93 protein-coding genes, 3 tRNA genes, 1 other RNA gene, 3 pseudogenes and 1 riboswitch (1 of these 101 running past the window's edge) are annotated in these 115,343 nt (G+C 60.1%); of the genes and pseudogenes, 52 read left to right on the top strand and 48 right to left on the bottom strand.

Annotation, left to right across the window (positions count from 1 at the left end; genetic code table 11):
• A protein-coding gene (locus NOM06_RS04080; RefSeq protein WP_255909986.1) for an LTA synthase family protein crosses the window boundary here: on the bottom strand, positions 1-1,688 show its 5' portion. The gene continues 568 nt to the left of window position 1, outside the view; 1,688 of the gene's 2,256 nt are visible here — the first part of the coding sequence; the start codon lies at positions 1,686-1,688; the stop codon falls past the left edge of the window.
• A gap of 255 nt (positions 1,689-1,943) precedes the next feature.
• Between NOM06_RS04080 and NOM06_RS04075 the strand changes: the two genes are divergently transcribed.
• Entirely contained in the window at positions 1,944-3,029 is a 1,086-nt protein-coding gene (locus NOM06_RS04075) for a hypothetical protein (protein WP_005333743.1), read from the top strand.
• Positions 3,030-3,111: 82 nt separating this feature from the next.
• Here the strand turns inward: NOM06_RS04075 and lysC are convergent, their stop codons facing one another.
• Together lysC and argA are read right to left on the bottom strand one after the other, a co-directional pair.
• Positions 3,112-4,464, bottom strand: a complete 1,353-nt coding sequence (gene lysC, locus NOM06_RS04070) for a lysine-sensitive aspartokinase 3 (RefSeq protein WP_255909985.1) — start codon at positions 4,462-4,464, stop codon at positions 3,112-3,114.
• A 90-nt stretch (positions 4,465-4,554) separates the two neighbouring features.
• A riboswitch (Lysine riboswitch) is annotated at positions 4,555-4,778 on the bottom strand.
• Between the two features lie 107 nt (positions 4,779-4,885).
• A complete protein-coding gene (gene argA / locus NOM06_RS04065) occupies positions 4,886-6,214 on the bottom strand; it encodes an amino-acid N-acetyltransferase (RefSeq protein WP_005345063.1) in 1,329 nt (442 codons plus the stop codon).
• Positions 6,215-6,482: 268 nt separating this feature from the next.
• Between argA and msrA the strand changes: the two genes are divergently transcribed.
• On the top strand, positions 6,483-7,115 hold the full coding sequence (msrA, locus tag NOM06_RS04060) for a peptide-methionine (S)-S-oxide reductase MsrA (protein ID WP_005333739.1): 633 nt from the start codon (positions 6,483-6,485) through the stop codon (positions 7,113-7,115).
• 261 nt (positions 7,116-7,376) lie between these two features.
• Here the strand turns inward: msrA and NOM06_RS04055 are convergent, their stop codons facing one another.
• Genes NOM06_RS04055 through NOM06_RS04045 form a run of 3 tightly spaced genes read right to left on the bottom strand, consistent with a single transcriptional unit; the run spans position 7,377 to position 8,638 of the window.
• Entirely contained in the window at positions 7,377-7,712 is a 336-nt protein-coding gene (locus tag NOM06_RS04055) for a DUF3802 family protein (protein ID WP_005333735.1), read from the bottom strand.
• A 57-nt stretch (positions 7,713-7,769) separates the two neighbouring features.
• On the bottom strand, positions 7,770-8,258 hold the full coding sequence (locus NOM06_RS04050) for a GNAT family N-acetyltransferase (protein WP_236350402.1): 489 nt from the start codon (positions 8,256-8,258) through the stop codon (positions 7,770-7,772).
• Complete coding sequence (locus tag NOM06_RS04045; protein ID WP_201908858.1) at positions 8,255-8,638, bottom strand: MmcQ/YjbR family DNA-binding protein; 384 nt, start codon at positions 8,636-8,638, stop codon at positions 8,255-8,257. The genes NOM06_RS04050 and NOM06_RS04045 overlap by 4 nt, the downstream gene beginning before the upstream one ends.
• 118 nt (positions 8,639-8,756) lie before the next feature.
• Here NOM06_RS04045 and NOM06_RS04040 point away from each other — a divergent pair, with 118 nt between their 5' ends.
• A complete protein-coding gene (locus tag NOM06_RS04040; protein WP_255909984.1) occupies positions 8,757-9,545 on the top strand; it encodes an alpha/beta fold hydrolase in 789 nt (262 codons plus the stop codon).
• 302 nt (positions 9,546-9,847) lie between these two features.
• On the opposite strand, the gene NOM06_RS04035 is transcribed toward NOM06_RS04040, so the two are convergent.
• From NOM06_RS04035 to NOM06_RS04020, 4 genes are all read right to left on the bottom strand, one after another.
• Positions 9,848-10,651, bottom strand: coding sequence for a DUF2971 domain-containing protein (locus NOM06_RS04035; protein ID WP_255909983.1), 804 nt, complete (start codon positions 10,649-10,651; stop codon positions 9,848-9,850).
• A gap of 240 nt (positions 10,652-10,891) precedes the next feature.
• Positions 10,892-11,920 (bottom strand): lipocalin-like domain-containing protein, encoded by a 1,029-nt coding sequence (locus NOM06_RS04030; protein WP_255909982.1) that lies wholly within the window; start codon positions 11,918-11,920, stop codon positions 10,892-10,894.
• A gap of 203 nt (positions 11,921-12,123) precedes the next feature.
• The gene (locus tag NOM06_RS04025; protein WP_255909981.1) at positions 12,124-14,541 is read right to left on the bottom strand and encodes an FtsX-like permease family protein; all 2,418 of its coding nucleotides are present in this window, start codon (positions 14,539-14,541) and stop codon (positions 12,124-12,126) included.
• Between the two features lie 30 nt (positions 14,542-14,571).
• Positions 14,572-15,252, bottom strand: coding sequence for an ABC transporter ATP-binding protein (locus tag NOM06_RS04020; protein ID WP_255909980.1), 681 nt, complete (start codon positions 15,250-15,252; stop codon positions 14,572-14,574).
• 197 nt (positions 15,253-15,449) lie between these two features.
• Between NOM06_RS04020 and NOM06_RS04015 the strand changes: the two genes are divergently transcribed.
• Together NOM06_RS04015 and nhaD are read left to right on the top strand one after the other, a co-directional pair.
• Entirely contained in the window at positions 15,450-15,917 is a 468-nt protein-coding gene (locus NOM06_RS04015) for a DUF4357 domain-containing protein (RefSeq protein ID WP_005333716.1), read from the top strand.
• Between the two features lie 107 nt (positions 15,918-16,024).
• Positions 16,025-17,449: a sodium:proton antiporter NhaD gene (nhaD, locus tag NOM06_RS04010; RefSeq protein WP_255909979.1), complete on the top strand. Its 1,425-nt coding sequence runs from the start codon at positions 16,025-16,027 to the stop codon at positions 17,447-17,449.
• 86 nt (positions 17,450-17,535) lie between these two features.
• Here nhaD and NOM06_RS04005 read toward each other — a convergent pair whose 3' ends face one another.
• From NOM06_RS04005 to NOM06_RS03965, 9 genes are all read right to left on the bottom strand, one after another.
• Positions 17,536-18,747, bottom strand: a complete 1,212-nt coding sequence (locus tag NOM06_RS04005; RefSeq protein WP_042055658.1) for a Bcr/CflA family multidrug efflux MFS transporter — start codon at positions 18,745-18,747, stop codon at positions 17,536-17,538.
• A 70-nt stretch (positions 18,748-18,817) separates the two neighbouring features.
• Positions 18,818-20,083: a hypothetical protein gene (locus NOM06_RS04000; RefSeq protein WP_255910046.1), complete on the bottom strand. Its 1,266-nt coding sequence runs from the start codon at positions 20,081-20,083 to the stop codon at positions 18,818-18,820.
• Positions 20,084-20,283: 200 nt separating this feature from the next.
• The gene (locus tag NOM06_RS03995) at positions 20,284-20,844 is read right to left on the bottom strand and encodes a hypothetical protein (RefSeq protein ID WP_255909978.1); all 561 of its coding nucleotides are present in this window, start codon (positions 20,842-20,844) and stop codon (positions 20,284-20,286) included.
• Between the two features lie 34 nt (positions 20,845-20,878).
• Positions 20,879-22,303, bottom strand: a complete 1,425-nt coding sequence (locus NOM06_RS03990) for an NAD(P)/FAD-dependent oxidoreductase (protein ID WP_201902476.1) — start codon at positions 22,301-22,303, stop codon at positions 20,879-20,881.
• A gap of 102 nt (positions 22,304-22,405) precedes the next feature.
• On the bottom strand, positions 22,406-23,245 hold the full coding sequence (locus NOM06_RS03985; RefSeq protein WP_255909977.1) for an FTR1 family protein: 840 nt from the start codon (positions 23,243-23,245) through the stop codon (positions 22,406-22,408).
• Positions 23,245-26,235, bottom strand: a complete 2,991-nt coding sequence (locus tag NOM06_RS03980; RefSeq protein WP_255909976.1) for a YncE family protein — start codon at positions 26,233-26,235, stop codon at positions 23,245-23,247. Before NOM06_RS03980 ends, NOM06_RS03985 begins: the two co-directional genes overlap by 1 nt.
• A gap of 4 nt (positions 26,236-26,239) precedes the next feature.
• A complete protein-coding gene (locus NOM06_RS03975; protein ID WP_255909975.1) occupies positions 26,240-26,689 on the bottom strand; it encodes a hypothetical protein in 450 nt (149 codons plus the stop codon).
• Between the two features lie 128 nt (positions 26,690-26,817).
• Positions 26,818-27,303, bottom strand: coding sequence for a YqhA family protein (locus tag NOM06_RS03970; RefSeq protein ID WP_005333692.1), 486 nt, complete (start codon positions 27,301-27,303; stop codon positions 26,818-26,820).
• 171 nt (positions 27,304-27,474) lie between these two features.
• On the bottom strand, positions 27,475-32,673 hold the full coding sequence (locus tag NOM06_RS03965; protein WP_255909974.1) for a RecQ family ATP-dependent DNA helicase: 5,199 nt from the start codon (positions 32,671-32,673) through the stop codon (positions 27,475-27,477).
• A 176-nt stretch (positions 32,674-32,849) separates the two neighbouring features.
• Here NOM06_RS03965 and NOM06_RS03960 point away from each other — a divergent pair, with 176 nt between their 5' ends.
• Both NOM06_RS03960 and NOM06_RS03955 read left to right on the top strand, forming a co-directional pair.
• On the top strand, positions 32,850-33,560 hold the full coding sequence (locus NOM06_RS03960) for a bifunctional 2-polyprenyl-6-hydroxyphenol methylase/3-demethylubiquinol 3-O-methyltransferase UbiG (protein WP_255909973.1): 711 nt from the start codon (positions 32,850-32,852) through the stop codon (positions 33,558-33,560).
• Positions 33,544-34,617, top strand: a complete 1,074-nt coding sequence (locus NOM06_RS03955) for an HNH endonuclease (protein ID WP_255909972.1) — start codon at positions 33,544-33,546, stop codon at positions 34,615-34,617. Before NOM06_RS03960 ends, NOM06_RS03955 begins: the two co-directional genes overlap by 17 nt.
• Positions 34,618-34,661: 44 nt before the next feature.
• On the opposite strand, the gene NOM06_RS03950 is transcribed toward NOM06_RS03955, so the two are convergent.
• Positions 34,662-34,737, bottom strand: a tRNA-Asn gene (locus NOM06_RS03950).
• Between the two features lie 4 nt (positions 34,738-34,741).
• Positions 34,742-34,817: transfer RNA gene (locus NOM06_RS03945), tRNA-Asn, on the bottom strand.
• A 487-nt stretch (positions 34,818-35,304) separates the two neighbouring features.
• Here NOM06_RS03945 and dauA point away from each other — a divergent pair.
• From dauA to htpG, 4 genes are all read left to right on the top strand, one after another.
• Positions 35,305-37,047, top strand: a complete 1,743-nt coding sequence (dauA, locus tag NOM06_RS03940) for a C4-dicarboxylic acid transporter DauA (protein ID WP_255909971.1) — start codon at positions 35,305-35,307, stop codon at positions 37,045-37,047.
• 183 nt (positions 37,048-37,230) lie between these two features.
• Positions 37,231-37,318: transfer RNA gene (locus tag NOM06_RS03935), tRNA-Ser, on the top strand.
• A 372-nt stretch (positions 37,319-37,690) separates the two neighbouring features.
• On the top strand, positions 37,691-38,293 hold the full coding sequence (recR, locus tag NOM06_RS03930; protein WP_005346280.1) for a recombination mediator RecR: 603 nt from the start codon (positions 37,691-37,693) through the stop codon (positions 38,291-38,293).
• A 164-nt stretch (positions 38,294-38,457) separates the two neighbouring features.
• Entirely contained in the window at positions 38,458-40,371 is a 1,914-nt protein-coding gene (gene htpG, locus NOM06_RS03925) for a molecular chaperone HtpG (protein ID WP_255909970.1), read from the top strand.
• A 104-nt stretch (positions 40,372-40,475) separates the two neighbouring features.
• Here the strand turns inward: htpG and NOM06_RS03920 are convergent, their stop codons facing one another.
• The 6 genes from NOM06_RS03920 to pspF form a co-directional block, all read right to left on the bottom strand.
• Positions 40,476-41,261 (bottom strand): ATP-binding cassette domain-containing protein, encoded by a 786-nt coding sequence (locus tag NOM06_RS03920; protein ID WP_005333681.1) that lies wholly within the window; start codon positions 41,259-41,261, stop codon positions 40,476-40,478.
• 34 nt (positions 41,262-41,295) lie between these two features.
• A complete protein-coding gene (locus NOM06_RS03915; protein WP_005333679.1) occupies positions 41,296-42,294 on the bottom strand; it encodes an oligopeptide/dipeptide ABC transporter ATP-binding protein in 999 nt (332 codons plus the stop codon).
• Complete coding sequence (locus NOM06_RS03910) at positions 42,294-43,187, bottom strand: ABC transporter permease subunit (RefSeq protein WP_005333677.1); 894 nt, start codon at positions 43,185-43,187, stop codon at positions 42,294-42,296. The genes NOM06_RS03915 and NOM06_RS03910 overlap by 1 nt, the downstream gene beginning before the upstream one ends.
• Positions 43,188-43,222: 35 nt before the next feature.
• On the bottom strand, positions 43,223-44,182 hold the full coding sequence (locus tag NOM06_RS03905) for an ABC transporter permease subunit (RefSeq protein ID WP_255909969.1): 960 nt from the start codon (positions 44,180-44,182) through the stop codon (positions 43,223-43,225).
• A 2-nt stretch (positions 44,183-44,184) separates the two neighbouring features.
• The gene (gene sapA, locus NOM06_RS03900) at positions 44,185-45,780 is read right to left on the bottom strand and encodes an ABC transporter substrate-binding protein SapA (RefSeq protein WP_041202111.1); all 1,596 of its coding nucleotides are present in this window, start codon (positions 45,778-45,780) and stop codon (positions 44,185-44,187) included.
• Between the two features lie 108 nt (positions 45,781-45,888).
• On the bottom strand, positions 45,889-46,917 hold the full coding sequence (gene pspF / locus NOM06_RS03895; RefSeq protein WP_255909968.1) for a phage shock protein operon transcriptional activator: 1,029 nt from the start codon (positions 46,915-46,917) through the stop codon (positions 45,889-45,891).
• 196 nt (positions 46,918-47,113) lie between these two features.
• On the opposite strand from pspF, the gene pspA reads away from it, so the two are divergent.
• The 18 genes from pspA to NOM06_RS03805 all read left to right on the top strand — a co-directional run bounded on the left by pspA (position 47,114) and on the right by NOM06_RS03805 (position 63,642).
• Complete coding sequence (gene pspA / locus NOM06_RS03890; protein ID WP_005361184.1) at positions 47,114-47,800, top strand: phage shock protein PspA; 687 nt, start codon at positions 47,114-47,116, stop codon at positions 47,798-47,800.
• Between the two features lie 3 nt (positions 47,801-47,803).
• Positions 47,804-48,040 (top strand): envelope stress response membrane protein PspB, encoded by a 237-nt coding sequence (gene pspB / locus NOM06_RS03885; RefSeq protein ID WP_005333672.1) that lies wholly within the window; start codon positions 47,804-47,806, stop codon positions 48,038-48,040.
• Positions 48,037-48,441: an envelope stress response membrane protein PspC gene (pspC, locus tag NOM06_RS03880; protein WP_236375660.1), complete on the top strand. Its 405-nt coding sequence runs from the start codon at positions 48,037-48,039 to the stop codon at positions 48,439-48,441. The genes pspB and pspC overlap by 4 nt, the downstream gene beginning before the upstream one ends.
• A 145-nt stretch (positions 48,442-48,586) precedes the next feature.
• Positions 48,587-49,993, top strand: coding sequence for a YcjX family protein (locus tag NOM06_RS03875; protein ID WP_255909967.1), 1,407 nt, complete (start codon positions 48,587-48,589; stop codon positions 49,991-49,993).
• Positions 49,994-50,046: 53 nt separating this feature from the next.
• The gene (locus tag NOM06_RS03870) at positions 50,047-51,078 is read left to right on the top strand and encodes a YcjF family protein (protein WP_255909966.1); all 1,032 of its coding nucleotides are present in this window, start codon (positions 50,047-50,049) and stop codon (positions 51,076-51,078) included.
• Positions 51,079-51,268: 190 nt separating this feature from the next.
• Positions 51,269-52,192, top strand: a complete 924-nt coding sequence (locus NOM06_RS03865) for a LysR family transcriptional regulator (protein WP_005346246.1) — start codon at positions 51,269-51,271, stop codon at positions 52,190-52,192.
• A 197-nt stretch (positions 52,193-52,389) separates the two neighbouring features.
• Complete coding sequence (locus NOM06_RS03860) at positions 52,390-53,535, top strand: ABC transporter substrate-binding protein (protein WP_255910045.1); 1,146 nt, start codon at positions 52,390-52,392, stop codon at positions 53,533-53,535.
• A 143-nt stretch (positions 53,536-53,678) separates the two neighbouring features.
• Positions 53,679-54,692 carry an ABC transporter ATP-binding protein gene (locus NOM06_RS03855; RefSeq protein WP_255909965.1) on the top strand — a complete coding sequence of 338 codons (1,014 nt, stop codon included), beginning with the start codon at positions 53,679-53,681 and terminating at the stop codon, positions 54,690-54,692.
• The gene (locus NOM06_RS03850; RefSeq protein ID WP_005346227.1) at positions 54,689-55,657 is read left to right on the top strand and encodes an ABC transporter permease; all 969 of its coding nucleotides are present in this window, start codon (positions 54,689-54,691) and stop codon (positions 55,655-55,657) included. Before NOM06_RS03855 ends, NOM06_RS03850 begins: the two co-directional genes overlap by 4 nt.
• Positions 55,658-55,692: 35 nt before the next feature.
• Positions 55,693-56,520 carry an ABC transporter permease gene (locus tag NOM06_RS03845; RefSeq protein ID WP_255909964.1) on the top strand — a complete coding sequence of 276 codons (828 nt, stop codon included), beginning with the start codon at positions 55,693-55,695 and terminating at the stop codon, positions 56,518-56,520.
• A gap of 29 nt (positions 56,521-56,549) precedes the next feature.
• Positions 56,550-57,980, top strand: coding sequence for a gamma-aminobutyraldehyde dehydrogenase (locus NOM06_RS03840; protein ID WP_255909963.1), 1,431 nt, complete (start codon positions 56,550-56,552; stop codon positions 57,978-57,980).
• A gap of 153 nt (positions 57,981-58,133) precedes the next feature.
• Positions 58,134-58,928, top strand: a complete 795-nt coding sequence (phhA, locus tag NOM06_RS03835; protein ID WP_255909962.1) for a phenylalanine 4-monooxygenase — start codon at positions 58,134-58,136, stop codon at positions 58,926-58,928.
• Positions 58,929-58,991: 63 nt separating this feature from the next.
• Positions 58,992-59,330, top strand: a complete 339-nt coding sequence (locus NOM06_RS03830; protein WP_019444917.1) for a 4a-hydroxytetrahydrobiopterin dehydratase — start codon at positions 58,992-58,994, stop codon at positions 59,328-59,330.
• Complete coding sequence (locus tag NOM06_RS03825) at positions 59,327-59,449, top strand: 4a-hydroxytetrahydrobiopterin dehydratase (RefSeq protein ID WP_370688904.1); 123 nt, start codon at positions 59,327-59,329, stop codon at positions 59,447-59,449. The genes NOM06_RS03830 and NOM06_RS03825 overlap by 4 nt, the downstream gene beginning before the upstream one ends.
• Positions 59,450-59,597: 148 nt before the next feature.
• Entirely contained in the window at positions 59,598-61,145 is a 1,548-nt protein-coding gene (tyrR, locus tag NOM06_RS03820; protein ID WP_107684923.1) for a transcriptional regulator TyrR, read from the top strand.
• Positions 61,146-61,334: 189 nt separating this feature from the next.
• A complete protein-coding gene (locus NOM06_RS03815) occupies positions 61,335-61,892 on the top strand; it encodes a YfiR family protein (RefSeq protein WP_201995378.1) in 558 nt (185 codons plus the stop codon).
• On the top strand, positions 61,889-63,118 hold the full coding sequence (locus NOM06_RS03810) for a diguanylate cyclase domain-containing protein (protein WP_005333644.1): 1,230 nt from the start codon (positions 61,889-61,891) through the stop codon (positions 63,116-63,118). Before NOM06_RS03815 ends, NOM06_RS03810 begins: the two co-directional genes overlap by 4 nt.
• Positions 63,119-63,153: 35 nt before the next feature.
• On the top strand, positions 63,154-63,642 hold the full coding sequence (locus NOM06_RS03805; RefSeq protein WP_005333642.1) for an OmpA family protein: 489 nt from the start codon (positions 63,154-63,156) through the stop codon (positions 63,640-63,642).
• Positions 63,643-63,730: 88 nt separating this feature from the next.
• On the opposite strand, the gene NOM06_RS03800 is transcribed toward NOM06_RS03805, so the two are convergent.
• On the bottom strand, positions 63,731-64,468 hold the full coding sequence (locus NOM06_RS03800; RefSeq protein ID WP_005352619.1) for a TerC family protein: 738 nt from the start codon (positions 64,466-64,468) through the stop codon (positions 63,731-63,733).
• A gap of 120 nt (positions 64,469-64,588) precedes the next feature.
• Between NOM06_RS03800 and NOM06_RS03795 the strand changes: the two genes are divergently transcribed.
• From NOM06_RS03795 to NOM06_RS03785, 3 genes are all read left to right on the top strand, one after another.
• Positions 64,589-65,704 carry an ATP-NAD kinase family protein gene (locus NOM06_RS03795; RefSeq protein ID WP_255909961.1) on the top strand — a complete coding sequence of 372 codons (1,116 nt, stop codon included), beginning with the start codon at positions 64,589-64,591 and terminating at the stop codon, positions 65,702-65,704.
• 99 nt (positions 65,705-65,803) lie between these two features.
• Complete coding sequence (locus tag NOM06_RS03790) at positions 65,804-66,082, top strand: YfcL family protein (protein WP_005333639.1); 279 nt, start codon at positions 65,804-65,806, stop codon at positions 66,080-66,082.
• Positions 66,083-66,180: 98 nt separating this feature from the next.
• Positions 66,181-67,845 (top strand): AMP-binding protein, encoded by a 1,665-nt coding sequence (locus tag NOM06_RS03785; RefSeq protein ID WP_005333638.1) that lies wholly within the window; start codon positions 66,181-66,183, stop codon positions 67,843-67,845.
• A 112-nt stretch (positions 67,846-67,957) separates the two neighbouring features.
• Here NOM06_RS03785 and NOM06_RS03780 read toward each other — a convergent pair whose 3' ends face one another.
• From NOM06_RS03780 to NOM06_RS03770, 3 genes are all read right to left on the bottom strand, one after another.
• Positions 67,958-69,121, bottom strand: coding sequence for a PLP-dependent aspartate aminotransferase family protein (locus tag NOM06_RS03780; protein WP_042052882.1), 1,164 nt, complete (start codon positions 69,119-69,121; stop codon positions 67,958-67,960).
• Positions 69,122-69,260: 139 nt separating this feature from the next.
• Positions 69,261-70,304: an isopenicillin N synthase family oxygenase gene (locus NOM06_RS03775; protein ID WP_255909960.1), complete on the bottom strand. Its 1,044-nt coding sequence runs from the start codon at positions 70,302-70,304 to the stop codon at positions 69,261-69,263.
• 447 nt (positions 70,305-70,751) lie between these two features.
• Complete coding sequence (locus NOM06_RS03770; protein WP_255909959.1) at positions 70,752-71,390, bottom strand: NAD(P)-dependent oxidoreductase; 639 nt, start codon at positions 71,388-71,390, stop codon at positions 70,752-70,754.
• Between the two features lie 101 nt (positions 71,391-71,491).
• On the opposite strand from NOM06_RS03770, the gene NOM06_RS03765 reads away from it, so the two are divergent.
• Entirely contained in the window at positions 71,492-72,382 is an 891-nt protein-coding gene (locus tag NOM06_RS03765; protein WP_255909958.1) for a LysR family transcriptional regulator, read from the top strand.
• A gap of 124 nt (positions 72,383-72,506) precedes the next feature.
• Here the strand turns inward: NOM06_RS03765 and NOM06_RS03760 are convergent, their stop codons facing one another.
• The 4 genes from NOM06_RS03760 to NOM06_RS03745 all read right to left on the bottom strand — a co-directional run bounded on the left by NOM06_RS03760 (position 72,507) and on the right by NOM06_RS03745 (position 76,462).
• On the bottom strand, positions 72,507-73,409 hold the full coding sequence (locus tag NOM06_RS03760; RefSeq protein ID WP_005352600.1) for a LysR family transcriptional regulator: 903 nt from the start codon (positions 73,407-73,409) through the stop codon (positions 72,507-72,509).
• Between the two features lie 100 nt (positions 73,410-73,509).
• Entirely contained in the window at positions 73,510-74,769 is a 1,260-nt protein-coding gene (locus NOM06_RS03755; protein WP_159158761.1) for a CynX/NimT family MFS transporter, read from the bottom strand.
• Positions 74,766-75,665, bottom strand: coding sequence for a pirin family protein (locus NOM06_RS03750; protein ID WP_255909957.1), 900 nt, complete (start codon positions 75,663-75,665; stop codon positions 74,766-74,768). The genes NOM06_RS03755 and NOM06_RS03750 overlap by 4 nt, the downstream gene beginning before the upstream one ends.
• A 59-nt stretch (positions 75,666-75,724) precedes the next feature.
• Positions 75,725-76,462 (bottom strand): isochorismatase family protein, encoded by a 738-nt coding sequence (locus NOM06_RS03745; protein WP_255909956.1) that lies wholly within the window; start codon positions 76,460-76,462, stop codon positions 75,725-75,727.
• Positions 76,463-76,654: 192 nt separating this feature from the next.
• On the opposite strand from NOM06_RS03745, the gene NOM06_RS03740 reads away from it, so the two are divergent.
• Positions 76,655-77,590, top strand: a complete 936-nt coding sequence (locus NOM06_RS03740; protein ID WP_255909955.1) for a LysR substrate-binding domain-containing protein — start codon at positions 76,655-76,657, stop codon at positions 77,588-77,590.
• 6 nt (positions 77,591-77,596) lie between these two features.
• On the opposite strand, the gene NOM06_RS03735 is transcribed toward NOM06_RS03740, so the two are convergent.
• Complete coding sequence (locus NOM06_RS03735; RefSeq protein WP_255909954.1) at positions 77,597-78,505, bottom strand: LysR substrate-binding domain-containing protein; 909 nt, start codon at positions 78,503-78,505, stop codon at positions 77,597-77,599.
• A gap of 276 nt (positions 78,506-78,781) precedes the next feature.
• On the opposite strand from NOM06_RS03735, the gene metE reads away from it, so the two are divergent.
• Both metE and NOM06_RS03725 read left to right on the top strand, forming a co-directional pair.
• Entirely contained in the window at positions 78,782-81,046 is a 2,265-nt protein-coding gene (gene metE, locus NOM06_RS03730; protein WP_255909953.1) for a 5-methyltetrahydropteroyltriglutamate--homocysteine S-methyltransferase, read from the top strand.
• A 176-nt stretch (positions 81,047-81,222) separates the two neighbouring features.
• Positions 81,223-81,972, top strand: a complete 750-nt coding sequence (locus tag NOM06_RS03725) for an ABC transporter substrate-binding protein (RefSeq protein ID WP_255909952.1) — start codon at positions 81,223-81,225, stop codon at positions 81,970-81,972.
• Between the two features lie 36 nt (positions 81,973-82,008).
• Here NOM06_RS03725 and NOM06_RS03720 read toward each other — a convergent pair whose 3' ends face one another.
• Complete coding sequence (locus NOM06_RS03720; protein WP_255909951.1) at positions 82,009-82,872, bottom strand: LysR family transcriptional regulator; 864 nt, start codon at positions 82,870-82,872, stop codon at positions 82,009-82,011.
• A 166-nt stretch (positions 82,873-83,038) separates the two neighbouring features.
• Here NOM06_RS03720 and NOM06_RS03715 point away from each other — a divergent pair, with 166 nt between their 5' ends.
• The 4 genes from NOM06_RS03715 to pflB all read left to right on the top strand — a co-directional run bounded on the left by NOM06_RS03715 (position 83,039) and on the right by pflB (position 89,985).
• Complete coding sequence (locus NOM06_RS03715) at positions 83,039-84,472, top strand: glycoside hydrolase family 1 protein (RefSeq protein ID WP_255909950.1); 1,434 nt, start codon at positions 83,039-83,041, stop codon at positions 84,470-84,472.
• Between the two features lie 193 nt (positions 84,473-84,665).
• On the top strand, positions 84,666-86,426 hold the full coding sequence (ycaO, locus tag NOM06_RS03710; protein ID WP_043824548.1) for a 30S ribosomal protein S12 methylthiotransferase accessory factor YcaO: 1,761 nt from the start codon (positions 84,666-84,668) through the stop codon (positions 86,424-86,426).
• Between the two features lie 381 nt (positions 86,427-86,807).
• On the top strand, positions 86,808-87,656 hold the full coding sequence (focA, locus tag NOM06_RS03705; RefSeq protein WP_041210327.1) for a formate transporter FocA: 849 nt from the start codon (positions 86,808-86,810) through the stop codon (positions 87,654-87,656).
• 46 nt (positions 87,657-87,702) lie between these two features.
• Positions 87,703-89,985 carry a formate C-acetyltransferase gene (pflB, locus tag NOM06_RS03700; RefSeq protein ID WP_005352571.1) on the top strand — a complete coding sequence of 761 codons (2,283 nt, stop codon included), beginning with the start codon at positions 87,703-87,705 and terminating at the stop codon, positions 89,983-89,985.
• A gap of 569 nt (positions 89,986-90,554) precedes the next feature.
• Here pflB and NOM06_RS03695 read toward each other — a convergent pair.
• Positions 90,555-90,989 carry a YcgN family cysteine cluster protein gene (locus tag NOM06_RS03695; protein ID WP_005352569.1) on the bottom strand — a complete coding sequence of 145 codons (435 nt, stop codon included), beginning with the start codon at positions 90,987-90,989 and terminating at the stop codon, positions 90,555-90,557.
• Between the two features lie 68 nt (positions 90,990-91,057).
• Between NOM06_RS03695 and NOM06_RS03690 the strand changes: the two are divergent.
• Together NOM06_RS03690 and NOM06_RS03685 are read left to right on the top strand one after the other, a co-directional pair.
• Positions 91,058-91,245: pseudogene (locus NOM06_RS03690) on the top strand (IS3 family transposase); the annotation flags it as partial.
• Positions 91,246-91,363: 118 nt separating this feature from the next.
• Positions 91,364-91,839, top strand: a pseudogene (locus NOM06_RS03685) (leucine zipper domain-containing protein); the annotation flags it as partial.
• Positions 91,840-91,888: 49 nt separating this feature from the next.
• Here NOM06_RS03685 and NOM06_RS03680 read toward each other — a convergent pair.
• The 10 genes and pseudogenes from NOM06_RS03680 to NOM06_RS03635 all read right to left on the bottom strand — a co-directional run bounded on the left by NOM06_RS03680 (position 91,889) and on the right by NOM06_RS03635 (position 104,885).
• Positions 91,889-93,108: pseudogene (locus NOM06_RS03680) on the bottom strand (IS3 family transposase).
• 152 nt (positions 93,109-93,260) lie between these two features.
• The gene (locus NOM06_RS03675) at positions 93,261-93,857 is read right to left on the bottom strand and encodes a GPR1/FUN34/YaaH family transporter (protein ID WP_021230311.1); all 597 of its coding nucleotides are present in this window, start codon (positions 93,855-93,857) and stop codon (positions 93,261-93,263) included.
• A 223-nt stretch (positions 93,858-94,080) separates the two neighbouring features.
• Positions 94,081-97,083, bottom strand: coding sequence for a DUF748 domain-containing protein (locus tag NOM06_RS03670; protein ID WP_255909949.1), 3,003 nt, complete (start codon positions 97,081-97,083; stop codon positions 94,081-94,083).
• 52 nt (positions 97,084-97,135) lie between these two features.
• On the bottom strand, positions 97,136-97,897 hold the full coding sequence (locus NOM06_RS03665) for an ABC transporter substrate-binding protein (protein ID WP_255909948.1): 762 nt from the start codon (positions 97,895-97,897) through the stop codon (positions 97,136-97,138).
• A gap of 36 nt (positions 97,898-97,933) precedes the next feature.
• Positions 97,934-98,344, bottom strand: a complete 411-nt coding sequence (locus tag NOM06_RS03660) for a MerR family DNA-binding transcriptional regulator (protein ID WP_120414126.1) — start codon at positions 98,342-98,344, stop codon at positions 97,934-97,936.
• Between the two features lie 2 nt (positions 98,345-98,346).
• Entirely contained in the window at positions 98,347-99,315 is a 969-nt protein-coding gene (locus tag NOM06_RS03655) for a hydroxymethylglutaryl-CoA lyase (protein WP_255909947.1), read from the bottom strand.
• Positions 99,312-101,282: a biotin carboxylase N-terminal domain-containing protein gene (locus tag NOM06_RS03650; protein WP_255909946.1), complete on the bottom strand. Its 1,971-nt coding sequence runs from the start codon at positions 101,280-101,282 to the stop codon at positions 99,312-99,314. Before NOM06_RS03650 ends, NOM06_RS03655 begins: the two co-directional genes overlap by 4 nt.
• Entirely contained in the window at positions 101,279-102,133 is an 855-nt protein-coding gene (locus tag NOM06_RS03645) for an enoyl-CoA hydratase-related protein (protein ID WP_058057197.1), read from the bottom strand. Before NOM06_RS03645 ends, NOM06_RS03650 begins: the two co-directional genes overlap by 4 nt.
• A gap of 11 nt (positions 102,134-102,144) precedes the next feature.
• On the bottom strand, positions 102,145-103,746 hold the full coding sequence (locus tag NOM06_RS03640) for a carboxyl transferase domain-containing protein (protein WP_255909945.1): 1,602 nt from the start codon (positions 103,744-103,746) through the stop codon (positions 102,145-102,147).
• Positions 103,743-104,885 carry an isovaleryl-CoA dehydrogenase gene (locus NOM06_RS03635; RefSeq protein ID WP_255909944.1) on the bottom strand — a complete coding sequence of 381 codons (1,143 nt, stop codon included), beginning with the start codon at positions 104,883-104,885 and terminating at the stop codon, positions 103,743-103,745. Before NOM06_RS03635 ends, NOM06_RS03640 begins: the two co-directional genes overlap by 4 nt.
• A gap of 304 nt (positions 104,886-105,189) precedes the next feature.
• Between NOM06_RS03635 and NOM06_RS03630 the strand changes: the two genes are divergently transcribed.
• From NOM06_RS03630 to NOM06_RS03585, 10 genes are all read left to right on the top strand, one after another.
• Complete coding sequence (locus NOM06_RS03630) at positions 105,190-106,347, top strand: acyl-CoA dehydrogenase family protein (protein ID WP_255909943.1); 1,158 nt, start codon at positions 105,190-105,192, stop codon at positions 106,345-106,347.
• 140 nt (positions 106,348-106,487) lie between these two features.
• Positions 106,488-107,270, top strand: a complete 783-nt coding sequence (locus NOM06_RS03625) for an enoyl-CoA hydratase (protein ID WP_255909942.1) — start codon at positions 106,488-106,490, stop codon at positions 107,268-107,270.
• Between the two features lie 18 nt (positions 107,271-107,288).
• Positions 107,289-108,401: an enoyl-CoA hydratase/isomerase family protein gene (locus tag NOM06_RS03620; protein WP_255909941.1), complete on the top strand. Its 1,113-nt coding sequence runs from the start codon at positions 107,289-107,291 to the stop codon at positions 108,399-108,401.
• A gap of 51 nt (positions 108,402-108,452) precedes the next feature.
• Positions 108,453-109,355 carry a 3-hydroxyisobutyrate dehydrogenase gene (gene mmsB / locus NOM06_RS03615; protein WP_255909940.1) on the top strand — a complete coding sequence of 301 codons (903 nt, stop codon included), beginning with the start codon at positions 108,453-108,455 and terminating at the stop codon, positions 109,353-109,355.
• A 52-nt stretch (positions 109,356-109,407) separates the two neighbouring features.
• The gene (locus tag NOM06_RS03610; RefSeq protein WP_255909939.1) at positions 109,408-110,187 is read left to right on the top strand and encodes an SDR family oxidoreductase; all 780 of its coding nucleotides are present in this window, start codon (positions 109,408-109,410) and stop codon (positions 110,185-110,187) included.
• 358 nt (positions 110,188-110,545) lie between these two features.
• Positions 110,546-111,982: an arginine-ornithine antiporter gene (arcD, locus tag NOM06_RS03605; protein WP_005336921.1), complete on the top strand. Its 1,437-nt coding sequence runs from the start codon at positions 110,546-110,548 to the stop codon at positions 111,980-111,982.
• 105 nt (positions 111,983-112,087) lie between these two features.
• Positions 112,088-112,876 carry a sulfite exporter TauE/SafE family protein gene (locus NOM06_RS03600; protein WP_005360120.1) on the top strand — a complete coding sequence of 263 codons (789 nt, stop codon included), beginning with the start codon at positions 112,088-112,090 and terminating at the stop codon, positions 112,874-112,876.
• A gap of 102 nt (positions 112,877-112,978) precedes the next feature.
• Positions 112,979-113,075: signal recognition particle sRNA small type (gene ffs / locus NOM06_RS03595), an RNA gene on the top strand.
• Between the two features lie 84 nt (positions 113,076-113,159).
• Entirely contained in the window at positions 113,160-114,278 is a 1,119-nt protein-coding gene (locus NOM06_RS03590) for a site-specific integrase (protein WP_255909938.1), read from the top strand.
• Positions 114,279-114,366: 88 nt separating this feature from the next.
• Positions 114,367-115,209: an OST-HTH/LOTUS domain-containing protein gene (locus tag NOM06_RS03585; protein WP_255909937.1), complete on the top strand. Its 843-nt coding sequence runs from the start codon at positions 114,367-114,369 to the stop codon at positions 115,207-115,209.
• Positions 115,210-115,343 lie beyond the last annotated feature (134 nt).

Below are 115,343 nucleotides of genomic sequence, written 5' to 3'. Positions count from 1 at the left end.
TCGATCAGCGCATCGTCGGAGATATAGAGCCCCTTGTGCTCAAGGGTGGTGAAGCGGGTGTCGAACCAGCGCTCCTCATAGCCGAGCGCCGGGATCGCCTTGGCGCGGCCCCAGAATTTTTCCACATAGGGGTGGGCGAACAGGGTCTGGTAGCCGCTCTGTCTGGCGCTCTGGGCCAATCCCGGCACCTGCTGCGAGAGATAGTAGTAGGGCACCACCCCCTGCTTGAGCAAGCCCACCGGCAGGCCGGTGTTCATCTCGAACTCCGCCAGCACCGTCATGCCGCCGGTGGTGGGGGAGTGGATGGTTTTTTGCCACTGCTGCACGCTGGCGGGCAGGGAGAGGGTGGGAGCCGGGGCGCAGATCCGCCCCTTCCAGTCGAGCCAGAGCGACTCATATTGCAGCACGATCACCAGATCCCAGCGCGGCGCAATGCCCTGGGGCGGATAACTCAGCTGCGGGGTCAGCTCGTTGATCTGCAAGGGGTAGCGAAACACGCTGCCGCTTTGCAGCATCTCGTCCACCAGATTGAACAGATAGAGGCCGGGGCCGGAGCGGATGATGTCCCTGTGGTAGTTAACCGCGCGATCCACGTAGCGAATGTTGGCTCCCAGCAGCTTGTTGCCGGTCTGGGTGGCAAAGACGCACAGGGCAAAGAAGGCGACGGTGGCAGCGGCTGTGCGCAACACCCAGCGTGACAGGGCAAAGCGCCAGCAGAGAAACAGTGCTAGCAACACGGTGAAGATGGGCAGGATGGGGTGCTGGTCGAGCAGGATCCGCAGCAGCGCGAGCAGGTTGCCAAAATCGTCCCCGCCGAGCGGCACGCCGTAGATGGCAATCTTCATAAAGTTGGCGAGCAGACCTATGCCAGACAGCGCGGTAAAGACCAGCCCCATATAGAGGTTGAAGCCCGCCAGCGCGCAGAGGCTCCAGCCCAGCACCATGCTGCCCCAGGCCAGATAGTAGTGCTCCGGCCGAAAGCCTGACCAGAGCAGAAACTCCCCCAGCTTGAACACCACGAAGCCGTGCAGCAGCACGAAGGTGAGGTTGCCGAGCAGCAGGCTGCCGATGATCCGCCAGCGCAGGCTGCGGCGCAGCGTTGGCAGCACCGTTTTGAGCACGGCGGCGCTCAGGGCCAGCACCAGCGTCAGGCTCACCACCAGATAGGTGAGGTTGAAGCCCTGCTCGGGCAGGGTTTGCAGGATCTGGCTGAAGTCGCCGCTCTCGGGGCGATCCTTGAGCAGCAGACCGATGCGCAGCTGATAGCGGCTATCAAGGGAATCGTCCGGGGCGCGCAGGGTGCTGTTGAGATCCAGAGTACAGCGGTTATTGCGGCACACCTGACGCTTATCCACCGCTTGACTGAGCTGGTCAATCCGCTCCCCCTTGTCGTTGAGCAGCTCCACTCGCACCTTGTCCCCCGCTTGCAGCGGCCCTCGCAACTGCCACTGACTGCGTACCACCAGATAGAGGCCGCGGCTGTCGCTTTTATAGAGCAGGGCGTGGCGGGTGAGGGTGGCCAGCGGGTTGTCGGCGGGGCCCAGCACCAGCGGTTGGGCGCGGCCCAGCCAGCTGCCGGGATTGATCAGCGGCAACAACAGGGTCAGCAGCAGCAATCCGCCCAGCAGGGCAAGCAGCAGAGAGGGCAGACTCAGAACGCGGGGGCGGCCTGAGGAGGGGCGATTCATATAAGCTCATCCTTTGAGCGAGTGAGGGAGAGATCGTTCATCCGCATAGAGTTTGACCCGATGGTGCGGGCCTTGTTTCAGCTTGTCAATTTAATGACCACTTAATGAATATTTGGTTACAGCTCAACCTTGCAAATTGTGATCCCGATCGAGGGGTTGTTCGGAATATGTGATGAAAGCGTCATCATGGGGTTTTGCCACTGGCTTGGGAGGGATCTGCTGTTTAGTCTCTCGATAGCGACTGGAGGTACATGTATGAATCCCAAAGTGATGGCACGTCAGGCCAGATTGCTGCGCATGCTGGAGAGCAAGGAAGAGATCCGGATCGGACGCGAGCGCGACTGCCCGCTGCCGCTGGCCCAACTGGTCAAGCTGAAGGATAGCCATCCGGCTGTGGTCAAGGTCTATCGCCACGGTCTCACCGCCGAGGTGTTTCACCTCAAGGTGGAGGGGCATCACTGGTGCCTCAAGCGGCGCCGTCAGGATTCACTGGTGGCCAACCTCGATGGCAAGACCGCCTTTCTGACCGAGCTGGAGCGGCGGCGTGAAATCGAGGCGCTGCGCGAGCTGCACCCTACCGTCCTCTCCCACGTGGTCTGCACCAGCTTTGGCTCGGCGCGGGCCGGGGTGCTGGTCTCCCCCTGGTTGCGGGGTGTGCCGGTCCACCAGCTCAACGAGCGCAATCTGGCCCAGATGCTGGAGGTGCAGGGGGAGCTGGCCCGCTGGGGCTGGTTTGACTGGGACCCGAGCCCGGGCAACCTGCTCGATGACGGCGAGCAGATCTGCGTGTTCGACTTTGGCTATATGTGGACCTTCGATCCCCGCTTTGAATACAACTCCAACGGTCTGGTCGACCCGCAGTTCCATGTACCGGAGCGGTTGGAGACCCGCACCCTCTCCGGACTCTGGCTCGATGAGGCCGATCCTCTGCCGCAATTTCGCTACTGGCGTGAACTCTGCCTGAAATGGGTGAAACGGGAGATCCACCACCTGATCCGCGAAGGGGCCAGTGCCCCCGTGCTGGCCCGTCTGCACGCCCTGCAAGGGGAGTGGAGCGCCGCGCTGGCGAGCGACGAGGCGCTGGTCGCCAACTGGTGGCGGGACATGTATCGCAGCCACCGGCTCGATGTGGCCGATGATCTGAGCGGCCAGAGCTGCGGCCCGCTCACCCTGCGTCGCCTCGACTGGTTGATGCAGGCGGTGACGGATCACTATCCGCTGCTGGTGGACAATCTCTCGCCTCAGGAGACGGAGCTGGGCCAGACGGGGCTGCTGGCCCGCTTGCAGCAGCTGCGCCGCGAAGCCGTCGCCTGTCAGTTGCCAGCCACCAGCCTTGCCTGAGCCAATACCTTTGCGGAGTACAAATGAACAGGGCGCCTTGCTGGCGCCCTGTTGCATGGTCTGGTTCGCCTCGCGGTGAGGGTCAGTCCAGCAACTCCTGATGGAGGCGGTTGACGATATTGCCCGCCTCGCTCTCCTTGACCAGGAAGCAGAGGTTGTGGGCGCTGGCGCCGTAGCAGATCATCCGGATGTTGTGCTCGCGCAGGGCGTCGAAGACCTGACTGCCCACCCCGTTCACTTCGCTCATCCGGTTGCCGATGAGCGCTACCAGTGCCAGACCGGTTTCCACCTCCACCTTGCAAAGCTGGCCCAGCTCGGCCAGTACCTTGTCGCTCAGGATCGGTTCGCCGTTGCTCTGGCTGCCGGTGTGATCCAGCGTCAATGACACGCTCACTTCCGAGGTAGTGATGAGGTCGACCGAGATGCGGTGACGGGCCAGAATGCCGAACACTTCGGCCAGAAAGCCGTAGGCGTGGAACATGTTGAGGCTGTGCAGGGTCACCAACACCTGCTGGCGGCGCAGGGCGACGGCGCGAAACAGCGGGCTTGAATCTGTGCTGGCGCGGATCCAGGTACCACCGGCGGCAGGATCCTTGGCGGAGCCGACAAACACCGGAATATTCTGGCGCACCGCCGGTTGCAGGGTGGCGGGGTGCAGTACCTTGGCGCCGAAAGTGGCCATCTCGGCTGCCTCGACAAAGCTGATTTCAGGAATGGGGCGGGCGCGGGTGACGAGGCGCGGATCCGTGGTGTAGATGCCGGGCACATCGGTCCAAATCTCGATACTGGCGGCATCGAGCGCTTCGGCGAGCAGGGCTGCGCTGTAGTCGGAGCCGCCGCGTCCCAGCGTGGTGGTGCGGCCATCGCCATCGGCGCCGATAAAGCCCTGGGTGATGATGAGGCTGTCGCCAAGCTGCGGGCCCAGCGTCTGCTGGCAAAGGGTTCGGGTGGTGGCCAGATCGACGGTGGCCTTGCCAAAGCGGCTGTCGGTGCGCATCAGCTGGCGCACATCCTGCCAGTGGGCCTTGACGCCGCGCTGGCGCAGCAGCTCGGTAAAGAGGCGGGTAGACATCAGCTCGCCGCAGGCGATGAGGCGGTCGGCCAGCTCCGCATCGGTATGCTGGTGGGCTTGCTGGGCCATGAGGCGAATTTCGTCCAGCTGGCCATGAATGAGGGCGCTCACAGCAACGGGGTTGCCGAGATCGGCCAGAATGGCCTGCTGGATCCCGGCCAGTTTGGCCAGCTGCTCGTCGCGGCCCGCTTCGTCCAGCTCCCCTTGAGCCAGGGCGACCAGCAGGTTGGTGACACCGGCGCTGGCGCTTAGCACCACCACCCGGGTGGCGGGATTGGCCAGCACGATGTCGGCGCAGTGATTCATGGCCGGGAAGTTGGCGACACTGGTTCCGCCAAACTTGGCGACATTGATCGGGCTCATTGCTTACTCCTGTCTTATTTTAAGATTCCGGTTCCATCGGGCAAAAAAGAGAGGAGGAGGCTGAAAATGGCAGGAATGAACGAAGCTATCCCGGCCAGAAGCACTCCACCTGCAGAGCCCATCCCGTACCGCCCCTGACAGGGCGCGGTGGGGGATGATCACTACCGATGACAACCCGGGGGATTCAGCCCCCGCAGCCGACGTTGAGGTTACCAGTCTCCTCACTCGTCTCGGCGCTGCTCCCCCTGACCCAAGTTCACCGGACGCTGGCGTCCTCCCTTGGGCTGCCTGGGCAGCGCTCCTCTTCTGGCTCCACCAGGGCGGTGGAGTGCATTTAGAAATACCCTGCGTTGGATTGCACTGTCAATCGAGTTTGTGAAAAAGTTCAAATTGTCGGCTAACTCAACACAGAATCAATGGCTTAGGCAATGGTCTTTGACAAAACCTTGGAACGGCGCTGCCAGTTGTAGAGACGCTGGCGCGCCACCGGCAGATCTTCCACTTCCAGCGGATCGAAGCCCCGCTCCCGGAACCAGTGGATGGAGCGGGTGGTGAGCACGAACAGGCGGCGAATGCCGAGCCGTTTGGCCCGCTCGGCCACCTTGGCCACCAGCTGATCCCCCCGGTTGGAGTTGCGATAGTCGGGGTGGATGGCGACGCAGGCCATCTCCGCCATCGCCTCTTCCATAAAGCAGTAGAGGGCCGCGCAGCCGATGATGAGGCCATCGCGTTCTATGATGGTGAACTTGTCGATCTCCATCTCCAGCTGCTCGCGGGAGCGGCGCACCAGAATGCCTTCCTCCTCCAGCGGGCGAATGAGATCCAGAATGCCGCCGATATCCTCGATGGTAGCGGCGCGGGCCTGCTCGGCGCTTTCCCGCACGATCTGGGTGCCGAGGCCGTCGCGGCTGAACAGCTCCTGCAACATGGCGCCATCATCCTGATAGCTCACCAGATGGGAGCGGGGCACTCCGCCACGGCAGGAGGCAATGGCCGCGCGCAAGTAGCGGGCGGTGCCTGACATCTCTTCGCCCGCTTGTTCCAGCTCCACCAGCAGCTCTTCGGCCTGCTCGGGGAAGAGTTCGGAGATGGCTTCGCCGCGCCTGTCCATCACCCCCTGGGTGCTGCTAAAGCAGATGAGCTTGTCCGCCTTGAGGTCGACCGCCACCCGGCGTGCCACCTCTTCGGAGCTCAGGTTAAAGCTCTCGCCGGTGACCGAGCAGCCGATGGGGGAGATAAGCACCAGACTCTTCTGGTCGAGCTGGCGGGTGATCCCCTCCACGTCGATGCGGCGCACCCGGCCGCTGTGGCAAAAGTCGATGCCATCATCCACCCCCAGCGGCTGGGCGGTGACGAAGTTGCCGCTCACCACGCTGATCCGCGCCCCCTGCATGGGGGTGTTGGCGAGCCCCATGGAGAGCTGGGCTGTGATGTCATATTGCAGGCCGCCACACACCTGCTTGATGATGGTAAAACTCTCGTCATCGGTGACCCGGATCCGCTTGTGGTACTGGGCCTCGATACCGGCGCGGGCCAGCGCTTCATCGTTTTGCGGACGTGAACCAAACACCAGCACCAGGCGTATGCCCAGTGTCTGCAGCAGGGCGATATCGCTGACGATATTGGCGAAGTTGGGGTGGCAGATGGCTTCTCCCCCCATCATCAGCACAAAGGTGGCACCCCGATGCACATTGACATAGGGGGTGGATTGCCGGAAGGCATTGACCAGACTGGGTTCGCGTTCACGCACTTGATATTTCTTCCATAAAAAAACAGCGATTGGCTCAATATATGAAAATTAATTCACAAATCAAGACTAAATATTTATTTTTGCCGTTTCTGGTCTACGAGGGGCGGCTTGGCCGTGCGGATTGGGAACCGGTGGCAGGAAGTGCAGATGGCCGCCGGGGCGAGCGGGGAGGGGCCCGCCGGTTGATCCGGCGCGATAAACTGCTATCTTCGATGCTCCTTTTCGTCAGCTGTGTGATTTCACAGGGTTTTATACAAGGACAGAATTCATGGAACAGATTATTTCACCGGCAGATGCCCTGCCGGGACGACGCGAAGCGATGGTGATTGGTCAGCAGCATGCGGTGAATGGCAACCCGACCCAGGGTCCCTGGCCCGAGAACATGGCGATCGCCTGGTTTGGCATGGGCTGTTTCTGGGGCGTTGAGCGCCTGTTCTGGCAGCAGCCGGGCGTCTACTCCACCGCGGCCGGATATCAGGGCGGCGTGACCCAGAATCCCACCTACAAAGAGGTGTGCAGCGGGCTGACCGGCCATGCCGAAACGGTGCAGGTGGTGTTTGATCCGGCGGTCATCAGCTACGGCGATCTGCTCAGACTGTTCTGGGAGCAGCACGATCCGGCGCAGGGGATGCGTCAGGGCGGGGACATTGGCACCCAGTATCGCTCGGTGATCTTCTATGGCGACGAAAGCCAGCAGATCATTGCCCAGCAGAGCATGGCGGCTTATCAGCAGGCGATGGCGGCAAGCGGCGACAGCCGTGCCATCACCACCCGCATTCTGCCGCTGGCGCCCTTCTACTATGCCGAGGATTACCATCAGCAATATCTGGAGAAAAATCCGGATGGCTATTGCGGATTGGGTGGCATTGGAGTCTGTTTGCCGCCCAGCCTGAACCGCTGAACAGGTTTGTAGTCGATTTTTTAATAAAAGTGAAAATAAATGGTCGGAGGAGGGAACTTATTGCGACCAGTCGGGACTAACTAGGTAGCGTCCAGGGATCGGATGCAAAGTCCAGACACATTTCTTGCCTTGATAACCGCCTGATGAATGAACGCACTGGCGGGTTGAAAATGATAGCAAGCAGGGCTGCCCACCAAGGCGGCCCTTTTCCTTATCTGCTGCTTTGAAATCTTGCGTTGGGCGAGAGGGCCTGACGGCAGATCAGCCGATGGCGCTGTCGAACAGGTTCTTGATGAGATCGATAAACTCGATGAGGAAGGTTTTCTGTTCCGGGGTCGGGGCGCGCAGCCAGACGGCGGAGAGCACCTCTTCCAGATCGGCGACCACGGCGTCCGCCTCCTGCATGATGGCGAAACGCACCTTGGGATCGAGCTGGGGGTTTTGCTCGCAAATGGCCATCAGGTTGCTGGCAACACGGCCACTGACCAGATCTTCGATGGTCTCTTCACCATCGTTCTGCTGCTGGGATTCAAACAATCCCAAACTCTCCACCAGATACTCGATCAGCGAGATATAGCCTTCACTTTCTACCACCATGGTTGCTGCCTCAATACAGTAACAATACGAAAATTAAGCGTATTTTAGTGGCTTGCCCTAGCTTGGCAAGCAGCAGTGCAGGCGATGGCGAGTAAAACTGACTCCGCCCCGCTCCACGCACTCCAGCCCGGTCAACGTAAAGCCATGTCGTAAAAATAGCTCATAACTGAAGGCGCTGGCCTCGGTGGTGATGAGGGTCATACCGAGCCCTCTGGCCCCCGCGAGCGCCGTGGTGAGCAGCAGATTGCCCAGTCCCTGGCGCTGATGGTCGGCGCCCACATAGAGCAGACTGAGGTGGCCATCGGGGCTCAGGGTGACAAACCCGAGGGGCACATTTGCCTGCTCCGCCACCCAGCCGTGGTGCTCGCGCAGCTGGCTGACAAAGCCCGGATGTTGTGAACCGAGGGCCCACTGCTCCACCTGCTCGGCGCTGTAGTGCTCGGGGCCGCTGCGTCGCACCGCCTGCTCAAACAGGGTCACGAGGGCGGGGATATGTGCCTCGCCAAGGGGGACAATGCAAAGTGCTGGACTAAGTGCTGGGGTCATAAGGTTGGGTCGTCAGTGGTGGGGAGGGGACGCGGCGCCTGTGGCCGTTTGGCTTTGGGCAGACCCGCGACAACCCGCTCATAGGAGTGGTGCACCCAGCCCTGCCACAGATCATCCGGCAAGGTGCTGTTCAGGGTCACTGTGTTCCAGTGTTGTTTGTTCATATGCCAACCCGGTTTGACCTCGGGGTGGATCTCGCGCAGCAGCAACGCCAGCTCGGGCTCGCATTTGAGGTTGATGGTAAGCGGCTCGGCCTGCCAATCCACCAGCGCGAACATCTTTCCCGCGATGCGGTAGACCAGGATCTCCGGGCCAAACGGGGTATCTTCGGTGGCGCCCGGCAGGGTCAGCAGAAAGTGGCGCAAACGGGTCAAATCCATGGTGGGTTCTCGCGCAAGGGGTGATCCGGGTCATGTCAGGCGCATATCTATCGGCGGGGCTGTTCTGTTAATATGCGCGCAGCCGAGTATACCCCCCATCACCAAGGGAGCCTATTGGATGTTGTATCACAAGACTTTCGAACTGGGTCCCGAGCGGGATTGGGTGGTGTTTGTCCACGGCGCCGGTGGCAGCTCCTCCATCTGGTTCAAGCAGCTGCGCGCCTATCGCGAGCACTTCAATGTGCTGCTGCTGGACTTGCGCGGCCACGGCCAGTCTCACCAGCTGCAACAGGTGGTCAAGGGCCACTACAGCTTTCGGGAAGTGACCGAAGATATCGTTCGGCTGCTCGATCATCTCGATATCCGCCGCGCCCACTTCGTCGGCATCTCCCTTGGCACCATCCTTATTCGCCATCTGGCCGAGCTCTGCCCGGAGCGGGTGAAAAGCATGGTACTGGGGGGCGCCATTTTGCGGCTCGATATCCGCTCGCGGGTACTGGTGCAGCTGGGCCGACTCGGCCAGCACTTCCTGCCCTATATGTGGCTCTACCGGCTGTTTGCCTTCATCATCATGCCGCGCCAGCACCATCAGGAGTCGCGCAACCTCTTTGTGCGCGAGGCCCGCAAGCTGTGCCAGAAAGAGTTCAAACGCTGGTTCCGCCTCGCCACCGAGGTTAACCCGCTGATGCGTTATTTTCGCGAACGCTCCCTGCCCATTCCCACCCTCTATGTGATGGGGGAGGAGGATCATATGTTTCTGGCGCCGGTACGCGAACAGGTGGCCCGCGATGCCAGCTCTTCGCTGGCGGTCATTGAGCAGTGCGGCCATGTCTGTAATGTGGAGCAGCCGGAGCACTTTAATCGGCAGTCGTTGGCGTTTATATCCAACCAGACGTCTGCGATATAAGCTATTTAATAGATAAGGTTGGTTGGTTGGTTGGGTTGAGCGGAGCGAAACCCAACACGGGAATATTATATTAAAACCATCTATCGTAATTTTTGTATTTCGAATAGACTGGATTTGCTCAGCGTAATCGAAACCACAGGAAGGGATTTCTTTTTGTTGGCGGAGATTTTTATATTTAGTTATTACATATATATCACCCTTTATGTCTAATGTTGACGGGCCGTTCGTGAACGTCAGATTACATTTCGCTAAGCGAACCTACGGCCCTTGGAAACCTTGTGAAATAGAGATTATTTTTCTTGTTATGTCCTCAATCCCAATTGTTTAGCTCTGAGATATGGAGTGTAGAAAAACTCTTTAAACTCTACTTTAAAGGTATGCTCGCTACGCTTACCTTCCCAAAATCGTATGTTTGAGTTCTGACCTTGTAATATAAGACATATTATCTCAAGCATGTGTGTATTTATTTTTGGACCAAAATATACCGCAGTTAATGCATTTGCTGAGTATGTATAGGCTGTTCCTGCTTCATTATGAATACAGCGCCACTCCTTTTCATATTCCCAAGATTTTGACTTTGTACAAAACAGGTCAAGTATATCACCACGTTGACCTTTGCCGTAAACACTAAGAACATTTAATTTCGGCATGTCATCTACATAAATAACTTTTCTAGCTCTTTCAAAAATCTCATCTTCAGTGTTAAATTCCAAGCAAAAACCTGTGTGTTTTCCAGAATAGTGCCCCCACATTAACAAGTCATCACAAACCTCTGAGAAGCAAGAAATTCCTCTATTTTCTATAAATGTATCTATAACAATATTATTGGCTTCTCGTGCCGCACTCATTAGCATTGGTTTCAGTTTTTCTAGCGGGGTTGAAGACAATTTATCCATGACATGACTTGGCCATTCTTTTTCCAAATATATTTTCTTTAGCTCTTCTAGTTCTTGGTCTGTTGGATCTTGAATTTGAGCTTTTATCGCACAATCATAAGGGTCGTTAAATCCAGATGGTGGTGCAAAATAAATTACCTGAGACTTCAAGTTAAGTAATGACTGAACAGATACGGTTTCATATTTATATAGTTTTTTTGGAATGCTCATTTTTATTCCCAAGTTCTGTAAGTTACATTAGCACATTATAATATGATTTTTCGGATTCTCTTGAACTTGTATGTTGATGATAAAAATTATCTATAACAAGAGAATAATGGACCGGATGGATATAGTATCAAGCATCCATTAATCTGTTGAGTAAACGTCACCCAGTTCTCGGGATTTGAGGTTATTTTTTGACGGCTATCTTGTTTTCAGCCGGTGCATGTGGGGAGTGGCCTCTTCCTCTCAATACCCCGTCATCTCCAGATAGCCGACCCCCTTGGCATCTCCCTCCACCGTTACCGCTCCCTCCCAGTAGTCAAAGCGACCTGTCATGGCCTGATTGGGCTGACGGGCTTGGATGGTGAGGCTCATTCCGGCGGCGTTTAGCTGCCACTCGACGGGGTAATTCTGCCCCTTGGGGCCGCGCCAGGTGTTGCCCGGGGTGAGGCGAATCGCGTCGGGGGCGAGCACCCGGCTGCTGCCATCCCGCTCAATCAAGATGCCGTAGCGGTTCTCAGGCTCAGTGCGTCCCGATTTGGTGCGCAGGCGAAACAGCATCAGCTCGCGGCCATCGGCCAGTTGCAGGGAAAACCAGTCCCAGCCCGATTGCCACTCGGCCAATACCGAGCTGCTCCACTCGTGATCAAACCACCCTTGTCCGGTGACGGTGCGGGTCTCGCCATCGCGAGTCAGGGTGCCGCGAAGAGTGAGGCGCGGGTAGGAGTAGTAAAAGGAGGCGTTGCCCGGGCTCTTCTCGCTGTAACCGGCCTTGCCTTGCAGCACCAGCGGCTTGGCGGCAGTGACGGTGAGGTTCAGGTCGCCAATCTTGCTCTGCACCTTGAGGGTGGCAGGGAAGAGCGCCGCCCCTTGCGAGGCAAGTCGCCACTCCCTGAGCCAATATTGGCCACCACTGGCCCCCGCCAGTCCCGGCCCCTGCCGACTGGCCCGCTCATCTTGCTGGTGGCTGCCACGGTCGAGATCCGTGATGGCAAACTGGGCCAGCCAGAGCTGGGGGGTGAGCCAGGGGTTGCTGGTGCGGAGATCTTGCTCGATACCCTGCCTAAACAGGGTCCACTGCATGCCATATTCGCGCCCCTGTTCATCCTTGAGGTTGCCGGTGAGATACCACCACTCGGAGCGGTAATCGGGGTGGGCGGCGTGATCCTCCGGCAATTGGATAGTTTGCCCCGGCAGCACCCTTTTAAAGCTGTCGCTGTCGCTGCCGCCGCCGAGCAGGGCGCCCAGATCGCTGGCCTGCGCGCTGCCAATCATGGCAATCAGTGGGAGCAAGAGGACGGCGAGCCACAGGAACCGCAAAGAGGGCAAGCTTCCCCTCACCCTGGCCCTCTCCCAAAGGGAGAGGGGATGGTTCAATGCCGCACTGTGATCTTCTCTGCGCTGAAGAAAGGGCGGAGAGAGGGACGTGGTTAATGGGAGCTTCAAGCTATGGCTGAGCCAGTGCGCTAACCGATATGTCATACCACTCTCCTTGCCGCATACCAGGAGGCCAGTGCGCCACAGACCGGTGCCAGCAACAGGGCGGTGACCGCATGAAGGGGGGCGGCTTCGAAGGCGAGGCGCCAGCCAAAGGCGCGGGGATTGACCACCTCGATCAGCACCCAGGCGAGGCCATACCCCACCGGTAGGGCCAGCAGGGCGGTAAGCAGCCCCAATCCCGCCCCTTGCCACACCAGCAGCTGGCGGCAGTGGCGGGGGCTCAAGCCCAGACTCTGCAAGGTCTGCAGCTCGCCACGTCGCGCCAGCCCCAGCACCATAAAGGCCGAGCCGATCCCGACAAAGGCGATGCCGAGGATCAGCAGTTTCAATAGCTCGGTCACCACAAAAGTCTGGTCAAATACCTTGAGCGCCGCGCTGTGAATGGCGGGGGCGGAGAGCAGATTGAGCTGCTCGCCAAAGCGCTCGCGCAGGCGGTCGGCCAGCTGCTCGGGGTCGTTGCTAAAGAGGGCGAGGGATTGCACCGCCCCCCCTTCGAAGGCGTGCAGGATCTGCCCCTTGTCGCTGCCGTAGTCCTGATAGACACCAGTGACGGTGAGCTGCCGTGGCCCCTGCTCGCCGCTGATCGCCAACTGCTGGCCCACCTTGACCCCGAGGCGTACCGTCAGCGGTTCGCTTGCCAGCACCTCGTCGGGACGGGTGGGCCAGCGTCCGGCCAGCAGCGGATAGGCCGCTTTAAGCTGGGGGATAAAGTCCATCTGCGCCCACTCGATGGGCTGCCCCTGCCAGCGGGCAGGGTGCACCGAGCGGCGCGAGGCGGCGCTTACCAGCGGGTTGGTGAGCAGGGTCTCGAGGGTTGTGTCGCTCAAGGTGCCTTTGTTGCCCGCCACCCCCTTGGGGGCGGTGACATAGAGATCGGCGGCCAGACGCTGGCCGAGCCAGATCTCCACGCTTGAGCGAAAACTCGACACCATGACCCCGATGCCGATGGCCGCCGCGATGGCCAGCTGCAACGCCATCACCGCGATGGCGGTGCGGTCGAGATGATAGAGGGTCTCGGCCACCCCGAGCCGGGCTGTGAGGGGGCCGCCCGCACGCCGTCGCAACCAGCCAAGCAGGCCGCGCAGGGCATCGGGCAGCCAGAGTGCCATGGCCAGCAGCCAGCCTCCGGCGATAAACAGCGCACCGGTGAGACCGGTTTGCGGCAGCCACAGGCAAACGGCGCACAGCAACAAGATGGCGATGGCCAGCACGCGCCGTCGCCACGGGTGAGCGGGGGGGCGGCTGCTCCCGGCGCGCAGTTCGAGGGGGGATTGGCGCAGCAGCTGCCACCAGCCGGGCAGGTTGGCGGCCAGCGTGCCGAACAGCCCGATCAACAGCGCCTTGAGCAGGCTCACGGGGGAGAGGCGAAGCAGTTCGATGGGGTTGGGCCCATAGAGATCGGCCAGCGCCTGGGTGAGCTGCCCCATCAGCGCCAGGGCCAACAGGCTGCCGAGCAGCACCCCGAGCAGGGTGCCGAGGGTGGCGAGAATAAGCAGCTCCAGAATGAGCCAGCGGAGCACCCGGCTCGGCCCCATCCCCAGAATGATCAACTGGGCCAGCTGGGGGCGGCGCACGCTCTGCACAAATCGCTGGGCGTTGAACACCAGAAACAGTCCCACCGCCATGGCGAGCAATGAGAGCGCCGTCAGGTTAAGGGCCAGTGCATCGCCAAGCTGGCTGGCATCGAGCGCCGGGCTGATGGGCTCAAGCCACAAAGGCTGGTTAGGGTAACGGGTTTGCAGGGTGGCCTGCAGAGTGCGAGCCTCTGATTCGCTTAGCTTGAAGACGATGCGATCGAGCCGACCCGCTTTATCCAGCAGCGGCTGGGCGAGGCCGATGTCGGTTATCAGCAGCCGCTCCATGGGCATGGCGCTCGGTTCAAACGTGCCCGCCAGCGTCAGGGTTCGGGCGCCATCGCTGCCGCTCAGCACAAAACGGCGGCTCTGGCCCGCTTGCCAGCCAAGTCGCGCCGCTTCGGGGGCCGCCAGCCAGATGCTGTCGGCACGGTTCAAGGAAAAGACGGGCTCGCTCGCGGGTCGGGCGTCAAACAGCTGGCGCAGGGGGCCGGGGTTGAAGAGATCCATCCCCAGCAGTTGAAAGCTGCGCCCCTGCTCATCCTTGAGCCAGCCATGGAGCTGGGGCATGGCATCCAAGGCGGGCTGGCTTGTCACCAGTTGCACGTAAAGCTGCTCATCCAGCCCGCCAGCGGGAGCCAGCCGGTAGTTGGCTTCCCCTGCCAGCTGGCTGCGGGCGGCGACGAAGTTGGTGCGGGCACTGTGATTGAGCAGCTCGATGGCCACCACCAGCGATACCCCCAATACCAGCCCGGCCAGACTCATCAGCAGCAACCAGGGGTGACTGCGATAGAGGCGCAGCAGCGCTTTGAGTGGCAGCATCAGCGTGCCCCCGACAGACGCAGTTGCTGTTTAGTCATGATGGGGCCCCTTGAGCTCGATAAGTTGCCCCCCTTCGAGGCGAAGCACTCTGTCTGCCAGCGCAGCATAGGCGGGGTTGTGGCTCACCAGCAGCAAGCCTGCGCCTGTGTCCCGCACCGCTGCCACCATCAGCGCCATCACCTGTTCGGCATTGTGCTCATCGAGGCTGCCGGTGGGCTCGTCGGCGAGCAGCCACTGGGGCTGATGGATAAGGGCGCGGGCCAGCGCCACCCGCTGTCGCTGGCCGCCGGAGAGTTGCTCCGGCCAGGCATGGCGCTTGTGGCTCATATCGAGCCGTTGCAGCAACAGGTCAATCTTTGTCTCATCCGGTGGCATGCCGTTGATGGCGAGCGGCAGGGCCAGATTCTCGGCCACGTTCAGGGTCGGCAGCAGGTTGAAATCCTGATAGACGATACCGAAATGGCGGCCCCGCAGGCGCGCCCGCTCGTCGGGGGAGCGGGTGTCGATCCGGGTCTCCCCCAGCCAGATCTCCCCTTCGTCCGGTGCAATCAGCCCGGCGATCAGATTGAGCAGGGTGGACTTGCCGCAGCCGCTTTGGCCCAGCAGCAGGGTGATCTCGCCAGCGGGAAGATCGAGATCGAGATGGTGGAACAGCGGCAGTCGTTCACTGCCGTTATCGAAGCTCTTGCAGAGGTTGCGCAGGGTCAGCATGGGGTAACCGTTTGATGGTCAATGGCTTTCATCATGCTTGGTACGCTAGCACGGTCGGTAATGATCAACACCCCTTACGGTTGATCAAGAGTGCAAGTTAGTGATCAAGGCGGCAAAAGAGCAGTGGATCCTCGCTGGATCCCGCTTGCCCGAGGTGGTTAGAATAGGGGCTTCCATGGGTCACAGGATGAGCAAGGATGTTACACAAGCAAGTCAGTTTTATCATCGATAGCAAGGGCAACAAGCAGGCTGCCGTCGTCCCCATCGAGATCTACAACGAGCTGATGACCCTGCAAAAGGCACTCTCCGACAACCGGCCGGGGGAGCGCGAGCTCTACCACTTCAACGGCAAAGGGGCCGAGGCCCACGGTTATCCGGTGGGCAAGCGGCAAAATCCGGGTTTTATGGTGCTGGCCGGTTCCACCGCCAATGGCGAGGATGCCGCCTCCCTGCGTGAAGCGGTGATCGAGCTGCGTCACGAATTGCTGGAGAAGGGGGTCATAGTGCCCCGCAGTCAGGGCGGCTTTGTCTTTACCGCCGATCAGCTGTTCAACAGCCCGAGTCTGGCCGCCAGTCTGGTGGCGGGCAATAACCGCAGCGGTCTGGATGCCTGGCAAAACAGCGCAGGCTATACCCTCAAGCAGTCGGGTTTCGGCAAGAAATAATCCCTCGTTTCGACAGCAAACCAATTAAGCGTTAATTGACCTGGATGAATTTTTCTTTTCATCCAGGTGTTAGCATCATTGCCAGATGGTTCTAAAAGGAAGAGACCATGTCTGCGCTTACCCCAGTTATTTTGCTGCTGTCCCTGTTTATCCTTCCCGCCCATGCCAGTAGTGGCCCTGTTCTGTTGACATCCTCCTCAATCGGTCTTTTTTGTGTCGGATTGTTTGTGTTGGCCTACGCCCTGGTGATGGCTGAAGAGTATCTGCAACTGCGCAAGTCCAAACCCGTGCTGGTGGCCGCCGGGGTGATCTGGATCCTGATCGGTATCGCCTATGCACAGCAGGGGATGAGCCCTGTCGCCGAGCAGGCATTTCGCCATACCCTGCTGGAATATGCCGAGCTGATGCTGTTCCTGCTGGTGGCGATGACCTATATCAACGCCATGGAGGACCGGCGGCTGTTCGATGCCCTGCGCGCCTGGCTGGTGCGATCCGGCTTTCACTTGCGCACCCTGTTCTGGTTGACCGGCGGGCTTGCTTTTTGTATTTCGCCGGTGGCAGATAACCTGACCACAGCGCTCTTGATGTGCGCCGTGGTGTTGAAGGTGGCCAACGGTGATCGGCGTTTTGTCAATCTTGCCTGCATCAACATAGTGATCGCCGCCAACGCCGGAGGGGCGTTCAGTCCCTTTGGGGATATCACCACCCTGATGGTGTGGCAGGCGGGCAAGGTGCAATTTGGCCAGTTCTTCACCCTGCTTATTCCCTCTCTGCTCAATTTTCTGGTGCCAGCCATCCTGATGAGCCTGATGGTGCCGCGTCATGTGCCGGAGGCTGATAACGAGGTGGTCGATCTCAAGCGGGGGGCCCGTCGCATCGTCGCGCTGTTCTTGCTGACCATCATCACGGCGGTGCTATGCCACAGTTTCCTCCATCTGCCACCCGTACTGGGCATGATGCTGGGGCTCGGTTATCTGCAGTTTTTCGGCTTCTATTTGCGCAAGTCGCTGCCGCGATCCCTTGCCCGCAAGCGTGCGCTCTATGAACGCAATGGCGATGAGGTGCGGTTGCGCAGTCTGGGCTCTGTGGTGCCATTCGATGTGTTCAACAAGGTGGCCAAGGCGGAGTGGGATACCCTGCTCTTCTTCTACGGGGTGGTGATGTGTGTCGGTGGGCTGGGCTTTATGGGGTATCTGGAGCTGGTGTCACACTGGCTGTATGACGCTGGGGATCCCACCATGGCCAACATCTTCATCGGGGTCTTGTCCTCCGTCATCGACAACATTCCCGTGATGTTTGCCGTGCTGTCGATGAACCCGGATATGGCGCTGGGGCAGTGGCTGCTGGTGACCCTGACCGCTGGAGTGGGCGGCAGCCTGCTCTCCATCGGCTCTGCGGCCGGGGTGGCCCTGATGGGACAGGCCCACGGCATGTATACCTTCTTTGGCCACCTGAAGTGGCTGCCGGCTATCTTGCTCGGTTATCTTGTGAGCATAGGGGCGCACCTCTGGCTCAACAGTGCCCAGTTCTGAACGTCTGGGCGTCAGTACGAGCCAATACGAAAAGAGGCTTCCGTTGACGGAAGCCTCTTTCGTTTTCCTGACAGGGGGGAGGGGGATCAATCGCCTCGCTTGCCGGTCAGCAGCCAGTAACTCAGAGTCGAACCCACCCCGCAGCAGGCGATGGCGATGGCCATGGGCAGCGGCGAGTGGGGCGGATTGAGGTTGACCAGAATGCCGACCAGGGCGCCGATGCCAAAGCGCAGGGTGCCCGCCAGTGCCGAGGCGGTGCCCGCAGATTGCGGGAAGTGGCCCATCAGGCCGGTCATGGCGTTGGCGCCCACCAGACTGATATGGCCGACAAACAGCACCACCGGAATGACGATGCCCCACAGACCGCCGGTCTGGCTCCAGGCGTTGTAGACCAGCAGGGCGCCCGCGCAGGGCAGCACCAGCAGGCCGTATTGCAGCATCCGCTCGGCGCCCACCCCTTTCACCAGTCGGCTATTGACGAAGGTGACCACCATCATCAGCAGGATATTGAGGCCAAACAGCCAGCCGTAGTGCTCGGTCGGTACCTTGAAATACTCGATATAGACGTAAGGGGAGCCGCTTAAGAAGGCGAACATGCCGGAGCTGGAGAGGGAGCCGCACAGCACATAGCCCATGGCGCCGCGATGGGAGAGCACCCCCCAGTAGTTTTTGAGGATCTGGCCCAGATTAAGGGGTTGGCGGTGCTCAGGTTTCAGGGTCTCCTGAATTTTCCACTGCATCACCAGACAGATCAGCAGGCTGATCCCCACCAGCAGCCAGAAGATCACCCGCCAGTCGGCGTGGGCACTGATATAGCCGCCCACCACCGGCGCTACCAGCGGCGCCAGCGTCATCACCAGAATGACGAACGACATGGCGCGAGAAAACGCATCCTTCTCAAACAGATCGCGCAGCAGGGCATTGACCACCACAGAGCCGGCCGCGCCGCCCGCCGCCTGTAACATCCGATAGGCCAGCAATTCAGGCAGGGAGTCCGCCATGGCGCAGCCCACCGAGGCGATGGCAAACATCACCAGCCCCGCCAGTATCACCGGCTTGCGGCCATAGCTGTCGGCCAGCGGGCCGTAGAAGAGCTGGCCGATGGCAAAGCCGCCCAGAAAGGCGCTGATGGTGAGCTGGGCGCCGTCGATGCTGGTGGCCAGATCCCGGGCGATGGCCGGAATGGCGGGCAGATACATATCCACCGCCAGCGGGGTCAGACCCGCCAGAGCGCCGAGCAGGATAAACAGGAAACGGGGGGAGAGGGCGGCAGCCTGAGCTGTTGGCGATTGGGGCATAGGGTGTCCAGTTGATGCGAAACGTCGGGTTGAAAAGCGCGAAAAAAACAGTCTATCAGTTTTGTCGCGGCTATGGATCCGGTATGGCGAGCCAGAGGCCGGGCTCGGCGGCAAAGCGCGGGGCAAACCAGTGCTGGCGCACCGCAGTGGGCATTTCGCTCGCGGCGATGGGGCGGCGACTGAGGCGACAGGCTCCCTGAGAGAGCGCCAGCGCCGCATCCCCCTTGTACCAGCCATCGGTCACCGGCAGTGCCGTGGTCTCCCGCAGCAATCTTACCCCCCACTGGGTCACCAGCGCAGGGCACGCTTTCTCTGCCAGCCTTGCTGCCTGCACCATGGCGGGCGGACGGGGCAGGGTAAAGGTCGCGCCGAGCAGCAGCAATCCGGCCACCGCGACCACCGACTCTCCACGGCGCGGCAGCCAGCCTGCCAGCAGCACGAGACCGAGCAGGGTGATGGGGGCCAGATGGCGGGGATTGTCGGGATTCTGGCCAAACAGGGTCCAGAGCAGCAGGGCGAGCCAGTAGAGCGTCCAGAGCGGGGGGAGGACGGCAGGGTGTTTTTTTGATCTTTGCCACAGCGGCAGCACCAGCAATGCCCCCATCAATAGCGGCCAGAGCGGGGTGAGCTGATCGTTGAAGGTGCGCGCCCAGCTCAGCAGCCGATCGCCGTGGGCCGCTGCCGTGTTGCCCCACAGGGTAAAGTGGCCGTCAGTAAATCGGCGCCCTTCGCTGAAATAGGCCCCGCCATCGGCCTGCCAGACAAACAGCAGGCAGGCTAGCCCCACCAGAATAATCGGGAGCAGAAAGTTAAGTCGCTGACCCTTTTGTGCCATCCCCAGCCAAAGCGGCAGCAACGCCAGCACAAAATAGGAGGGGCGCAGCGCCAGCATAAGGCCCAGCAGCAGACCCGCCAGTGCAATTCTGCGCTGCTGCAAGGCCAGTAGCGTCCCGAGCCAGGCGGCGAGCGCGGGCCCATCCGAAAGGCCGGAGAGCGCCAGCGTCGGGGTGAGCGGCAGGGCCAGCACCAGCAGCCAGACTGGGGCGAGCAGGCTGGGCCGTTGCCACAATCTGACCGCCAGCAAGGCGGCGAGCGGGGCCAGCAAACTGCTACCCAAGAGGCTGGCCCACTGCACCGCGCGGGCCGGATAGTCTACCGCCAGATTGATCAGCCGCGCCAGCCAGATAAAGGCGGGGTAGCCCGGAAAGTGGGGAGAGAACTCCAGCACGCTAAAGCGCGTCACCCCGTGGGCAAAATTGAGAGCATCGTCGGAATCGAGGGACACCGGGAAGGCTAGCAGCCAGTAAAGCCAGGCCAGTTGCAGCAGGGCAAGCAGCCAAATGGTGATTGAGCAGGGGGAAGTCCAACGCCGATACGTTGCCTTCCCCCTCATCCCCAGCCCTTCTCCCGCCAGGGGAGAAGGGGGCAAACCGGCGTCCGGGTGCATTTATCGGTAGGCCGTGCGTAGGGTGGGTAGAGCGAAGCGAAACCCACCGTTTGTCACAGCGAGATGGCGCAATGCTTGGCTGGTGGCTATCACAGCTGCGCCAGCACGGCCATCAGCGCTTTTTCCGCTGCGGCAAAGGCGGCGGCGTCGGCGGGCTTGGCACCTACCCCGAATACCCCCGGGTTGCCGATGGCATCCAGCACTTTGGCCAGCGCCTGCTCTGCCGCCTTGCGATCCCCTTCACTGAGGGAGGGGAGGATCAAGTCGAGGAAGCGCTTGCTCTTGACCACCAGCACCTTGGCGGTCTGGTAGTCGCCGAGATTCTGGCTGGCCCCTTCGAGGCGGCGCTCGATCTCCGCCTTGTAGGCACGATTGAGCAGGGCGGCGGTGGCTGCGGCATCTTGGGCCTTGATGGCGGCGGCCAGCGGCCCTTGCAGCTCCACCTTGTGGTGCTGTTCCAGATAGCTCAGCTCATCGGCAATCTCGCTCAAGGTGGTGCTGGCATCCTTGCCGTCAGTGGCGGCGCCCAGCAGCGCTTCGCGGGCGTCGATCAGTGGCTCCTTGCCGGCGGCGGCGTAGGAGTAAGCCTGCGCCTGCCCGCTCAGGGCCAGCAGCAGGGTGAGGGCGAGTAAACCCGGGCGGATGGTCATCCTGTTCTCCTTACTTATGCCAATGGCGCGGCCATCAGGCCACGCTCTGGGTTTCAATCACGGTATTTTCGTTGCGATGGTTGAAGATGGCATGGCGTCTGTCCACCCCGTCGATCACCATGTCAGCGGCCATCATCCCCATCTCCATGGCGGTGTCGGTGAAGATGTAGCGGAATGTCCCCTGACGGCCGGTCATGATGAGGTTGGTGATGGGCATCAGCGCCTTGATCGCTTCGTTGCGGCGGGCCTGATAGCCGAGATCCATCAGTGGGTAGGCGTACTCGCTGCGGGCTTCGAAGGTCTCATCGCCAAGCTTCTGGGTATCGACGCCGAGGCTCGCCAGATCAGCGGTAACCCGACCGCGCAGATCAGAAAGCGGAGCCTGCCAGGTGGCATCCCCCGGATTGCAGGGGATCTCCAGCATTACCGAGGTCTGGCCTTGGGGCGCCATAAAGGGGCTGCGGCGGCGCGGCTCCTGCAGACGGGTCGCCAGAATATGGGGGTCGGAGAGGTACTGCCAGGTGTTGTCCGACAGGTTCTCCTGTTTGAGCGGCATATTGACGAAGCGAAGCGACCGGTAGTGCAGATCGCACGGCAAGCCCAGATGCTGGCAGGTGAGCGGCAGCGGCAGGGTGGAGATCACCTGATCAAAGCGCTCGCTCTGCTCAACGTCATCTTGTTTCCAATAAACCCGTTCGATGCGGCCATCAGCCTGCTCAAGGCGGGTGATGGTGGCGCCGGTTTTGAGCTCAACGCCCTCGGCAACCAGTCGCTCCCCCAGAGTGGTGAAGATCTGGCCGAAGCCATATTTGGGGTAGCGGTATTTGCGGGCATAGGTGCGCACCGAGATACTGCCGTTGCGTCTTGGCAACAGGCGGCGGGCCACATCTTTGAGATCGATCAGACTGATGCGCTGACCGGCCCAGTCGGCGGAGAGCTTGTCCGGGTTGATGCCCCAGAGCTTGCCGGTGTAGCCCTCGAAAAACTGGCGGTAGAGGGTGCGGCCGAAGTGGCTCTGGATCCACTCGGCAAAGCTCGCCTTGGCGAAATCATCCGGCTTCTTGCTAAAGGGCAACAGCAGCAAGTCTTTTACCGCACCGGCCATCAGGGCGAGCGGCGCCGTCTTGAGCAGGTTGGGCAGGTTCAAGGGGTAGTCATAGGTGCGCCCGCCAAAGCGGATAACGCTCTTGCGCTCGGCGTGAAGCAGATCGTCCCCCATCAGCTCGTCGATAAAGGCGAGCAGCTCGGGGTTTTTGGTGATAAAGCGGTGGCCGCCGTAGTCGAAGCGATACTCCCCATCGCGCCCCTTGAAGGTCTGGGTGGCGCACATGCCGCCGACCACCGGCTCCTGCTCGAACAGGGTGACAGCAAAACCGGCGCGGCGCAGGCGCCAGGCGGCCATCAAACCGGCGGGGCCAGCGCCCAGCACTGCAATGCTTTTCTTGTTGTTATCGCTCATGACCTATTCCGAAACTGCTTGATAGATAAGGGAACCGCGCCAAGGCGCGGCTCCCGAATGGTGTTGTTACCCCGTGGCCTTGTTGCCACAGGGCGTGCGGGCTCAGCCCTTGCCAGTCGCTGTACTCACCTGCGGGCGGTAGCTGCGTTGCCAGAGGGTAACGAAGATCGCCAGATAGAGGGCCCAGGTCAGCAGCTGCAAGCCAGCGGGTGAGGCATTGTAGCCAAACAGGGCGCGCAGGAAGGTACCAAATACCCCCTGATCGTCGAGAATGTGGCTGATGTCGAACACCGGCGTGGTCCAGAAGGTGATGACGTCCGCTGCCTGCAACATATTGACGGCGGACGACAGCAAGCCTGCGGCGATGATGATGATGAGCAGCCCGGTCCAGCGGAAGAAGGGGGCCAGCGCCACCTTGCGAGTGGAGCGCAGCAGCCCCCACACCAGCGCGATGGAGACCAGCAGCCCCGCCAGCGCGCCCATCAGGCCGGATTGCAGATCGACCCCTTGCCCGGAGTAGAGCAGGGCGGAGAAGAAGAGCACGGTTTCAAACCCTTCGCGCATCACCGCCAGAAAGGCGAGCAGCACCAGCCCAAACAGGTTGCCGCCATCGATGGCCGCATCGATACGCGCCGTCATGGCCCCCACCTGGGATTTGGCCTGTTTTTGCATCCAGATCGCCATATAGGTGAGCACCAGAGTGGCGAAGATCAGGATCCCCGCCATCAACAGGTGGTTGTAGCGCTCACTCTCGAACTGGCTCACCACCACCTGGAACAGGAAGGCGACGACAAGGGAGGCGACAAGGCCAAGCCCCACCCCCAGATAGATGAACTTGTTGTAGCGGCTCGCCCCCAGCTTGGCGAGGTAGGAGAGGCAGATGCCGACCAGCAGGAAGGCTTCCAGCCCCTCGCGCAGGGTAATGAGAAAACTTGCAAACATCAGGATTGAGGCTCCGTAGCGGGCGTGATGGAGAGAGGCTGCAAGGTAAGTTGCAACCGATTTAGCTGCACTATGGGTGGCTCCGGCAAGCTGGGCTCGGCGGCGCGCACCGCATCATTGACCCACTTGGGGTAGGTGCGGAAATTGAGTTTGATATCGGCCTTGAAGGGCCCTTGGGCATCTGCGGGCAGCGGCCAGGCTTCATCGCGCCAGCCATCGGCCGGAATGCGGGTATCTTCCAGCAGTTTGGCGTAACGCCAGAACTTGAGCCCCACCGGCTTGCCCTCGGCATCGCCGAACACTTTGCGAAACAGTCTCGCATTCTCAGGGACAGCACCATCCACCGGCTGGCCACTGGCAAGCACCACCTTGCCGCTGGCGTCGGTGACGGTCAGCTCCAGCCAGAGTTCACGGAAATCGGCCACCCCGGTGGGAAGGGCATGGCCTGCGCCGGTATTGGCGACCCGCACCACCAGCTGCTGACTATCGGCAGCCTGTTCGATACGGGCGGAGAGGGTAGCGCTGGAGCGCAGCAGGGCCAGACTCTCCTGTTCAAGGTCTGGATTGCGCAGCCCCACCAGCTGGTGCTGGGCGCCGGTGAAGTTGTGGCGATAGAGCCGGGCTTTCATGGTGCCGTTTTCGGTGGACTTGCCCGCCACCGGCGCGCCGCCATTGCCCGGCTCCGGGTTCATGTGGCAGTCGATGCAGGTGCGCCGTTTGGCGGGATCCTCGGCCTTGGCGAAGCTGGATTTTTCCCACTCGTCCCAGGTGTTGACGATATTGGCGCCGGTGCCCGGTGCAAACTCGTTGTGGCACGACTTGCACAGGGCGGCATCGCGGTAGAAATCCTTCTGATAGGAGGCTTTGTGGGCCGCCGGACGGGCGTTGATCTGCCGCTCGGCCAGCCAGTGCTGGAGGCTGCCGCCCGCGGCATCCTCGAACACATAGCTCTCGCGGTCTTTCAAATTCACGGTAAAGGCGCTGTTGCCGCCCGCATCTTCTACCTTGGTGATGCGATGGCAGAGCACGCAGCTGGTGCCTTCTTCCACCACGGGCTCGCCTTTCTGGTGTGCAGCGATCAGCGAGGCGCCACCTTGCTCGAACATGTGGGAGCCCTTGGGTAGATCCTGCTGGCCGGTCATCACCTGCTGGGGCATATGGCAGCCCTGACACCACTGGCCGAACGCTTCCCCTTCGGTTTCGCGGGCCAATGCCTGCACCACCTTGTAGTAGGGGTGGGAGTTGCCCATCAGCCGGTGGTTACTCTCGCTCCAATCCTTGAACGCTTGGCTGTGGCAGTTCTGGCAGGAGGCGGAGTTGAGCCACTCCTTCGGGTGGGTAGTCGGCGCCCTGGCGGGATCCGTGCGCGGGGCATCGAGTCGCAGCCAGTTGGCAAGATAGGGGAGGTTGCCATCGGCGGTGACGAAGGCGTGCAAGTCCTCCATCATCGCTTTCACTTCCGGTTGGGGCTTGGCGGGGTCAACCGTTTCGGCGCCATCGCGGGTGTCATGGCCCATGCCACCCTGGGTCTGCTGGGTCATGCGCAGGTATTCGCCGACAAAATCACCCGCCACCATGTTGGTGAGGTTGGCGTGGCCGTTGATGGCGTTGTCGCCGCTCTGCTGGCGATGGGCCGCCATCAGATAGCGGTTGGTGAAATTGAACCCGTCCAGATGGCAGGAGTTGCAGCTCATCCAGTTGTCTCCCGCCATGGGGAAGCGTGAGTTGGACGCTGTGTTACCGAGGTTAAACAGCCGCTCACCGCGCTGAAGCGGTTCGGGGCGCGGATCCGTCTCTACCAGCTTGGCGAAGTGGGGCAGATCGACGGTGACTCGGGCAAACGGGCCGCTACCGCCGCTATTGAGGCGGGTAAGATCCTGCCCCATGGCGTTGTGCACCAGAATATGGTCGCCATCGATCAGCAGATCCCGCGGATTCTGGCCCGGCAGGTGACGCAAGAGCTGGGTCGCCTTGGCGCCCCCCTGAAACTTCTTGCGGCGGTGACGGTTGTTGTTGGACTTGCCGCTGCGGGAGAGGTCAAACACCAGCAGATCTTCCGAGCCAGCCAGGGTCAGATAGACTCGCTTGCCATCGGCGGCAAATCGGGCTGCAAACGGGTTGGAGACGATCTGGCTGCGGTTGCCGACGCTTGGCAGATTGATCTGCAAAAAGAGCTGTTTTCTTTCATCGACCCGCTCTTTCTCCTCATCGAGATCGATGATGGAGACGGCCGGAAAGACGGTGCTCTGAAACTGGAAGGGGTGATCGAAGCTCCAGAGCACATGGGGCAGCCAGGCCTCGCTGCCATCGGGGGAGAGGGCGATGCCATCGAGCTGGCGCGGCAAGCCCTGCGAGTCGCTCGGCGTGTCGCTATGGGTTTCGGTCAGGGTAATGAGCTTGGGCTTGGGAAGCGAGGAACCCTTGGCGCCGTGGCCAAGCTTGGCGAGATCATAGATGGCGAGCTGGCCGGTCATGGCGTGGGTCAGCAGCAGGCGATCGTTGTTGGTCAGGGCTAGTCCACGGGGAGTCTCGGCGGTTTCTGCATCCAGCTGGAGGTTGCCGGCGCTGTCGTAAGCCTGCAGGCGAGCGGATTCGAACAACGTGACCCAGAACCACTGCCGCTTGGCATCGAAGATGACCCCATAGGGGCGATGACCGGTGGGGATCGCCTTTTCCAGATCGAGATCATCATCCAGCAGCAGCAGGCGATCGCCGCTGTAGTCGGTGACCAGCAGAGTGCCATCATCGGCGCGGGCCAACTGGCGCAGATCGCCCCCCAGCTGCACCTCTTTGAGCCGCTTGCCGCTATCGCGCTCAAGCAGGGTGACGGAACCTGCGCTCAGGTTGGCGGTGACGAGGCGCGGGGCGCTTCCCTCCTCATAGGCGATCATCCCGGCACCCATCTGCTGGGCAGTGACAAAGGGGCTGGTCAGCAGCAGGACGAGGGCCAGCAGGGGCGACAAATATGCAGAGAACGATGACTTCAACATGGGATCAGGTGCGCCATTTCAAGATGGTCCAGCGCCAGGCGTGGCGCAGCACCAGAGGAGTTAACGCCAATGCGCTCAACCAGTGGGCCCAGCTGGCGAGGTTGCCCATGGCATCGCCCGGGGTGCCGTGCAGCACCAGCAGCATGCCGCTGGCCAGACAGATCAGCAGCAGGGCTTCGATAATCCGCCCCGTGGTGCGTAAAAAGGGTTTGTTGCTGCGGTTCAACAAGCTGCGATGGGAGAGCCAGAAGGCGCCAAACAGCAGGGGAAACAGGGTGAGCGAGAGCATCACATGGAAAAACAGATTCCAGCGTGCCAGCGACCAGAGCGGGGTCAGCGGCTCCCACAGCAGCAGGCCGGAGAAGAACATCAGGTAGAGGGTGCCCTCGGCGGCCTGATGGTGGTAGGCCAGCCACTGCCAGAATTGTCGGGGTGAGAGAGAAAGGCTTGTCATAACGGCTCCAGCACCCGGGCGGGGCAGCCCGGGGGGAGCAAGTTTATAACGCAGTAAGAGTAATGAAAAGTGTTATCAATTGTATTGCTGGTGAATCAAGGCTGAACAAGCACAGTGATCAGGCTCGACTATTTATGCTCCGCCATCCGCTCGGTCACCGCATAGATGAGCGCGGCCAGCGAGAAGGCGAGAAACACCACCACGGACCACTTCATATCGACTTCGTTGATGATGCCATCTTCGAGGAAGGCTTTGAGTACCTCCACTCCGGCGATGGTCACCAGCGAGTTGATGACGATGAGCTTGAGGGAGGCAAAGTTGATCTTGCTAAGCCAGTTGCTGCTAAGGGAGGCGCGCTGCTCTTCCGTCTGGATAAATTGCACATAGCCACAGATAGCAACCAGGATCAGCATCTGAGCCACCAGTATAAAGTCTACCAGGGTCAGCACGCCGGTAATGAGGTCCAGATAGGGGATCTCGAAAATGTTTACAGAAAGCTGATAGAGCTGCATGGCAAACTTCACCATCAGCAATACCACGCAGATGAGAATGCCAATGTAGAAGGGGAACATCATCAATCTGCTGCCATTGAGCATGAAATTGAATCGACGCATAAAAACTCCAAGGTAAGGGAAGCTGGGTGATTATGACCTGAATTGAGGCTATTGGCAGCGACGTGTCGTAAAGTCACCAAGCTTTCACTATCACCTATTGCAGTACCGGCACAGCTGGTGCTGCAAGTCGTGAAGATCTATCCCGGTAGCATGGGGGGCTACCAGTTTGGTTCATAACTCCAGCTCGATTATGGGGATCTCCCAACGTTCGCTGCGCATCTTGGGTTGATACTCATCCTTTTCCTGCTCTTTACGCCGCTCTATCAAGGCGATCACTCTGGCTTCGCGGATTGTATTCACATCGAATTTCCAGGTTTCTTCTCCCTGTAGGGAGAGGCGAGCGATCTTGTGACTGCGGTGATAGACATGGAGCCTGTCCTGTTTGTCGGGGGCAATGCGTACGGCATCGCCTACTTTCAACGCTCTCAGTTCGTTGTGAATAGTCTGGCCTTCATCACTGTGACCTGCATATCCCAACACCAGTTGCGACATACCCATCATGGCGAAACGACGTTGTCTGTCCGGTCGGGTTGCGTTAGGTCTCTGCACGTAGCAGTGGGAGGCGAACAGTGGAATATGGGGATTACGTTGATCGTGGCGAGCCATGAGAACCAGCCTTTCGATAGCACGTGTCATCCCCACATAGAAGAGACGCCGCTCCTCTTCCAGGTTACAGTTCGATAGCTCCGCTACGCGTTGCCAGCCGCCGTCGAGGAGTATCACATGGCGATACTCCTCCCCCTTAACCCCATGTACCGTACTTAACAATACCCCTTTACCGAAGCGGATCTGGCGCTTTTGCTCGCTCAAATACTCGTAGAGGAACATCAGGAAGTGGTGGGCAGAAAGAGCGTGCTCTCCCTGGCTGGCTTGCCATTGAGCAATCAGATTGTGCAGTAGCTCCTCCCAACGGTTGGCCAGTGAGAGTGGAGGGAGAGGGGCTGCAAGTTGCTCCGCTGTCAGCAGGGCATGACCTTGCTGTTGTAGCCAATTCTGATAGCGCAAGATTTCACGGCAGCGATGCACAGGAAAACCGTTCTCTTTATCCAGAGTAAAACGACAGGGAATATCGGCATCTGCCAGCGCCGAGCGAACCCAGGCCAGTTCCTCCTTCTCTAGCCCATTACGGGCTAGCACGGCGATAGATTCCAGCGGGCAAGTGGGAGTCTTCTCACGGATAAGCGCGATATGTCTCACGACCTCGGCTGCCTGTTGGGCTGCATCCTGGCACTGCTGGATGATGACGCGACCCTGTGCTGTCTCCATCCCCTCCCAGTGCCCCCCAGCCACTTCCATCTTGCGCCTGTCGTCGATCTCGATGGGATGTGTACGCTTCATGCGATCCTGATTGTGCTCAATCAGGCGGTTGGAGGTCTCGATGATGTGGGCGGTGGAACGATAGTTCCAGGTCAGGAAGTGAGTCTGGGCGTTGTAGTCTTGCTCAAAGCGGCGAATAAAGCTGACGTTCGCGTCGCGAAAGGCGTAGATCGATTGGTCATCATCACCCACAGCCATCAGATGCAGTCGGGCCTCCTCATCCTCTTCGCTTTTGCCCACCAGTGCCGCGATAAGCTGGTACTGTTGTTCATCAATGTCCTGATACTCGTCGACGAGCAGAAATTGCAGCCCACCGAGCAGTTTTTCCCGCTGCTCTTCCAATTCGAGACCGAGCTGGTTCTGCTCTCCCCGGAGCAGCTTGATTGCGTCATCAATGATGCTGGTAAAGTCGATATCGTCGGATGTCCGGTTTTGCACCGCATTGCCTGTCAGACTCATTGCGAGACCGTGAAAGGTGAATACCGAGACTCTTGCTCCGTCACGGCCCAGCAACTCGGTCAGGCGTCGGCGCAGGGACATCGCCGCATTATGGTTGTAACAGAGCAACATGATCCGCGATGGGGAGATCTGCTTGACCCGCATCAGATAGGCGCAGCGGTGAATAATCACCTTGCTCTTGCCTGACCCCGGCCCTGCCAGTACCAGCAAGTTTTGCTCGGGCGGTGCCTGGACGATCTGTTCCTGGGAACGGTTGTGAAGATCTTCGACGATGCGCTTCCAGGAGTGTTCGCTGGTCGCCAGCTCCAGGATCTTGTTGCGCCCTTTGAAGTAGTGACCGAGGAACTTGTCAGCTTCCATGGAGAAGTAGTCTGTCACCAGCTTTTTGGCTTTCTTGAAGTGCTCCAGGCTGATGCGGGCGTATTCATTCATCACATGGATCTGAATCACCTTCTGGCGATAGTGATGCTCAAGTGGCTGATAGTCTGCCTTGTTGTATTGTTGCTGCCGCTCAGCCGTCAGAGTGAGGGTCATGGCGCTTCGGAACACGGCAAGACCATTTTGCAGCACGATGGCGTGTTGCTCATGCAGGTAGAGCAGTGCCCGCTCTGCTCCTTTGAGCAACCACTCCTGCTGGCTGCTTGCCTCCCGCTTGTTCATGAGCTGAGCCACATCCATGTCTTCTCGCAGGTATTTGACCAGTTGCTCCAGGGCAAATGGCAGCATCACCTGGCGCTGGACACTCTCTTCGCTGCTTGCCAACAGGGTGTAGAGAAAATCGAGGGTGGCGCCAGTGACGCGATGGCGTTGATCAATTGTCTGCTCAATCTGGGACCAGGATCGGTTGAAGGTGAGTTGGTAAAGATCCCGAGAGAGATATTTGACATCAATGGAGCCTTTATCGCCCCCCGAGCGACCATCCTGGGCCCAGCTGGTCAGCAAATTGCGCAGCAAGCCTGGGTTACACCGTTCATGCCCCAGATCTTTGATGGCCTGATTGACCAGTCGAATGTTAAAGGTCAGCCCTTGCCCTGTATCAGGTTCGGGCTCTTGTTCACGCAAGGTGTCCAGCATCGCCTTTTCAATACTGTGTACTTGTCCGCAGAGCACCCTGGCATTGTCTCTTCCTTTGGGGCGAAGCCAGGTAGTCAGTAACATCCCCTGAGAGAGAAGACCGACATCCGCCATCTGGGTGAGTACCCGCATCACTTCACTGGCCTGAACACCACTTCCTTTGTCTGCCATGTATTGGCCTGCCTCTTCGGCAATGGCATCGGCACTGAGACCATCATCATCGGCAGCACTCATCAGCGCCTGGATAACAGCTTGCCAGATGGCTTGGGCCTTGGGAGCCAGTTTCAGACTGTCTACCCTTTTCATTGCCTCTTCTGTGGAGGCAAACAGGGGACGACCCTGAAATACCTGAGTGATGTTGTCACTACGTTCCAGATAGCCCGCTCGTTCGAGCCAGGCAATAGCTGTCTTGACCTTGGTATCCGCATTGCTGTCATCGGCAGCGAAGCTGGTTTCCACCTCTGGCTGGTTGATAAGTTCTGCACTGGTGGCGACCAGTGGCAAGTTGTTATCCTGCTTGCCACCTTTGCTGGCCCTGAGCCTTATTCCGCGCAGGATCTGTTTGATATCGCGCAGGCTGACTTCACTCATGGCCTCGAGCTGGAACTGTTTCTCGATATCCTGTTCATCAAACAGCAGTACGCAGTGGGCTTGTGCTGTATCGCGGCCAGCTCGTCCCGCTTCCTGTAGATAGTTTTCGAGGGAGCCGGGGATATCGGCATGGATCACCAAACGCACATCATCCTTGTCGATCCCCATCCCGAAGGCATTGGTCGCGCAGATGACCCGGATCTCGCCATTGATAAATTGTTCGAGGGTGGTTTTCTTCTGGGCACTGTCCATGCGGGCGTAAAAGCGTGAGACAGGGAGGGATTGTTGCTGACCGAGGAAATCGGCCAGCTCGTCCACGCTGCGCTTGGTTGCGCAGTAGATAACGCAGGAACCGGGCTTTTCCTCACCGAAGAACTGCTCGAGCAGGTTAAGGATATGGCCCTGTTTATTGAGACCGGGACACTCAACGACGGCATATTCGAGGTTGGTACGTTCAACCCCGCCTTCCAGTCTGAGAAGAGGTCGGGGCTGTTTATCGAGAAACTGGGCGCAAATATCCTCAATCACATCCGGTTTGGCGGTCGCGGTATAGCAGAAGACAGGAGGCATGGGGACCTGCTGTTCCTTGGCAATTGTGGCGATGGCCTTGGCGCAGTAGAGATAGTCAGGGCGAAAATCATGTCCCCATTTCGACAGGCAGTGCGCTTCGTCAAATACCCAGCCACCGATTTGACGTTGTCGTATTGCTTGTTTGACTGTGCGGTTGCGCAACTGCTCGGGGGAGATATAGAGCAAGGCGATATCCCCCATGCGGATCTGTTCAAGAATCGCGCCTCGCTCTGGTAGCGTCAGCAGCCCCGAGATAGCGGCAACCCCTTCAATACCGGCTTTGTGTTTAAGGTTGTCCACTTGATCTTTCATCAGTGCCTGCAGGGGGGATATCACGACCGAGAGAGCACCGTTTCGCTGGTTACGCACCAGTGCCGGGAGCTGGTAGCAGAGCGACTTACCGCCGCTGGTTGGGAGTATGCCGAGCAGTGCGACGCCAGCCATGGCTTCCTCGATCAAGGTCTTCTGCAATGCTGTCCCATCAGGCAGGTTGCGAAAGTTGTCGAGCTCGAAGATTCGCTGCAGATGGCGGCGTGCGTCGTGGTTCTCCTGACAATAGCTGCAGTCAGCATGACCGCAGTGACGTTCACGAATTGTGTGAATGATTTCTGCGGTCTGGGGGAAGCGGCGCCAAATCCAGGGGGGCAACACGGAGTTCCCGCCGGACACGGGCAACCAGGCGCAGGCATAAGCCAATGGTAACAACAGCATGGGTTGACGCAGGGCATCACCAATCACCCGGTTGAGCTGATTGGGGCACGCTTTCTCATGGGCAATGCTCTTGATGAGAGTGGGTAGCTCCGAGACCCGCACTGGCGGGCGGCCTGTTAGTCTGGCAAACACCAGTGACAGACCCTGAGTGTTAAATTGCGCCATGACTCCCTGGTCGAACAGATATTGATAAAGCTGCAATTGGGACAGGGGTAAGGCTTGTAGTGCTATCAGCTGTTCCGAGAAAATCTGCAATGCGAGCCTTGCATCCGCGACCGGATCATTGAGGGTATCCCGAACCAGTTTGTAATCCTTGACCAAGCGGTGATAGGGGTTTTTGGGAAAGGCAAGGGGAGATAGATAGAGGGTATCTATTACCGGCTTTTCGAGAAGTAACTGAGGGCGTACAGCCTGTTTGGCCAACCAGGGGAGATCAAAATCGAGAATATTGTGACCAAGGATCACATCCGCCCCTTGTGCCAGCGCATTTAACTCCTTGAGTGCGAGATCCTGCGGGCCCTTGAGATTGAGTTCACGACCAGCCAGGAGCGCCCCCAGATGACGGAGTTTTTCATCCCGGGTCAGTTCAAGGTCAAAGGAAAGAATCTTGTCATCCCCAAACAGGGTCACGACATCAGTCGAGTTCATTAATAGCCATCTCCATCTGGCGTTGACCTCTCATGGCGATAATAAGTGCCAAGAGATCAGTGAGTTGGCCGAATATTACCCGAAATGTTGAATGATGGCATCATTCAGAGCCCTCTGGCTGCGGTTCTTTTGGCGGACACCCAGTTTTGTAAATGCCTCTGCCCGATTAATCGCTCATGTTGGGAAAGTGTCGTTCTGGCCATGGCCAACTAACGGATCTTGTGAGATTATTTTACTTCCTTCTCCGTTCGGAACGCATTGTGTCCCTCGACTACTACCAGTGCCATGCCCCCGAATTGGCGACTCGTTACCAACAGGTATCTGCGCGCGCCGTTCACGGCGACTGGCTCACACTGCTGGAGCCTTGGCTCCTTGCGGCACCGCGCAGGTTACTCGATGTAGGGGCCGGCAGTGGTCGTGATGCCGCGTTTTTAGCCGAGCTCCATCAGGGCAACATGGTGGTCGCTGTCGAGCCATGTCATGCACTTGCTGCGCAGGGGCAATGTCATACCTGTGAGGCTGCGGTGGCGTGGGTCAATGATGCTATGCCGGCTCTCTCTCGCGTGACCGGTACTTTTGATCTGATTTTGCTCAGTGCTGTCTGGATGCATCTACCCCCGAAGTCTCGTCCCTTGGCTCTGGCACGTCTTCATGAGCTGCTCTCACCAGATGGTTATCTGGTACTGAGTCTGCGCCTGGTTATCTCGGAGCAGGAGATGCGGGAGCGAGCCATGTATCCGGTAGCTGTCGATGAAGTGGAGCGGCTTGCATTGGAGGGGGGGATGACACTTCTCCATGTGTCAGAACCACAGGGGGATGCCTTGGCGCGTAGCGGCTTGAGTTGGCAGAGTCTGATCCTTGGGGGCGAACATGCACGCTTCCCCTGAGCAGCAACTCTCTTTTATTGCCTATCTGCAACGCATCTTTACCGAAGGCGATTTTGTTGCCACTTACAAGTGCGCCTTGCTTCACGGGATTGCAGATATCGCAATTGAGCGCAGTACCGAGACCCATGAGCTGATGGCGGCGCGCACTATTACGCTGGACGAACTGGCCACCAAGTTTGTGGAGCTCTATTGGCAGCACAGTCTGCCCTACTCGGCGACGGGAGAAACAGCCACCTTGCTCAAACAGAGCAGCGGTCGTCAGGCCATCATGCTGACGGAGTTGTCCCGGCTGCGTGAAGAGGGGGTCCGCTCGGTAACTGCACTGCGTCGTCACGACGCCTGGCGGCCTCTTCTTGCCCGAGTTCGGCGCATCCTTGTTGAGGGACCCTTGTGGCGTCTGCAGATCCTGGGTGGGCGAGAGGAGTGCCACCTCTATCCTCATCAAAGGGGCGCGGATCATATCTGCCTTAACCCCGGCATTCTCTACTGTCTCCACCGCTTTTACGATCTGGTGGTCTCCCTCTCCCGACAGCATTGGTTACAGCTTATCTGCGACATCAAGGGTAATCAGCCACTGATTGGCCCAAGTGTGGGGTTGGAGAATTTTCTATTTGGTTCAAGCCGTCAGGCACTGGGGCGAGTAGGAGAGGTATTGAGGGACTTGCAGGGAGGAACCTGTTTTTACTGTAACAAGGCGATACACGGGAGTGGTGAGGTAGACCATTTCATCCCCTGGCGTCGTTATCCAATCGATTTGGGCCACAACTTCGTACTGGCACACGCCAACTGTAACCGGAGCAAACGGGATTTTCTTGCCGCTCCCGAGCACAGGGATGCTTGGTACGAGCAGAATATCCTGACTCACGGGGCGTACCTCACGGACGAGCTGGCCCCTCTGGTGAGCGTCGATGCCGAGCGTTCTACTGCCATCGCCACTTGGGCCTATCAGCAAGCACTCCTTGAGCATGCTCGGTTGTGGCGTGGTATTGACCTGTTTGTGGACGTGACAGCCCCCAGTGTGGGGATGAGTAATCTAGGCTTCTCTAGGCTCTTCTGAGGTAGATACGAAAAAGCCCAGCCAAAAGGCTGGGCTTTAGAATTTGGCTCCCTCGACAGGACTTGAACCTGTGACATACGGATTAACAGTCCGCCGTTCTACCGACTGAACTACGAGGGAAAAGTGGCTCCTCCTACTGGACTTGAACCAGTGACATACGGATTAACAGTCCGCCGTTCTACCGACTGAACTAAGGAGGAATTGCCTGTCTCGTTAAGACGGGGCGAATATTAATGACCAGGGCGGCGGGTGTCAACCCGCGAATTTCCCGAAAACCGGATTTTCGGATTGTTTGCCCAAAAGTTGCGCTTTGCGGTTTATTTTCAGCACAATCAGTCCCTTGCCATCACCGCCCCCAACCGGCCCAGGGGTTATTGGCTCGGTTCGCATCAACCTGATGATGCCAGTATGATGTCGCGAACGTGTTGGTAACACGGTGAGACTCAAATGGTGGTCTTCGTGGCAAAAAGGGGGAGAGCTGGAGTCAAGATCGGCGATTTGGCGGCAAATAGGCCAAATAATGGGTGAGCGCGCGTTTCATTGATCCTGCCCATCGAAAAAATGGCCCGTCTGGAGTAAGGTTACGCAGGATACCATCGCCGCGTCGACAGCTCTGCCGGCCCTTGATGATGATCGGGCGCCGGATCTCTCCGGCCTTTATCTCCCTCTTCTGGTATTACGATATACATGCACAAGCAAGCCTCTTTAAATAGCGTGAAGCTCGCCATAGCCTTACGCCAGTCCTGTATTGATGAACCCTACAGCATGGCCCGCTTCGGCCGTGACCTGATCGCCGGTGTGACGGTGGGCATCATCGCCATCCCGCTCGCCATGGCGCTGGCCATCGCCAGCGGTGTACCGCCGCAACACGGTCTCTATACCGCCATCATTGCCGGTATCGTGATCGCCGTGACCGGTGGCTCCCGTTACTCTATCTCCGGCCCGACCGCTGCCTTTGTGGTGATCCTCTATCCTGTCGCCCAGCAGTTCGGGGTCGGCGGTCTGTTGATGGCGACGCTCATCTCAGGCCTCTTTTTGGTGGCGATGGGGATGGCCCGTCTTGGCCGCCTTATCGAGTACATTCCCCCGTCAGTGACGCTGGGCTTTACCGGTGGTATCGCCATCGTGATCGCTACCCTGCAGATCAAGGACTTCTTTGGTCTGAGCGTGCCCGAGATGCCGGAAACCTATCTGGGTAAGGTCGAAGCGCTGGCCGCCGCCCTGCCAAGCTGGCAGTGGGGCGATACCCTGGTGGGGGTCGCAACGTTAGCCGTGCTGCTGCTCTGGCCGCGCCTGCGCCTGCGCCTGCCAGTGCCCGGCCACCTGCCCGCGGTGCTGGTCGGGGTAGGTCTGGGTTTTGGCCTCCATTACTTTGGGGTGGATGTGGCCACCATCGGCAGCAAGTTCAGCTATACCCTGGCCGACGGCACCCAAGGGATGGGGATCCCACCCATCGCGCCGACCCTGGTGATGCCTTGGGCCTTGCCCGGACCGGATGGCTTACCAGTTGAATGGAACCTGGCGGCTGTTGAGCGGCTGCTGCCTGCCGCCTTCTCCATGGCGATGCTGGGGGCGATCGAGTCGCTGCTCTGCGCTGTGGTGCTCGATGGCATGACCGGTCGCAAGCACAGCTCCAACGCCGAGCTGGTGGGGCAGGGGCTTGGCAACATCTTCGCCCCCTTCTTTGGCGGTATTACCGCTACCGCCGCCATCGCTCGCTCTGCCGCCAACGTGCGTGCCGGCGCTACGTCCCCCATCTCGGGGATCGTCCATGCGCTGGTGGTGCTGGCCGCCATTCTGGTGCTGGCCCCCTGGCTCTCTTGGTTGCCGCTCTCGGCCATGGCCGCCTTGCTGCTCATCGTGGCCTGGAACATGAGTGAAGCGCACAAGGTGGTGGAGCTGATCCGCCGCGCGCCCAAATCCGATGTGCTGGTGCTGCTGGTCTGCCTGTCACTCACCGTCATTTTCGACATGGTCATCGCCATCACCTTCGGGGTGATCCTGGCCTCCCTGCTCTTTATGCGTGAAATCGCCAAGATGACCAAACTGCACGACTTGGCCGAACACAAGCGCTATGTCCATGAGGTGCCCGACAACGGCCTGCTCTACAAGATCAACGGCCCGCTCTTCTTCGCAGCAGCCGAACGGGTCTTTGCCGAGCTGGAAGCGCAAGTGAAAGGACACAAGGTGCTGGTGTTGCAGATGGAGGCGGTTTCCATCCTCGATGCGGGCGGCCTGTCAGCCTTCCTCCACTTTGGCAAGCAGATGGCTAAAGCCGGTGTCGAGTTGCGGGTAGCCGAGTTGCAGTTCCAACCGCTCAAGACCCTGGCACGCGCCAAGGTGCGGCCGCATCCCGGCAAGCTGGAATTCTACGGCTCGCTGGAAGAGGCGCTCAAAGGTGAACATTTGCACGAAGCGGCAGTAAATTGATTGAAAGGGATACGAAACGGCATATTTTTGGTCACTTGGTTCGGATATTGAGCAAACGAACGCAAAAAGTAAAAAATTGCATTGACCAAAAGCCATCGTATCCCTTACATTACGCCCCGTCGCCGCGGCATGGTCCGCCAGCGAATGTGCAGCTCAAGCACATAAAGCAGTGAGAAAAAATTTGGTGAGGTGTCCGAGTGGCTGAAGGAGCACGCCTGGAAAGTGTGTATACGGCAACGTATCGAGGGTTCGAATCCCTCCCTCACCGCCAAATTGCAAAAACCGACCTGATGGTCGGTTTTTTGTTTTTAAGCGCCATCCTGATGTAGGTGCCAGCAGTGCGGAGCGAAAAGCCCCGCTTGGTTTGTCCTGTGTCGCGGCTCGTCTTAAAAAATGGCAATGCAGAATAGTCGGTGATTTGCTGCTGCGAGTTTAACGCTCACACCACATGCACTGCCAGATTGAAAAGCCCTGATGTTTCCATCAGGGCTTTTTGCTATCCGCGTTTTTGCGAGCACTGTGGGCAAGCCGATGGCGATGGGCGGCGGGCTCGGGTATAGTCCTGCGCCAATGGCGTTATCCTGTTTTGCTGACCCGTCGTGGCCCTGGTGGTGACGAGGGGCAGGCCCGTGTAAGGAGTGTTATGAAGTTCAGTCCCCTGCTCGATGAGATGATGAAAGCCCTGCAGGTATTGCCGGGAGTGGGGCCCAAGTCTGCCCAGCGGATGGCCTTTACCCTGCTCGAGCGTGAGCGCAGCGGCGGTTTGCGGCTGGCCCAGTTGCTCTCCCGCGCCCTGACCGAGATCGGTCACTGCAGCCACTGCCGCACCTTTACCGAGAACGATCGCTGCGATATCTGCGCCAATCCCAAGCGGGAAGAGAATGGCCTGCTCTGCGTGGTGGAGAGCCCGGCGGACGTGGCCGCCATCGAGCAGACCGGTCAGTTTTCCGGTCGTTACTTTGTGCTGATGGGCCATCTTTCCCCGCTTGATGGTATCGGCCCGGAGGAGCTGGGGCTCGATATTCTGGAGCGCCGCCTGAAGGATGAGGCGATCAGCGAACTGATCCTCGCCACCAATCCTACCATCGAGGGGGATGCCACCGCCTGGTATATCGCCGACATGGCCCGTGCTGCCGGGGTGGAGGTGAGCCGCATCGCCCACGGGGTGCCGGTAGGGGGCGAGTTGGAGCTGGTGGATGGTACCACGCTCTCCCACTCCCTGATGGGGCGCCAGCGCCTCAAGTAAGGGGCGGGCGGCGGCAAGTCGCGAAAAACTGAACATAAAATCGGCGGTTACACGCCAACAGGGGGCGAATGAGCAGGATTGCACATTCGCCCCCTTGATATTTGATTGGCCGTCCCCATCTAGGTTGGGCATATGTTCAACCCGATGTTTCTGAGGATTGGTCCATGACCCAAAGTGTTCATGCCGAAACCCACGGCTTTCAGACTGAAGTCAAACAACTGCTGAGCCTGATGGCTCACAGCCTCTACTCCAACAAAGAAGTATTCCTGCGCGAGCTGATCTCCAACGCATCCGATGCGGCGGACAAGCTGCGCTTCAAGGCGCTTTCAGATGCCTCTTTGTTCGAAAACGACGGCCAGTTGCGTGTGCGTCTGGTGGTAGACAAAGAGAAGCGTACCCTGACCATCTCCGATAACGGGATCGGTATGACCCGTGATCAGGTGATTGAGCACCTGGGTACCATCGCCAAGTCCGGCACCGCAGAATTCTTCAAAAACCTCTCCGGCGATCAGGGTAAGGATTCCCAGCTGATCGGTCAGTTCGGGGTCGGTTTCTACTCCGCCTTTATCGTGGCCGACAAGGTGACCGTGGTGTCCCGCGCCGCCGGTACTGCTCCGGAGCAGGGCGTACAGTGGGAATCGGAAGGGGAAGGCTCCTTCACCGTCGCTGATGTGACCAAAGAGGGTCGCGGTACCGACGTCATCCTGCACCTGCGTGCCGAAGAGGACGAGTTCCTCGATGACTGGCGTCTGCGCTCCGTGGTGAGCAAATACTCCGACCACATCAGCGTGCCGGTGGAAATGTACAAAGAGGGTACCCCGGATCGGGAAGAGGATGGTGAGACCATCGTCGGCACCCCGGGCGAGTGGGAGCAGGTCAACCGCGCGACTGCACTGTGGACCCGTAACCCGAAAGATATCAAGGACGAGGAGTATCAGGAGTTCTACAAGCACGTCGCCCACGACTTTGAAGACCCGCTTCTGTGGGGTCACAACCGGGTGGAAGGGGCGCAGGAGTATACCAGCCTGCTCTACGTACCGGCCCGCGCACCGTTTGACCTCTATAACCGCGAGCAGAAGCACGGTCTGAAGCTCTACGTACAGCGCGTCTTTATCATGGATGACGCCGAGCAGTTTATGCCGACCTACCTGCGCTTTGTCAAAGGGGTGCTGGACTCCAACGATCTGCCGCTCAACGTTAGCCGTGAAATCCTGCAGGACAACAAGGTGACCGCCTCCCTGCGCAAAGCTTGCTCCAAGCGCGTCCTGACCATGCTCTCCAAGCTGGCGAAAGACGATGCCGAGAAGTACGCCAAGTTCTGGAAAGAGTTCGGTAACGTGCTCAAAGAGGGCCCGGCCGAGGATTACGCCAACCGCGAAGAGATCGCCAAGCTCCTGCGCTTTGCCAGCACCGCAGGCGAGGGCGAAGCCCAGACAGTCTCTCTCGAGGATTACGTTGGCCGCATGAAGGAAGGTCAGCAGAAGATTTACTACATCACTGCTGACTCCTATGCCGCTGCCAAGAACAGCCCGCATCTCGAGATCTTCCGCAAGAAGGGTGTCGAAGTGCTGCTGATGTGGGAGCGAGTGGACGAGTGGCTGATGAGCCACCTGACCGAGTTCGACGGCAAGCAGCTCATCTCCGTCACCCGTGGCGAACTGGATCTCGGCGATCTGGAAGATGAAGCCTCCAAGCAGGCGCAGGAAGAGGCCGAAAAAGCTAACGCCGGTCTGGTGGAGCGGGTCAAGCAGAGCCTGGGCGATGCAGTGAAAGAGGTGCGTGTCACTCACCGTCTGACCGATTCACCCTCTTGCATCGTCACTGACGCCTACGGTATGAGCACCCAGATGATCAAGCTCATGCGTGCGGCCGGCCAGCCGGTACCGGAGCAGAAGTACATTCTGGAGCTCAACCCTGACCATGCGCTGGTGAAGAAACTCGACACCATTGAAGACGAGGCTCTGTTCGGTGAGTGGGTCACCCTGCTGCACGAACAGGCCCAGCTGGCCGAGCAGGGCGGGCTGAACGATCCGGCGAGCTTCGTCTCCCGTATCAACCGTCTGCTGCTGCAAGCCTAAGCAGCAACGCCGGTAACAGAAAGCCCACTGCATGCAGTGGGCTTTTTTGATCTCGCCGAGTGAGCTCGGCGAAACACAGCGGCAAGGGAGCGGCCAGCGCCTCTCTATTTGCGGTATTCGTTGTTGTAGTTCTGGATGAGACGGCGAGTCACCTCATGCTGGGGATCGGCAAACACCTTGAGAGTCTTGCCGCGCTCCACCACCCGACCTTCGTGCATTACCAGCACCTCGTCGCTGATATGGCTGACGATGCCCAGATCGTTGGCTACCAGCACATAACTCAGTCCCATGGTCTCCTGCATCTCCAGCAGCAGATTGATGATCTGGGAGCGTACCGAGATATCCAGGGTGGAGAGCGCCTCATCGGCCACCACTATCTTGGGGTTGAGGATCAGCGCGCGCGCCAGCGCCACCCGCTGCTGCTGACCGGAGGAGAGCATCTGCGGATAGAAGAGGGCGTGATCCGGCAGCATCCCCACCATACGCAGGGTCTGCACCACCTTCTCGCGGCGCTCCTCCTCGGTCATCTCGGTGTTGAGACGCAGCGGGGTTTCCAGGATCTGGCCGACCCGGATCTTGCGGTTCAGCGAGGTGTTGGGATCCTGAAAAATCATCCGCAGCAGTTTGCAGCGAGTCTGGTAATCGCCATGCACCATCAGCTGGCCGTCTATAGCGATGTCGCCGCTGGTGGGTTCGATCATGCCAGCCAGAATGCGGGCGAGGGTACTCTTGCCGGAGCCAGCTTCGCCGACGATGGCGAGGGTCTGACCCACTTCGAGGTCGAACGAGAGGGGCTTGATCGCCTCCACCGCCTGACGACGGAACAGACCGGTGCGGTTCTGGTAGGTTTTGCTAAGGCCTCTGACCTGCAACAGGGATGGCTCGATCACAAGCGGGGCTCCTTCATGGGGGCATTAACGGTCATCATTTTTTTGGCTCCTCCATGTTCAGCGGGAAGTGACAGCTGAACTGATGGCCCTTGATCTTGTTCATCAATGGAGTCTGCACACACTGCTTCTGGGCGTAGGGGCAGCGCGGACCCAGACGGCAGCCGATGGGCAGGTGTTGCAGTGGCGGGATGACGCCGGGCAGGGTCTCGAGGCGCGACTTGTGGCGCACCAGCTTGTCAAAGTCGGGGATCGATTTGAGCAGGGCATCGGTATAGGGGTGATGCGGGGTCTCGAGGATCTGCTCCCGGGTGCCCACTTCCACCATCTGGCCGCAGTACATCACGTTGATGGTGTCGGTCAGGTTGGCGATGGCGGCGATGTCGTTGCTGATGATCAGGATGGTGGTATTACCCAGCTTGTTCATCTTGTCCAGCAGCCGCAGGATCTGGGAGTGGGTGGTGGACTCCATGGCGCTGGTGGGCTCGTCGGCTACCAGCAGACGCGGCTGGTTGGCAATGGCCATGGCGATCATCACTTTCTGGCACATGCCATCCGACAGCTCATGGGGATAGGCGCGCATCACCTTGCGGTGATCCTTGACGCCAACCCGGTGCAGCAGGGCGATGGCCTTCTTCTTGCGCCACTGGAAGCGTTGCCAGAATTGCCCCTCGAACGAATCGGTCGGGATCGCCTCTTCCAGCTGGGTGCCGATCTCCTCGGAGGGATCGAGACAGCTGATGGGGTCCTGGAAGATCATGGCGATCTCGCGACCCATGATGCGACGGCGCTCCTTGGGGGCCATGGTCAGCAGATCCATGTCGTTGAAGCGCATCCGGTCGGCACGTACCGTCCAGTTGTCCTTCTCGATGCCGACGATCACCTTGGCGATCAGACTTTTACCTGAGCCGGATTCACCCACCAGACCGCGGATCTCCCCCTCGGTCAGGGTCAGGCTCACCTTGTCCACCGCCTTGACCTTGCCTTGCGGGGTGTCGATCTCGATGGTGAGATTGCGAATATCGAGCAGCGGCATCAGTCATTCCCCTCTTTGAGTGCTTCGCGAATGCCTTCACCAACTAAATTGGTCACTAGCACGCTGAACAGGATGGCGATGCCGGGCAGGGTGACGGTCCATGGGGCGAGATAGATAAGGTCGCTCGAATCAGCCAGCATGGTGCCCCACTCCGGTTGGGGAGACTGGGCGCCGAGGCCAAGAAAACCGACCGCCGAGATATCGAGAATGGCCGCCGACAAGGTGCGGGTGGTCTGGGCCACCAGGGTTTCGACAATGTTGGGCAAAATAGCCAGACGCATGATCCGGAAGGGGGGCGAGCCATCGAGCCGGCTGGCGGTGATGTACTCCTTCTGCATCTCGGCATGTACTGCGTTGTAGGTGGCCCGGATAAAGGGCGGGATCAACGCCAGGGTAATGGCTATCAGGGTATTGCCAAAACCCGGCCCCATGATGGCAACCATGATGATGGCCATCAGCAGGGAGGGGATGGAGAGCAGGGTATCGAGCAGGTGGTGCAGCACGCTCGATTTAAGTCCCTTGCTCATCCCGCCGAGGATACCGATGGCGGAGCCCACCACCATGGCGATCACCACTACGACCAGCGCATAGCCGAAAGTGAGACGCGCCCCTACCACCAGCCGGGAGAGCATGTCACGCCCCAGATCGTCGGTGCCGAGGAAGTAGTCGATGTTACCGGTCGCCGCCCAGGAGGGGGCGAGCAGCAGCTTGTCGGTGTGCTGTTCATCGATGCCGTAGGGGACGACCAGCGGCCCCACCAGCGTGATGAGCAGCAGCAGCAAAAAGCACCAGAGCCCAGCCATCGCCAACGGATTGCGGCTGTAGGAGGCCCACGTCTGCTCAAGGGGGGAGAGGATCTTGAGCTCGGGATAGATGTTCGATTTATCTTGCATAGGATACCTGGCTCCTGGTCACGCCATGAGCGCGTTCAATCTTGTTTGGCATACAACTCTTTGCGCCGTGCCGGATAGATAAGAGTGGTCAGCAACTCGGTGCTGACGCTGGTCAGGATCACGAAACTGGCGACCACCAAGGTTGAGCCGCGAATGGCGGCGTAATCCTGCAGGGCGATACTGCTGATGAGCCAGCGGCCGATCCCGTGCCACTCGAACACCACCTCGGTGATCATGGCGGAGGTGAGCACGCTACCCAGTTGCAGACCCAGCAGCGGCAGTACCGGCGGCAGGGCGTTCTTCAGACCATGGCGCCAAACGATCTGCGCCTTGGAGAGTCCCCGGCTCGCCGCCGCCTTGATGTAGTTCTGCTTCATCACGTCGATGAGGGAGCTGCGCACATGGCGGATCACCTCGGTGGTGGGCACCACCGCCAGCACCAGTGACGGGAGAATGAGGTGGCGCAGGGCATCGTGCAGCGCCGCTTGCCGCCAGGGTTCGTTGCTGAGCAGCACATCGATCACCGCGATGCCCGTGATGGGGGGCACGTCGTAGAGCAGGCTGATCTGCCCGGAGGCCGGCAGCCAGCCGAGATCCAGCGAAAAGAGCATCACCACCAGCAGCGCCAGCCAGAACACCGGCACCGCATAGCCGATAAGACCGGCGGTCATGATGGAGAGATCCAGCGTCTTGCCCTGTGACAGGGCTGCCAGGGTACCGAGAGGAATACCCACCAGCAGCGAGATGGCGAACGCCGCCAGACAGAGGATCAGGGTTGCCGGGAAGTAGTGGCGGATCTCGTCCAGCACCGGCAGCCCGGAGACGCTGGAGAGCCCCAGGTCACCTGCGAAAATGCGGCGCAGGAAGTCGGGATAGCCGCTCCAGAAGCTGAGCTGATGGCCGATCAGCCGATAGTCCAGCAGATAGGCGACAAAGGTCAGCGCCAGCAGAGTGATAAGCAGCAGGTTTATGCGGCGCAAGGTGTATAGAAGCATGCTTACTCCCTGTGAGCCTGGTTGAAGGAGGTGCCGCCAAAGGGCATCAGCGTCAGCCCCTCGATGTCGCTGCGGCTGACCTGGGTACGCAAGGCGTGTGCCAGCGGGATCAGCGGCAGCTGTTCGTTGAGCAGGGTCTGGGCATAGTAGTAGTTGCGCAGCCGGAACGAGAGCTGGGGTGTGGTGACCGCATCATCCAGCAACTGATCGAAGGCCGGGCTACACCAGCGGCTGTAATTGTTGCCGCGCTCCACTGCCGAGCAGCTCAGCAGCTGGCGGAAGAAGTTGTCCGGATCGGCGTTGTCGGCAATCCAGCCGGAGAGCAGACTGTCGTACTGCCCCTTGGTGAGACGGCCTTCGATCACCGGCCACTCCCGTTGCACGATCTTGAGCTTGATCCCGACCTTGGCCAGATCGCTGCGGATCAGCTGGGCGGTCTTGACCGCATCCGGGTTGTAGGGGCGGGCGTCTGGCTGTACCAGCACCTGCATCTCGAACCCTTTCTCCAGTCCCGCCTCCTTGAGCAGCTGGCGCGCCCGTTTCAGGTCGGGTTTGCGCTCGGGCAGGCTGGGGTTGTACCCCCATGAGAGGGTCGGCAGCAGGCTGTTGGCGGGCAGGCCGGTATCGAAATAGACCGCCTGAAGCAGGTTGTCGATATTGATGGCGCTGGCAATGGCCTGACGCACCTTGACGTTGTTGAACGGCGGCTTGCGGGTATTGAGGGCCAAAAAGGCGACGTTCATCCCCGACTGGACCGAGAGACTGAGCGCCGGATTTTGCTTGATCACCGAGAGCTGGCTAGCGGAAGGGGTGCTCATAACGTCGCACTCGCCGGTCAGCAGCTTGGCCAGCCGTTTGGCGGATTTGGGGGTGATGTCGTATACCAGCTGTTCAATCTTGGCATCGCCGCCCCAGTAGCCAGGGTGGCGCAGATAGCGGATGAACTCGTTGTGGCGATACTCCTTGAAGCTGAACGGCCCGGTGCCGATGGGGCGGCTATCCAGCAGGGCTGGCGTGCCCGCCTGCAACATCTGCTCGGCGTATTCGGCGGAGAGGATCACCGCATAGTCGCTGGCCAGGGTGGCGAGGAAGGAGGCGTTCGGCTGGTTCAGCTCGAATACTACCGTCTGCGGCCCCTTCTTGCTCACCCGTTTGATCAGCAGATCTTGCCCCAAGCTGTAGAAGTAGGGGTAATCGCCGCCGGAGACATTGTGATAGGGGTGCTGCTCGTCCAGCTGGCGGGCATAGGTGAAGACCACGTCATCGGCATTGAAAGTGCGGGTGGGCTTGAACCAGGGGGTATGGTGAAACGTCACCCCCTTGCGCAGGGTCAGGGTATAGGTGAGGCCATCCTCGCTGACATGCCAGTTGGTGGCGAGCGCCGGCTCCAGCGCCAGGGTGTTGGGGTTCACCTCCAGCAGGCGGTCGTAGAGCGGACGGGCACTGGCATCCAGTGTCACCCCGGAGTTGGAAACATGGGGATTGAAGGAGAGGGGGGATCCCTCAGCACAATAGATGAGTCCGGTTTTGGAGGCCTCGGGTTGCTTCTGGCAGCCGGTGACCAGCACCAGCAGACCCAGCAGCAAGGGTGTGAGCATTCTCATTGTTGAACCATGTTCTTATAGGGGTTTTGTACGCACGTTTTGATACAAATGTGCCAGCGCGAAGGCTGGCGTGTTGCTGGAGTCGGCATCAACCGCGCTCCTTCACTCTTGTTCTGCATCGTTATCGCCATCCAGCAGCTGATATTTGCGTAGCATGCCACGGAACTGGTGATAGCTTAAGGCCAGCAGTTGGGCGGCTTTGCGCTGATTATACTGGGATTGCTGCATCGCTTGCTTGAGTAAATTAATCTCGTACTCCGCCACCGCCTGCTTGAGATCGAGCGGCAAGGCGAGGGGGGATGCAGATTGTACCTCGCTTCGGGCCTCTTGCGCAGGTTGCGTGACCTGTGGTCGCCAGGGGGAATCAAACGGGTTGAGCACCAGGGTCGAGAGCGGCAGCTGGGGATTGCCCTGACGATAGATACTGCGCTCCACCACGTTCTTCAGCTCCCGCACGTTGCCCGGCCAGTGGTAATCCAGCAGTAGCTGGGTTGCCTTGCGCGAGAAACCGGCAAACAGCGGATAGCCCAGCTCCCGGGTCATGCTGTGGGCGAAGTGCTCCGCCAGCATCAGGATATCTTCCCGCCGCTCCCGCAAGGGGGGGAGGGTAATCACATCAAACGCGAGTCGGTCCAGCAGATCGTGGCGAAACAGCCCTTTATCTGCTAACGCAGGGAGATCTTCGTTGGTAGCGCAGACCAGCCGCACATCCACCTTGAGGGGCTTGGCCCCACCCACTCGCTCGAATTCGCCATACTCGATGACCCGCAGCAGCTTCTCCTGCACCCGGGCGCTGGTGGTGGCCAGCTCGTCGAGGAAGAGGGTGCCGCCATCGGCCCGCTCGAAGCGCCCCTGATGGCGCTTGGCCGCACCGGTAAAGGCACCCGCCTCGTGACCGAACAGCTCGGTCTCCAGCAGACTCTCGCTCAGGGTGGCGCAGTTGATGGTGACAAAGCTTTGATCCCAGCGCGCCGAGAGATAATGTAGGCGGTGGGCGATCAGCTCCTTGCCCGTTCCCCGCTCACCGATGATCAGCACGGGTTTGCGCAGCGGGGCGAGCCGTGAGGCCTGCTCAATGATCTCGAGAAATGCGTTGGATTCCCCCAGCAGGCTTTCCGTGGCCGTGGTCATAGTGATCCCTGTCAGTTGTAAAAGCTGGTCAATCTTACCAAAAGTTGGTGATTTTAATCATCACTTGCGCGAGGCATCTTGCAATCCGGCTATTCTGCCCCATATAAATCAACAAGTTAAATTTTGTTCCAGATTGGCACACAAGTTGCCATTGTCAATGGAGAAACAACGCCATGCCAATAACAGGAGTGCAATCATGAGTATTTTTTCCCGTCTGGCCGACATCATCAATTCCAACCTGACGGCCCTGCTCGACAAGGCAGAAGATCCCCAGAAGATGGTGCGCCTGATCATCCAGGAGATGGAGGACGAGCTGGTCAAGGAGCGTTCCAATCTGGCCCGCTTCCTCGCCAGCCAGAAAGAGATTGGTCGTCAGGTCGCCCGTCATCAGGAGCGGGTCGACGAGTGGCAAGCCAAGGCCGAGCTGGCCCTGACCAAAGGGCGTGAAGATCTGGCCCGCGCGGCCCTTATCGAGAAGAAAAAGCAGACCGAGTTGTCGGAGACCCTCTACCGCGAGCAGCAGGCGGTCGACAGCGGCATCGAGAAGCTTGGTGAGGAGATCCGCCAGCTCGAGGCCAAACTTGAAGATGCCCGCGCCCGTCAAAAGGCGATGGCCATTCGCACCGAAGCGGCCAGCAGCCGTCTCAATGTGCAGAGCCAGGTAGCCCGTGGCGAGAGCCAGGCGGTGGTGAGCAAGTTTGAGCGGATGGAGCGTCGCATCGACGAAATGGAAGCGCGCGCCGATCTGGGACAGTCCGACAAGGCGCTGGCGCAGCAGTTTGCCGAGCTGGAAGTTGACGATCAGATAAGCCGCGAGCTGGAAGCGATGCGCCAGAAGCTGGGCCAGGGCGACAGCAAAAGCGAAGGCAAACAGGGGGAGTAACAGATGGAAGATCTGCTGGGCGTATTGATGGTTCCCATGGTGGTCTTCATGGTGGTGGTGGCTCCCATCTGGCTGGTGCTGCACTATCGTGCCAAGGGGCGGATTGGCGCCGGTCTTGCCGATAGCGAGCGGGAACAGCTGCAAGGGCTGCTGGCTCGCACCGAGAAGATGCAGGAGCGAGTGGGCGCGCTGGAATCGATTCTGGATGCGGAAGTACCCGGTTGGAGGAACAAGGTATGAGCAGTGTCAGTCGTGAAGGGCGTAACCTCTATCGTGATCCCCAGCGTGGTAAGATAGCCGGGATCTGTGTCGGTCTGGCAGAGTATTTCGGGGTGGAGACCTGGATCGTGCGGCTGCTCGCCATCAGTGGCCTTATCTTCGCCGGTTTCATCACCTTCACCGCCTATATCGCTGCCTGGTTCCTGCTCGACAAAAAGCCGGTCACCCTCTATTCGCAAGAGGATGCCGACTTTGCCGAGGTGCGGATGAAAGCACGCAGCTGGCAGGCGGGGATCACCCCTCATCAGGCGCTGGGCCGCATCGCGCAGGAACTTGACGCGCTTGAGCCCAGAGTTCAGCGGATCGAGAAGCTGGTGACCTCCAGGGAGTTCACCCTGCAGCGGGAATTTCGCAAGCTGTAGTGCTTGCCAAAGCACTGAATGTCGATGGTGGCGTCTTCTGTGATGCGCCACCATCGACGCCAACTATCCAGACGTGGATAAACGGTCGACCTCTCGCACGGCCAAACACGCCGGATGCAACCACCAAGGGAGAACGGATCAAGCCTTGATACTCAATAAACTGGAACAGAAGTTGACTCGCCTGCAACACAAGGCGAACGACGTGGTGAACCGGGTGCGGGATCGCCATATCCGGCTGGCGGTGACCGGCCTCTCTCGCAGCGGCAAAACCGCCTTTATCACCGCGTTGGTCAACCAGCTGGAACACGCGGCCATCGATGGCCGTTTGCCGTTGTGGGATGCCCTGCGTCAAGGGCGCATCCTCGGCGCCCGCCGGGTGCCGCAGCTCAATGCCCACATCCCCACCTTTGCCTACGAGCGTGGCCTCGACTCCCTGTTTGGCGATCCACCTGCCTGGCCCGAGCCGACCCGCGGGGTGGCCGAAGTGCGCCTCGAAATTCGCTACCGCACCCGTCACCCCCTGCGCAAGCATCTGGGGGAGATCTCCACCCTCTACGTGGATCTGGTGGACTACCCCGGGGAGTGGCTGCTCGACTTGCCGCTCCTTGAGATGAGCTACGAGCAGTGGAGCGAACAGGTGCGCGAGCAGCTTCGTCGCCTAGAGCTGCAGGCACTTGCCGCCAGCTGGCTGACACCCGGGTGGCAGGTCGATCAGCGCTTCGAAGAGCGGCCGGTGGCTGAGCTGGCCGAGCGCTACACCGCCTATCTGCACGCCTGCAAACAGGAGCTGGGATTGCACCTGATCCAGCCCGGCCGCTTCGTGTTGCCGGGGGAGTATGCCGGTGCCCCCATGCTGCAATTTGTCCCTTGGGTGTGGGAGATGCCTGTCGGCGAGCCCGCCGATGGCACTCTTTACGCCACTTTCAAGCAGCGCTTCGAGCAGTACAAGCAGCATCTGGTGCAGGGTTTTTATGAGCAGCACTTTGCCGGCTTTGATCGCCAGATCGTGCTGGTGGATTGCCTGCAGCCCCTCAACGCCGGGGCGGCCAGCTTTGGCGACATGCAGCAGGCCATCGCCCGCATCATGGAGAGCTTTGCCTACGGCAAGAGCAACTGGTGGCGGCGACTCTTCTCGCCCCGTATCGACAAGCTGCTGTTTGTGGCGAGCAAGGCCGATCACGTCACCCCCGAACAGCATGCGCCCATGGTCTCCCTGCTGCAGCATCTGGTGCGCAGCGGCCGCGGCCAAGCCCGTTTTGAGGGGATCACCACTGAGTGCTTGGCGCTCGCCGCCATCAAGGCGACGGAAGTTGGCAAGGGGGTGGCCAATGGCCGCGAGTTCCCCGCCATCCGCGGCACCAGCCTGAGCGGTGAGCCGCTGCTGCTGTTCCCCGGGGAGGTGCCTCCCCATATTCCGCCAGCGCAGTGGTGGAACAGCCAGGGCTTTGATTTTCAGGCGTTTCGCCCCATGCCCATGAGCGCCCATCAGGCGTTGCCCCATATCCGGCTCGATGCGGCGCTGGAGTTTCTGCTCGGGGATCACCTCGAATAACGGTGTGCAGTCTTGGCACCTGAGCCGAAGGTTGCGCACAGGAGAACAATGCGATGAACGATCAGATAAAAGAGCGGCCACCACTGCAGGGCAAGGTGATCCTTGAGCCTGCCATGACGGTGGCCAGTGACGAGCGACCGCCCGCACCAGCCCAGCGGCTGGAGGAGGCGAGTTTCGAGCGTCTAGATGAGCTGGACGAGTTCACCGAGGTGGAGAGCGCCCTCGTCAGCAAACCGCGCCGCCGCCATCGGCTGCTGGCCTGGGGGCTTGGGGCAGTCGGTCTGCTCTCGTTGGGCCAGTATGGCGCCTTTCTTTACGATCAATTCCTCACCACCCCGCTCTGGGGCAGCGCTTGGCTGGCGGCCTCGGCGCTGGTGGCGGCGGGGACCGCCAGCGTGGTGGGGCGCGAGTGGCTGCGGCTACGCACCCTCAAGCGGCGTCAGGATGTGCGCTCGCGAGCAGAAGATCTGCTTGCTCATCAGGGAGTCGGGCAGGGGCAAGCCTTTTGCGAAGGGTTGGCGGTCAAAAGTGGCGACAAGGGGCGCGAGGGGTATCAAACCTGGCTGGCCCAGCTCGATGAGAGCCACAGCGATCGGGAAGTGCTGACCCTCTACAGCCAGCTGGTACTCGGCGAACGCGACAAGCTGGCGCAGGCGCGGGTGGCCAAATGGTCGGGGGAGGCCGCTGTTCTGGTGGCGCTCAGCCCGCTCGCCACCGTCGACATGATGCTGATGTTGTGGCGCAACCTGCGGATGATCGAGGATATCGCCGATGTCTATGCCATCGAGCTCGGCTACTGGAGCCGCATACGCCTCATCCGTCAGGTGTTTCGCAACATGCTCTACGCCGGTGCCACCGAGCTGGTGACCGAGGTGGGGATGGACTTGCTGGGCGCCGAGTTTGCCGCCAAGCTCTCTGCCCGCGCGGCGCAAGGGGTGGGGGCTGGGCTGCTCACCGCTCGCCTTGGCCTGCGCACCATAGAGGCGTGCCGTCCGCTGCCCTGGTGTGCGGACGAGAAACCCAAACTCGGCGAGCTGCGCAAGCGGCTGATCGGCCAGCTGGCGGGGTATCTCAACAAATCCTGATAGCCCTGTCTGCACCTTGCAGCGATGACCCATGCCCCTGTCGTGCTCGCCAAGCCGCAGGGGCATGGTTTTAATCGGCAGATCATTGAGTTGGCAGCAGTGTCCGGTTTTGGCGAGGCGCCCGTTTACGGTTAAGCTGGCAGCCAACCTTACCAATCACACTCATCGTACCAATCGGCAAGGATGCCCGATGAACTTTACCTTTCGCCAGATCCGTTATTTTGTGGCCGTGGCCGACAGCTTCTCAGTGAGTCGCGCCGCCGCCGAGCTGCATATCTCCCAGTCGGCGGTGACCAGCGCCATTCGCGAGCTGGAGACCGAGCTCGGCGCCCCGCTATTCGAGCGCAATCCGCGCGGCGTCACCCTCACCACTCAGGGGCACCAGTTTTTGCTCCACGCCCGCCGCATTCTCGGCGCCATGACCGAGGCGAGCCACTCCCTCAAAGCAGTAGCCCAGCAGGATCAGGGACGACTCACCATAGGCGTGACCACTCTGGTGGCGGGTTACTACCTCTCAGAGGCGCTCGGCCGTTTTCGCCGCGCCTTTCCGGCGGTACAGATCGAGGTGAAGGAGGATGAACAGCCTTTTCTGGAGCACCAGATCGTCAACGGCGAGGTGGATGTGGGGATCCTGATGACCAACCGCACCATCCGGCAAGAGGCGTTTGATACCGAATTGCTGACCCGTTCGCCGCTGCGGCTCTGGCTGGCCGCCAACCACCCGCTCTGCGCCGAGTCGACCCTCTCGCTCACCGCGCTGGGGGAGGAGCCGATGATCTCGCTGACCGCCGATCAGCTCGATCAGATCATCGGTGGCGGCCTGCGCCGCTACGGCATCTCCCCCCGTATCGTGCTGCGCACCGCATCGGTGGAGGCTGTGCGCAGTCTGGTCGCCAGCCAGCTCGGGGTCGCCCTGCTGCCCGATTTTGCCTATCGCCCCTGGTCGCTGGAGCAGGAGCGGGTCGAGGCGCGCCCCATCAAGGAGCCCATTCCCGCCATCGATATCGGGCTGGTGTGGCGCCGTGGTTCTCGGCTGGATTGGACGGCGCGGGAATTTATCGATATTGCGCGGGATCAAAGCCGGTTGAGAGCTCGTCAGGCGCTCCCTCGCTAGCCATCTCTTGCGGGGTAGCCACCAAAAATCAGATTCATCTGCACTCGATATCGATTTAGCTGATACCTGAGCCACCAAAAATTGAAATATTCATCGTATTGCCACTCCCCTAAGCTCATTGCTGGTTAACAGGATGTTAACGCCCATGGTGGCGTTCCTTCACCTGATGCAAGTCAACACAATGCAAGGAGTGCATGATGAAATTGACCCCTCTGATGCTGGCTCTTGTTCCGGCGCTGCTGGCAGGCCAGACCCTGGCTGCCCCGACCGAGCTCGGCAAGGGTGAAGGCCAGCTCAATATCGTGGCCTGGGCTGGCTACGTTGAGCGTGGCGAGACCGACAAGAACTACGACTGGGTGACCGGATTCGAGAAAGAGACCGGCTGCAAGGTGAACGTCAAGACGGCGGCCACCTCGGACGAGATGGTGGCCTTGATGAACGAGGGGGGCTTCGATCTGGTGACCGCCTCCGGCGATGCCAGTCTGCGTCTGATTGCCGGTGGCAAGGTGCAGCCACTCAATCTGGCGCTCATCCCGAGCTACAGCAAGATTGATCCCCGGCTGCAAAATGCCCCCTGGCACACTGTGGATGGCAAGCACTACGGCGTGCCCTACCAGTGGGGCGGCAATATCCTGATGTACAACACCAAGGTGTTCCCCAAGGCACCGGACTCCTGGAACGTGGTATTCGAGGAGCAGACCCTGGCGGATGGCAAGTCCAACAAGGGGCGGGTGCAGGCCTTTGACGGCCCGATCCACATCGCCGATGCCGCCCTCTATCTGATGACCCATCAGCCTGCCCTGGGCATCAAGGATCCTTACGAGCTGAACGAGGATCAGTACAAGGCCTCCCTCGATCTGCTGCGCAAGCAGCGCCAGCTGGTGGGACGCTACTGGCATGATGCCTTCGTCCAGATCGATGACTTCAAGAACGAAGGGGTGGTTGCGTCAGGCTCCTGGCCGTTCCAGGCCAATGCCCTGATCGCCGACAAGCAGCCCATCGCCACCACTGTGCCGAAAGAGGGAGTGACCGGTTGGGCCGATACCAGCATGGTGCACAGCGATGCCAGGAACCTCACCTGCGCTTACAAGTGGCTGGAACACTCCCTGAGCAACAAGCTGCAGGGGGATCTCGCCGCCTGGTTTGGCTCGGTGCCTGTGGTGCCTGCCGCCTGTGAGGGCAATGCCCTGCTGGGCCCGACTGGGTGCAAAACCAACGGTATCGACAACTTCGATCGGGTTCGCTTCTGGCGCACTCCGGTCTCCCAGTGCAAGAGCCAGGGAACTTGCGTGCCCTATTACCGCTGGGTTTCCGACTATATCGCCATTCTGGGCGGCCGCTAAGGCGGGGTGAGCAAGGTGGTCGGAACCGCTGCCACCTTGCCAACGGCAGGGGCGCTTCGCCTCCTCTGCACGACTGCCGAGAGCGGATAATCAAGCGGGCCGGACAGGAGTCCGGCCCATCCCTGCACAGACAAGGACGCCCCATGAACGCCGTACAATTTGACCGGGTCAGTCGCCACTATGGCGAGGTGAAGGCGGTCGATGACATCTCTTTCCAGATCCCCTCCGGGGAATTTTTTACCCTGCTGGGGCCGAGCGGTTCCGGCAAGACCACCTGCCTGCGGATGATCGCGGGCTTCGAGTACCCGAGCGAGGGGGAGATCCGCCTGTTTGGCGAACCCTGCTCCACCGTGCCGCCCTATGATCGCAACCTCAACACCGTGTTTCAGGACTATGCCCTGTTTCCCAACATGGATGTGCGCGACAACATCGGCTATGGCCTGATGCTCAAGGGGGTGGCCAAGGCACAGCGTTACCGCAAGGTGGACGAGATGCTGGAGCTGGTGCGACTGCCCGGGGTTGGCAAGCGTCGCCCAAGCCAGCTCTCCGGCGGCCAGCGCCAGCGCATCGCCATCGCCCGGGCCCTCATCAACCAGCCGCGCATCCTGCTGCTGGATGAGCCGCTGGGTGCCCTCGATCTCAAGCTGCGAGAGCAGATGCAGCTTGAACTCAAGGCGCTGCAACGCCAGCTTGGCATCACCTTTATCTTTGTCACCCACGATCAGCAGGAGGCGCTCTCCATGAGCGACCGGATCTGCATCTTCAGTCAGGGCAAGATCGAGCAGATTGCCGCCCCCGATACCATCTACGATGCTCCGGCGACGCCGTTTGTGGCCCGCTTCGTCGGTACCGTCAATCTGTTCGAAGGGGATCAGGCCAGACGGCTGTGCGGTGACGGTAGCCAGATGATGGTGCGCCCGGAGCGGATCCGGCTCGCTGAGGCTGGCACGCCGGGCTGGTCGGGGGAGATCCGCGAGGTGGAGTATCTGGGCCCCTTCGTCCGTTATCGGGTTGATCTCGGGGAGCAGCTCGAGATCATCGTCAATCACCCCAATGAGGGGCAGGCCCGTCTGGCCCGTGGCAGCAGGGTCAGCCTCAGCTGGCCGGAGCAGGCCATCCATCGCCTGAGCGGCGCCCATCAGGGGGCGCAGCCATGAGTGCCCCTCACAGTGCGAGTCTTGCCATGAACCATCAGCCCGAACCTGCCCGTTTCAGGCCGCTGCGGCGCCTCTCGACCCTGCTCTATGGTCGGCCCGGCCTGCTGCTGGCGATCCTGCTGGGGCCGCCGCTGCTGTGGCTCGGCATCATCTATGTCGGCTCCTTGCTGATGCTGCTCTCCAACTCTCTGTTCGGGCTGGACGAGTTCAGCGGTCAGGTGCGCCACGAGCTGGGGCTGCAAAACTTCGTCGCCCTGCTGCGGCCGGAGAATCTGGATGTGATCGGCCGCACCGTCGGCATGTCGCTGCTGGTGACCCTGGCCTGCGCTCTGCTCGGTTTTCCGGTTGCCTACTACATGGCGCGCTACACCAGTGGCAAGACCCGGGCGCTGTTCTATGTGGGGATCATGCTGCCGCTCTGGTCCAGCTATCTGGTGCGGGTCTACGCCTGGAAGCTGATTTTGGCCAAGGAGGGGGTGGTGAGCTGGCTGGCCGACAGCATGGGGCTGGAGTGGCTGCTCGATGCCATCCTCTCGCTGCCGGTGATTGGGGGCCCGTCGCTCTCTTTTTCGCGGCTCGGCACCTTTATCGTGTTCGTCTACGTCTGGCTGCCCTTTATGATCCTGCCCATTCAGGCGGCGGTGGAGCGTATTCCGCGATCCCTGCTGGAGGCGAGCAGCGATCTGGGGGCGACACCCGCCCAGACCTTTCGCAACCTGATCCTGCCGCTGGCGTTGCCCGGTGTGGTGGCGGGCTCCATCTTCACCTTCTCGCTGACCCTGGGTGATTACATCATTCCCGGCATCATCGGCAACTCGACCATGTATATCGGTCAGGTGGTCTACATGCAGCAGGGAACGGCGGGCAACCTGCCATTCGCCGCCGCCTTCTCGCTGGTGCCAATCCTCATCATCGCCATCTATCTGGCGATTGCGAAACGGTTAGGAGCCTTTGATGCGCTTTGACTCTATCGCTTTGAACCGGCAGCAAGGAGGCCGTCATGTCAGCTAGCTCAGTGATCAGTCAGGGAGAGCGCCCTTCGGGCCTGCTCAAGTACGCCGCCATCAGCGGACTCTTGTTCCTGCACTTTCCCATTCTGTTTATCTTCCTCTACGCCTTCACCAGCGAGAGCAAGAGTTACCAGTTTCCGCCCCCCGGACTCACCCTCAAGTGGTTCGAGGTGACCCTCAATCGCCCCGATGTGTGGCGTGCCATCCAGCTGTCGCTGGAGGTTGCTGGGCTGGCGACGCTGGCGGCCATGATCCTCGGCACTCTGGCGGCAGGGGCCATTGCCCGCAGCCGCTTCTTCGGTCAGGAGGTGGTGTCGCTCTTGCTGGTGCTACCCATCGCGCTGCCCGGTATCGTCACCGGTATCGCGCTGCGCTCGGCCTATGGCCTGATGGAGATCCCGTTCAGTTTCTGGACCATCGTTATCGGCCACGCCACCTTCTGTGTGGTGGTGGTCTACAACAATGCGCTGGCCCGTTTTCGCCGCACCAACCAGAGCATCATCGAGGCGTCGATGGATCTCGGGGCCGACGGCTTCCAGACCCTGCGCTACGTGATCCTGCCCAATCTGGCCACGGCGCTGCTGGCGGGGGGCATGCTGGCCTTTGCCCTGAGCTTTGACGAGGTGATCGTCACTACCTTTACGGCGGGCCAGCAGACCACCCTGCCCATCTGGATGTATCAGGAGCTGATCCGTCCCCGAGACAGGCCGGTCACCAACGTGGTGGCCCTCATCATAGTGGCCTTCACCACTATCCCCATTTTGCTTGCCTACTATCTCACTCGCGACACCCACGATGTCGCTGGCAGTGGCAAATGATGACTCAACGCGTGCGCAAGGATGCAACCATGAAACTCTCTACCCAACTCTTGATTGATGGCCAGTTTGTGACCGGCGAGGGGCAGGCCGAACCCATTCTCAACCCGGCCAACGGCGAGCAGATCGTCGCCGTGCCCGAGGCTTCGTTCGAGCAGGTGAACCGGGCGGTGAACGGTGCCCAGCGTGCCTTCGCCCAGTGGAGCCGCACTACCCCTGCCCAGCGCAGCAACCTGCTGCTGCGTCTGGCGGATCTCATCGAGCGCCACGCCGAGGAGTTTGCGGCGCTCGAATCCCTCAACTGCGGCAAACCCTATCTGGCGGTACTCAACGACGAGTTGCCCGCAGTGGTGGACTGCTTCCGCTTCTTTGCCGGAGCGGCCCGCTGCCTGCAAGGGCCGCTGGCGGGGGAGTATATCGAGGGGCACACCAGTATGATCCGCCGTGATCCCATAGGTGTTGTGGGCAGTATCGCCCCCTGGAACTACCCGCTGATGATGGCGGCCTGGAAGATGGCGCCGGTACTGGCGGCGGGCAATACGGTGGTGCTCAAACCTTCCGAGCAGACCCCGCTCACCGCACTGCGCCTTGCCGAGCTGGCCAGCGAGATCTTCCCCCGCGGCGTCATCAACGTCATCTGCGGGCGAGGCGAGAGTGTGGGGGCGCCGCTGGTGGAGCACCCGCTGGTGCGGATGGTGTCGCTCACCGGCGATATCGCCACCGGCCAGAAGATCCTGCAAAGCGCTGCCCGTACCATGAAGCGCACCCACCTTGAACTGGGGGGCAAGGCGCCGGTGATCATCTTCGACGATGCGGATCTGGAGGCGGTGGTGGCGGGGATTCGCACCTTCGGCTTCTACAACGCTGGCCAGGATTGCACCGCCGCCTGCCGTATCTATGCCCAGGGCAAGATCTACGACAAGTTCGTCGCCGCCATGACCGATGCGGTGGCCTCCATCAAGGTGGGCAGCCAGTACGAGGAGGGGGTCGAGATGGGGCCGCTTATTTCGGACAGACAGCGCAACCGGGTCGCCAGCTTTGTCGAGCGGGCCCAGAGCAGCGGTCATGTGGAGGTGACGGCGGGGGGCAAGATCCGCCCCGGCAACGGCTTCTTCTTCGAGCCGACCCTGATTGTCGGGGCCCGTCAGGAGGATGAGATCGTGCGCCGCGAGGTGTTTGGCCCCGTGGTGTCGGTGACCCGTTTCAACGATGCCGAGCAGGTGGTGCAGTGGGCCAACGACTCGGACTATGGTCTCGCCTCGTCGGTCTGGACCCGGGATTTGAGCCTCGCCAGCAAGGTGGCCAGCCACCTGCAATATGGTTGCACCTGGATCAACACCCACTTCATGCTCACCTCCGAGATGCCTCATGGCGGCATGAAAATGTCGGGCTACGGCAAGGATCTCTCCCTCTATGCGCTGGAGGATTACACGGTGCCGCGCCATATCATGGTCAAGTTGTAGTGGGGATTGGTTAGCGGGTTGTCACAATTTATTTACAACTGTTTCAGGCAGCCGACTCATGGGTCGGCTGCTTTTTTTGTTGCCATTTCGTTACAGTGAAACCGTGATGAAACGGCAAGGCGCCTTGATGTGGCGCCAGAGGATGGAACCGCTATGGCAACCTTTTACACCGCCCACCAACCGGATGCTGACGGGGTGATCCACTACAGCAACGAGGAGCATGGCACCTGGCAGATCCTGATCGAACGCCAGTTCACCGCCCTCGATGGCAAGGGGTGTGACGAGTATCTGGCCGGTCTCGACAGGCTGGGATTGCCCCGTGATCGCATCCCCCAGTTGGCCGAGATCAACGCCGTTTTACAGCCTGCCACCGGCTGGTCGGTGGCGGCGGTGCCTGCGCTCATCTCATTCGATCGCTTCTTCGCCCTGCTGGCCAATCGCCAGTTTCCGGTGGCGACCTTTATCCGGCGCCGGGACGAGCTCGACTACCTGCAAGAGCCCGATATCTTTCACGAGATCTTCGGCCACTGCGCCATGCTGACCAATCCGGCCTTTGCCCACTTTACCCACCTCTACGGTCAGTTGGGGCAGCAGGCGAGCAAGGAGCAGCGGGTCTTTCTGGCGCGGCTCTACTGGTTCACCGTGGAGTTTGGCCTCTTGGCGACGCCAGACGGGCTGCGCATCTACGGTGGCGGCATTCTCTCCTCCATCGGTGAGACCGCCTATGCCCTCTCAGGCCAGCCGCTGCTGCAACCCTTCGATCTGTTGACTGTGCTGCGCACCCCGTATCGCATCGACATCATGCAGCCCACCTATTTTGTGCTGCCGAGTCTCGATCACCTCTACCGGCTGACCGGGGAGGTGATCATGGCTGCTCTGGCGGAGGCCAGTCGGCTTGGCCTCTATCCGCCGCGCTTTGAGGTAGCCTCCGGCAAGCAGGCGAGCTGATTAAAAGCAAACAACCCTATTTCATATTCATTAATTTTTCATTAATTCAAGCAGGAGTAACCCATGTCCGAACTGGCCAGCCAGCAGTGTGAAGCGTGCCGCGCCGATGCCCCCAAGGTGAGCGATGAGGAGCTGCGCGAGCTGATGCAGCTTATTCCCGACTGGCAGCCGCTGGTGGAGGAGGGGGCGCTGCAACTGCGGCGGGAATTTACGTTTCGCAACTTCAAGGAGGCGCTGGCCTTTACCAACCGCCTGGGGGAGCTGGCGGAAGCGGAGTTCCATCATCCGGCCATCCTGACCGAGTGGGGTAAGGTGACCGTCAGCTGGTGGACCCACAAGATCGGCGGCTTGCACCGCAACGACTTCATCATGGCTGCACGCACGGATGAGCTGCTGAAGTGAACGCCACCACTCATCCAGTGAGCGATATGGTGATCGTCAGCTGGTGGATGCATAAGATCGGCGGTTTGCATCGCAACGACTTCATCATGGCGGCGCGCACTGATCAGTTGCTCCGGTAATCGCGCCCCACAGCAGCGTCATCGATTGACCCGGGCCTGCCTGCGAAAGCGGGGCAGGCCCGCATTTTTATGGGCTGGCGCTCGCACTGGGGGGATCGAGACTGTATTATCCGCTCATTCATAGAGTTAGCTAGGAAGTGTGTCCCGAATGCGTCTTGAAGTCAGCTGTGAAGACCGCCTGGGCCTGACCCGGGAACTGCTCGACCGCCTGGTGGAGCACAATATCGATCTGCGCGGCATCGAAATCGATACCTCAGGCATCATCTATCTCAACTTTCCCGAGCTGGAGTTCAGTGATTTTCAGCACCTGATGCCGGAGATCCGCCGCATTCCCGGCGTCTACGACGTCAAGACCATCCCCTACATGCCTTCCGAGCGAGAGCACCACGAAATCGAGGCGCTGCTCAAGGCGCTGCCGGATCTGGTCTTCTCCCTCGACAGCAAGGGCAAGGTGACCCAGGCCAACCAGTCGGCCCTCACCACCCTCGGCTTGCCGGTGGAGGAGGTGCGCGGCGTGGCGCTCGGTTCGCTGGTCAAGGGCTTCTCCTTCACCCGCTGGCTGGAGGCGAGCGAGATCAAGCCGCAGACCTGCAAGCTCAGTTTCAATGGCGAAGAGTATCTGGCGGATCTGATGCCGCTGTTCGTGGCAGAAGCTCGCGGCAAGCAGGCGCTGGCCGGTGCCGTGGTGGTGCTCAAATCTGCCCGTCGGGTCGGCCTGCACTTCAGCGCGCTTCATGCGGTGGAAGTGGGGGGCTTCGAGCATCTGCAGGCCGAGAGCCCCAAGATGAAAGAGGTGCTGTCGCAAGCGCGCAAACTGGCGATGCAGGATGCGCCGCTGCTGATCGTCGGCGAGACCGGCACCGGCAAGGAGCTGCTGGCCCGCGCCTGTCACGGGGCCAGCCTGCGCTCCAGCCACCCCTTTATGGCCCTCAACTGCGCGGCCATGCCCGATAACGTGGCCGAGAGCGAGCTGTTTGGTTATGCCCCCGGCGCCTTTGGCAACAACACCGAGGGCAAGCGCGGCGTGCTGGAGCTGGCGAGCGGCGGCACCCTGATGCTGGACGAGATCGGCGACATGTCTCCCCATCTGCAGACCAAGTTTTTGCGGGTGTTGCAGGATGGGGTATTCCGCCGGGTCGGTGACGAGCAGGAGGTGAAGGTCAACGTGCGTTTCATCTGCACCACCCAGAAGCAGTTGCTGGATCTGGTGCACGAAGGAAGCTTCCGCGAGGATCTCTACTATCGCCTCAACGTGCTCAGTCTGGCGCTGCCACCCCTGCGCGAGCGCAAGGCAGACATCATGGTGCTGGCCCAGCAGTTTGTCTCCCGCTTTGCCAGCGAGTTGCAGCGACCCCGTCCGCGCTTTACCCGCAACATGGCCGACTACCTGACCGCCTATCGCTGGCCGGGCAACGTGCGCCAGCTGCGCAACTGTCTCTACCGCGCCATGACCCTGCTGGAAGGGGATGAGCTGGGGCCCGAGCAGATCGATCTGCCGGTGGCGGCCGATACCATGCCGCTGATCGACGAGTGGTTTGAGGGGAATCTCGACGATGCGGTGAAGCGCTTCGAGAGCCAGCTGCTGGCCCGGCTCTATCCCGCCTTCCCGTCGACGCGCCAGCTGGCCAAACGCCTGGGCGTGTCGCATACCGCCATCGCCAACAAGCTGCGAGAATACGGCATCAGCAAGAAGTGATTTCCGTCTTGTTGCCTGCCACCAGAGAGCCCGTTACCAGACGGGCTCTCCGTTTTCTTTACACGAACTCGGTAGATGATGGCGGGGTGAGACTTGTCAGGCCAGTGTCAGCCAACTTACTATCTGGGTTCATGTACCCGAACCGCAATGCCATAGCAGCGGTATTGTCAAGGCGACCACCTCCCGATCATGCTGTTACTCTTTTCCCCCCGTTTAACTGCCCGTCTGGCGCTCCTGTTGGTTGCGTTTGGCCTGCTGTTGCCCCGCGCGCTGGCGGAAACGGCCGCAGAGAGCCGGGCGACGGCGGTCAGGGAGCTGGTGCTCGATATCATGAGTTACACCCGCTGGCCCACCGAGCCTGCGGTGCTGCGGATGTGCGTGGCGGCGCCGACCGAATATGCCGGCGCTCTCTTTACCATCGATCGTCAGGCCAATGGCCGTACCGTGCAGGTCCATCGTTACGAGGCGAGCGATCCGGCCATCAGCGATCACTGCGATGTGCTCTATCTGGGAGTGCTCGACGAGCCGACCCGGATTGCGCTGTTTGCCCGCCTGCAGGGACACCCAGTGCTCAGCATCAGCGAATACAACCACGACTGCTCCACCAGCTCGGTGTTCTGCCTGCAGACCTCGTCGGACAGCGTGCGGGTGCGGTTTAAAGTGAACCTCGATGCCCTGGCCCTGAGCGGCGTGCGGGTGCATCCCGCCGTGCTCAAGCTGGCTCATGCCGACAAGGGGGTCCCATGAGACGACAGGTGAGCGCGGCTCCCCGCCGTCTGACCCTGCGTCAGAGCCTGGGGCGAACCCATCTGGTGGCCGCCATCACAGCCGTCAGCGTGGCGGGACTCTTTTTTACACTGGTGGCCCTGCTGGTAGTGCGTTTTTACGCCGACCACAATCTGGAGCTGGTAGCCCGCGCCATCAGCTACAGCGCCGAGGCGGCGGTGGTGTTCCACGATGAGGAGGCGGCGAGCGAGGCGCTCAGCGGCATCGTTGCCAAGGAAGAGGTGGCCCAAGCCACTATCGTGCTGACCAATGGTCAGCTGCTTGCCAGTTGGGAGCGCCCCAGAAGCAACCCGCTGGTGACGCTCGAAGACTATCTGGCCCAACTGCTGATGCCGGGGCCTGTCAAGCTCCCCATGCTGCGGGGTGGTGAGCAGATCGCCACCATCGAGCTGCGTGGCCACGGTGAATACCTGCTGCTGTTTTTGCTCTCGGCGCTGCTGGCGATGGTGGTTTGCCTGATGCTGAGCGCCATGGTGGCACTCTATGTGGCCGACCGGATGCAGGTCTCCATTACCGCACCGCTGCGCAAACTGGCACTTGTCGCCCACTCGGTACGTCGACAACGCACCCTGGGGATGCGGGCGCCACCGGCCGATATCGTCGAGATTAACGAACTGGGGGATGACTTCAACTCCCTGCTGGACGAGCTGCAAGCCTGGCAGGCCCAGCAGGCCCGCGAAAATGCCAGCCTGCTCCATCAGGCGACTCACGATGCCCTCACCGGACTGCCCAATCGCGCCCTGTTTGAAGCGCGGCTCGCGCAGGCCATCTCCCTCGGCGAGCAAGAGGGGTTTGCGCTGCTCTATCTCGACTGCGATCGTTTCAAGCAAATTAATGACACGCTGGGGCACAACGCCGGTGACGATGTGCTGATCGCGCTCTCAAGACGGGTGCAACATCAGCTGCGTCCGGACGATCTGGTATTTCGCCTCGGTGGTGACGAGTTTGCGGTGCTGGTTGGCCCACTCCAGCGACAGCATGAGGTGGAAGAGGTGATTGGCCGCATCCAGCAGGCGATGAGCGAACCGGTGGCGCTGCGTGACGGTCGTCAGCTGGTGGCAGAGGTGAGTGTCGGCTTCGCCGTCTATCAGGCGGGCATGAGTGCCAGTGTGCTGTGTGATCAGGCCGATGCAGCCATGTATCTGGCGAAACGGGCCCGCCGCAGCGAACAGCAAACCATCGCCTGACTGGCAAGAATAACAACATAAACAAGGAGCAAACCATGAAGATCACCCACCTGTTGAAAGTGACCCTGCTGGGGTTGATGTTGTCACTGCTGGCCGGTTGCCAGAGTGCCCCCAAAGGGTTGACCCCGGAGCAAATCGCCGTGCTCAAGGAGCAGGGCTTTTATCTGACCGATGAGGGGTGGACGCTGGATCTGGCCAACCGGGTGTTGTTTGCCAACAACGTGGGGGCGCTCAATCCCCAGACTCGCCAATCCGTTGAAAAACTGGGTAAAACACTGCTTGGCGTAGGGTTGGACAAGGCGCGGGTGGATGGCCACACCGATAATACCGGCGAGAGCAGCTACAACCAGCAGCTCTCCCTGAAGCGGGCCCAGTCGGTGGCCGATGTGTTGGTCTCGGTCGGCATGAAACCTGCCAATCTGGAGATCCATGGCCGTGGCGAGACCATGCCGCTGGCGGATAACAAGACCAGAGAGGGCCGGGCCGCCAACCGCCGGGTTGCCATCGTCATCAGCGATCAATAACCTTTTCATCGTTTCGTTACCCATAAAAAAAGAGCGCCCGATCGGCGCTCTTTTTGATCGCGACAGCTGGGGTCGCGAGGGCATAGGGTTACTGCGCGCTATTTTGCCCGTTATTGTCGTGATGGCTGCGCAGGCGGATGTTGATCATCTCCACCACCAGCGAGAAGGCCATGGCGAAGTAGATGTAGCCCTTCGGAATATGCAGGTCCATCCCCTCGGCCATCAGGGCGAAACCGACCAGGGTGAGGAAGGAGAGGGCCAGCATCTTGATGGTGGGGTGGGCATCGACGAAATCACCGATGGATTTGGCGGCAAACATCATGATGAAGACGGCGATCATGATGGCCAGCACCATCACCGGCACGTGATCGGCCATGCCGACTGCGGTGATCACCGAGTCGAGGCTGAACACGATATCGAGGATGGCGATCTGGATCAGGGTGCTGATAAAGCCCGAGGCCGCTTTGCTGACGCTCTCCGGCTCGGCCGCCCCTTCCAGGGTGACGTGGATCTCGTGAGCACTCTTGCCGATGAGGAACAGGCCCCCCAGCAGCAGGATCAGATCACGGCCGGAGATGGCTTCACCCAGCACGGTGAAGAGCGGATCGGTGAGGCGCATCACCCAGGCCAGCGAGAGCAGCAGCAGGATCCGGGTACCCATGGCGAGCCCCAGACCCAGAATGCGCGCTTTTTGACGCTGCGCCTCCGGCAGGCGACCTACCAGGATGGAGATAAAGATGATGTTGTCGATGCCCAGCACGATCTCGAGCAGGGTAAGGGTGGCGAGTGCGACCCAGGCAGAGGGATCAAGAACCCATTCCAGCATGATTGAACCTTGGTTGAAAATTGGTTGGAAAATTGAAGCAGCGCATTCTAGCAGGGGCGCCACTGCTTGTCCCAGAGGGGGGAAAAGATAAAAATGGTGGCCATCGCAAGGGAGGCAGGCATGTTTCGATTAGGGTTCATCATTAATCCGGTCGCCGGGATTGGCGGCGCAGTGGGGCTCAAGGGCAGTGACGGTGTGGTTGCCGAGGCGCTGGCCCGAGGCGCTGTGCCCAAAGCGCAGGAGCGGGCGCGGCAAGCCTTGTTGCCACTGTGCGAGCTGAATGTCCCGTTCGAACTGCTGACGGTGGCGGGAGAGATGGGGGAGACGGTAGCCCGAGCTCTGGGATTGCCTTGTCGGGTCATCTATCAACCGGTCGGGGAGAGCACCTCGGCCGATGATACCCGCCACGCCGCCGAGTTGATGCGCGAAGCCGGGGTCGATCTGCTGCTGTTTGCCGGTGGCGATGGCACGGCGCGGGATATCTGCGCCGCGGTGGGGGAGTCTTGCCATGTGCTCGGCATTCCCGCGGGGTGCAAGATCCACTCCGGCGTCTACGGGGTGACGCCTGCCGCCAGCGGGCGGGTGGTGGCGCGGATGATCGCAGGGGAACTGCTCAGCCTGATCGATGCCGAGGTGCGCGACATCGACGAGGAGGCGTTTCGCGCGGGCAAGGTGCGGGCCCGCCACTACGGCCAGCTGAAGGTGCCCGGTGATCTGCGTTATGTGCAGGCGGTCAAGCAGGGGGGAAAGGAGTCCGAAGAGCTGGTGCTGGCGGATCTCGCCGCCGGTGTGGTGGAGCAGATGGAGCCCGATACCCTCTATCTGATGGGCTCCGGCAGCACGGTGGCAGCCTGTATGGCAGAGCTCGGTCTGGAAAATACTTTGCTCGGTGTGGATCTGGTGGAAAATGGCCGACTTATCGGGCAGGATCTCAGCGCCGCCGAGATCCTGACCCGGATCCGCGGCCGTCGCTGCCGACTGATCATTACCCTGATAGGCGGACAGGGACATCTGTTCGGGCGCGGAAATCAGCAATTGAGTCCTGAGGTGATTCGGTGTGTCGGGCTGGAGAATATCCAGGTGCTGGCAACCAAAGCCAAGCTTGCCGCCCTTGCGGGCAGGCCGCTGCTGGTGGACACCGATGATCCGCAATTAAACCGGGCGTTGCGTGGTTATCTGCGAATAACCACGGGATACAAGGATCAGGTCATCTACCCGGTGGCCAACCCGGAATAGGACGCCAAGGACGCTGCTGGCCTGGCGCCAGAGAGCTGCAATCAACCGGATTGCGGTTCCATACCCCCGAATTTTTTGCCGCAAATGAGGCTGCGTTACATGACGATTCACGATTTTGAGCACAAGTTGTTGGGACTGATCGACAGCATGGTTGCCACCGCGACCGACGATGAGCTGTTTGCGGGGGGTTACCTGCGAGGTCATATCTCATTGGCCGTTGCCCGGGCCGAGCTGGAAGGCAAGACCCTGGTGCGGGACGTCAAGAGCTATGTGCTGCGCAGCCTCAACGAGGCGATCTTGCAAGGTGAGCTTTCTGAAGAGGATGAAAAACTGGTGCAGGCGATGTGGAGTCGTTTGCAACAAGACGCAGAAGCTTGATCGGATACACAATTCAAACTGAAGTTTGAGTTTATTCTTCCCCTGAAGTTAGTGAAAGGTTAATAATAAGTTTCGCCTTTTGTTTCAGGGATTAAACTATGGCCTCCTCCTCACGCATTGCCAATAAACTGCCGCTCGAGATGCTCTATCACTGGGAGCGGCAGTGTCCTGATCGAACCTACCTGCGTCAAACCATCAACCGCGAATATGTCGATTTCACCTGGGGTGAAGTGGCCGATGAAGCGCGGCGGATGGTGACGGCCTTGCGTCACCTCGGTCTGGTGGCCGGTGACAAGGTGGCGCTGCTCTCCAAGAACTGCGCCCAGTGGTTTATCGCCGATCTGGCGATGCAGATGGGGCAGTATGTGAGCGTGCCCATCTACCCGACTGCCAACGTCGACACCATCGAATATGTGCTGCGTCACAGCGAGGCCAAGGCGATCTTCGTCGGCAAGCTGGATGACTGGAAGAGTCAGGAGGCGGGCGTACCCGCCGATCTTCTGCGCATCGCCTTCCCCTACGACACCATGCCGGCCAGCCACCAGTGGGATGACCTGCTGGAGGCGCATGAGCCGATCCCTGACAGCCCGGTACAGGCCCCTGACTCCCTGCTGAGTCTGGTCTACACCTCCGGCAGCACCGGCAAGCCGAAAGGGGCCATGCTGAGCGTCGAGCGTTACGCCTGGTCGTGCGAGAAGCTGGTGGAGACGGTGAGCCTGAGCCAGGCCGATCGGGGCTTCTCCTACCTGCCGCTAGCCCACATTACCGAGCGGGTCTACATCTACGGCGGAAGTCTCTATGGCGGCGCTACTATCGCGTTCCCTGAATCCCTCGACACCTTTATCGAGGACGTCAAACGCTGCCGTCCCACCGTTTTTATCTCGGTGCCGCGGCTGTGGGCCATGTTCCGCATCAAGATCCACGAGAAGCTGCCCCAGAACAAACTGGCGTTGCTGCTCAAGATCCCGCTTATCTCAGGCCTTATCAAACGCAAGCTGCAAAAGGGGTTGGGACTGGATCAGGCCCGAGTACTCGGCTGCGGCTCCGCGCCTGTCTCTCCTGCGCTGCTTGAGTGGTATCTGAGCATCGGCCTCAAGGTGACTGAAGCTTGGGGCATGACCGAGAACCACGCCTACTCCACCATCAACTACCCGTTCCGCGCCGACAAGATCGGCACCGTCGGCAAGGCGGGGATCGGAGTGACCATCAAGATCTCTGACGAGGGGGAGATCCTCTGCCGCTGCGAAGGGATGATGCTGGGTTACTACAAGGATCCCGAGCACAGCGCCGAGGCCATCGATGCCGAGGGGTGGCTCCACACCGGCGACATGGGCAAGCTGGACAAGGAGGGTTATCTCACCATCACCGGCCGGATGAAGGATGTGTTCAAGACCGCCAAGGGCAAGTATGTGGCGCCGGTGCCCATCGAGGGGCTGCTGGGTCAGGAGCCCATCATCGAACAGCTCTGCGTGATTGGTTACGGTATGCCGCAGCCCATTGCGCTGGTGCAACTGGCCGAGAGCGCCATGAAGGGCAATCGGGAGGAGGTCAACGCCAGACTGGAAGCGGCGCGGGTTCGGGTCAACGATCAGCTGGAATCTCATGCCAAAATTCGCGGCATTCTGGTGGTGAAAACCCCCTGGAATATCGAGAACGGCGTGCTGACTCCCACCATGAAGATCAAGCGTCACCTGCTGGAGCAAAAGTACGCCCAGGTCGGGGATCGCTGGCCCTCATCCCAGGTGGTGGTGTGGGAGGAGTAAATCCCGTCTTTCCATAGCCCAACAAACAACAACGGCCCTTGATGGGCCGTTGTTGTTTGTTGGGCATCTCACTCGCCGCCATTTGGCGGGCAAGTGAGGTGCGTGCTCCCGGTTAGATCTGCGCCAGCGCGGCGGCCAGATCGGCGATCAGATCGTCTGCATCTTCCACCCCGATGCTGAAGCGGATGAGGTCGTCATTGACTCCGGCAGCGAGGCGGCTCGCCTCGTCCATGGCGGCGTGGGTGGTACTGGCTGGATGGCAAGCGAGACTCTCGAGATCCCCCAGACTCACCGCCTGCACGAACAGCTGCAGGTTATCGAGCAGGGTGGCACAGCGCTCAAACCCGCCTTCAAGTTCAATACTCACCATGCCGCCAAAGCCGCTGGCGAAGGCGCCGAGGGCATCATGGCCCGGATGGTTGGCAAGCCCCGGGTAGATCACCTTCTTCACCGCCGGATGGGCGGCCAGAAACTCGGCCACTTTCTGCGCATTGTGCAGGTGGGCATCCATCCGCAGCGGCAGGGTCTTGACCCCGCGCTGCAGCAGGTAGGCCTCCTGCGGGCCGATGGGGGAGCCGATATGCTTGAGGGCCACGGTGCGGATGGACTTCATCAGGGCGTGAGAGCCCGCCACCACCCCGGCGATGATGTCGCCGTGGCCGCCCAGATATTTGGTGCCGCTGTGCATCACCACATCGACCCCGAGCTCCAGCGGACGCAGCAGGTAGGGGGTGAGGAAGGTGTTGTCACACACTGTGATGGCGCCCACCTTGCGGGCCGCTTCCACCACCAGCCGCGGATCCACCACCTTGAGGGTGGGGTTGGTCAGGGTTTCGAACAGTACCACCTTGGTGGCGGGGCGGATGTTGGCCAGCAGATCCCGATCGCTCTCGTAGGCGGTGACTTTTATGCCGGCGCGGCTGAAGGTTTGCTTGAGGAAGGCATCGGTGCCGCCGTAGAGCGGACCGATATATGCCACCTCATCGCCGCTGTCGGCCAGGGCATACATGATGGCGCTCACCGCTGCCATGCCGCTCGCCACCACCAGCGCTTCATCGGCACCTTCAAGCGCCGCCAGTTTCTGCTCAAGCTCGGCGGTTGTGGGGTTGCCAAAGCGGCTGTAGATAAAGCCGGGGGCCTGACCTGCAAAGCGCTCCTTGCCCGCCTGGGCGTTGAAGTAGCTGAAGGTGCTGCTCTGGTAGAGCGGGGTGGTGAGGGCGCCGGTCTGGGGATCGATCCGCTGGCCGCTGTGTACGCTCATGGTCTTGAATTTCATCGTGTTGCTCCGTGATGGCCAGGCTCTGGCCATGACTGGTTGTGTTTTGTTGTTCGTTACATGTTGTGTTTTGTCTGGGCGGGTATATCCATGCTGCTTGTGGCTTATGCATATACCCGCCTGCGGATCTTTGCGCTGCTTAGGCCGGTATCGCTTCGCTTTCAGCGCGTGGAAGGCGAGCGGGTTCCACCGGCCCATAGTGGCGCGCCGCCACATCCGGGTGGGATCGCAGCCGCCCTTTCAGCACGTTCTTCCCCACCTGATTAAAGAGCGGGTTGGTCGGGTCACTCTCCGGCCCTTGCGCCTGCGCTGCCAGCTCTGGGGAGAGGCTGAGCAGCGGCACGGTGGCATCGAGCCGCGCCGCCATAAAGAAGGCGCAGGAGAGACGCGAGACGCCAGGCGGCGGGCTTACCACCCGATGCAGGGTCGCCTTGAGATAGCCGTTGGAGGCCAGCTCCAGCAGCTCGCCGATATTGACCACCAGCGCTCCCGGCAGGGGGGGCGCGGAGATCCAGCCGTCGGCCGTCTCGACCTCAAGCCCCGAGTGATTGTCCTGCATCACCAGCGTCAGGTAGCCGGGATCCTTGTGGGCGCCGACCCCCTGACTGCTGCTGCCCGCCTCTTGCCCCGGGTAATGAATCAGCTTCATGTGCTGGTAGGGGGCGCCGCGGATGCTGTCGTCAAACACGTTGGCCGGTTGCTCCAGCACCTCGGCAAAAGCGGCTAGCAGGGTGAGGGTGATGTCGCTCAGCCGCTCCTGCCGCGCCAGCAGATGGCCTTTCATCTCGGGAAAAGTAGTCGGCCACTGGTTGGGGCCGATCAGCCGCTGCCATGGTTCACGGATCAGGGCCGCAGGCAGGGCTTGCGCCTCATTCATGATATCGAACTGCTCCCGCAGATCCGGCTGCTGGCGGGTCAGCTCGGCACCGACCCGGTTGTAGCCGCGAAAGTGGGGGCTGTTGACCATCTGCACCGCCAGCTTCTCCTGCTCCGGCAGGGCAAAGAAGCGCTCAGCCAGCGCCAGAGTCTCTAGCATCTCAACCTTGCTCAAGCCGTGGCCGACCAGATAGAAAAAGCCCACATCGCGGGCGGCCGCGGCCAGCCTGGCCAGCATAGGGCGACGCACCTCGGGCGCCCCGTTGAGGGCAGCCAGATCGATGATCGGCAGTGGTGAATGTTCCATGTGCACCTCCTCACTCTTTCGTTATCTCTGGCGCCATCTCTTCTGCTGCCTCTGGTGCGGGCAGGTCTGATGAGCGGCAAACGGGATGGCACGACAGCGTGGCTGTTTGCTCTTGCGGTGTGGCGCCATCTGGAATGAAGGGGATGCTACTGTTCGGTGTTATAAGACGGAAACAACAAATTATTCTTAGTTATATACAAAATTCGAAATGGAATTCGGCGTCTGATGGGCCGAAGGTTTTTTTGCGCAGCCATTGTGGGGTAAAGGGGCAACGATGAGGGGGAGAGTGATAACCAGAGGCAAGCTGCCAGTGGCAAAAATGACCAAAACAGAAAATGGCCAAAACAGAAGGGAGGCGGATGCCTCCCTTCTGGTTGAGCGGTTTTTCACCTGACCGGGTGCGTAGGCGAGTGACCGCGTATTCTGGCCTTAACCGCCTGCTGGCTCTCAGTAACCCAGGGTAAAGCGCTGGCGCTGGTGAGCCGGTTTTTCCACCTCGTTCAGCACACCGTCAGCCAGATCACCGGCGGTGATCCCGGCAGGCTGTTCGCCGCTAAAGAGCACCTGATCGCCACCAATCCGATAGCCGCCGCGCTTCTCGCCCGGCTCCAGGAACACCGGGGGAGAGACAAAGCGCCAGTCGAGAGCGGTTTCACGGCGCAGGGCGGTGAGACCGTCGCGGGCCGCCAGTGCCCCCTGTTTCCACTCGGCCGGAAACTCCGGGGTATCCACCAGTTGCACGCCGGGGGCGACCTCCAGACTGCCGGCGCCACCTACTACCAGCAACCAGCTGTTGGCCGCTTTGGCTGCTGCGACAATCGCGTTGGCGCCCTTGAGGTATTGGTCGTAGATATCCGGTGTGGTCCAGCCCGGGTTGTAGGCGCTGATCACCCGATCGTGCCCCTTGAGCACCTCGGCCAATGCCTGCGGGTTTTGGGCATCCACCGCCATGGCGGTGACCTGCGGATGGGCGGCCACCTTGCTGACATCGCGGACGATGGCGGTGACGTGATGGCCGCGGCTGATGGCCTCGTTCAGGATGGCTGAACCGACAAAACCGCTGGCACCGATCAGGGCAATCTTCATGGGGAACTCTCCTTCACTGTTGGAATGGGGCTATCCTACGCTGCCATTTATGATTTAATAATAACCTCAAAAATGCATTCACTTATAAGCTGGATTTAATAATGGAACAGCTCAGACGTTACGCCATCTTCGCCGCCGTGGTGGAAGCGGGCAGCATGACAGGGGCTGCCAAATCCCTTGGCATGACCCCCTCCGCCGTCAGTCAGCATATCAGCCAGCTCGAAAGCCTGCTCGGACTGCCCCTGCTCCATCGCTCCACCCGTCGTCTCAGTCTGACCGAGGCGGGAGAGGTGGTGTGGCAAGGGTGTCGGGCGTTGCAGCAGACTCTGAGCGAGACCGAGCTGCGCCTCTCGGAGGTGCGCGACGCCCTGCTCGGGGAAGTGCGGATCACTGCCCCAGTGGGGATGGCGGGCCAGCCACTGGCGCTGGCCCTCTCACCGCTGCTGCAGGCCCACCCCGGCCTTACCATCCAGATCATCGCCGACGACGAGAAACGGGATCTCATTGCTGAGCGGATCGACGTGGCATTGCGGGTCGGCACTTTGCCCGATTCGACCCTGGTGGCCCGCAAACTGGGGCAGACCCGGATGCTGCTCTGCGCCGCCCCCGCCTATTTGGCGCGCAAGGGGACGCCGCGCATCCCCACCGATCTGGCCACCCACGACTGGCTCTGTGGCGACATGCTGGGCAACGGTTTGCTGCTGCTCGATGAGAAGGGGGGCGAGCACAGGGTGAGGTTCAAGGCCAAGGTGCTCTGCAATAACGTGTTGCCCTTGCGCCAGTTTGCGCTGGCGGGGCAGGGGATCTCGCTGCAGCCGGAGGGAGAAATTGGCGAGGATCTGGCGCAGGGGCGTCTGCTGGAATTGCTGCCCGGTTTTCGGGTGGCACCGATGGAGATCCACGCCATCACGCCGCAGCGGGAGATCCCGGAGAAAGTGCGGCGGGTGGTGGAGGCACTGCGCAGCTATTTCGGCACGACGATGTCGTCATGAGCTGCGCCTTAATGGTTGAGAAAAGGCCCCCGATTATCCTGAAGGGAAATTATCCATAAGGCGGTTTGTCGAGAAGAGCGATAGCCCGGATGAGGAGATGGGCATGCTTGACTGTTAAGCATACTTAAAACGAACTGACGGCCCGCACCTGATCTTTGAGCCAATTAAGCCCGGTATCCTGACCGGAGCTCTTGTGCCAACTCATGTAGACGGGGCAATCCTCCGAGAGCCAGGGGAGGGGATAGCTGGCCAGATCCAGCGCCTGCCCCAGCTTCTCCATGTGCCACTGGCTGGCGACGCAGAGCCAGTCGGTACGACTCACCAGATGAAGAGCGGTGAGCAGGGAGTCGCTCTCGTAGGCAATCTGGCGCGGCGGCAGCGGCGCCTTGGTCAGGGTGTTGAGCAGCAAGCTGTCGAGCCGCCTGGTTTGCAATACCACGTGCTTTTCGTTGAAGAAGGTGGCCATGTCGGGGGCTTGGCGGATCCTGGGGTGATCCTTGCGGCAGGCGATGCGCAGGGCCTGGGACATGATCTGCTCGTTTTCGATCCCCTGCTCCGCCATCGGCTTGGTGGCCAGCACCAGATCCACGCTGTGCAGATAGAGGCTGTTCTGGCGCAGGGCTTCGTCCTGCACCTGGGTGTTCCACTCCAACTGACAGTTGGGGGCTTGGGTCTGCAGCAGGTTGTTGAGCTCCGGCAGGAAGAAGATATCGATATCGGGCACCCCCGCGATGCGAAAGGTGCGCCGACTGGTCTGGGGATCAAAGAGATCGGTGCGCTGCAGGCTGCGCTCCATGTCGTGCAGCGGCACCATGATCTCGTGGTGCAGACTGAGCGCTCGCGCCGTGGGGGTGATGCCGCGTCCCTGGCGGACAAACAGCGGCTCGCCCACCAGGGTGGTCAGGCGGCTGATGGCCTGGCTGATGGCCGAGGGGGTCATCTCCATCATCTCGGCGGCCGTGGTGACACCACCATAGCGGATCACCGCATCGAGGACGCGAAAGAGATTGAGATCGACTTGAGACATGGTGGCTACCGTTAAGCAAGATTAAACAGTTAACATACTGAACAGCCTCTTGTCCGGCCAGCATTCCCTACGATAACTGTGATGTTTCCCTCTCTATTCGTCACCTTTCATCTTGCCGCGAATGCGATCGAGCCTGTTTTGCAGCCATGCTTGAGCCCGGCAGGTGGCCCGCGGCATAGAGTAGCGCGACCAGCAGCAAGCCGCCCAGAAAGAGCCAGCGAGCGCTTCCCCAATGGCCGCTGTCCGTCATCAGGGCCGCCAGCAACAGGGGGCCAAGCAGCTGACCGAAGTTGGCGAGCTGGACAAAAAAGCCCTGCACGATGGCCAGTTGCACCGGCCCCTGACTCACTCCCTGCGCAGACGAGAGGATGGCTGGCGGCGCCATACCGCCCGCCAGGGAGAGGGCGAGGCAGAGTCCATAGGCCCACCACGGCGACAGGCCGGGCCAGAAGGCGAGCATGCCGCACAGCGCCATCAGACCCAGTGCCCAGCTGATGAGCCGATCTCGCGCCATGCCCCTGCGCAGCAGCCATGCCCCCAGCAGGTTGCCGGGAATATTGGCGACCACCGCCAGCGCCGAGAGCAGGGCGATCTGGCTTTGGCCAATCCCGGGAGTGCCTTGCAACATGGTTGGCAGCCAGACAAAGAGCGCCCATAGCATCAGGCTGTAGAGCGTGAACGCCAACCCGTAGCGCCAGAGTGCCTTCTGCCGGAGCACCGTGAGTTGGCGCAGCGGGTGGCCCGAGTTGATCGAGTTTTGGGGTGCCCCTCCCCGCAGTTTATCTGCCGAACGACTGGCGAGCAGAAGCAGCAGGGCCGAGAGTTGCAGAGCCATCAGGATCAGCCAGGCCAGCCGCCAGCCACCTTGCGCCGTGAGCCAGGGGGTGATCAGCATACCCGCCGCCGCACCGAGGGGCAGGTTGACCGCCCACAGGCTCAAGGCCAGCCGTTTATCCTCCTCCCGGGTCACCGCCACGATAAAGGCGGGCATGGCCACCGAGACCAGCAAAAAGCCAATCCCCTCGACAATGCGCGACAGCAGCATCATGGCCAGCCCGGTGGCGGGCAGCGCCAACGCACCGCCTGTGACGATAACCAAAAGCCCGACAACCCCGGTTTGCCGCCCACTCCAGCGGGTCAGCAACAGGCCGAGAAAGATACTACAGAGGATCGCCAGCGTATTGAAAGCTGAGGCGAGATAGCTGGCTTCGACCAGTGTCAGCCCCAGCTCGCTGCGCAGTATGCCGAGTACGGCGGGCACTTTGCCAAGGCAGAGGGCGCCGCTGGCACCGGCAAAAATGGCGAGGAAGACCAGAGGCCAGCGCGTGCTTTGTGGCTGGTGGCCAGTGAGCGTGCTCATGGCCGATATTGGCCGTTGTGCAGCCACTCATCGTTGAGCTGGCCAAGTTCGCCGCGCTGATAGGCATGCAGCCGATCCGCAATGGCGTCGTGGCTGTTCATGACGAAGGGGCCATGTTTGACCAGGGGTTCATTGAGTGCCTGGCCTGAGAGCAGCACGAAGTGGCATGGCTCGGTGGCCTCAAACTGCAGAGCCACCGCCTCGCCGCCATCGGCAGAGAGGCTGACACCCATCCCGTGACCTGCCGGGATGAGGTGCCGCTCTCCCTCAGCCTGCAAAGTCAGCGATCCGGTCAGGGGATAGATCATGGCATTCCAGCCTGCCGCCAGCAGATGGGTGAAGCGGCTGCCGGGCGCGCAATGGCCATCGAGCAGGGTAAAGGGTTGGGGCAGCTCTGCCGAGTGTGGCGCCGTTATCCCGTTGCTGTGGCCTGCGACCACCCGTACTCGCACCCCTTCGCCATGAAATTCGGGGATGGTGGCAGCGGCTGCGTGGACGGCAAAAGGCGACATCATCTTTTGACGGGCAGGCAGGTTGACGAAGATTTGCAGGGCGTGGACATAGGGCGATGCCCCCTCCGGCTGCTCGGTATGTACGGCCCCGCGCCCGGCCGCCAGCCAGTGGAGCGCGCCCGGTTCGATGGGGCCCTGATTGCCGAGGGAGTCGTAGTTGACGTGGGGGCTTGTCGAATCCTCGAACAGATAGGTGACGGCAGAGATCCCGGCGTGGGGATGGGGCTCGAAGGTGGGGGCGGTCATCTGGAAGTGATCCACCATCACCACGGGGTCTATCAGACCGTTGAAAAAGTGTTCGCCAAAATGGCTGGCTGCAAAGCCGCTGCCAATACGCAGCGGTTGGCCCTTGACGGGGGCGGAGAGAGTCAGGCGTCTGGTCATCGATATAACCTCTTGAAGACAAAAGATGCCTTCGGTCATCTGACCGAAGGCGGGGCGAGTTACGACTTCTTGGCACCCCCTTGCATCTGCCACACCAGGGTGGCGAAAGGCATGTCGAGGGCGCTGTAGACATCGTGCGCCTTGGGGTCGACGTTGCTGCGCAGCATCTCGACCGCGGCGGAGGCGTAGTCGGTGACCGGGATACCGGCCCCCAGCAAGCGTTGCAGCCCAGTGGTGCGCTTGGCTTCGTTGAAGGTGCCGGAGGCATCGAGCACCACCCGGGCATCATAGCCGGCAGCCTTGGCAGAGAGGGCCGGGAAGCTGGCGCAGATCTCGAGGGATACCCCGGCGATGAGCAGCTGTTTGCGGCCGGTCTTCTCAATGGCGGCGCGCACGGCGGGATCGTCCCAGGCGTTGATGACGGTGCGGTTGATCACCTTCACATCCGGCAGGGCACTGGTCAGTTCGGGCATGGTGGGGCCCCACATGCCATCGGGCATGGTAGCGGTCACGATCACCGGCACGCCGAGGGCGCGGGCGGCGTTGGCCAGCGCCACCACGTTGTGTTTGAGCTCGCCCACCGTGGTGTCGCGCACGCCGCTCAGCAAGCCGACCTGATGGTCGACCAGCAGCAGTACCGCATTGTCTCGGGAGAGCATCTCCAGATAGCGGTTGGGTGATACAGTCGGATGGCTGGCAGCCTCGGCGGCCATGGCCGGTGTCGCTGTGGTGGCCAGCGTGGCGGTCAGGGTCGACAGACCGAGCAGGGTGGCAGAGCAGATTTGTCGCAGTTTCATGGTGAACTCCTTGTGATATCGGAACAGTCAAACGGCCCTTGCTGGTGGGGCGGATTGCCCGTGCAGCAACCGTCTGATGGGGACAGGGCCATTATGATGGCTGCAAATATGGCGACAATCTGGTGAAATAGGTTCTTATCGTTCTATTGGTGGAACGATGTGAATGCACCTCACCCTTACCAAGGCAGCCCGATGACACCACTGGAACTTGATTTGAATGATCTCTATCTCTTCACCCATGTGGTGCAGCGACAGGGATTCACTGCCGCCGCGCGGGCGCTTGGCGTACCCAAGTCGCGGATCTCGCGCCGGATCCGGCTGCTGGAGGAGCGGCTGGATACCCGGCTGCTGCAACGTACCTCGCGCCAACTCAGCCTGACCGATGCCGGTGAGGTGCTCTATCGCCACTGTCAGGCGATGCTGGCTGAGGCGCAGGCCGGAGAGGCGGCAGTGCGGCAACGGCAGCAGGAGCCGAGCGGTCTGGTGCGGATCAGCGTGCCCATTACCATCGCCGATGCGCTGCTCGCCCGCTTGCTGCCCACTTTTATGGCGCAATACCCCAAGGTGAGACTCGCCGTGCAAGCCAACAATCGGCAGGTGGATCTGCTGGAGGAGGGGCTGGATGTGGTGATCCGCGGGGTAGCCTTCGAGCAGCCCCCCTCCAGCCTGGTGCAGGTACCGCTCTGTACGGTGCAATGGGGCGTGCTGGCGACCCCGGCGTGGCTCTCCCGCCACAATGCGCTGGCGCATCCACGCCAGCTGGAAGGAGAGGATGCCCTGCTTTTCAGCTCGCTGGAGCGTCAGGCCGATTTGCTGCGGCTGCGGCACGACAGTGGGGAGAGTGAGGAGGTGGCGGTCAATGTGCTGCTGCGCAGCGACAATGTGCAAACCCTCAAACAGGCAGCGCTGGCGGGGCTCGGGATGGTGGGCTTGCCACTTTACGCCTGCGTGAATGAGCTGGCGGATGGGCGGCTGCAACAACTGCTGCCCGAGTGGCGTCCCAAAGATGGCAAGCTGGTGATGCTCTATCCCGCGCGGCGCGGTCTGTCACCGGCGGTCAGGGCCCTCATCGACTTTATCAAGGCGCAGTTGCCTGCTCTGCTGGCAGAGGTTGGTCAGCCACGCTGAGGAGAGCTATCCCTCCATCTTGGTGCGAATGCGCCCGAACAGACTCTGCAGGCAGGCTTGATCCCGATCGGCGGCCCGCACCGCGCCGTACATATGGCGACGAATACCACTGCCGAGGGGGCGGGAGCAGAGCATCCCCTGTCTGACAAACTCGTCGCTAGCCCAGCGCGGCAGGGCGGCAACGCCGAGTCCTGCGGCGGCCATCTGCAGCATCACCGAGGTGTTGTCCACCGGCTTGCAGCGGGCGGGCTCCACCCCGGCGGGTTGCAAAAAGCGGCTGAAGATATCCATGCGGCTGCGCTCCACCGGATAGACCAGCAGCACCTCCGGCCCCAGATCGCCCGGCTCGATGTGGCTCCGGTGGCAGAGGGGATGAGCCGGTGCCATCACCAGAGTCAGATCAAAAGCAAACAGCGGCTCGAAGTGGAGATCGCCGCGGGCCTGCACGTCCGAGGTGAGCAGCAGGTCGAGCTGGCCGCCTAGCAGGGCATTGATGGCATCAAAGCCCGGCACCGACTCCACCTCCAGATCCACCCCAGGCCACTGGCGGCGAAAATCGGGCAACAGCGGCAGCAGCCACTGGATGCAGCTGTGGCAATCGAGCGCCAGATGCAGCCTGCCCGCATCGCCGCTCTGCAGGGCTTGCAACTGTTTCTCGGTCTGGGCCAGAGCGGGCAGTACCTGACGGGCGAGGGCGAGCAGCTGGCCGCCTGCCGCGGTCAGCACCAGCGGGCGGCTTTTGCGCAGGTAGAGCTCCAGATTGAGGCGGGTCTCCAGCTCTTTGAGCTGGTGGGAGAGGGCGGACTGGGTGAGGTTGAGGGTCAGCGCCGCACCGGCCAGCGAGCCCTGCTCGGCCAGCGCGGTCAATGTTTTCAAGTGTTTGATCTCTATCCCTGCATTGCTTGGCACTGCCATAAGATGGCTCCTTGTGAGATTGCGTATGGCGCTGAGGTTGCGGTCGGCGGTGGCCTGCTGCGCTTCTTGACTGCGGCACCTCTTGCACCTGTAAAAATCGGCCTCTGTATCCTCGCGGTGAACCTTACCGGCAGTCAGTTGAGGATTATTTGAGAGCCACTTGAAGAGGATTCAATAGCCAGCGTCACCTTATCTTGTCATTTTGGATGTGTAAACATCTGGATGGCTAAATCATCCAGTTTCCCATCAGATGAATGAGCATAAGGAAATGAACCTATGACACGAGCACACACCCTGGGCTTCCCCCGTATCGGCGCCAAGCGCGAGCTGAAATTTGCCCTCGAATCCTACTGGCGTGGTGAGACCACTCAGGCCGAACTCGTTGCCGTGGGCAAGACGCTGCGTGAGCGCCACTGGCAGGCCCAGCACGGCGCCGGGGTCAATCTGCTGCCGGTGGGCGACTTTGCCTGGTACGATCAGGTGCTCGGTACCAGTCTGCTGGTGGATGCGGTGCCCGCCCGCCACCGCCATGGCGAGACCGATCTAGACACCCTGTTCCGGGTGGCCCGCGGCCGTGCGCCGACCGGCCCGGCGGCGGCCGCCGCCGAGATGACCAAATGGTTCAACACCAACTATCACTATCTGGTGCCGGAATTCAGCCGTGATCAGCGCTTCAAATTGGGTTGGAGCCAGCTGTTTGACGAGGTGGAAGAGGCCAAGGCGCTGGGGCTGCCGGTCAAGGCGGTGCTGCTGGGGCCGGTCTCTTATCTGTGGCTTGGCAAGGAGAAAGAGAGCGGCTTCTCCCGCCTTGAACTGCTCGATCGCCTGCTCATCGTCTATCAGGAGATCCTGGCCAAACTGGCCGCCCAAGGGGTGGAGTGGGTACAGATCGATGAACCTGCGCTGACGCTGGACCTGCCGGACGAGTGGCGGCTGGCCTACCTCAACGCCTACGAGCGCCTGAGCGGCCCCTGCAAGCTGCTGCTCACCACCTATTTCGGTTCGGTGGCCCATCAGCGCGACATCATCACCAGCCTCAAGGTGGATGGCCTGCATCTGGATCTGGTGGCCGCCCCCGAACAGCTGGAGACCCTGGTGCCGCATCTGCCCGCCCAGTGGGTCATCTCCGCCGGGGTGATCAACGGCCGTAACGTCTGGCGTGCCAATCTGGCCAAGCTGGCGCCGACTCTGAAGGCACTGAAAGCCAAACTCGGCGAGCGGCTCTGGGTGGCCTCATCCTGCTCATTGCTGCATAGCCCGGTGGATTTGACCCTGGAGCAGGAGCTGGATCCCCAGACCCGCAGCTGGTTCGCCTTCGCCTTGCAAAAATGTTTCGAGTTGGGGCTGCTCAGAGAGTATCTGGATGGGGGCGAGCTCGACAAAATCACCGCCTACAGCCAGCCCATCGTTGATCGGGAGTCCGACAGCCGGGTGCACAAAAAAGCGGTGCAGTCACGGCTCGCCAGCCTCACCAACAGCGATTTTGATCGCCACAGCCCCTATCCGGTCAGGGCCGAGCTGCAGCGCTCGGATCTCAAGCTGCCGCTGCTGCCCACCACCACCATCGGCTCCTTCCCGCAGACCTCCCAGATCCGGGTGTTGCGGCAGGATTGGCGCGCCGGTCGCATCGACGACAGCGCCTACGAGGCGGGCATTAAGGCGGAGATCCGCGATGCCATCGCGCGTCAGGAGGCCATCGGGCTGGACGTGCTGGTACATGGCGAGGCCGAGCGCAATGACATGGTGGAGTATTTCGGTGAGCTGCTGGATGGCTTTGCCATCACCCGTTTCGGCTGGGTACAGAGCTATGGCTCCCGCTGCGTCAAGCCGCCGGTGATCACCCGCGATATTGACCGCCCGACTCCCATGACCCTAGCGTGGACAAAGTTTGCCCAGAGCCTGACCGACAAGCCGGTGAAGGGCATGCTGACCGGTCCTGTGACCATCCTCTGCTGGTCCTTCCCGCGCGAAGATGTGAGCCGCGAGCAATCCGCCCTGCAAATCGGCCTTGCCATTCGCGACGAGGTGGCAGATCTGGAAGCCGCTGGCATCAAGATCATCCAGATCGACGAACCGGCGATCCGCGAAGGCTTGCCCCTGCGCAAGCAAGATCATCAGGCCTATCTCGACTGGGCGGTGCGGGCCTTCCGTCTGAGCGCGAGCCCGGTGGCGGACAGCACCCAGATCCACACCCACATGTGTTACAGCGACTTCAACCTCATCATCGAGGCGGTGGCGGCGTTGGATGCGGATGTGATCACCATCGAGACCAGCCGCAGCCAGATGCAGCTGCTCGAAGCGTTCGAACGCTTCAACTACCCCAACGAGATTGGCCCGGGCGTCTACGACATCCACTCGCCGAACGTGCCGAGCCAGAGTTGGATTGAGGGGTTGCTGCGCAAAGCCGCCAAACAGATCCCGGCCGAGCGGCTCTGGGTCAACCCGGATTGCGGCCTCAAGACCCGCGGCTGGGAAGAGACAGAAGCCGCCCTCAAGGTGATGGTCGATGCTACCAAGGCGCTGCGGGCCGAGCTGGCGTAACCGGCAAGCCGTGACCGCCATCGATAAGGTGGTGTGCTGAAAAACGAACGAGAGAGGGGAAGCCACTGCTTCCCCTCTCTTTTTTCGTTGGCCACTTTTTCCACTGGATCCTGAACCTTGCTGCAGCCTGCTTTGCACTAGGCTCAGAGTTGGCAGAAGTGGATGGAGTCGCGACCATGAGAGTCAGTCTGGGGAGTGCAATCCTGTGGGGATTGCTGATGTGGCAGAGTGTATGGGCGGCGCCAGCGGCCGAGTTGAAGATGGTCTACTTTGACGACTTTGCCCCATATTCGTGGCGTGACGAACAGGGCAGGATGCGCGGGCTGATGATCGACGTGATGGATCGGGTGGTTGTGCAGATGGGGCTGCGGGTGCGCCACGAAGGCTATCCGTGGCAACGGGCGCAAAAACTGGTGCGGATGGCGCAGGCCGATGGCTTAGTGACCATCGCAACTCGGGAGCGGCGCAGCTATACCCTGATTGTGGAAGAGCCGGTCACTACCACTGTGCTAACCATTTTTACCCAGCGCGCCCATCCCCGCATGGCGGAGTTTCAGCGAGCCAGCCGCTTGAGCGACTTCAAATCGCTTACCTTTCTCGACTATTTCGGTAACGGCTGGGGCAAGGAGAACCTGGCGGGCTTCACCGTTCATCACACCATCAATGTCGATAATGTCTTCAAAATGCTGGCGGCGGGGCGGGGGGACCTGATGGTGACCGACCCACTTGTGGCACGCTTCAAACTCAACCAGCTGGGTCTCTCCGGGTTGGTGGTCGAGGTGCCGCTGCAGCTTGACTCTACCCCGTTCAATCTCTGCATCGGCAAGCACTCCCGCTTCAATACCCGGATAACCGAGTTCAACAGTGCCCTGCAACAGCTGCGACAAAGCGGCGAGTTGGCGCGTATCGTCGAACGATATCGTTGATGCGCGGCTGCCATCTGCTGTTTGCCAACGGCGTGTCTATCTTGGCGTCATATCGGCGATGGTTGCCCAGAAGGCATCGATCAAGGGCCCCTTGCTGTGGGGCGGACGGATAAGGCCAATGGTCCAGCAGGCTTCCCCATCTCTGAGGGGGAGGGTGAGCACATCAGGGTGCTCTATGGTGGTGGAGGAGGGAACCAGAGTCCAGGCGATCTCTGCCGCCGCGGTGGCAACACCGGCGGCGAAGTCGTTGACGTACTGGATATCGCGAAAACGCAGCCCGCTCTGGGCCAGATAGTTCATCAGGTGATCGTAAAACGACGGCGCCTTGTCCCGACGCAGGATCGCCAGCGGTTTGTCCACCAGATCCGCCAACTCCCTCACATCTCGGTAGCTGGCGGGCAGTACGGCGACAAAGTGGGCTTCGACCACCGGCAGGGCGTGCCACCCCTTGGGGGCGGGCAGGCGGCAAAAACCGAGATCCAGCTTGCCTTCACTGAGCGCCAGCAGCTGGTGGTGGGTGGAGAGATCGTTGAGCTCGATAGTCACCTGCGGTCGCTCGGCGCGAAAGCGGGCGATGGCGGCGGGCACCAGGAGCTTGGTGGCCACGCCAAAGCCGATGCGCAGGGTGCCGACATTGCCCGCCAGCACGTCGCGGGCGGTGCGCGAGAGCTGCTCGCTCTGGATGATCACAGCGCGGGCATCTTCATACAGCGCCCTGCCCAGTCCGGTGAGGCGAGTGGTGCTGGCGTTGCGCTCGAACAGCTCGCCGCCCAGCGCCTCCTCCAGCCGCCTTATCTGTTTGCTCAGGGCCGACTGGGTAACGTGCTGACGTACCGCTGCCTGGCCGAAGTGCAGCACCTCCCCCAGAGTGACGAAGGCTTTCAGATCCCGTAGCTCCATCAGGGCTCCTTTCATTCCTACTGGGAATGTTGAGTGGTCATATTTGTCATTGGACGGAATTTTAGAAGTGATGGATGCTTATGCCAATTCATTTCGGGTGCCCCGACAGGGGGCATCGAGTTATCAGAGATGGCTGACACCATCAGCGCAGAAGGAGCAACACCAGATGCATCATCACAAGTTCAACGACTTCCCGAGCGATTTTCTGTGGGGCGCCGCCTCCGCCGCCTATCAGGTGGAGGGGGGCTGGAATGCCGATGGCAAGGGGCCCTCGGTGTGGGATCTCTTCACCAAGCTGCCGGGCAAGACCTTTGAGGGGAGCAACGGCGATGTGGCGGTGGATCACTACCACCGCATGGAAGAGGACGTGGCGCTGATGGCCGAGATGGGGCTCAAGGCCTACCGCTTCTCGGTGAGCTGGCCGCGCATCTACCCCACCGGTCGGGGGGAGGTGAACGAGGCGGGACTGGCCTTCTACGAGAAGCTGATCGATACCCTCTTGGCCCACCAGATCGAGCCGGTGCTGACCCTTTATCACTGGGATCTGCCGCAGGCGCTGCAGGATGAGTACGGCGGCTGGGAAGACCGATGCATTATCGAGGATTTCGAGCACTACTGCGTGACCCTCTATCAGCGTTTTGCCGGCAAGGTGAAGTACTGGGTGTCGCTTAACGAGCAGAACTACAACCTGACCAACGCCTATCAGCTCGGCACCCATCCGCCTGCTGTGCAGGATCGCAAGCGCTTCTTTGCCGCCAACCACATCGCGTTTCTGGCCAATGCCCGAGTGATCAAGGCGTTTCGCCAGCATGTGCCAAATGGCCTCATCGGCCCGAGCTTTGCCTACTCCCCTGCCTATCCGGCGTCGTGCGATCCGAAAGATATGCTGGCCTATGAGAACGCCGAGGAGTTCAACAACCTCTGGTGGCTGGATGCTTACTGCTTTGGCCGCTATCCGCAGGCGGCGCTCGCTTACTTGCGAAAAAACGGCGAGGCACCGGAGATCCTGCCGGGCGATATGGAGCTGCTGCGCGAGGGGACGCCCGACTACATCGGCGTCAACTACTACTACACCCTGACCTACACAGATAACCCCTTGGGCGGTCAGACCCTGCAGCGCATCAACACCACCGGCAAGAAGGGTACTACGCCATCCAGCGGCATCCCCGGCCTCTACAAGACGGCGCCCAATCCGCACCTTGAGACCAGCAACTGGGACTGGGCCATCGACCCGACCGGGATGCGCATCGCGCTGCGTCGCCTCTCTTCCCGCTATGGCCTGCCGCTGATGATCACCGAGAACGGCCTTGGCGAGTTCGACAAGCTGGAGGCGGGCGACAAGGTGAACGATGTGTACCGCATCGATTACCTGCGCAGCCACGTCAAGGCGTGCCAGGAGGCGATGCAGGATGGGGTGGAATTGCTCGGCTACTGCGCCTGGTCGTTCACCGACATCCTGAGCTGGCTCAATGGCTACCAGAAGCGTTACGGCTTCGTCTATGTGGAGCGTGACGAGCAGGGGGGCTCCCTTCGCCGGATCAAGAAGGCGAGCTTCCACTGGTACAGCCAGGTGATTGCGAGCCAGGGCAAGCAGCTCTGACGATGTATCTCGTCGCGTAACCAGCGGGCCCGGGCAATCCCCGGGCCCGCGCTGTTTTTGGCGGGGGAGAGGGGGCAAGCCGGTTTCTCACCGTGCGACTCATCCCTGTTTGCTGATTTTTGTCCTGCCAAAGCTGCCGACCCCTGCTATTATCTGCGGCCGAACATGAGCCAATAAAAATCAGGATATCGTGATGACTGACCACACTTTTATTCCCGGCAAGGACGCGGCGCTGGAAGACTCCATCGAACGCTTCCAGACCAAGCTGCAAGCCTTGGGCTTTGATATTGAAGAGGCCTCCTGGCTCAACCCCGTGCCGAACGTCTGGTCGGTGCATATTCGCGACAAAGAGTGCGCCCTCTGCTTCACCAACGGCAAGGGTGCCAGCAAGAAGGCGGCCCTCGCGTCTGCCCTTGGCGAATATTTTGAGCGTCTCTCCACCAACTACTTCTTCGCCGACTTCTATCTGGGAGAGCAGGTCGCCAACGGCGATTTCGTTCACTACCCGAACGAAAAGTGGTTCCCCATCGAGGGTGACCAGTTCCCGGCCGGTCTGCTCGACAGCTTCACCCGCAAGTTTTACAACCCGGACGGTGAAGTGACCGCCGACATGCTGGTGGATCTGCAGTCAAACAACGAAGAGCGCGGTATCGTCGCGCTGCCGTTCGAGCGCCAGTCCGATCACGAGACCGTCTACATCCCGATGAACATCATCGGCAACCTCTATGTCTCCAACGGCATGAGCGCTGGCAACACCAAGACCGAAGCGCGCACCCAGGCGCTCTCCGAAGTGTTCGAGCGCCACGTGAAGAACAAGATCATCGCCGAGGCCATTAGTCTGCCGTTGATCCCGGACGAGGTGATTGCCCGTTATCCGGGGATTGCCGCCTCCATCGCGGCGCTGGAAGCGGAAGGCTTCCCCATTTACAGCTTCGATGCTTCACTGGGTGGCCGTTATCCGGTCATCTGTGTGGTGCTGCTCAACCCGAGCAACGGCACCTGCTTTGCCTCCTTCGGTGCCCACCCGCGCTTCGAAGTGGCCTTCGAGCGGACCGTCACCGAGTTGCTGCAGGGCCGTGGTCTCAAGGATCTCGACGTGTTTGTGCCGCCGTCATTCGACAACGAGCAGGTGGCGGATCACCACAACCTCGAGACCCACTTCATCGACTCCTCGGGCCTTATCAGCTGGGATCTGTTCAAGCAGGATGCGGACTTCGAGTTTGCCGACTGGGACTTCCGTGGCACCTCGCAGGAGGAGTTCGATCACCTGATCGGCATCTTCCATGAGCTGGAGCAGCCGGTCTATATCGCCGACTACGAGCATCTGGGTGTCTACGCCTGCCGCATTCTGGTGCCCGGCATGTCCGACATCTATCCGGCCGAAGATCTGTTGCTGGCCAACAACAATATGGGCGCCAACCTGCGCGAAGTGATCCTGGCACTGCCATCACTTGATTGGGATGCCGAGCAGTACATGGCGTTTTTTGATCAACTGGATGAAGAGGGGCACGACGAGCGTACCCGTGTACGCGAGCTGCTGGGCATCGCCGCTGCCAAGGGTACCGCGCTGCACACCCTGCGCGTTGGCGAGCTGAAAGCCATGCTGGCGCTGGCCGCCGGTGAGCTGGAGACCGCACTGGATCTCATCGACTGGACCATGGAGTTCAACCAGTCGGTGTTTACTGCCGAGCGTGCCAGCTACTACCGCGCCCTGCGTGCCTGCGTCGAGTTGTTCCTCGACGAGGAGCGGGATCCGGAGCAGTATCGCGCCGTCTTCACTCGCATGTATGGTGAAGAGACGCTGGCACAGGCATGGGCCAACGCCACTGGCGAAGCACGCTTCCACGGGCTGGAGGCGGCCGATCTGTCGCTCTCCCAGTTCCCACTGCACCAGAAGCTGCTGGCGGCCTACGAGAAGCTGCAGAAGGCCAAGCGAGCCCATCACTGGGCGTGATTGTTGCTGTAAAGGAAGGGGCCGTGTGGCCCCTTCTGTTTATCGTGCGGCAAGGCACGGGATAGTTATTCAAAGATGAAATAAAAAACAAAAAATACCCCTAAGGGGGTTGATGGCAGGGCAGGGGATGTGCTGTCGATCTGCAAAGATATCTTGCCAATACCATATTTCCATGATCGAAAATAAATTCTTTAAAATCATTGCATTAAAAATGTGATATTTCTGTTTCAGCTGATACCTGGTGTAAAGTGGCGTAGCCATCGCACTAAAATATTTGTAGTAAAATTACATTCGCACTCTGATAAACTTGATCAATGTCAATTTTGGCTATTTGGCCCTTTGTTATGATTTCAACAGGCAAAACATTCAGGTAGAAAATAATTGAAAGCTGAATCTCCATTCGATTGTCTCAAGCCCGAAGCCATCGCTGCACTGGCTGAAGACATCACCTATGCCAAGGCTACCAAGCCGGCATACAAGGTCATTCCACTGGCCATTACCGCAGGCGCTTTCATCGCCATCGCATTTATCTTCTACATCACAGTGACGACCGGAACCGGTTCCATGCCTTGGGGTATGGCCAAGCTGGTTGGCGGTCTCTGCTTCTCTCTCGGACTTATTCTCTGTGTGCTGCTCGGTGCCGAGCTGTTCACCTCCACCACCCTGACACTGGTGGCCAAGGCTGCCAATCGCATCAGCTGGGCTCAGCTGCTCAAGAATTGGGGTCTGGTCTACTTCGGCAACCTGATTGGCGGTCTGCTGATGGTGGCGCTGATCATCGTTTCTGCCGAGTACACGGCAGCAGACGGTCAGTGGGGTCTTAACGCACTCAAAGTGGCTCAGCACAAAATTCACCACACCTTCTTCGAAGCGGTGGCGCTCGGTATCCTCTGTAACCTGATGGTATGTCTGGCTGCATGGATGGCATTTGGTGCACGCAGCGCGACTGACAAGGTAGTGGTTATGCTGCTGCCGGTTGCCATGTTCGTTGCCTCAGGTTTCGAGCACAGCATCGCAAACATGTTTATGATTCCGGTTGGCATCGCTATCCATAGCGTGGCTGGCCCGGAGTTTTGGCAGGCCATCGGCCAGGATCCGGCAACCTTTGCTGACCTGACCGTATCCAACTTCGTCCTACACAACCTCATCCCCGTGACCATCGGCAATATCATCGGTGGTGGCGTGATGGTTGGTCTGACTTACTGGTTTATCTTCCGTCGTCATCATTAAGGATGATTGCGGGATACTACATCAATACCGTGTGAGGTAATGAAAAATGGCAGAACTTAACGAACAGTTCCAAAAAGCATGGGAAGGCTTCGCGGCCGGTGAATGGCAGACCTCTGTCAACACCCGTGACTTCATCCAGAAGAACTACACCCCGTATGAAGGTGACGAGTCCTTCCTGGCTGGCGCGACCGAAGCGACCACCAAGCTGTGGGACAAGGTCATGGAAGGGATCAAAATCGAGAACCGCACTCATGCGCCGGTTGATTTTGATACTGACCTGCCCTCCACCATTACCGCACACGATGCCGGTTATATCGATCAGAGCCTGGAGCAGATCGTTGGTCTGCAGACTGACAAGCCGCTGAAGCGCGCCATCATCGCCAACGGCGGTATCAAGATGGTTAAAACTTCTTGCGAAGTGTACGGTCGTCAACTGGACCCGATGGTCGAGAAGATCTTCACCGAATACCGCAAGACTCACAACCAGGGCGTGTTTGACGTTTACACCAAAGACATCCTGAACTGCCGTAAGTCTGGTGTTATCACCGGTCTGCCGGATGCCTACGGCCGTGGCCGTATCATCGGTGACTACCGTCGTGTTGCCCTGTACGGTGTTGACTTCCTGATGGCCGACAAACTGGCCCAGTTCAAGTCCCTGCAAGCTGACCTGGAAAACGGCGTCAACCTGGAAGCCACCATCCGTCTGCGCGAAGAGATCTCCGAGCAGCACCGTGCCCTGGCACAGATGAAGGTGATGGCTGCCAAGTACGGTTGCGATATCTCCGTACCGGCCAAGAACGCTAAAGAAGCCGTACAGTGGACCTACTTCGCCTACCTGGCGGCAGTCAAGTCCCAGAACGGTGCAGCCATGTCCTTCGGTCGTACCTCCAGCTTCCTGGACATCTACATCGAGCGTGACCTGCAAAAAGGCCTGATCACCGAGCAAGAAGCCCAGGAGCTGATGGACCACATGGTCATGAAGCTGCGTATGGTTCGCTTCCTGCGTACTCCGGAATACGATTCACTGTTCTCCGGCGACCCGATGTGGGCGACCGAGACCCTGGCTGGTATGGGCGTTGATGGCCGTACTCTGGTCACCAAGAACAGCTTCCGTATGCTGAACACCCTGTACACCATGGGCCCGTCCCCTGAGCCGAACCTGACCATCCTGTGGTCTGAGAAGCTGCCGGTCGGTTTCAAGAAGTACTGTGCCAAGGTATCCATCGAGACCTCTTCCGTTCAGTACGAGAACGACGATCTGATGCGTCCGGATTTCAACAACGATGACTACGCCATCGCTTGCTGTGTATCCCCAATGATCGTTGGTAAGCAGATGCAGTTCTTCGGTGCTCGTGCCAACCTGGCCAAGACCATGCTGTATGCAATCAACGGTGGTATGGACGAGAAGCTCAAGATCCAGGTCGGTCCGAAAACCGAGATGGTCAAGTCCGAGTACCTCGACTACAACGACGTAATGGATCGTCTGGACCACTTCATGGATTGGCTGGCCAAGCAATACGTTGCTGCGCTGAACATCATCCACTACATGCACGACAAGTACAGCTACGAAGCCTCTCTGATGGCGCTGCACGACCGTGACGTATATCGCACCATGGCGTGTGGTATCGCTGGTCTGTCCGTAGCCGCTGACTCCCTGTCTGCCATCAAGTACGCCAAGGTCAAGCCGATTCGTGACGAAGATGGCGTTGCCATCGACTTCGAAATCGAAGGCGAATACCCGCAGTTCGGTAACAACGACGCTCGCGTCGATGATATCGCCTGTGACCTGGTTGAGCGCTTCATGAAGAAGATTCAGAAGCTGAACACCTACCGTGGTGCTGTTGCTACCCAGTCTGTTCTGACCATCACCTCCAACGTGGTATATGGTAAGAAGACCGGTAACACCCCGGATGGCCGTCGTGCTGGTGCTCCGTTCGGTCCGGGTGCAAACCCGATGCACGGTCGTGACCAGAAAGGTGCTGTTGCTTCCCTGACTTCCGTAGCCAAGCTGCCGTTCGCTTACGCTAAAGATGGTATCTCCTATACCTTCTCCATCGTTCCGAACGCACTGGGTAAAGATATGGAAGCCCAGAAAGCCAACCTGGCTGGCCTGATGGACGGTTACTTCCACCACGAATCCAACGTAGAGGGTGGTCAGCACCTGAACGTTAACGTGATGAACCGTGAAATGCTGCTGGACGCCATGGAAAACCCGGAGAAATATCCGCAGTTGACCATCCGCGTATCCGGTTATGCCGTTCGCTTCAACTCTTTGACCAAAGAGCAACAGCAAGACGTCATCACCCGTACCTTCACTGCTTCTCTGTAATCGAGACATAGTGAGCAAAAACCGGCGCCAAGGCGCCGGTTTTTTTATGTGTGCGATTCAGGGGGAGTAATCATCACCTGTGAATCGCCCCCAGTTCCATCGCAACCACAACAGTTGTTACTGGGTATTCGAAGAGGATTAAGGGGAGGGGCTCACCAGGATTGACCTGGGCCCCGTCTGTAATGCGATTATGCTTTATTCGCGCTCTAAGGGGATAGGCGGTTGCTTTGCCTGCCATTGCATCAGTGTTGCTATGGCTCGTGGAACAGCTGATCAGGTTTAAGGGGTGAACAGAGGCGCCATCGCGGGTATCAAGCAATACCCATAAGCCTGTGACTATGGAATCATTCTCTGCCTCTGCCTCTGCCTCTGCCTCTGCCTCTGCCTCTGCCTCTGCCTCTGCCTCTGCCTCTGCCTCTGCCTCTGCCTCTGCCTCTCTCAATGTGCAGTTGGGAGGGGGTCTGGTTTAGCCAGCCAGATATGTGTGAAGCTACAAACCCTGCTTGCAGAAACAACAAGGGCTGCACATTGTGCAGCCCTTGCCTCTGGAGAATAGCAGGTTGAGCGTGTCAGCTGGCCCAGGTGATGATGTGATCGATCCATTCACCCGCCTGATCCTCGTGAATGACTTTGCCACGGACGGATTGACCAGCCTGATGCATCGCGGAACGACTGCCGGTCAGCAGAGGATGCCACTCTGGAAGAGCGTCACCTTCAGACAGCAGGCGATATGCGCAGGTTGAGGGGAGCCAGTCATATTCGGCGATCTTGTCATGGGTGATCTGCAGACAGTCAGGCTCTTTTTTGAAACGATTGGCGTAATCAGAGCACTGACAGGTCTTGGTGTTAAGCAAATTGCAGGCGACATTGGTGAAAACCAGTTCGTCGGTATCTTCATCGATCAGCTTGTTGAGGCAGCATTTTCCGCAACCATCGCAGAGGGATTCCCATTCGGATTCAGTCATCTGCTGCAGACTCTTGGTCTGCCAAAAGGGGGCTTGCATCATACCGCTCACTTATTACACCTGATAAAACGCGTGGTTATACCCCTTGTTACCCAGTATTTCAAGGGGCGCTTTTTCAATGGCTCCAGTGGGAGCTGATCAAAAAGAATATTTATGCGACAAGGGGGGAAGCTTGCTGCAACGTATTTGATTATATCGAGATGTATTACAACCTAATCAGGTTTCATGGTTCCGATGATGGACTGTCGCCGGCTGAGTTTGAAAGCAGTTCAATGTTCAACAATCGTGTGTCTAGAAAACTTGGGGCGATTCAGTATGGCCCCCGATAGGTGTGCTCTCTCTGTAGGCTGTTCACTCGGGGCATTCCCGGAGAATTGGAGGCTCCAACCAAACCAATCATCCGATGAGTCCCAGTGAGCAACCATAAAAATGCCCGATTAAGCGTCTTTGGTCGACAACTTCTTGTCCAGCGTATCCTTCACAGGGTCTGCGCTTTGAAGAAGCCGCTCATGCTGCCGGCGTCAGAACCGGCACCGCTTACAAGTGGCTCACTCGATATCGCCAAGAGGGGCCCTATGGCTTGTACAATCGCTCTTCTCGACCCGCATTCCACCCCCATGCCATTGATGACCTGGGCCAACAGAGGTGTATCGAACTGCACAAACAGCGACAGATCTATCGGCACATCAGCCAATCTCTGGGCATAGGGCACAGTTCAGTCGCTCGTATCCTGCAAAGAATGGGACTGACTCGACTGGCCAATCTGGATCCTGCCCCTTCAGTACAACGCTATGAACATGAGAAACCGGAAGACTTGCTGCATCTGGACATCAGAAGGTTGGGGCGTTTCCATCGGGCGACTGGTGACCGCTGCCAGGACTCTCCGGGGTGTCTAGTCCTGAAATAGGTTTACACATTTTCAACTAGCATTTCTCTACTCAGAACCCCCTATGTACCGCATCGGGGGTTCTGTATTTCAACGCATGATGCAGCCGCTCCACGTTGTAAATATCCACTGCTTCACGCTCCATTTCCCGCGCTTGCATCAAATCCTGCGGGCTTTGCAACAATAACTCTCCTTTCAAAATCCCGTTCACCCGCTCCGCCAACGCATTCTGGTAACAGTCATACCCATCCGTCATCGAGCATTTCACCCCGTACCGTTCATGTAATGACTGATACAGCCCCGAGCAATACTGCACGCCGCGGTCCGAGTGATGGATGAGTTCACCGCTGCCACACCGTTGCTTCAGTGCTTTCTTGAACGCCATCGCCACCGATTCGGCATGCATTCCTTCGTGTACGTGATGGCCCACTATCTTGCGTGAGTACGCATCCGTCACCAGGCTCAGGTACAGCGGCCCGCTCCTGGCTGGCAGATAGGTGATATCAGCGACCCAGACCTGCTCCGGGGCCACCGGTGTGACCTGCTCTGGCCCCGCCTTGAGCAAGTTGGGATGACGGTAGAAACGGTGAAAACTGTGGGTGGTCTTGTGGTACGCCCGTCTGGGCTGCACCAGCAGGCGGTGCTCGGCCAATATCCGAAACAGCCTGTCCCGCCCTACCTTGAGCCCGTCATCATCCTGACCCTGCAGCAGATAATGCAGCTTGCGAGTGCCCACCCGAGGTTGTCGCAGTCGAACCTGACGCACGAAGCGCACCACCTGTAGCCCTTGTGCATGGCGCTCGTCGGCGACCCGATTGCGCTTGTAGTAAGCCTGCCGACTTATCCCCAGAAACAGGCAAGCCCTGACAATGGTCAGCCTCTCGACTTGCCGCAGCGAGAGGACTTGCCGGGTCGCTTTTTTACGATGGAGACGCCGTAGTCATTCTTCAGTACATCGACGACGGCCTCAAAGAACTGGGCCTTCTGACTCATCAGCACCAACTGCTGCTCGAGTTCCTTGATGCGCTGTTCGGGCGTCTGGTTGTCGGGGTCAGGCATGGTGATGCTCCTGCCGGCACGCACAGAAGCCCCCTGGCTCCAATCTTGCCGACCATGTTTACGCAACCATACCAGAACGGTGGAGCGGCCCTGAATGCCATAACGCACCTGAGCCTGTTTGTAGGTGAGCTCGCCTTTTTCAATCTGCTAGACCAGTGCCAGTTTAAAAGTCAGCGAGTAATCGCGCTGTGTCCGTTTCACACCTTGTCCCATTGGGTTCTCCATTTATTGGGGGGAAAGGTGTAAACCATATTCAGGATGGGACAGCAGTGTAAAAAAAGCCAATAAAAACAATGCCAGTCAGGCTTAACTGACTGGCATTAGGCACCCGAGGGTGCTTTTTTACAATCTGAATGGGTTGCCTATCAGGCAGCGGCTTTCAGCTGTACTGCGGCGGCTTTCTTGTGATCGCCGATCGGCATCACGGTGCGGCCGAACTGCTCGTTGATCACGGTGGCCATGGCCAGGTAGATGGCGCTGGCTCCACAGATGATGCCTTCGAAACCGGCGATGGTGCCGATCAGGGTGCTGCCGGTGAAGTCACGGGCGGCCAGCAGGAAGAACAGCACGGTCAGGGAGGCGAACACGAACTGCTTGGCGCGCGGGTAGTTGATGGTGCCAACCAGCATGAACAGGGTGAACATGCCCCACATCAGCAGATACCAACCCATGTAGGCGTGCGGAGTCGCTTCGGCCAGACCCATGGTCGGCATGACGAGCAGGACAACCAAGCTCAGCCAGAACAGGCCGTAGGAGGTGAACGCGGTCACACCGAAGGTGTTGCCACGCTTGTACTCCATGATGCCAGCGATGATCTGGGCGATGCCGCCGTAGCACAGGCCCATGGCCAGGATCATGGCGCTGATGGGGAAGAAACCTGCGTTATGGATGTTCAGCAGGATGGTGGTCATACCGAAACCCATCAGACCCAGAGGGGCAGGGTTGGCCAATTTTTCGCTCACGTGGCGTTCTCCAAAAATAGAGGTGGGGTTAACAAAAGACGCGCGATTTTAGGCAGGCTGTGGCGCGCCCGCAAGGGGGCAAGGGGGATAAATCGTAAAAAAACTACGTGATTATTTGCATCAGAGGCCAAATGCTCACCAAGACAGGCTGTTTGGTGAGCAAAAGGTGTCAAAATAGTTGAGGGGTTGTATTTTTATTACGCATTTGCGCAGTGCGGCGGCCTTACTGATCCAGTGTCAGGATCACTTTGGCTTCCTTGTCCTCTTCCTTGACCTGGCTGTCGAGCACGAACAGCCGCTCCGGGGCGATCCCCTGGCTGTCGACCAGAAACTCCTTGGTATTTTGCGCCCGGCGCATGGCAAGATTGCGCAGGGATTTGGCGGTGATGAGCTGCTGATCCCGGAGCAGGATCACCGCCTGGGCCCGCAGTGCCGCGCTCTCTTCATCCAGATGGAGGCGATCGGCCAGATCATCCAGATCTTCGCCAAAGCGCTCTTCATAGGCTTGGGCCAGCGCCTCTTGCAGGGCGGGGTCCTGTTCCAGCAGGCCGAGATCCGCCTGATTGCCGGTGAGCTTGGCCAGTACCCGCTCCAGCTTTTGCCGTTGCAGGATGGGGCGCTCCTCGTTGAAGTTGACCTTGCCGCGAATGTTCATGCTGAGCTTGGGTCTATCCTTGAGGGCCTGCGCCAGCTTGACCAGTTTCTCCTGCTGGGTGGGGGTGAGATCGGGATCCCCCGGCAGGAAGGGAAGTTCGTCGAGATCTTCGGTGCCATCGGCCAGCGAGGCGAGCAGGGAGAAGGGGGAGGTGATCGCCTTGCTCAGAGTGTTGCCCAGCACATCCCAGAAAATATTGCCGATGCTGAAGTCCGGTTGATCGAGATCCCCCTTCACCTTGAGGTTCATCTGTATCACCCCGTTGGCATCGCTTAGCAGGGCGATGGCCAGCCCCAGCGGCAGATCCTTGGCCTGATCGCTCTTGATCTTCTCGCCCAGTTGCAGCTTCTTGATGGTGATGTCGTTATCCCCCTCCAGCCGATTGCCCTCCAGCTTGTAGTGCAGCTTCATGGAGAGCTGCCCCTTGTCGATGGCATAACCGGCATAGGTGCCCGAATAGGGGGTAAAGGTGGTGAGCTCCAGATTGTGGAAAGCGACCGCGATGTCGAGGACCGGGTTGGCCACCAGCAGGTTGGTACCGCCGCGAATGGTCACCGGCGCATAGCGATCCACCTTGCCGTTGAAGGCGAGATCGGAGCGTTGCCCCGGAATATTGCTGATATGGCGACTCTGGCCGCCCAGCGAGGCGATATCGGCCACAAAATCCTGACTCAGACTGCGATCAGCAAAGCGGAGGTTGCCCTGCTCGGTGCGCAGCTGGTCAATGGTGAAACGAAAGTCAGGAGTCTTGCTGCCTGCTTTTGTTTCAGTACTTTTGGTTGCCGCCGGTTGCGGCAACAGCAGCTGTTGCAGGTTGGTGGTGCCATCTTCGTTGATCTCGATGCGGGCGAAGGGCTTGTTCAGAGCAATGTCCTTGATCCGCATCTGCTGGCTGATGCCGTCGTACGTCAGACCGGTGAGAGCCAGGGTGTTGAACTCCAGCAGCCGCTGATTGTCTGCCCGATCGACCACCTTGAGCCCGTTGATATCGAGCCCCCCTTGCAGGGTCAGCTTGCTGAGATCTCCCTGGGCGGTGGTGGCGAGATCGAGCCGGGTCTTGCTGCTCAGCAGCCCGCTTTGCACCTTGATGCGCACCAGATCGGCCAGATAGGGTTGTGCCAGCGTGAGGGGCAGCCCCTGCTGGTTGATGTCGCCGCTTAAGGTGAAAGGAGTCAGGGTCAGTTGGCCATCAAAGGCGAGGGGGCTGCTCTGGTTGAACTGGGTGGCCAGAGTCAGTTTGCTCGGTTTCTCCCCCTTGCTGCCCATTGGCCCCAGCGCCAGCTTGAGGCCGGAGAGCTGGCGTGCCTGCGGTTTGCCGCTGCTCGATTCGGTGAGGGTGAGATCGCCCTTGTCGATAAGGATCTGCTTGATCTGCCACTGCCAGGGTTTGTCTGGCGTATGTTTCTTGCCGTTACCGTCTGTCTTTGCTTGTTGTGCCGACTTGGGCGCCGCATTGTTGGCCACCTCGTTTGCGGTGTTGGTTTCTTTGACGGGCTTGGCGGGAGCCTGTTCAATCAGCAAGTCAGCCAGATCCAGCTCCTGCTGTGGGTTGAGGGTGGCCTTGAGCAGGGGCTGTTGCAGGGTTACCTTGCCGATCTGGAGTGACTGTTTCTGGCCATCGACAGCCAAATCGCTCAGGGCCAGCTGGCCGAAGCGTGCAAATTCGTCGCCCTTGTGTTTTTTAAGCTGCCAGTTGTCCAGCGTCAGCTTGCCTTTGGACAATTGCCACAGCCCCCCTTGCTTGCCCTCTTTAAGCTGGTACTCCACCTCTGCATTGGCGTGGCCCTTGGCCAGATCCAGTTTGAGATAGGGTGCCCAGAGCGGGGCGAAGGGTTTCAGCTCGACCTGCTTGAGGCTCGCTTTGCCCTGACCCATGCCGCTCGTCACATCGAGCTGGCCGTGAGCGGCGAGGCTGCTTTTGCCGTTGATGGCGGCGCTCAGCTGATAGGCGGTCGGGTGATTTGCCTCGGTGCGCAGGTTATCGAGCTTGAGGGTCACTTTTTCCAGATTGAGGGGCGGCAACCAGCCGGGTTCGCTCTCCTTGCGCTGATCCTGATAGCGCACATGCCCGTCAGTGACATTGACGCTGGCAATGTCGATCAGCAGCGGTGCACTGGCTGGTTCGGGCTCGGGGGAGGGGGCAGGAGTGAGCAGGGTCGCCAGCGCATCGGTCAGATTGAGTCGAACATCTCCTTTTTTGTCTGTCAGCCGTTGCAGCAGCACCACGGGTTTGGTCAGGGTGACGGTAGAAAGCACGACCCCTTTCTGCTGCCAGCTGGCTTGCAGGTCGGGGGTGATAAAGAGCTGCTCAAAACGGATGATAGGCTGCTGCTTGGCATCAAGCAGGGCAGTCGCGCCGAGGGTGAGAGAAGGGTTGCGCAGCCCTACGTCAATCTCTCCCAGCGTCAGTTGCAGGCCATAGTGCTCGGCCAGCCAGCCGGGCAGATAGCGCTGGACCAGACGGGGGGTTTGCCACAGCAGCAGAGTGATCAGGATAAGAAACAGCAGGAAAGCGTAGGCAAGGTAGCGCAGCAAGCGGAGCTTGGGGGACGCGGGCTCGGTGGTGTTCATTTGGTGCACTCCCATTTGGTTCCCGCCATGGTACAGAAAAGCTGGATAGTAATCATGGGGTTGCGTGCTGTTGTACGCCGTACTTTGTCCAAAGGCGATCCAGTTCACCCTTTTGTTGCAGCGCTGCCAGCCACTGTTCCAGCTGGGCAGGGGTAATCAGGGCCTCAGGGTGAAGGATGGCGCGGTGCTGATACTGTTGATCCCATTTTTGCGAGACCAGCAGTTGGTCGGCTGTGTCGGGATGGGCCAGCAGATACTGGTTAAGGTAGGAAACGTTGAGAATGGCTACCTCGCCGCGCCCTTTGAGTAGCGCTTGCAGGGCGCTGACGTTGTCTTTGACCAGGGTGATATTGAGCTTGCGCTGCAGGTAGAGAGGATCGGCATTGAACTGGCCGACGCCGTAGTGGTAGCCGATCACCCCGATAAGATGATGCCGAGAGGGGTCATCGAAAAAGCGCTGATCCCGGCCCGCTTTGTTCAGGGCCACATAGACCTCGCCACCACCGAGGAAGGGGGCTGTCATCTTGAATTTATCGGTGTCCCAGCCCCACTTGGTGTCTTCAAACAGCATCAGCGAGAAACGGCCCAGATCGAGCGCCTTGTAACGGTTGGCGGCCGAGGTGGGGACAAAGACGAAGGTCACCTCTTTCTGCACGGTATTGAGCTGGTCGATAAGATCCAGCGTCAGCCCTTCATAGCGGGAATCGGGGAGTTTGACCACGAAGGGGGCATAGGGGTATCCGCCAACCTTGATGAGGGGATGGCTCCAGCCAGAGAGGCTGAACAAGAGCAAAAACCAGCACCAATATCTCATGGGATCCCCAGGGCAATAGCTTGCTCCCAGATTCGGTCAATCTGCGCCAGTTTTCAAGCTGTTAAGGGAATTAACACAGCGCTGTTCGGCGGCTTCCAGTTCGGCCATCACCATCTGGATATCCTCCAGTTGCTGGTGCAGGGCACTGCGCTTGCTTTCGATCAGGCTGATCATGGAGTTGAGCTGGTTTTTGCTCGATTTGTCGGTGTCGTACATATCGAACAGCTCGCGGATCTCGGCCAGGCTAAACCCCAGCCGTTTGCCGCGCAGGGTCAACTTGAGCCGGATCTTGTCCCGATGGCTGTAGATGCGGGTTTGCCCCTCCCGCAGCGGGGTGAGCAGCCCCTCGTCCTCGTAGTAGCGAATGGTGCGCGGCGTGACATCGAACTCGTGGGCCAGCTCCGAAATGCTGTAGGTGATCTCCTTGCCGGGCAGGGAACGGGACATGGTCATGACTCCTGTTGCTGGGCGTGTGGCTGGCAGAGGCGGGCACGCAGCCGCTCGGCATTGGCGTGCAGGGCCTGACCGACCCGCGAGCCGTTGGGGCGAGCGAGCTGCTCGCTCACCCACTGGCCGGTGGCCGCCAGTTTGTCGAGATCCACCCCCGTCGTCATGCCAAGGCCGTGTAGCAGGTAGACCACCTCTTCTGACGCCACATTGCCGGAGGCGCCCGGCGCATAGGGGCAGCCGCCAAGCCCCGCCACCGAGCAGTCGATGGTGCGAATGCCACGCTCCAGCGCGGGTAGCAGGTTGGCCAAGCCCTGACCGTAGGTGTCGTGAAAATGGACCGAGAGTCGCCCCGCCGGGATCTCGTGCAGCACCGCATCCAGCATGGGCGCCACCGTGCCGGGGGTGCCAACGCCTATGGTGTCCCCCAGCGAAATTTCGTGGCAGCCGAGATCCAGCAACTGTTCGGCCATGGCGGCGACCCGTTTCGGGCGGGTCGGGCCATCGAACGGGCAGGCGATGACGGTGGAGAGGTAGCCACGCACCTTGATGCCGAGGCGGCGCGCCTCCTGCACCAGCGGGGCGAAGCGCACCAGCGACTCCTCCACGCTGATGCCGATATTGGCGCGGGTAAAACCGTCGGAGCAGGCTGTGAAGAGGCCAATCTCATCGGCGCGGGCGGCAATGGCTGCCTGCAAGCCTTGCAGATTGGGCACCAGAGCGCCGTAACGGGTTGAGCCCTTGCGCGGCAGTGCCTCGAACAGCGCTGCGGAGTCCGCCATCTGCGGCACTTTTTTGGCAGAGACAAAGGCACCCACCTCGATGCGTTGCAGGCCGCTGTCGGTAAGGCGCTGGATCAGCTCCAGCCGCTGTACCAGGGAGAGGGGCGCAGCTTCATTTTGCAGACCATCTCGCGGCCCCATCTCCACCAGACTGACCCTGTCGTCACGGACGTCCTGTGATCGGTTCATGGGTGTTCCTCCTGTGAAGCAGTCTCTTCGGCAAAGCGCACCAGCATGGTTCCCTGGCTTACCTGCTCGCCCTGTTTGCACTGCAGGGCTTCAATTACCCCGTCCCGCTCTGCACGCAACTGGTGTTCCATCTTCATCGCCTCCAGCACCAGCAGGGGTTGCCCCTTGCTGACTGTTTGCCCCTGCTCGACCAGCACGGCTACCACTATGCCGTGCATGGGGGCGATGGCGCCCTGCGCCTTCTCGTTTGCCTGATCATGGTGGTGGCTGTGCTGCCGATCATCGGCCGCGAAGCGGATGCGCTGGCCCCCCAGGGTCATGATGAAGGCTGCCTCCGAGCCTGCGACCGTCTGAATGGGGATCTGTTGCCTGCAGTCACCTTGCTGCAGCCGGATATTATCGTCACCTCTCTGGTAGCAATGAGTCTCCCCTTGCCACTCAAACTGGCCGCCATGATCGTTAAGGGTCAATACCCGGTGCTCATCACCGATGCGCACCGCCGCTGTCCAGCAGCGATCCGGCCCCAGCCGAAATCCGCAGGCTTGCTGCCAGGGGGAGGTGCCCGCAGGGCGGCTCGCCAGCCAGAGGGTAGCCAGCGGCCAGGCGAGCTCAGGAATGGGCCGTGCTGTGGTGGGTATGGGCCACTGGGTATGGTGGCCCATGGCCAGGACGTCAGGCTCTTCACAAAGGCGCAGCAAGAGCGCGCCGTTGTGCACCAGCGGGCCGAGGTCCAGCGCCGCCAGCGCATCGGCCAGTTTGGCGAACGCCTCGGTGCGGCTTTGGCCGTGGGCGATCAGCTTGGCGATCATGGGATCGTAATAGGGGCTGACCTCATCGCCAGCGGTGACGCCGGTGTCGATGCGCACGCCAACGGGCCAGTGGAGCCAGTGGATAGGCCCGCTGGCAGGCAGAAAACCGGCCGCCACATCCTCGGCGTAGAGGCGCGCTTCCACCGCATGGCCGCGCAGCACCACTTCCTCCTGAGTGAGTGGCAGCGGCTTGCCTTCGGCCACCGCCAGCTGCCAGGCCACCAGATCCTGTCCGGTCACTGCTTCGGTGACCGGATGCTCTACCTGCAGCCGGGTGTTCATCTCCATAAAGAAGAACTCATCCTTGCAGAGCAGGAACTCGATGGTGCCCGCCCCCTGATAATGGATGGCTTTGGCTGCGGCCACGGCCGCATCCCCGATGGCGCGGCGCAGAGCCGGAGGGATGTCGGGGGCGGGCGCCTCTTCGATCACCTTCTGATGGCGTCGCTGCAAGGAGCAGTCCCTGTCCCCCAGATAGATGGCGTTGCCGAGGCTATCGGCAAAGACCTGCACCTCAACATGGCGAGCCTGGGGCAGATAGCGCTCCAGCAGCACCAGATCGTCGCCAAAGGCGGCCTTGGCTTCCCGTTTGACTGCCGCTAGCGACTCGTCAAAGTCGGCCAGCTGATCGACCCGGCGCATCCCCTTGCCACCGCCGCCACTGGCGGCCTTAATAAGCAGCGGGAAGCCAATCTGGCTCGCCTGATCGCGCAAGAAGTCCGGCCGCTGATCCGTGCCGTGATAGCCGGGCAGCACCGGCACACCGGCTGCCTGCATCAGCACCTTGGCGCCCGACTTGTCGCCCATGGCGAGAATGGCGGCGCCGCTTGGGCCGACAAAGCGCAGGCCACGCTGCTCGCAGGCGGTGGCAAAATCGCTGTTTTCCGACAGAAAGCCGTAACCGGGATGGATGGCATCGGCGCGCGCCTCTTTGGCAATCTTCAGCACCTTGCCGGTGTCGAGATAGCTCTCTCTGGCAGGTGCGGGCCCCAGATGCCAGGCCTCATCGGCCAGGTGGGTGTGCATGGCGTGGGCGTCGGCATCGGAGTAGAGGGCGATGGTGTGAATGCCGAGGCGTTTCGCCGTTTTGATGATGCGCACAGCGATTTCGCCGCGATTGGCGATTAGCAGACGTTTAATCGGGGTGTGATAGTTCATGTCTCATCCTTGAAACGGGGACGCCAGGCGGGAGGACGTTTGTCGAAGAAGGCCTGCATCCCTTCCTGGGCTTCGAGCCCCACCCGAACCCGGGCGATGGTCTCGACGGTTTTCTCTTCGTGCAGGCGGGAAGGATGGGCCTCTATCGCCGCCAGCAGTCGTTTGGTCTCTTTCATTGCTTCCGGCCCGTTGCGGCACAGACGAAGGGCCTGCGCCCGTCCCTCCGCCAGCAGTTGATCCGGCTTGCAGAGTTGGTGTGCCACATTGAGCCGACAGGCGGTAATGGCATCGAACGGCTCGGCACTGAGCATGTAGCGGCGCGCCTGACGCATTCCCATGGCACGTACCACGTAGGGGCTTATCACCGCAGGCACCAGGCCCAGGCTCACCTCGGAGAGACAGAAGCGGGCATCATCGCTGGCCAGCACCAGATCGCAGGCGCAGATGAGGCCCAGCGCCCCGCCATAGGCGGCCCCCTGCACCAGCGCTACCGTGGGGAAGGGGAGCTCGTCGAGGGTCTGCATCAGCCGGGCCAGTACCCGGGCGTCTTCGCGATTGTGCTCGAAATCGGCGTGGGCCAGATTGCGCATCCAGTTGAGATCGGCGCCCGCGCAAAAGTGTTTGCCTTCGGCACGTAGCAGCAGGGCGTGAGGACGTTCGGCGAGATCATGACCATGAAGATGGGCCAGATCATCGAGACAGTCGAGCAGCCCCAGCATCAGGTCGGCATCAAAGGCGTTGTGGCGGGCCGGGCGCGACAGCACCAGCTCGGCCAGCGGGCCGTGCCGCTCCAGCCGAAACGGGCCCTGTGTTGAAGAGCCAAGTGCTGAGGAAGTAAGTGGATCTGACATGGGTTTGCTCCTTACATCCGGAAGATGCCGTACTGCTCGGGTTCAATGCGGGCACCCTGACAGGCGGCGAGCGCCAGTGCCAGTACGGTGCGGCTCTGGGCCGGGTCGATGACGCCATCATCCCAGAGGCGGGCGCTGGCGAAGTAGGGGTGACCCTGCCGCTCATACTGCTCGATCACCGGGGCACGGATGGCGGCCGCCTCCTGCTCGCTCAGGCTCTTGCCCTCGGCAGCCAGCTTGTCCCGGCGCACCTGCACCAGCACCCCGGCCGCCTGCTCGCCCCCCATGACGGAGATGCGGCTGTTGGGCCAGCTAAAGAGAAAATCGGGTTCATAGGAGCGGCCACACATGCCGTAGTTGCCGGCACCAAAGCTGCCGCCGACGATCAGGGTGATCTTTGGCACCCGGCTGCAGGCCACTGCGGTCACCAGCTTGGCGCCGTGCTTGGCGATCCCCTCCTTTTCTGCACTACTCCCCACCATAAAGCCGGTGATGTTCTGCAAAAAGAGCAGCGGGATGGCGCGGCGGTTACAGAGCTGGATAAAGTGGGCCCCCTTCTGGGCACTGTCGCTGTGTAGCACGCCGTTGTTGGCGAGGATCCCCACTTCCATGCCGCAAATACGGGCAAAGCCGGTCACCAGTGTAGTGCCGAACAGCGCCTTGAATTCGTCAAAGTCAGAGCCATCCACCAATCGGGCAATCAGTTCGCGGGCGTCGTAAGGGCGTTTGAGACTGGTGCCCACCAGACCGTAGAGCTCCTCTATGGGGTAGCAGGGGGGCTCGTAGCCGGGGCTGCTCTCTATCGGCTCGTTACCCAGATGAGTAACCAGCGTGCGGGCGATGGCCAGCGCATGGGCATCGTCACGGGCCATATGATCAGCAACGCCGGAGTGGGCACAGTGCACTTCGGCGCCGCCCAGGGCCTCGGCGCTGATCTCCTCGCCGGTGGCGGCCTTGACCAGCGGCGGACCCGCCAGAAAGATGGTGGCTTGCTCCCTGACCATGATGGATTCATCAGCCATGGCGGGCACGTAGGCGCCGCCAGCGGTGCAGAGTCCCATCACCACCGCCAGCTGGGGAATGTTCTGGGCCGACATGCGGGCCTGGTTGTAGAAGATGCGGCCAAAGTGATCCCGGTCGGGGAACACCTCATCCTGCATCGGCAGAAAGGCGCCGCCGGAATCCACAAGATAGAGGCAGGGGAGACGCAGCCGCTCGGCGATGGTCTGGGCACGCAGGTGTTTTTTCACCGTGAGCGGGTAGTAGGTGCCCCCCTTCACGGTGGCGTCGTTCACCACCAGCATGCAGAGCCGGCCCGAGACCCGGCCGATGCCGGTGATGATACCGGCTGCGGGCACCGGCTCGTCATAGACCTGCCAGCCAGCCAGCGCCGACAGTTCAAGAAACGGGGAGCCCGGGTCCAGCAGCTGATTGATGCGCTCGCGGGGCAGCAGCTTGCCACGGGCCTGATGGCGGGCGTTGTTGGCCGCGCCGCCCCCTAGCGCGATCTCGGCCATGCGGGCGTGGAGATCATCGACCAGCCCCTGCATGGCGGCCCGATTGGCCGCATATTCCGGGCTCGCCGTGTCGAGGCGGGAGTGGATCTTGCTCATGGGTTATCCCCCATCAGCTCGCGGCCGATGAGCCAGCGGCGGATCTCCGAGGTGCCGGCGCCGATCTCGTAGAGTTTGGCGTCCCGCAACAGGCGGCCAGTGGGGTATTCGTTGATGTAACCGTTGCCGCCGAGCAGCTGGATAGCATCGAGCGCCATCTGGGTGGCGTTTTCGGCGGCAAACAGGATGGCGGCGGCGCAATCTTTACGGCTGGTGCGACCCTGATCGCAGGCGCTCGCCACCGAATAGACCAGCGCCCGGCTGCTGGCGAGACGGGTATACATGTCGGCGAGCTTGCCCTGCACCAGCTGGAACTCGCCGATGGCCTGGCCGAACTGCTTGCGCTCGCGCACATAGGGGAGCACCACGTCCATGCAGGCCTGCATGATGCCAAGGGGGCCTGCTGCCAGCACCACCCGCTCGTAGTCGAGCCCGCTCATCAGTACCTTGACCCCGCCGTGCAGGGGGCCCAGCAGGTTCTCCTGCGGCACCCGGCAGTTGTCGAACACCAGCTCGCAGGTACTGGAGCCGCGCATGCCGAGCTTGTCGAGCTTCTGGGCGGTGGAAAAACCGGGAGTTCCCGCCTCGACGATAAAGGCGGAAATCCCTTTGGGCCCGGCGGCGGCATCGGTCTTGGCATAGATGACGAAGGTGTCGGCATCGGGTCCGTTGGTGATCCACATCTTGTTGCCGTTGAGCACGAAGTGATCCCCCTCGCGCTCCGCGGTGAGGCGCATGCTGACCACATCGGACCCGGCTCCCGGCTCGCTCATGGCCAGCGCCCCCACATGTTCGCCGCTTACCAGCGTGGGCAGGTAGCGTGCTTTTTGCTCCGCCGTGCCGTGGCGGTGGATCTGATTGATGCAGAGATTGGAGTGGGCGCCGTAGGAGAGGCCGACCGAGGCGCTGGCGCGGCTCACCTGTTCCATCACCAGCACGTGGGCCAGATAGCCGAGGTTTACCCCGTCATACTCCTCCGCCACCGTGATGCCGTGCAGCCCCAGTTCACCCATCCGGGGCCAGAGATCACGGGGGAAGGTGTTGCTCTGATCGATCTCGCTGGCGCGCGGGGCGATCACTTTCTGGCAGAAGGCCGCAACCTGTTCGGTCAGGGCATTCAGGGTCTCATCCATCTGCATTCATGCTCTCCTTGCGGATATGACAGTCGGGTAGGAAGGTGGGTTCGACCGGCTGACTCGGCTTCAAGGTTGGCAGTGGTCGGTCCATTTTTGTACTTCACTTCTGTCACAAGTTTACGTTAGCGTAAACGTAAATCAATTGTTAATCTGTTGTGTGTCGATAAAGCGGTGGTAGTGAGATCGTCATCAGCTACCACGACAACAGCGCCATAGTGGCAGATCCGAATGACCAGTGTGTGGGCGCCGCGTCATAAAGCTCCAACTCAGGAAAATAAATGCGGGCAACAAGGGAGTGAACGACAAGATGGATTTTACCCTGACCGATGATCAACAGGCGTATGTGGAGGCGGCCGCCGCCTTTGCCGATGAGGCGCTCAAACCCCATGCCGCGCGCTGGGACAAGGAGCATGAGTTTCCGATCCCGACCATCAAGCAGGCGGCCGGGCTAGGTTTTTGTGGTCTCTATACCCCGGAGCAGTTTGGCGGATTGGGGCTGCCGCGCCTCGATGCGAGCCTCATCTTCGAACGCCTCGCCATGGGCTGTACCTCGACCACTGCGTATCTGACCATTCACAACATGGTGAGCTGGATGCTGGGCAGCTGGTTGCCCACCGAGGTTGCCAAGGAGTGGGTGCCCAAACTGGCCAGCGGCGAGCTGCTGGGCTCCTATTGCCTCACCGAGCCGGGGGCTGGCTCCGATGCGGCGGCACTCAAGACCCGGGCTGTGCGCGAGGGTGACAGCTACCTCATCGAGGGGACCAAGGTCTTTATCTCGGGAGCGGGCAGCACTGACGTGCTGGTGGTGATGGCCCGTACCGGTGGTGAAGGTGCGAAGGGGGTCTCTGCCTTTATGGTGCCGGCAGATAGCGCGGGCATCGTCTATGGCAAGCCCGAAGAGAAGATGGGCTGGAACAGCCAGCCGACCCGGGAAGTGGCGTTCAACGGAGTGCAAATTCCCGCCTGCTACCGGCTGGGTGAGGAGGGGGAAGGGTTCAAGTTCGCCATGCAGGCCCTCGATGGGGGGCGCATCAATATTGCCACCTGTTCGGTGGGCACAGCCCAGCAGGCGCTGGACGATGCGCTGGCTTATGTGCAGCAACGCCAGCAATTTGGTCACCCGATCAGCGAATTCCAGAGCGTGCAGTTTCGCCTGGCCGATATGGCGACCGAGCTGGCTGCCGCCCGTTTGCTGGTGCGTCAGGCCGCTGACAAGCTGGATCGCGGGGCACCCGACAAGAGAGCCTGGTGCGCCATGGCCAAACGGTTTGCTACCGATGTTGGTTATCGAGTCTGTGATGAGGCTCTGCAACTCTTTGGCGGCTATGGTTATATCCGCGAGTATCCGCTCGAGCGCTATCTGCGCGATACCCGGGTACACCGCATTCTGGAGGGCACCAACGAGGTGATGCGACTCATCATCGCGCGCCGCATGCTGGCCGATCCCGGTTTGTCGCTGGGCTAACCGGTGGTCGCATCAAGGGTGTGTTGCCTGCCACCCGATTTGCACCATGCCATGCCGGTTTCGGCTTTGTGAGCCAGCCACAGGTTGGTGTCATTCAAGCCTGTCATCATGGCGGCAGCTTCATCGACAAGGACAATGCTATGACAAGGATCAGACTCGAATATCATGGCCACGTGGCCTATATCACCCTCGACCATCCCCCTGCCAACACCTGGACCCTCGCCAGCCTGCAGGCCTTTTTGCAGATGATGGTGGAGCTTGACAGTCGTCCCGATGTGGTGGCACTGGTGATCCGTGGTGCGGGCGACAAATTTTTCTGCGCCGGTGCCGACCTCAATATGTTTGTCGAGGGGAATGTCGAGCAGGCCCGCGAAGTGGCCGAGGCCTTTGGCAAGGCTTTCGAGGCGCTGGCCCGCTTTCACGGCGTCAGTATCGCCGCCATCAATGGTTATGCCATGGGAGGCGGCCTGGAAGTGGCGCTGGCCTGTGATATCCGCATCGCCGAGCAGCAGGCGTTGCTGGGACTGCCGGAAGCTTCGGTGGGCTTGCTTCCCTGTGCCGGTGGCACCCAGCGTCTGACCGAGCTGGTGGGGCCGGGCTGGGCCAAACGGATGATCCTCTGTGGCGAGAAGGTGAGTGCCTCGCTGGCCTACGAGATGGGGCTGGTGGAGGAGGTGGTGAAAACCGGTCAGGCGTGGGAGGCGGCGCACCAGATGGCCCATCTGGTGGAGCGTCAGAGCCCGAGCGCCCTGCGCGCCTGCAAGACCCTGATTAATCAGGGCCGCAGCGGCCCGCGGGATGCCGCCTTGCCCCTTGAGCGGTCGCTGTTTCTCGATCTCTTTAGCGATGCCAACCAGCGTGAAGGGGTGGCTGCCTTCCTGGAGAAACGCTTACCGCGCTGGCAATATGGCCCAACAGAGTAAATCCATACGGAGCCGTTTATGAGTGAGCCGGTCAAGGTTAGCTGTTATCCCACCGAAGATGGCCATCAGATCGGGGTGTTGACCCTCGACAGCCCTGCGTCTCTCAACGCATTGAGCCTGCCGATGATCCGGATCCTGCAACAGACGCTGACCCGTTGGGAGCAGGATCCCGCCATCGTCTGTGTGCTGCTGCAGGGGGCGGGTGAGAAGGCATTTTGTGCCGGTGGCGATATCCGCTCCTTCTATTACCGCAAGCAGGAGGCGAGCGAGGCGGAACTGTTCGAGTATGCCCGCGACTTTTTCGAGCAGGAGTATCGGCTCGACCACCACATCCACAGTTATCGCAAGCCCCTGATCTGCATGGCGGACGGTATCTGCATGGGGGGCGGCATTGGTCTGTTTGCCGGTGCCGATTTTCGGGTGGTGACCGAAAGAAGCCTGTTCGCCATGCCGGAGGTGACCATCGGCCTCTACCCCGATGTGGGAGCGAGCTGGTTTTTAAGCAGGATGTCGGGGCGGCTCGGGCTCTGGCTCGGTCTGACTGGCGCCCGCTTCAACGGGAGTGATGCCATCGGTCTTGGGCTGGCGGATCACGCCATCGCCAGTGGTGAGCGCAGTGCGCTGTTGTTACGCCTCGCCGTGCTCGACTGGACTGGCAGTGGTGATCCCCGTGAGCAGATCGATCTGCTGCTCAGGGAATTGCACCGTGAGGTGGCGGCCCGGTTGCCAGCGCCTGTATTGCTGCCCCATCAACAGAGGATCGATACCCTGCTGGCGGGGCGCACGTTGCAAGGGGTATTGGCGCGGCTGTTCGATGCCCAGTTCGATGAACATGAAGCTGTGCTCCAGCAGGCGCAGCAGGTTTGCCGCACCGGCAGCCCCATCAGCCGCGCCATTTTGTGGCGCCAATATTGGCAGGCTCGCCGCAACTCACTGGCAGAGGTATTTGCCGAGGAGCTGACCCTCTCGGTCAACTGCGTGCTGAAGGGGGATTTTGTGGAAGGGGTACGGGCACTGCTGATCGACAAGGATAAAGATCCCCGCTGGCAACAGTTGCCACCGGAGGGGGAGTGGCTGGACGAGTTCTATCGCTGGCCGCAGGGGCGCAATCCGTTGGCCTGCAAGGAATAACATCTTGGCAACCGGCGGACGCCACCATCAGCAACGCAAGGAGCAAGCGGGATGACAAGGATAGGGTTTATCGGGCTCGGCAACATGGGGGGGCCCATGGCGGCAAATCTGGCCAGGGCCGGGCACAGGGTGCAGGTGTTTGATCTGGTGGCCCAAAACATTGAGCGCGCCATCGCCGCTGGCTGCATCGCCACGGGGGATGCCCGTGAGGCGGTGACTGGCTGCGAGGTGGTGATCAGCATGTTGCCTGCGGGGGAACATGTGCGCGATCTTTGGCTGTCTGAGGGGCAGGATCTGCTGGCGGCCCTGCCGGTTGGCGCACTGGTGATCGACTGCTCCACTATCGATGTCGACTCTGCCCGTCAGGTCGGGGAGGCGGCCCGCGCACGCGGTTTGCGCTTTATCGATGCCCCTGTCTCGGGCGGTGTCGCCGGTGCGGCCGCCGGGACGCTCACCTTTATCGTTGGCGGCAACGTGGCGGATTTCGAGGCGGCGAAACCTCTGCTCGCCTGCATGGGGCAGAACCTGTTTCACGCCGGGGCGCTGGGTGCCGGGCAGATCGCCAAGATGTGCAACAACATGCTGCTTGCGATCCATATGGCGGGCACTGCCGAGGCGCTGGCCCTCGGGGTGAAGGAGGGACTGGATCCCGCCGTGCTCTCCACCATCATGGGCAAGAGCTCCGGCAACAACTGGAGTCTGGAGCGCTACAACCCCTGGCCCGGGGTGATGGAGAATGTCCCTGCCGCCCGCAACTATCAGGGGGGCTTTATGACCCGTTTGATGGTGAAAGATTTGGGATTGGCCATGGCGCTGGCCGAGCATAGCCACAGCGCTGTGCCCATGGGGGCGCTCGCGCGTAACCTGTTCAACCTGCATGCCGCTAAGGGGCAGGGGAGCCGCGATTTCTCCAGCATCGTCGAACTCTATCTGGATAAACAGGATCCCGCCTGACGGGCCACCTCTCTTCAAGGCATCTCCCTTCGACCAGCTACAAGGAGCATTGATGGATATCAAAGATAAGGTCATCGTTATTACCGGCGCCGGACGTGGCTTGGGACGGGCCATTGCGCTGGCCCTGGGCGCACAGGGGGCGACGCTGGCACTGCTCGACATCAATCGCGCCGATCTGGAGGCGACCGCAGCCCTGGTACACAGCCAGAATGATCAGTGCGATCAAGATAGCCAGTGCGAGCTGTTTGTCTGCAATGTGGCGAGCGAAGCCGAGGTTGAGTCGGTTTTTGCTGGCATCAAGGAGCATTTTGGCGTGCTGCACGGTCTTATCAACTGCGCCGGCATTTTGCGCGATGGCATGCTGATCAAGGTGAAAGAGGGTGAGCTGGTGGAGAAGATGACGCTGGCCCAGTGGCAGAGCGTGATTGACGTCAACCTCACCGGTACCTTCCTCTGCGGTCGTGAAGGGGCGGCGCTGATGGCGCAAGGGGGGCAGGGGGGCGTTATCATCAACATCTCTTCCATCGCCCGCGCCGGCAATATTGGCCAGAGCAACTATGCCGCCAGCAAGGCAGGGGTTGCCTCGCTGGTGGTGACCTGGGCGCGGGAGCTGGCGCGCCATGGCATTCGGGTGATGGGGATTGCCCCCGGGGTGTTTGCCACCGACATGACGGCGGCGATGAAGCCGGAGGCGATGGCGCGGATGCAGCAGGCCATTCCGGTCGGCACCCTTGGCGAGGCGCAACAGCTGGCCGAGACGGTGAGCTTTATTTTTGCCAACGACTATCTGTCGGGAAGGATGATAGAACTGGATGGCGGTTTGCGTTTATAGGGATTTACATAATGGGCCCCGGTGTTTCCACCGGGGCTTTTTTATGCAGATTATTTATACAGAGAGTGCTTGAATGGCGATGCATAGGAACCATGCGAGTCAGGTTGTGTTAGCGGAAAAATGAGAAATATCAATGGGTCTTGGTTAATTTGAGCCAGCTCACAGGCCATATGGGTCAGTGCTGTAAAATTGCGCGCGGTCAAGGCGGTGCATGATTGACGGGACGAGGGATTGCGGTCGGAATAGTCATGCAATATAGTTGCCGCCTTTTTCACGGGGTCAGGATTCCCAGCCCCTCCCATATTGCGCGCAGTATGAATACGGACGCTCTGCCGCCGCCTAAATAAACAGGATTGAAATGGACAAGAAACTAGGGCTGGGCGCCCTCATTTCGCTGGTGATCGGCTCCATGGTCGGCGCCGGGGTCTTCAGTCTGCCACAAAACATTGCTGCGCATGCCAGTGCCGGGGCGGTCGCCCTGGGTTGGGCCATCACCGGTCTTGGCATGATCTGTCTCGCGCTAGTCTATCAGAACCTCTCCATGCGCCGCCCCGATCTCGATGGCGGTATCTTCAGCTATGCCAAAGCCGGTTTCGGCGATTTCATCGGTTTCAACGCCGCCTGGGGTTACTGGCTCTGCCAACTGCTGGCTAACGTCTCTTACGCCATCGTGGTGTTCAGCGCCCTGAGCTACTTCTTCGATACGCCGGACAACGTCATCTTCGGTGACGGCAATACGCCGGTGGCCATCACGCTGGCCTCCATCCTGATCTGGTCGGTGCATGCGCTGGTGCTGCGCGGGGTACAGGTTGCTGCGCTGGTGAATATCGTCACCACCATCGCCAAGATGGTGCCGCTCATCGTCTTCTGTGTTGCGATCCTGCTGGCCTTCAACATGGATACCTTCACTCTGGATATTTGGGGCCAGAACAACATGGAGCTGGGCTCCGTGATGGATCAGGTCAAGTCCACCATGAAGGTGACCCTCTGGGTCTTTATCGGGATTGAAGGGGCCGTGGTGGTCTCTGCCCGTGCCCGTCATCGCAAGGATGTGGGCCGTGCGACAGTGCTGGCGTTGCTCGGCGCCCTGACACTCTATGTGATGGTGACCCTGTTTTCGCTAGGTGTCATGAGCCAGCCGCAACTGGCGGCGCTCAAGAACCCTTCGACCGCCATGATCCTTGAAGCTGTAGTCGGCCCCTGGGGCGCCTGGCTTATCAACATCGGTCTGGTGGTGTCGGTGATGGGGGCTCTGCTCAGCTGGACCGTGCTGGCTGCTGAAGTGCCCTACATTGCAGGCAAGACCGGTGTGTTCCCGGGCTGGTTTGCCAAGGAGAACAAGAACGGCTCGCCGCAGGTGTCCCTCTGGTGCTCTACCTGTCTGGTGCAGATCTTCTTGATCATCATCTACTTCCAGAGCAGCACCTATCTGGCGCTGGTCAACATCGCAACCTCGGCGGCGCTGGTGCCTTACGTCTTTTCGGGCGCTTATGGCCTGAAGCTGGCATTGAAAGGGGAGACCTATCAGGGTCAACCTCATCAGCGCAAGCGTGACCTGCTGCTGGCCCTGGTGGCGACGGTTTACGGCTGCTGGCTGGTATACGCTGCCGGTGTGGAGTACCTGTTGCTGGTGGCGCTGCTCTACAGCCCGGGCATCTTCATCTACTGGAAGGCGCGTCAGCATCACGGTCTGCGCGGCCTTAACCGGTTGGAGCAGGGGATGACGGCGGCCCTGCTTGGCTGTGCCGTGCTGGCCTTCTACAAGGTGATGGACGGTACCATTCCACTGCACTAACCGGCACAATGAAGAGATGGCCCTCGCGCCATCTCTTTTTTTTCATGCAGATATCCACTGTTGCCCGGCCGTTTCGGCCAGTTTTTGTTTAACACAGGAATTTTTATGCTGTTTATGGGTTACCTCCTGCTGGGCGCCTTTGCCGGTATGCTGGCGGGACTGTTCGGGATCGGCGGCGGTCTTATCATTGTCCCCGTGCTGGTCATGACCTTTCGCGCCCAGGGCATCGACCCTGAAATCATTACCCATCTGGCCCTCGGCACCTCGTTGCCCACCATGATCTTTACCGGATTCAGCTCGCTGCGGGCCCACCGGGAGGCGGGCGCCGTCGACTGGGTGATGATCCGCCGACTCGGCGCCGGCATGCTGATCGGGGGCTGGCTTGGCGGCATGACCGCCAATCTGCTCAGCACCAGCACCCTCAATATCATCATCGGTTGTTTCGCCTGGAGCATGGCGCTGCAGATGGGGCTTAACCTTAAACCCAAAGCGGAGCGCCATATGCCGGGGCCGCTCGGCACAGGCATCGCCGGTACCATCATTGGCTGGATGTCAGCGCTGTTTGGTATTGGCGGTGGCTCGCTGACCGTCCCTTATCTGAGCTGGAACTCGGTGCCAATGCGCAATGCGGTAGCGGCCTCTGCAGCCTGCAGCATGCCCATCGCGCTGGCGGGGAGCCTCAGCTACCTCTATGCGGGTTGGGATCATGCCGATCTGCCCGAGTGGAGTGTGGGCTACATCTATCTGCCTGCCCTGCTTGGCATTGTGCTGACCAGTACCCAGTTCGCCCGCATTGGCGCCAAGCTGGCACACCGCCTGTCACCCACACGCCTCAAGCAGGCCTTTGCCCTGCTGATGCTGCTGGTGGGGGCGAAATTTATGCTGTTTAGCTGATTCATTCGGCAGATTGTTGAAAAATAAGGCAAACGATCTGTTGGAGGGTAGAAAGCCGTTGCATTGAACGCCCAGTTTGCCTATTCTCCTCGCCGGTGGTCCTATTGGTCCTCTCGCATTGATAACCCGTCGACCTGGTCAGGACCGGAAGGTAGCAGCCAAGGCGGGGGACTCGAGTGCCGGGATGTGGCTGGTAGGGCCACCACTTGTTTCTGGAAATCAATAAGTTAGCTTCCTAAAGCCCTTGGTCATCCACTTTGTGTGGACGACAAGGAGCTCATCGATGAATCTCTGGCTCAGTCCCCACGGCATCTGGTATTACCGGAAAGTCACCACGCTCCCCTGTGGTCGCCGCAAAGAGATCAAAAAATCCCTGCATACCCGAGACAAACTTTGTGCACGTCACAAGGTGACCCAGCTGCTTGCCTGCGTGCGTTCCAGACCGAAATCTGGCGTTGAGCCTGCTGAGGCATCAGAGACCCCACCAAATCAATCGAGCACCAAGCCGGTGGCTCGGGCGGCCAAACCGCTTGCTCCGCTCCTGTCAGTCCTGAGTGACCGCTATCAGAAGGAGAAGGCCCTATCCTGGGCTCCCAAAGAGCGAAAGAACCAGAAAAACTATCTCGGCTCCTTTATCGAGGCACTGGGGGATCGCCCTGTGACCGGCTACAGCAAGGCTGACGTGGTCATGTTCAAGGATGGGCTACTGAACTCGGGTAAGAGTCCGGCCACCATCAACAAGTACCTCCAGAAGCTCTCCCTGTTGTTTAGCTGGCTGGCTAACCATCAGGAGGGGATCGTCAACCATTTCGCTGGGCTCAAGTTGCAGCGGGTCAAAGAGACCAAGGCCAGAAGTGGTTACACGATTGAGGAGAGGCAGAGGTTCGTCCAATGGGCGAAAAGGCAGGAGCCCTATCGCCGCTGGATAGCCCTGTTGGGGCTCTACACGGGGGCTCGAGCCAACGAAATCTGCCAGCTCTATGCCGATGATGTGGTGCTGGTGGATAACATCTGGTGTATCAAAGTGCAGGCTGGTAGACCCGACCAGAAGCTCAAGACAGATAACAGCAAGCGGCTCATTCCGATCCATTCGGCGGTGCTAGAGGCTGGCTTCCTGGCGTTTGTGCAAGAGAGGGTGGGGGGAAGGCTCTTCGTCGAACTGCCCCATCGCCAAGACGGCTACAGCCACCTTTGGGGGCAGTGGTTCAGCCGCAACCGGCCGGTGCCTAAAGATTTCCACAGTTTGAGACATACGGTAGCGACAATTCTGAAAGATAAAGGTATTCCTCTTCAATATGCTGCCGCGATCTTGGGTCATACCAACGGAGCGATCAGTTATGACCGATATGGTGGTGGGGTAGCAGTCGAGAAGTTACAAGCCGCTATCGAAGCTGCACTATGAACGCGTTACATTGGTGAACATCTAGTAGGTACTTCAATTCAAATAGCTACTGTTAGCTGGATGCTAATGAGAACAAGGAAGAGCTCCGTTGGAATACAATAGGCCTGATACGGCACAATCTGATTTGAATGACTTGAAAGAGCAAATTGCGTTGGAGTACGGGCGATGTCTCCTCCAGCTACAGCAGTTTGAATTGATGCTCAAAGCAGCCCTGCCCACTATGAAGGTGAGCGGATTTTCGGATGAGCTGGTTGGCAACATTGAACGCTATCGCCAGTTTTTAGTTGGAAAGACGCTGGGGCATTTGGTTGGTCAGTGGAGCCAGAGAATTATGCTGGGCGATGAGCAAGAAATTGATGATGCCCTACACAACCGAGCGTACATCAGCATCAGCGTTGGTCTGGAAGACGGGGAGTGGATGAGCGAAAAGCTCAAACAATTGGTCGAGTTGCGAAATGAGCTGGTGCATCATTTCCTGTCACGCTTTACGTTGAACTCGGAGGCCAGTTGCCAAGAGGCAATAAGTTATCTGTCTACTGCAGCCAGTACCATCAAGAGCAATAGGGATACGATACAATCCCTCCTGATCGCTTTTGAAGAAAGTAAGAAGAGACTGCTTGAATTTATTAACTCACCAGTCGGAGAGAGTCTCTATTTGTACGGCATCATCCCGGGTGAACCTGTCGAGAATTGGGAAAATACCACCATTATCCAACAGCTGAAATTTGAAGAGCATTCCTTAGCCAAGAACGGCTGGGTACAGTTAAACGAAGCCATTTATAGCATTGGCCAACGGTGGCCAGACTTATCTCCAAAGCTGTACGGATGTAGTAGTTGGCGGGAGGTCATTCATTGTTCCCAGCTCTTCGAAGTAGACAAGCGGCTATCTCCCACAGGTGGAGTGACTTGGTATCGCACACGCCGAACCTAAATTGATACAGCATGATGGTTTAGCAACCATCATTCCATCGATACCGATTTCCACAGCTTGTACAGATCTAGTTATCACCTGACACCGGCCTCAAACCGGTGTCTTGTTTACGCTACTTTAGTGCGCACTTCCTT

Origin of the sequence: Aeromonas sp. JL9 (assembly GCF_024436075.1) — a bacterium.
Lineage (GTDB): Bacteria > Pseudomonadota > Gammaproteobacteria > Enterobacterales > Aeromonadaceae > Aeromonas > Aeromonas veronii.
Note: the sequence above shows the minus strand (reverse complement) of the source record. Positions and strands in the feature narration are given on the sequence as shown.

Coding starts and splice junctions, on each gene's coding strand:
- pspF (WP_255909968.1), bottom strand. CDS start 46,917: ATGACCACGGCCACGGAAAGCCTGCTGGGGGAATCCAACGCATTTCTC.
- NOM06_RS03870 (WP_255909966.1), top strand. CDS start 50,047: ATGAACGATCAGATAAAAGAGCGGCCACCACTGCAGGGCAAGGTGATC.
- NOM06_RS03915 (WP_005333679.1), bottom strand. CDS start 42,294: ATGCCGCTGCTCGATATTCGCAATCTCACCATCGAGATCGACACCCCG.
- NOM06_RS03745 (WP_255909956.1), bottom strand. CDS start 76,462: ATGAAACTGCGACAAATCTGCTCTGCCACCCTGCTCGGTCTGTCGACC.
- NOM06_RS03800 (WP_005352619.1), bottom strand. CDS start 64,468: ATGCTGGAATGGGTTCTTGATCCCTCTGCCTGGGTCGCACTCGCCACC.
- NOM06_RS04035 (WP_255909983.1), bottom strand. CDS start 10,651: ATGAGCATTCCAAAAAAACTATATAAATATGAAACCGTATCTGTTCAG.
- NOM06_RS03630 (WP_255909943.1), top strand. CDS start 105,190: ATGGATTTTACCCTGACCGATGATCAACAGGCGTATGTGGAGGCGGCC.
- phhA (WP_255909962.1), top strand. CDS start 58,134: ATGGCAACCTTTTACACCGCCCACCAACCGGATGCTGACGGGGTGATC.
- NOM06_RS03725 (WP_255909952.1), top strand. CDS start 81,223: ATGAGAGTCAGTCTGGGGAGTGCAATCCTGTGGGGATTGCTGATGTGG.
- mmsB (WP_255909940.1), top strand. CDS start 108,453: ATGACAAGGATAGGGTTTATCGGGCTCGGCAACATGGGGGGGCCCATG.
- NOM06_RS03670 (WP_255909949.1), bottom strand. CDS start 97,083: ATGAACACCACCGAGCCCGCGTCCCCCAAGCTCCGCTTGCTGCGCTAC.
- NOM06_RS03865 (WP_005346246.1), top strand. CDS start 51,269: ATGAACTTTACCTTTCGCCAGATCCGTTATTTTGTGGCCGTGGCCGAC.
- NOM06_RS03775 (WP_255909960.1), bottom strand. CDS start 70,304: ATGGAACATTCACCACTGCCGATCATCGATCTGGCTGCCCTCAACGGG.
- lysC (WP_255909985.1), bottom strand. CDS start 4,464: ATGAGCCCGATCAATGTCGCCAAGTTTGGCGGAACCAGTGTCGCCAAC.
- NOM06_RS03740 (WP_255909955.1), top strand. CDS start 76,655: ATGACACCACTGGAACTTGATTTGAATGATCTCTATCTCTTCACCCAT.
- NOM06_RS03790 (WP_005333639.1), top strand. CDS start 65,804: ATGACGATTCACGATTTTGAGCACAAGTTGTTGGGACTGATCGACAGC.
- pflB (WP_005352571.1), top strand. CDS start 87,703: ATGGCAGAACTTAACGAACAGTTCCAAAAAGCATGGGAAGGCTTCGCG.
- NOM06_RS03715 (WP_255909950.1), top strand. CDS start 83,039: ATGCATCATCACAAGTTCAACGACTTCCCGAGCGATTTTCTGTGGGGC.
- NOM06_RS03765 (WP_255909958.1), top strand. CDS start 71,492: ATGGAACAGCTCAGACGTTACGCCATCTTCGCCGCCGTGGTGGAAGCG.
- pspB (WP_005333672.1), top strand. CDS start 47,804: ATGGAAGATCTGCTGGGCGTATTGATGGTTCCCATGGTGGTCTTCATG.
- NOM06_RS03955 (WP_255909972.1), top strand. CDS start 33,544: ATGCACGCTTCCCCTGAGCAGCAACTCTCTTTTATTGCCTATCTGCAA.
- NOM06_RS03655 (WP_255909947.1), bottom strand. CDS start 99,315: ATGAACCGATCACAGGACGTCCGTGACGACAGGGTCAGTCTGGTGGAG.
- NOM06_RS03780 (WP_042052882.1), bottom strand. CDS start 69,121: ATGAAATTCAAGACCATGAGCGTACACAGCGGCCAGCGGATCGATCCC.
- NOM06_RS03590 (WP_255909938.1), top strand. CDS start 113,160: ATGAATCTCTGGCTCAGTCCCCACGGCATCTGGTATTACCGGAAAGTC.
- NOM06_RS04050 (WP_236350402.1), bottom strand. CDS start 8,258: ATGACCCCAGCACTTAGTCCAGCACTTTGCATTGTCCCCCTTGGCGAG.
- NOM06_RS04075 (WP_005333743.1), top strand. CDS start 1,944: ATGAATCCCAAAGTGATGGCACGTCAGGCCAGATTGCTGCGCATGCTG.
- NOM06_RS03845 (WP_255909964.1), top strand. CDS start 55,693: ATGTCAGCTAGCTCAGTGATCAGTCAGGGAGAGCGCCCTTCGGGCCTG.
- NOM06_RS03795 (WP_255909961.1), top strand. CDS start 64,589: ATGTTTCGATTAGGGTTCATCATTAATCCGGTCGCCGGGATTGGCGGC.
- htpG (WP_255909970.1), top strand. CDS start 38,458: ATGACCCAAAGTGTTCATGCCGAAACCCACGGCTTTCAGACTGAAGTC.
- NOM06_RS04015 (WP_005333716.1), top strand. CDS start 15,450: ATGTTACACAAGCAAGTCAGTTTTATCATCGATAGCAAGGGCAACAAG.
- pspC (WP_236375660.1), top strand. CDS start 48,037: ATGAGCAGTGTCAGTCGTGAAGGGCGTAACCTCTATCGTGATCCCCAG.
- NOM06_RS03620 (WP_255909941.1), top strand. CDS start 107,289: ATGAGTGAGCCGGTCAAGGTTAGCTGTTATCCCACCGAAGATGGCCAT.
- NOM06_RS03975 (WP_255909975.1), bottom strand. CDS start 26,689: ATGACAAGCCTTTCTCTCTCACCCCGACAATTCTGGCAGTGGCTGGCC.
- ycaO (WP_043824548.1), top strand. CDS start 84,666: ATGACTGACCACACTTTTATTCCCGGCAAGGACGCGGCGCTGGAAGAC.
- recR (WP_005346280.1), top strand. CDS start 37,691: ATGAAGTTCAGTCCCCTGCTCGATGAGATGATGAAAGCCCTGCAGGTA.
- NOM06_RS03910 (WP_005333677.1), bottom strand. CDS start 43,187: ATGCAAGATAAATCGAACATCTATCCCGAGCTCAAGATCCTCTCCCCC.
- NOM06_RS03600 (WP_005360120.1), top strand. CDS start 112,088: ATGCTGTTTATGGGTTACCTCCTGCTGGGCGCCTTTGCCGGTATGCTG.
- NOM06_RS03770 (WP_255909959.1), bottom strand. CDS start 71,390: ATGAAGATTGCCCTGATCGGTGCCAGCGGTTTTGTCGGTTCAGCCATC.
- NOM06_RS03640 (WP_255909945.1), bottom strand. CDS start 103,746: ATGAGCAAGATCCACTCCCGCCTCGACACGGCGAGCCCGGAATATGCG.
- NOM06_RS03645 (WP_058057197.1), bottom strand. CDS start 102,133: ATGTCAGATCCACTTACTTCCTCAGCACTTGGCTCTTCAACACAGGGC.
- NOM06_RS03860 (WP_255910045.1), top strand. CDS start 52,390: ATGAAATTGACCCCTCTGATGCTGGCTCTTGTTCCGGCGCTGCTGGCA.
- NOM06_RS04055 (WP_005333735.1), bottom strand. CDS start 7,712: ATGGTGGTAGAAAGTGAAGGCTATATCTCGCTGATCGAGTATCTGGTG.
- NOM06_RS03785 (WP_005333638.1), top strand. CDS start 66,181: ATGGCCTCCTCCTCACGCATTGCCAATAAACTGCCGCTCGAGATGCTC.
- pspA (WP_005361184.1), top strand. CDS start 47,114: ATGAGTATTTTTTCCCGTCTGGCCGACATCATCAATTCCAACCTGACG.
- NOM06_RS03965 (WP_255909974.1), bottom strand. CDS start 32,673: ATGAACTCGACTGATGTCGTGACCCTGTTTGGGGATGACAAGATTCTT.
- metE (WP_255909953.1), top strand. CDS start 78,782: ATGACACGAGCACACACCCTGGGCTTCCCCCGTATCGGCGCCAAGCGC.
- NOM06_RS03635 (WP_255909944.1), bottom strand. CDS start 104,885: ATGCAGATGGATGAGACCCTGAATGCCCTGACCGAACAGGTTGCGGCC.
- NOM06_RS03855 (WP_255909965.1), top strand. CDS start 53,679: ATGAACGCCGTACAATTTGACCGGGTCAGTCGCCACTATGGCGAGGTG.
- NOM06_RS03905 (WP_255909969.1), bottom strand. CDS start 44,182: ATGCTTCTATACACCTTGCGCCGCATAAACCTGCTGCTTATCACTCTG.
- sapA (WP_041202111.1), bottom strand. CDS start 45,780: ATGCTCACACCCTTGCTGCTGGGTCTGCTGGTGCTGGTCACCGGCTGC.
- NOM06_RS04040 (WP_255909984.1), top strand. CDS start 8,757: ATGTTGTATCACAAGACTTTCGAACTGGGTCCCGAGCGGGATTGGGTG.
- NOM06_RS03995 (WP_255909978.1), bottom strand. CDS start 20,844: ATGACCATCCGCCCGGGTTTACTCGCCCTCACCCTGCTGCTGGCCCTG.
- NOM06_RS03805 (WP_005333642.1), top strand. CDS start 63,154: ATGAAGATCACCCACCTGTTGAAAGTGACCCTGCTGGGGTTGATGTTG.
- NOM06_RS03660 (WP_120414126.1), bottom strand. CDS start 98,344: ATGTCCCGTTCCCTGCCCGGCAAGGAGATCACCTACAGCATTTCGGAG.
- NOM06_RS03610 (WP_255909939.1), top strand. CDS start 109,408: ATGGATATCAAAGATAAGGTCATCGTTATTACCGGCGCCGGACGTGGC.
- NOM06_RS03810 (WP_005333644.1), top strand. CDS start 61,889: ATGAGACGACAGGTGAGCGCGGCTCCCCGCCGTCTGACCCTGCGTCAG.
- NOM06_RS03735 (WP_255909954.1), bottom strand. CDS start 78,505: ATGGCAGTGCCAAGCAATGCAGGGATAGAGATCAAACACTTGAAAACA.
- NOM06_RS03970 (WP_005333692.1), bottom strand. CDS start 27,303: ATGCGTCGATTCAATTTCATGCTCAATGGCAGCAGATTGATGATGTTC.
- NOM06_RS03695 (WP_005352569.1), bottom strand. CDS start 90,989: ATGCAAGCCCCCTTTTGGCAGACCAAGAGTCTGCAGCAGATGACTGAA.
- NOM06_RS03650 (WP_255909946.1), bottom strand. CDS start 101,282: ATGAACTATCACACCCCGATTAAACGTCTGCTAATCGCCAATCGCGGC.
- nhaD (WP_255909979.1), top strand. CDS start 16,025: ATGTCTGCGCTTACCCCAGTTATTTTGCTGCTGTCCCTGTTTATCCTT.
- NOM06_RS03720 (WP_255909951.1), bottom strand. CDS start 82,872: ATGGAGCTACGGGATCTGAAAGCCTTCGTCACTCTGGGGGAGGTGCTG.
- NOM06_RS03665 (WP_255909948.1), bottom strand. CDS start 97,897: ATGAGATATTGGTGCTGGTTTTTGCTCTTGTTCAGCCTCTCTGGCTGG.
- NOM06_RS04045 (WP_201908858.1), bottom strand. CDS start 8,638: ATGGATTTGACCCGTTTGCGCCACTTTCTGCTGACCCTGCCGGGCGCC.
- NOM06_RS03960 (WP_255909973.1), top strand. CDS start 32,850: ATGTTGGGAAAGTGTCGTTCTGGCCATGGCCAACTAACGGATCTTGTG.
- NOM06_RS03755 (WP_159158761.1), bottom strand. CDS start 74,769: ATGAGCACGCTCACTGGCCACCAGCCACAAAGCACGCGCTGGCCTCTG.
- NOM06_RS03985 (WP_255909977.1), bottom strand. CDS start 23,245: ATGTTTGCAAGTTTTCTCATTACCCTGCGCGAGGGGCTGGAAGCCTTC.
- NOM06_RS03750 (WP_255909957.1), bottom strand. CDS start 75,665: ATGACCAGACGCCTGACTCTCTCCGCCCCCGTCAAGGGCCAACCGCTG.
- NOM06_RS03625 (WP_255909942.1), top strand. CDS start 106,488: ATGACAAGGATCAGACTCGAATATCATGGCCACGTGGCCTATATCACC.
- NOM06_RS03815 (WP_201995378.1), top strand. CDS start 61,335: ATGCTGTTACTCTTTTCCCCCCGTTTAACTGCCCGTCTGGCGCTCCTG.
- NOM06_RS04005 (WP_042055658.1), bottom strand. CDS start 18,747: ATGCCCCAATCGCCAACAGCTCAGGCTGCCGCCCTCTCCCCCCGTTTC.
- NOM06_RS03990 (WP_201902476.1), bottom strand. CDS start 22,303: ATGAGCGATAACAACAAGAAAAGCATTGCAGTGCTGGGCGCTGGCCCC.
- arcD (WP_005336921.1), top strand. CDS start 110,546: ATGGACAAGAAACTAGGGCTGGGCGCCCTCATTTCGCTGGTGATCGGC.
- NOM06_RS03850 (WP_005346227.1), top strand. CDS start 54,689: ATGAGTGCCCCTCACAGTGCGAGTCTTGCCATGAACCATCAGCCCGAA.
- msrA (WP_005333739.1), top strand. CDS start 6,483: ATGGAACAGATTATTTCACCGGCAGATGCCCTGCCGGGACGACGCGAA.
- NOM06_RS03980 (WP_255909976.1), bottom strand. CDS start 26,235: ATGTTGAAGTCATCGTTCTCTGCATATTTGTCGCCCCTGCTGGCCCTC.
- NOM06_RS03840 (WP_255909963.1), top strand. CDS start 56,550: ATGAAACTCTCTACCCAACTCTTGATTGATGGCCAGTTTGTGACCGGC.
- NOM06_RS04020 (WP_255909980.1), bottom strand. CDS start 15,252: ATGCTGACCCTGCGCAACCTCTGCAAGAGCTTCGATAACGGCAGTGAA.
- NOM06_RS04025 (WP_255909981.1), bottom strand. CDS start 14,541: ATGCTGCCACTCAAAGCGCTGCTGCGCCTCTATCGCAGTCACCCCTGG.
- tyrR (WP_107684923.1), top strand. CDS start 59,598: ATGCGTCTTGAAGTCAGCTGTGAAGACCGCCTGGGCCTGACCCGGGAA.
- NOM06_RS03760 (WP_005352600.1), bottom strand. CDS start 73,409: ATGTCTCAAGTCGATCTCAATCTCTTTCGCGTCCTCGATGCGGTGATC.
- NOM06_RS04030 (WP_255909982.1), bottom strand. CDS start 11,920: ATGATTGGCAGCGCGCAGGCCAGCGATCTGGGCGCCCTGCTCGGCGGC.
- dauA (WP_255909971.1), top strand. CDS start 35,305: ATGCACAAGCAAGCCTCTTTAAATAGCGTGAAGCTCGCCATAGCCTTA.
- NOM06_RS03830 (WP_019444917.1), top strand. CDS start 58,992: ATGTCCGAACTGGCCAGCCAGCAGTGTGAAGCGTGCCGCGCCGATGCC.